We start from the raw sequence: 115,343 nt of genomic DNA on the forward strand, positions 1-115,343 counted from the left end.
ACCCAGGGTAAATAAACTGATAACCAATACGAGGATCGCTGCCTATGCCTTTGCGCACATTTTCGATATCGGCACCAAACAGCTCGGCTAAGTTAGCCATTTCATTCATAAAGCTGATTTTGGTGGCCAACATGCAGTTAGCCGCATATTTTGTAAGCTCGGCACTGCGCACATCCATCACGATTATTTTGTCGTGGTTGCGGTTAAACGGGCTGTAGAGTTCTCTTAGCTTCTTCTCAGCATGATCGCTTTGCGTACCTAAAATAATGCGGTCAGGTCGCATACAGTCGTTAACGGCTGCGCCTTCTTTTAGAAATTCAGGGTTGGATACAACATCAAAGGTTAGCTCTTTATTGAGTGACTTCAGTGTGCCTGAAACAGTTGCAATCACTTTATCTGCGGTACCTACCGGCACTGTTGATTTATTGATAATGATTTTATGATTTTGCATGTGAGTTGCGATTGTTTTAGCAACGGCCTGCACGTACTTTAGGTCGGCTGAACCGTCTTCATCTGGTGGCGTACCCACAGCAATAAATATGACTTCACCATGACTAACACCGCGCTCAGCATCTGTCGTAAATTTAACTCGACCTTGCTCAAAATTTGAATTGACTAAAGGAGTTAAACCGGGTTCGTAGATAGGAATAATGCCTTTTTCCAAGTTATCGACTTTATTTTGGTCTACATCGACACAAACGACGTCGTGGCCTACTTCGGCTAGAACTGCGGCTTGTACAAGGCCGACATAGCCGATGCCGAAGACTGTTACTTTCATTAAACTTCCTTTTTACATCGAGGTATATGTTATGTTTTGATCGGTACAGTATATTTACAGCAAATAATTATGCAACGTTAATATCACCTCAAAAGGTCAAACTAAGCATAAAACAAATTTGCTCACCAACCCTCAATTATCTGAACCATAAAATACAGAGCTACGCTCTTGGTAAATTGATTATTTCGGCTGTTGTGGATTTTAGGTTAATTTGAGATTGTCTCGCCGCCCAAACCAAGTCACAAATTCCGTCGGTGGGATTAAAGCCCGTCGGCGCATTTAACAGTATTTCTCTAATGCTTTCTTGGTCAAAGTTGTGGCACATTTTGTCTAATTTATTGAGCACCGGCTCTAGGGCTTCCCAACTCAACATAGCTTCATTGGCTGTCATAATGCGTTCATGGAAGGTATCTTGAACATTGTCACCTATTAATAACTCTTCAAATAATTTTTCACCCGGTCGGAGGCCTGTGCATTCTATGGCAATATCGCCATTTGGGTTATCTTCGTCTTTAATTTCCAGGCCTGAAAGTCGAACTAGCTTTTCAGCTAAATCTTTAATTTTAACCGAGTCTCCCATATCCAGCACAAATACGTCACCGCCCTTACCCATCGCCCCCGCTTGTATTACTAGTTGTGCGGCCTCAGGTATGGTCATAAAGTAACGGGTGATGTCTTCATGGGTTAAAGTTATTGGGCCGCCTTCTTGAATTTGACGTCTAAACAAAGGAACGACTGAGCCTGATGAGCCTAAAACGTTGCCAAACCGCACCATACAAAAACGGGTTTTTTTGTTAAAAGAAGCTTGAGATAAAGCCTGAAGCACTAATTCAGCCATGCGTTTAGAAGCGCCCATCACGTTGGTTGGCCGCACAGCTTTATCGGTGGAGATAAGTACAAAGGTTTCAACACCTGAATTTATGGCTGCTCTAGCCGCGTAATAAGTACCAAATACGTTGTTTCTTATTCCCTCAACAACGTTATGTTCAACCAATGGCACATGCTTATAGGCCGCTGCATGATAAATAGTATTAATATTAAACGCCATCATGATATTTTCTACGCGGTTAATTCGTTGCACCGATCCCATTAGGGGATAAAGTTTTATTTTTAAACCATTTTTATGTATATATTCGCTGAGCTCTTTTTCTATTTCATATAGCGCAAATTCTGACAACTCGAATAACACTAATGTAGTAGGTTTAAATTTAATAATTTGGCGGCACAGCTCGGAACCGATAGAGCCACCTGCCCCGCTGACCATGACGTTTTTACCTGTAATATTTTGAGCCATTAGTTGGGGTAATGGTGTTACTGGCTCTCGGCCCAATAGATCGTCAATTTCAACCTCTATTAATTCAGATGCATTAAAGTTACCTTCAATGACATCTTTAATCCCAGGGATGCTTTGTACTCTAACTTGGTACTTTTCTAATGAGTTAATGATACGATTTCGGTCTGAGCGACTCGCGCTAGGCAATGCGAGAAGTACTTTAATTGCTTTTCCAGCGTCGATTAAACCTTTTAGCTCGCCTAATGAAATAACTGGAATACCTTGAATAACAGATCCGTATTTACTTGTATCGTCGTCAATAAATGCCGACACGTAATATTCCTGCCCGATTGCTATTCCTGTTGCTAGTTGGCGCCCAGCTGACCCTGCACCATAAATAACCACAGGTTGTTTGTTAGAGCCGGTGAATTGGGTCACTAATGCACGCACGAGAAGACGGGCCCCGCCCACAGTAAGTAGTATCAGGGCACAGTAAATTAAGGGCATTGTTCTTGGAACAGTAATTGAAGAAAAGAATGCTATTAGGACCAAGGCTGCGGTTGAAAGCATTGTTCCTGCAACAACTGCCCACACAGCTTGTGAGCTCATATAACGGAGGACTGCCCTGTAGAGGCCTAACTTTACAAATATTAGAATAGTTAAAGGCAGGAGTCCGGACAATATCAACCAATAATTAGCTTTAGAAAACGCAGTAAGGTTATCTAAACGTATTACTAAAGCAGCCCAAAAAGATAGTGTAATAAAAGACGAATCCACGAACAGCGTTATTATTCGTTTAGTTTTTCTTGATGAATTTAGTATTTTTTTTATTGTTTTAAAAAACAAAGCATTTCCTTATATTGTCAAACAACAAGTCCGTAATACTACGACACAATCTATCAGCTACTATATGCCTAATTGATTAAGTTACAAGTGCAGCTATGTATTATGTATATACTCTCTATTTATTAGGTTTTACTGCATCGCCCGAGCCAGAACCGGTAACTGTTTTAAAAATAAAACAGAGGTAATGTTTCAACGTCAAATTAGAAATCATTTCGTGATCGACTTTAGCAAGCAACTTGGGTATCGACATGTCTATATTATTTATTTGTGCCAATCCTGTGATGCCTGGTAAAACGTCGTAAATGCCTAGCCTATCTCTTTCTAATATTAGATCATGCTGGTTATATAAGTTCGGTCTAGGACCAACAAAGCTCATTTCACCCTTCAGGACATTGATTAATTGAGGTAATTCATCGATTTTTGTCTTGCGTAAAAAACAACCAAACCTCGTAATGCTGCTGGAACTAGTCAGATGGCTAGCTACTGATTCGGTGTTTTTGCTCATAGTTCTAAACTTAATAAGTTTAAAAGGCTTTTGGAACCGACCAACCCGTTCTTGAATAAATATAGGTGAACCTGTATCCAATAGTCCAATAATACTGACTATTAATAAAATAGGAGTAGTTAAAATCAACCCAATAAGGGCAATAAGCATCTCTAATATTTTCCTCACGTTTGCCTAACCTCTATTAATAAATGAATTTGCAGTCTCGGTTATCCCAAATTCATAAGAGTATGGCGGAGTCCACGAAAAGTCTACCTTCGTCTGTTCAATATCGAGTTGCAGTGATCCAGTCAAACGTGAAATAACGTCTTCCTTCCGGATGATGCTACCGCAAACCTTTAAAAAAACAGCAGGTATTGGAATGTTTAAAGTGCGCCTGTTGAGGCCACTTGCTATACATGAGACCAACTCACTTGTTGATAGGTCATGACCATCCGAAACTAAGTAAACTTTATTCAAAATTTTGGGAACCTTTATAGCCTTGGCAATTAAATCTACTAAATTTCCTATATAAACCATACTCCTTTTATTGGAATCTAAAGCACCAAAAGGCAACGGAAAACCTTTAGAAACTAATTTAATCAGAGCGCCAAAATTAGCTTTAACACCAGGCCCGTATACCAAGGGGGGCCTAATTATTACAACCTCCATTCCGGATTTCTGACCTATGTCTAATAAAATGTCTTCAGCTTCAGATTTTGATTTCCCATAGTCATCTAGTGGATTACACAAATCACTCGAAGTAAACGGCGTACCAAAGGTCTCATCTCCATTGACTTTAATAGAACTGATAAAGATAAACCTAGCGACACCTGCTTTTGCAGCTTGCAAGGCCAAGTTCTCAGTAGGCAGTGTATTTATGGACCTAAAAGCCTCGAGTGGGTCGCTTGACCTATCCCGCATAACATGGACTCTTGCAGCGCAATGAATTACCACGTTTTTATTTAAGAGTGCTGCAGAGTAATCACTACTTGCATCAAGCTCGGCTACAAAGGTATTCGCGCCATGCGGTTTTTTCGAAGAACGAGACAATAGATCAACTTTATGATCATCTTCTATTCGCTTTAGCAAAGCTCCGCCTACAAAACCCGTAGCACCAGTTATTAAAACATTCATTGGTTAACCTTCATAGTGTGATCTTGCAACCTTGAGTATTAGGTTTGAATAATTTTGGTTTTATTGTTTTACGCAAAATTTTGTATATCCGCTTCAACTGTTGCATTAAAAATAATTGAGCAACCGCAAGAGTCAAAAAATTTTAGCTGCCTAAAATAAAGAATTTCGTATTGACTTGTAACCTTGCTCCAAGTGTAAGGTCTCTATGCGATTTAACTTGCATCTTTTGCGTTGCAGCTATCTGGGGGAATTTCAGAACAGCAGCAACTCCTGAACTGCTGTAATAAAGTTCTCAGCGTAGTGTGGTGTAAACCTATTATAAACACAATCAAATGCATAGATATTTTTACCAAAATGCATAATTTCTACCAAAGATGAATTTCTGTGGGAACCCCAGCATTATCTGCCCCTACAATTAGCAGATAAAGTAATATAGCTTAGCTTTGTTCCATTATAAAAAGATTTTTTCGGAGTAATTCTTAGTTGGTCAATAAACTTCATAATTCATTGCCTCAATATCGTTAATGACAATACTGACGTGGTCAACATTTTTGGGACACCCCAGTTAAGCAGCTTTTTCTAATGTAGCCATTTCCTGCTCATATTCGTTTGGACTTTTATACCCAAGATATGAATGCAGTCTGCGGCTGTTATAAAACATCGAGATATAGTTCAAGATGTTCTGTTGCGCTTCATTTCGTGTTTGGTAATTTTGCCATTGCACGCGCTCTTCTTTTAGACTTCCGAAGAAACTTTCTGCCACCGCGTTATCCCAGCAGTCGCCTTTTCTGCTCATGCTGCCTTTTATGCCATGCGCCAATAGTAAATTTCTATACTGATGACTCGCATATTGTGAGCCTCGGTCTGTATGCATAATCAAACCAGTTTTGGGTTTACGCTGCCAAATAGCCATGCGCAGTGCATCCACAACTAACTGAGCTTCCGTGCGTGAACTCATGCTCCAACCCACTATTTTTCGTGAATATAAATCAATCACAACAGCCAGGTACAACCAACCTTCACGCGTCCAGATATACGTAATGTCGGCGACGTAGACCTGGTTCGGCGCGTCAACATCAAACTGTCGCTTAACGAGGTTGTCAAACAACGGCTTGTTGTGGTTGCTATCGGTGGTGACTTTATACTTCTTGCGGTATTTCACCCACACACCGGCTTCATTCATCAGCCTACGCGCTTTTTGGCGGCTAATGGCAAGCCTAAGCAATTCATCGCACCTTTCATTCTGCGGCTGCCATAAAGGTTCTCAACACCCATTGCTATTTTCTTAACCCAATCAAGCATCTCGCTATGAAGTGGGTAAATATCATCGTCTTTCTTCTTCCTTGCCCAGTGGTAATAACTGCTGCGCTTTACCGCTAACAATTGACACATTCGGTCAATTGGATAGGTCTTCTTCTTTCGGGCAATAAAATCGTATTTTATTTGATTTCTTTGGCAAAGAAGACCGTTGCTTCCTTTAAAATGTTCTTATCCATTTCAAGCTGGCGAACCTTTGCCTTTAACTGTCGGATCTCTTCTTGCTCGGGCGTTAACTTGCCATTTCCGCGAAACACCTGACCATTATTATCTTGTTCGTTTTCCTTTAGCCAGCGAGTTATCAGATTTGGATTTATCTCCAGACTTCGCGCTGCTTCAGCTCTCGTATATTGTTGCTCAACCACCAAGCTAATGGCGTCTAACTTAAATTCTTTTGAATATTTCTTTCTAATAGTCACTGAGCCACCATAACGACTAATATTATCACGATGTGGCAGTACTTGCTGCTTAGGACGACGTTGAGGTTCTAGAATTACTCGGTTTCTCATATTTCATGTCGAAATAAGGAATAGCAGATGCATTGCTTGAGCAGAGTTCGTACTTTAAATAACTATATAGGAGATCGAAAAAATGATGATTTTCACTAAAATAGAAATTCTACACCCAAGTTAGCAAAGCTCCTTAAACGAAGCGCGAATAACAAGATTCCAATAAGATATTTTTATCTATCGGCCACCCTACAACATGGCGAGTACACAAATCGATGACTATCGCTAAATACAAAAAACCTTCATAGGTACGAACGAAGGTAGTATATTCACTATTAATCCAAAAGTTTTTTATAAATAGAAATATTTTGTTCAAACACACTAGCATTAGAAAATTTAGATTCGACCAAATGTCTTCCATTAAGGCCATAAGATGTTATCAATTCAACTTTGGAATATAGTATTTTCAATACATCAACTATTTCAGTTACATTATTTGGCTTTACTAAAAAACCATTTGAATTCTCAATGCATATGTCTTTACAACCACCTAAAGGGGTGGTCAAAATAGGGCGACCAATAGCACATGCTTCAATCAAAATTCTAGGCACTCCTTCACCATATGACGTAGGCAAAGCAACCAAATCTGACTGTGCTATCAACAAAGCTATATCGTCTCGTTGGCCCAACCACGTAATATCATTTGCCAGGCTCATTTTTTCAATCTCTTCCACTGAAAAAGAAAGAGGTGAATCTGGGTCAAAAATTCCAGCAACATTCAATTTGATATTGAAGTTTAGACTTTTTAAATGCTTAACTGCATCAACTAAAACCAAAAGTCCCTTATCTTTCAATAATCGACTAGCAAAAAGTATTTCCAGACCCTCGATTTTATTGAGTGGAGGGCTATATGAGTAAGTTTCCAGATTAACTCCAGCTCCAAAAACTCTCACAAGCCTGCTAGGGTCTATTAAGTTATTCACATTAAAAAACAGCAGATCTTCTTCATTCTCAAATAAAGCATAAGACTGTAGATTCTTAGAGAATAGCTTTATCAACCCAAATATTAACTTCCTTGCTATTCTATACTTCAAAATATTAGAGACTTTAAGAGTCCCCAAACCAGCATAAGTGGTAACTAATCGAAGCTTATACAAGCGACATATAAACGAACAGTACAAATTAGGCTTTATCGTTACAGAATGAACAACTTGAGGAGATACTAATTTTATCACCTTTAATAATGATAACATTGTGCGTACCTCGCTAAATACTCCCAGCGAAGTTCTATGCATTGAAAAAATATGAATTACAATTCTTAATTCGGATAATTCTTTTCTTATTTTAGGCTCACAAGACGGAATTGCAACGTGCACGTCAAATCCATTTCGCATAGCATCAACAGCTCTTTCTTTCCAATGTAAATTAAAATACCAATCGGCATTAAGTACAAATAATACTTTTTTAATCATAACTTCCCAAATAACTAAAAACACTAGTGAATTAGCAGACATATAAATAAAACACTAAGTTTTGATTAAAAATAATGAAGATATTAAATTAAACTACTTTCTCTATATCAGTGTTTGAGGTTTTTAAATATAAACATCAAGCGCTGTATTTGAGACTCTGCTGTATAATTTAATCTAATTGTTTTACTAGCATTAATAGAACACTCTTGCCTGACTGAATCATCAGACAACAAAATTGCAAGTGATTCATACCACTCAGCCTCGTTACTGGCGACATAACCACTGCCCAGCAAGCTTATAATATCTCTATTGACACCAACGTCAGATCCAACAACCGGCTTTCCTAACGCCATACACTGGATCAACTTATATCCACACTTTCCCATCTCCCAAGACTCATTGGGCAATGGCATAATTCCTATGTCAATTTTATTAAGCGAGTTCACTTCTTGGTCTTTAGTCCATTTATTGACTTGTACATTTGTGGATTTAAAAAATTCCTTTGCATTATCATTTGCACCGATCAATAGTAAGGTGAAACTAAAATTTTCCGAAAGTCTATCTATAATTTCGGAAACTCCAGTAAGATACTTCTGAGTATAAGGAGTACCTATCCAGCCAATAACAGGTCGTTGACTATCATCCCCGGTGGGGACCTCTTCTTTTAAAAATGAATATGACGCCTCAACAATCGTCGTTGGTATCAAAGTGATATTTCTATTACTTCGTTGTAACCTTTTTTCTAAATACTTATTACCGACAACTACATGTGTCGAATATTTTGCTACATTATCAATTTTTTTACTCAAAAAAAATCTGAAAAGTTTTGAACTACTCATGTCATAAGAGTGAAAGGTAGCATCATCATAATCTACGACAACACTTACACCTGAATAACACAGTATTCTTTCGAAGATCGCAGGTAACCCAGGAAAAATCTCTTTCTCTAACCATACAAAATCAAAACTTTTGATGTCAAATAATACTAAACACCGCTTAATGTAAGCTTTTATTAAATAAAGCTTTGAAATCTTTTCTCCGCTATATATCGATTTTAAATACGAATTACACAATAAAGGTCTGATGACCATCTCAATACCATTATTTTTAAGCAACGACTCATATTGTAAAAAACGCACTCTGGAACTAGCGCCTAAATCATCGTACTTCGTCAAAACCAAAACTCGTTTCACTTTTCAAACCTCTGTATATTTAAATACAAACAATTGTAAAAATCCTGTCCAAAGATTCAAGCACCACAAAAACATCATTAACAATTTTTTATCGACTACGAACTACTCAAAATTTCTGTATTGTCCGTAATTATACCCAAACTTCTTATTCTTTAAATTCATCGAGATATTTTTTATTTGTAAAAATGGTACCTCACTTCGCTTTCTAAGTTAAAAAATATTAACATATTTAGGGGAAGAGCAATCGTTAAACCTAGTCAAAACATTAATTTTTTTCAAATCTTAAACCACTCTCTTTTTATAAAAATAATACAGACAACACATAACAAATAAAGGTGAAATACCACGAACGAAAAAATATGAATTCTTAACATTTAAAACAAGAATCAAAGTGAAAAGTATTAAAAGAGTACCATTGTTTTTACCAGCACGAATTAATATCATCGAGTACAAAATAATACTGTAAATAATTCCGACCAAGCCAAACCTAAACATATCTTTTATAAAACCGGAGTCGGAAGCGTAAGTTTCTGTACCAATACCAAACAAAAATGATAACTGACCTTCTGGTAAAAAAAACATACTTAATAGGTTATCCCCGCTGTTTTTTGCATATGTATATTCAATCAGTGATGATATGTAAGGATTACTGAGGTAGCCAATTGAAACTAAGAAAACATATACAAATAAAATGAGGACGCTTCCAACTAATGGCGCGCTAGTAAAGAAAACCATGGCCTTAAGAGCTAAACTAGATTTATTATCAAATAATATTTTTAAAGTCCAGTAGCCAGAAATCAATAAAGATAATAGTCCAGATGTTCGGCTTGAAAAAAAACAAGACAACATAATTAATAGATAAAAAAACAGCCATGACTTGCCTTTAAAAACAGGTCTGTTTTTAATAATTAATACCATACAAAAAACAGAGAAAAGCCCTGCTATATCATAGCCTGCTAGTAGACCTGAACTACGGTAAGATACAATCTTAGAATTGTCAGAAAGCCCCATAAGAAATTGATTAATCGAGGGGAATACAACAGCTAATAATATAAGAAAAGCGTTAATTGCACCGGTAAGAATTATATATTTAAGTAGTTTTTCTTTGTTTTTGGCATTTGAGAAAAGCAATGCAACTAAAATACAAGCTATGCCCGTACGAATCAATCTCAGTACATTAGGCACATCAATGTTATATAAAAAAATTTGCAAACTAATTTGATATATACAAAGACAAAAGATTCCAAAGACAAAATTTATTGTTAGGCGATCTATATGAAAATGTTTAACACTTACAACAAGTAAAATCGCAGGAATTATAACGGAAAGGTCAATAAGTAGTATTTTCCATCCTAAAATTAGAAAAAATACACATATGAAATTAAAAAATGATAAAGCTTTAGGGCTTTTCATGAAAAATTTCCTTTAACTGATGCTCCCAAGTAAATTTTTCAAGTGCTAAAGAACTTATCTTACTTTTACAAAAGTTATTTTCTTGATACCAAGTCAAAATTGCTGCTAAGTCTAGCAAGCTATCATTAGAATCAACAGTATATACATGTTTCAATGAATCAATGCTTCTATCAATATGAGACTTAACTACTGGTAATCCATAGGCTAAGTATTCTTTAGACTTAAGTGAATTATTCTCATATACCCCAACTCTATGCCTAGCTAAAGAATCTATACCTATTTGCATCCGATTCAAAATGCTACCAAGCTCTATGCCCGCCAAAGCACCATGAAAAGTAATGTCCTTGGACGCTGACTCTTGTAGTTTGTCTAATTCAGGACCGTAGCCAATTACATGGATATTAATACCTTGCTTAATTTCCAAAGGAGTATTATCGTAACTCTGAAACAACCGATCTAAACCATGCCATTTAGCGAAATAAGCGACCATTACCAAGTTTATAACATGACTATCAGAATACTCTTGTTTAAAGAAAACGTTTGACTTACTTACTGCATTAGATATTTTTAATGTCTTAACCCCCCAAATATATTCATCATTTGAAAACGTTATAATTTTATCAATGTATTTACCCAACCTTCTCCTAAAAATCTTATCTATGTAGATTTGGGTTTTTTTATAAGCTGATGAATATTTAAACTCTTTATCATAAGGGTAAGTGGGGATTTCCAGATAGACCTTGACCTTCAATCGCTTTATTTTTTTCAAAAAACTAACGAACATTGGAGATGCAAAATGTGTGTATCTAATATAAATACAATCAATTTTTTTTGTTCTAATGTAATTATAAAGGTAAGAAAAAGAATAGTTATAAACTATTTTCCCAATAACATTATCATAAAATTTTTCTATTACTTCGCTACCAACAATACGTTCAAAAGATCGACCAGACTTCTTAATACAACATAATTCAACATTATGGCCATAACTCTTTATCGCATCCACTTGTGCGTAAATTTTTTTAGAAACACCATTAGAGACAAGCAATTCATGATTAATAAAATACAACATATTCATTAGATTACAACTTATTACAAAATTCGATGGAAACAATCCAGTTTAATCTTTTTAGACTGCACTGGTAATAATAAAAAATAAGAGATGACAAACGCCACAAACAACATAAAAATAAAAATCACTAAATATAGAAAAGAGTTTTATAAGTTTCAAAAAGACTATTATTGTCTAAACTTAACGAGTATCTGTTGGGAAAATAATTAATGAAAGCTACCTTGCTTTTTAAGAGTAAAATAATGATCAAAGTCTCGTTGGCTAAAAACCATCGCAGGATGGCCGCCAGCAATTGATAATGCTGGTATATCAGAGACTACAACACTGCCAGCCTGAATAACAGCACCCTCTCCGATTTTCACCCCACCTAATATAATTACTCTACTACCCAACCAAACATTATCTTCAATCACAATATCCTTGTAGATATAGGTCTTATCATATGGCAGAGCATGTCCATGTATATTATGGTTTTGAGTAATCATCATACACGAAGGTCCGGAGTGAAAATTATCACCAATAGTTACCTTACCTCCTCCACCAATATCAATACCATTAAAATGGCAGTTTTGACCTAAATATGTATTATTATTAAAATTAGATTCTCCGTTAATAGTAGGTAATCCTTTATATTCAACAATCTGTCTTATAGCCTTTTGGGTGTAATAAAATCTGCAAAGACGACGCTTTATGTAATAAAAGGTTTTAAATATAGAGACCATCGTTATTTCCTTAACCCCCAGGGCATATTATATAATTTTGCACTTACAATCCAAGTGCATATAAACTGGCAAAAGTTAGCTACCAAAAAAGCCAATGCAGCTCCCAAAATCCCATAAGACGGGATAAGCAGAAAAAGCAGAGCAACATTAATAACACCAGAAGAAACTGTTACATAAGATAAATATTTAGTTTTCTTAACGTAAAATATATAATTGGTAACCATAAAATACATCCCCAAAAAAACCTGACCTACTATAATAAAAGGTAAGATATTTGCTGCTTGATGGAATTGTTCTCCTACAATTAATTTAAACAGAGGAGGAGCAATATAAAAAGATAATAATGATAATAAGATTAAAAATAAAAAATATGCATACGTCTTTTGGATAATCTTTATCTTCATATCTTCATCACCTTCTTTCAACTGTCCAAATAGCCAAGGAGAGAAAGCTCGATTGATACTGCTGAAAATGATATTTAATGCAGAACCTAAGCTAAAAGCAACCATATAAATACCAGTCATTTCCAAGCCAAGCTCTTTATTTATTATTAACCTGTCAACTGATAATAACAAAAAACCCCCCAATACATGGGGGACTAATGGCACACCAAATGATAAAGCATCATTGATATCTTTACGGTTGTATTCAAATAAAACACGATTATCATTCCTCAAAGAATAATAAGAGCAAAAACCAATGATTACACTTGTTATAACAATACCGTAAATACGACCTTCAGGACCTAAATTGAAATAGATGACAAATAACAAACTCGATGACAAAACTATAAGTGCATTAACAACTTGGAAAAATCCATATACTTTAGCCTGACCTCTAACTTGCCACTGCCCCAACCTAATATTCAATATAAAAAAACAAAAAACACTTAAAACTCCTAAGTAAATCCAAGCAGGTGGAATCCCTAGATAATCAGCTAAATATGTGTCAATAAAAGTTAAAAATATCAACATAAATGATGAACTGCCCAACAAAATAAAAAAACAATTACCATTGAACCTTGCTAAATCAAAACTAGTGATATTATCAACAAAAAATTGACGATTTGCTGCGCCGTGCACACTTAGACCTATTATTCCAGCTAAAGCAACTACAAATATATGAAACATTGCTATTTGACCATATTGCTCAGGAGAAAGATAACGTGTTAATACAGGGAGCAATAAGAACGGAATACCGGCGCTTAATATCGAACTCAAAGTATAAATCATCGAATTTTTAAACAATATGGTTACTTCCTTTTAAACTTAATTGGCCGCACAGATAAACATCGTATTGAGTTATATAATTAACAACTGAATTCCCAATTGTCTATAATACTCATATATTTCTGCAGCGTTTATTTTTGCATTTTCTTGTAACAAAAGTTTTTCTACACATATTGACTTCAAATTAACATTGCTAAATCTTAGGTGGCATGAGTACAAAACCGTTGAATAATAGGACAAAACAATTTCAGGCATTACATTAGTTTCATCAAAATAAATTTCAGCAGGTTTACCCAGGTCTTTAATCTGATAACCTAATGTTGATATTCTGTCTAATTTAGACTGACTTTCATCCCGATGAGGCACATAAAAAATTGTGTAATCTGTATATAGTTCAATCACTCCTGATAACACTTTTAACTCATCCGCTAAGTGCATACTCTTACTTTCATAAAATTTAGAACCAAAAAAGTAAATAGTTCCTTTAGTAATGTTTATATTTTTCCTAGATGGAAGATCAAAATAATTAACTTGTTCTTTTAACAAAGTTGATTCGAATTTAAAGAAAGAGTACAGGTTAGGCGGAGATAATTTTTTTATAAAAGTCTTAAAAATAATGTACTTTACAGAATGAGGATAAGGTGAAGTTCGATTCTTAATATAATAATTTTGAGCCGTTATTGTAAACGAACCATCGTCAAGTAATATACTTTCGTTAGGATAAAGCGCACTTCTAAGGAGTGCCATGTCAACATTCCTGTATTCACCGAAAAAATATTTATTAATATAACCTCTGTATTTCAAGAAAAAGTAAATTGTTCTTTTTACTGTCTCAGCTATGTCAGTGATTTTACCTTTTCTTTGCTTTTGAATATAAACCTCATCCCATTCATTACCTATAAGTTGAAGAAGTTGCTTATCATTATTCACTCTGTCGCCATGACTTATATTAACTATTAATATGGCTTTATGTTCATTAAATTTTTTATAAGCTGAATTAGCTGATAACATTTGAAGAGGGGACTCAACATAAAATACATTGTACATATATGCTCTTTAAATAATTTCCATTAACGCTTTCATCACGTCAATCACCTTTTTGTGTTTTAAAAAGCCATATAAGTTGCTAATAAAATTTAAACTCACCGATAATTATAAAACTGAATTTCAACGGGAATTACTGATGAGTTTTTCTAACATTTATTTATACTTTCAACTTCCTCACGGCTACCTGCATCTTATTTACTTTATCTTCTCTAAATACTCTAAAGCAGCCCAAAATCCTTCACCACCATTTTTATGCCCCTGCCATACTTCTGGAATGAATTGCACATTAATATTCTCTTTATCTAGCAATCTCATCAAAGAAGGAAAATCAACATCTCCCTTACCTATTTCAATACCTTCACCATCTACACCTTTAGCATCGACGATATGTAGATGAACATTATATGGTGCTACTTTTTGAACAAACTCAAGTAAATCCCAGCCATAATAATTACATGACATCATTGAGTGAGAGATATCTAAACAAATTTTAATTTTTGGATTGTTTTTACAGAAAGTAACAATCTCGTCCGCACATACAAAAAGATTGTGGTAACTTTGCCCACCAAAGTGCCACGGGAACGGAGGCATAGTTTGAATTGCAATCGTTACATCTTCTAAATCAAGATCGCTTAACGCGTTTGAAATTGCTTGATATTTGCCATCTTTAAATTTTTCATCAATGAAGCCATTATTGTTCCAACCACCAGCATTAACAACGATGACAGGGTCTTTCGTTTTAGGGAAGTATTGATTCAATTCTCGTGTGATATTCACAACCTCTTGCAACATCACTTTGGATTGCGCGAGGTATTGCGGCTCATCAGCACATAAGTCTAAGATGTGATCATTGGCAAAAAGTTCAGGACTATGGACAGCAAAGCCAATATTTTCGTCTCCGGAAAAATAATCCTTCAAGTCAATTTTCATATCATTATATGAAAGGTGGAACTCAACAAAATCTAGATTTGTCCCATCAAGTATTTGTCTATAATCATGGTATCTAACTGGTACACCAAATGGGCGGTTGAAATGATAATTTCTTTTCTTAATTTGCCCTAAGATATCACTCATATAGTAAAACCCACCACTGACAATCTCTCTATCAACTTTTTTGCCAATTAAATCGTTTAAACGATTAGGTTGCAATCCTTGACCAGGGCTTTTGATTTCAACCATATCCCGAGTGATAATTTCACCTGGCATAACATCTCTTACTGCAACTAAACTCTTGGCTAAATTCTCACGATTCATTAGTTCACCCTGAGTAATTTCTCGCGGCTTTTCACTACTACCTAATCCTTCTTCCACTTGTCGGATTTGCTTAACCATTTCATTTAATTCATTTGGAAGCAAGCTCACTTTGTGGTCAGTACCTTCTAATTTTGTATCCGTAGTTAAATGTTTTTCAATGACTGTTGCACCTAGTGCTATAGCAGCAATAGGGACGCAAATACCTCGCTCATGGCCAGAGTAGCCCACAAGGGCCCCCGTTATTTCCTTTAAGCGTGTTATATATTTTAAATTTACATCTTTGAATGGTGTCGGATACGTTGAATTACAATGAAGCAGTACATAATTTGCACCTGATCCACCTAGAAATTCTACCGTCTCTTTGATTTCACTTTCACTTGACATCCCCGTTGAACAGAAAAATGGTTTACCCGTGTTGACAATCGCCTCTAAAAGTTCAAAGTTTGTAAAATCAGCTGACGCCACTTTATAAGCTTCCATACCATAGTTTTCTAGCGTTTTTAACGACTCAATATCCCAAGGGGTACATAGAGGTAAAACACCCTTAGATTTTGCATAGTTAAAAACTTCAATTAACTCATCATTTGAAAGCTGGAATTTAGATAATAAATCTAATGTATACTGCGCACCTAAATCAGCAGCAACATCGTTTTTACCTGAATCTTTATAGAGGTTCTTCATGTTGCGCATTTGAAATTTAACACAGTCAACATCCGCAGCCACAGCATGGTCAACCAACTTTTTGGCTAAATTAATATCACCTTGGTGATTATTGCCTATTTCAGCAATAATGAAACTCGGTGAGCTTTCAGATATTTCTCTATTTTTAACAAAGAAACCACTTTTTTTCTGGAACGCTAACTGAATCAGATGATCACTCTCATCAACCAATGGAATACAGTCTATTCCTTCAAGGAAAACTTTGTCTACAACAGCTTGATTAGCCCCTACAGAAAGTTTTTTAACATTTGGGTTCATTATTGTTTTAGCTAATACATTTAAATCTAGCTCTTTAGTCGCTGTCAACCAGCGGCGGACATCGCCATCTGAAATACTACCCTGTAACTTACCATGCTCTGAAACAACAAAAATCACACGCGCTTTATTTTCATTAATTTTCTTCAAAACATCTATGAGATTTGATTCAGAAAAGCAGATGTATTGTTGGATATTTTTAGTTACTAACATATTTTTTACTCTATATTATTTTTATTTTTTAAAATTGCTTCACATACCTTAAAGTCTACTAAACTGTCTATTTCATAGCTTTCGTCTTCAGGTGTTTCGAACATTCCAACCTTACCAACAAGCCTATTGTTAGCTTCAATTAGTAACTCAGTTTTGGTGATATAAAAAGAGCCAGTTTCTAAATATTCTTGATCTTCTTGCTTGATATCTTGGCGGCGAGGTCGATGCATATAATTATAAGATGCAGATGGGTTTCCCGGGTTCTTCCATGTAAAACGATGAGAGGGCACAACCGTCAACAAACTATCATAGTTATTTTTTTTGAAATATAAAATAGCATTATCAAATTGATTTTCAGAGCGAATAGGTGAAGTTACTTGCACAAGGATAAACAGCTCTGGCAATTCATTTCTTTCTTCTAAATAACCACAACAATGCAACATTGCAGATTCCGTTGTCGCTTTATCACCTGAAATTGATTCTGGTCTCAAAAATGGAACCTCAGCACCATATTCTTTAGATATACGAGCAATTAAAGGGCAATCCGTAGAAACAATCACTCGGTCAATTAAATCTGAAGCTAAAGCTTGCTCAATACTCCAAGCTATTAATGGTTTACCCGCTAAAATTTTAACATTTTTTCTCGGCACACCTTTGGATCCACCTCTTGCGGGAAGGAATGCGATTACTGACATTGGTAATTCCTTAATTTAATTATACTAAAAATATAGGTGGCGTCACTGCTAAAAAACAATCTAGCTTAATCTTTTCATTAGTTAATAATACCAAATGAACCTGCATATTTACAAAAAACGATGACTAAATAGAACAAAAATAGCCGCGAAATTTATCTTAAACATAATGAACCACTGATAAGTAATTCAATCCATTTGCCAAAGAAATAGAATATTCCGAGCCTAATGTTCTAAGCCTATCGACATTCATTAACTTCCTTGGAACACCATCAGGTTTAGTTGCGTCAAATTTAATTTCACTTGCAAATTCAACTATCTTTGCAACCGTTTGAACCAATTCACGTCTAGTACAATCTTCACCTGTACCAAAATTAAGATGACTCAAAATAGATTTAGTATTTTCATCATAAATATATCTATTTATATTCGCTACTAATCTTTCCTCAAACTTGAAAAGTCTCTAACCAATACAATAATTGCACCAAGCAGCCCACCTAAAAATAAACCTAGCACACAAATTAACGCTCTTTTAGGCTTTGCTTTCAACTCGGGAACAACTGCAGGGTCGAGTGTCTTAAATAAATATTCTGGGCTTGCGTTAGCCAACATAATAGTTTCTGTTTGTGATTGTATAAGCTCAAAAAATCCCATTTGTAACTCTGCCAACTTTGTTTGTTTTATCTGATTAAGCAAATAGTCAATTGAACGCTGTGCTTGTTGTACTTCTTGATTACGGATCGTGTTATTGATGTCTTGAACTAACCAGTCCACCCATTGCTTAGCAACGTAAGGCGAATAATGTTCAATTGCAATAGTTATAAAGCTTGACTCTTTATCTTGTGAAACAGATAACAGCTTGCTAAATTCTTTGTGCGCCTCTTGAACTGATGGTTCTGACTTTCTTGGTGCTTTAGCTTCTCTGATCCAAACTTGACCATCTACATCGTAAATTTCGGTGTCTATCAAAACTTCATTATTGTTTGAATCCCAACCATTACTGGCCATCAAATCAACCATAATGGGATATTTACCAACAAAATCGGCAAAAAAAGTACGTGACTTTAATACCTCAATGCCCATAGTGGTTTTATCAAAACCCCCACCACCCAGTGATACACCCGCCAATGAAGCAAGCCCACCAAATTTATTTGCTAAGCCATTCATACCACCACCGTCACTACTTACCGGTGATAGTAAGGCTTCCGCTCTGTATATATTTGGCATAGAAAGAGCAATTGCAACCGCAATAACACTGGCCACAAAAGTGGTTAATATTATCGTGATTTTTCCAGCCCACAACGCAGAGAATAATTCTTTCAGGTCAATTTCATCATCGTTCACAGACTTATCTCTTAATTCAGAAGTCTGATTGTAAATATTATCTGACATATAATTCTCTACGAAATAAATCAATTGAAAACAAGACTTGTGTCAAAAAGTTCACCAATGTACCCCTAATTATTAGTTAAAATGTGGATCAAAGCGAACCAATCGCAGCCAACGCCACAGCAGTCTGATAAACAATCTGCGTAACCCCCTGCCATAAACCAATATTATCGTAATTAGTCACATCCCTCGGCACAACAATAGTATCGCCTGGTGCTAAACTCACTTTGTTTGCAGTACTAAACCAAAAATTCGATTCAGGGATGAAAACAGAACCATTCGCCCTCACTACATATACTTTTGAAGCATCACCGTATTCTCTTACACCACCCGCTTTAGATATATAATCTGCAATGGTCAGAGTAGGATCATACCAATGCGTTGCCTTAACAAAAACCTCTCCAATAACCGATATTGCAGGGCTGATGTTTGGAATAACTAAGTTGTCACCATCTTTCAACTCAATATCATGCAATCCTTTGCCATTTAACAATTCATCTAAATCAATAACCAGTCTGCCTATGGGTTGAGTATCTTCCAGATCATTTAACACCTTAGTCGCATTGTCATAATCAATCGTCTTTGTAAACTGGCTACTCGATAAGTTATTGTTTGCTAACTGCACCCGCAAATTATCGATGGCTTGCGTTATACTTTCTTGTTCCCTTTCCTGAAGTTCTACTCGGGTAAAAACGGCTGCATTAATGGTTGCTTTTCTGGTTAAGCCACCAGCGCGTTTTAACAGGTTTGTTAGCGTTTCGCCACTGGATATTTGGTAAGAACCAGGAAATACTACTTCTCCAGAAAGTGTAACCACATTGTCTTCATACCAATCAGGAATTCGAACAATGTTTAACACGTCTTTAGACTTAAACTTTATTTGTTCACTCTCATCCAAAGCTAGTTGAGCAATCAGGTTAAATTGTTTGTGTGCCGTTACGGCAGCGCTATCTTCATAGCTTGTTGATGTAATTTCAGCTCGCTCAAGGTGCGCAGACTCGGTAAGCCCGCCAGCGGCGCGCAGTATGTTTGCCAATGAGCTATTGGCTGCAATTGGGTAAACACCGGGAAACTTAACTTGCCCTACAACTTCAATCAGTTGGACTGAGCGCTCTTCAGAAGCTTCACTTTTTAACCTAGCAATTATGGGCGCTAATAATTGCTTGCGAGAATCGTTAACTGTATCCGCATCCGCAAATTGCTTTGTAGTAAATGACTCAAGTTCATTTTTTTGTACAAATTTAGCTTCGTCAGATTTTGCGTCATCTGACGCGGCTTTTAAGTCACCCGCAGTGATTTTTTTCTCTAGTTCGTTTGCTGAATCTAATGACACTCTGTTGAACAACAGAATGTGGTCAAGGGCCTTCAAATCGGCATCAAAGTTACCATTGATGACAGCAGAGGGCGAAAATTGGATAATGGACGTGTGTTCATCAAACTTTGCACGACGAACAATCAATCCATAATTTAAATCTGTATTATTTAAGATAGCAGCTCTATCAACAACTGCGCTTAACTTCTGCTTTTGAGTTAAAGAAACAAGTTGAGGACTATTTATTGCACCTAATACTCGTATAGCATTGGTAAATTCCAAATTAGCCGTTGGAACCGACACAAAATCACCATTGGTTAATGCAGCGCTGCGCTGATTCTTATCATTCGAATTTAGGCTCAGTATTGTTAAGCCCTTCACAATGTCATTTCGAACTAATTGGATTGACTTTTTATTCGCGTTTGGCATTAACCCACCGGCCAAGGTTAAAAGGTCATCAAACGACTCATTGCTGGTTAATTCATATATAGCAGGCCTTCTAACCTCACCTTCGATAGAAACAATTTTAGCGACGGTAGGAACAAAAATCACATCACCTTGCTGCAATCTAATATCGTTTTCAGTATTGCCATAAACAATGAGGTCATATAAATCAAATGTAGTGACGGTTTTACCGTTCCTTTTAATTTCAATGTTGCGAAGTGAGCCAATATTGCTAACACCACCACTGTTAAATAAGGCGGTTGTCACTGTGGATAACGAATTTAACGTTAGCGTTCCTGGGCGATAAACCTCACCCACCAAAAATACCTGGATGGTTTTTAGCTGGCCCATGGTGATAAAAGCTTCAACACCAATTTTTTGCTGCTCATATTTTTGTAGAATTAATCGCTTGGCTTCACTATAAGAAGCGCCAGCAATAGACAGCGGTCCTAATTCTGGAATAGCAACATTTCCCTCGTTGTTAACAATGAGTTCGTAATTACCTGTTTCTTTGCCATAAAGCTGCAGTTTGAGAGAGTCACCAGGGCCAATGATGTAATCATTGGGCACAGGCACATTAGTTTGCGGTTCAGCTGAAACTCGCTCCGAATTAAATAACTCATAGCCAAAAGGTTTTAGCTCACTACTTTTAGATTCAACAACGCTCTGTTTCGACAGCTCTTCAGCCACTTCGGTCTCATCGACTTGTCTTTCAACAGTGTCGACCGGTGCTGAATTAACCGCTGTTTCTGTTGTATTTGCGCCCTTTAAAATCGATAGGTCAAAGCCCATCTGTCGTGCAAGTTGTTCTTGTTGGGCTCGCGGTAGTTTTTTAAACTGCTCAATTTGTTGTTGAGACGGTGCAGATGATTGCGAAAATGAGGCTACTGAAAAACACATTATTGATAATATAAAAGTCGCTTTTAAAGCGTTAAAAATCTGGTTTGGATTAAATCGCTGGCACAATTTCACTAAAACATTCTTCATTAAACTTTTTCTTCCCAATGCCTGCGACTTTGCAGTGTTTCCCGTAAGGATGAGATCCTACTGAAATATGCGCTAAATGTCACATCTAATCGTCAACTATCGTCGTAGTTTTAGATAATTACGCTGTCAGCCTCAATTTTTGACAAACTTGCAACTCCAATCATTAATACTGCATACTGCGCTCGGACTTACAGAAAAATAAAAACAAACTGTTTTCAAGGAACACTAATGTCGATAGAAAAAAATAATGACCGAAGTTTTGTTGGTCATCCAATAGGCCTGCTGACACTAGCAGGCACAGAAATGTGGGAACGCATGAGCTATTATGGCATGCGTGCGCTTCTCGTTCTTTTCATGGTACTTGCTATTGAAGAGGGTGGGCTGGGCTTGTCCGTCGCTACAGCGTCAGCAATATATGGTTTATACACGGGGGCCGTTTACTTCTTTGGTTTGCCTGGTGGCTGGATTGCGGATCGCTTAATTGGTGGTCAAAAAGCCGTGTTTTATGGTGGTTTTGTGATCATGATTGGTCACATTATATTAGCCATTCCCTCCGATACGACCTTTTTCCTCGGCTTAATATTTGTGGTGCTGGGCACGGGTCTATTAAAACCTAATATTGGCGCGATGGTAGGCCAACTATATGGTTCAAAAGACCCCCGTCGTGACAGTGCATACACCATTTATTATATGGGTATTAATATTGGTTCATTAATCGGCTATGGCGTTTGCGGTTACTTGCAAGTAAACATGGGTTATCACTGGGCTTTTGGTGCCGCTGCTGTGGGTATGGGCATTGGACTAATTCAATATAAACTGACTCTGCATAACATCAAAGGTGTATCCGACAAGCCGGTTGTGCCATTAACGCCTGCAGGTCAACAAAGAGCATATATCATTATCATCGGTGTTTTAATTGCGTTAGCAACACTCACTGTTTTAGTTTATACAGGCATGGTTGGTTTCGACCCGATTATCGTTGCTAAGCAAGTTGCGATTGCAATCACCTCTATCTTTTTACTCTACTTCGGCTATATCTTCTTTGGTGGCAACTTAAATGGTGACGAACAGCGCCGCATGGGCGCATTGTTCTTAATTTGTATAGCATCAACCTGTTTCTGGGCTGGTTTTGAACAAGCGGGTTCTTCACTTAACTTGTTCGGCCAAGACTATACTCAGCGGATGATTGGCACGTTTGAAATTCCGCCAGCGTGGTTTCAATCTGCTAACTCTATTTTCATCATCATTTTATCGCCTTTCTTTGCGTATATGTGGATGGCATTAGGTAAACGCATGATCGAGCCAAGCTATAGTGTTAAGTGTGCTATTGGCCTGATTATTATGGCATCTGGCTTTATTGTTATGTTCTTCGCAGCGCAGCTAGCGGCAAGTGGTTTAAAAGTAGCACCATATTGGTTGGTTGCTACCTACTTCTTGCACACTGTGGGTGAGCTGTTTTTAAGTCCAGTTGCATTGAGTGCGGTAAGTAAGCTGTCACCAAAACGCTTCTCAGGTCAGATGATGGGCGTGTTTGTATTAACCTATTCCATGGGCAGTATTATTGCTGGTATTTTTGCCGGTAAATTCGACCCCGAGCAAATTGATCAAATGCCTGGGCTTTACCTGCAAATAACCTACTTCAGTGTCGCAATTGGTATTGTATTACTGTTGTTATCAATGAAAACGGGTAAATGGGAAAAGTTGGCTGAGAAAGACCCTGCCTAATTAAATGCTGATACAAAAAAGGCGATTATTAAGGACTAATAATCGCCTTTTTTATAAATATCATATTATTTTAAAAGTGGCTTCCACCACGTTTCGTTATTTAAATACCAATGAATGGTTTTCTCAATGCCTGACTCAAAGGTTTCAGTAGGTTCATAGCCTAATTCATCATTTGATTTCGACGGGTCTATCGCATAACGTCTGTCGTGCCCAGCCCTGTCAGTCACAAACTCAATTAAGTTTGCTGCCGTGCCGTTAATGGCATTTTTTGCAAATGGGAAACGAGAATGCAACGTTGCGTCTTCACTAAATACTTTGTTTAGTAAGTTGCATAGCAGGTTAACGATATTAATATTTGCCCACTCATTATTACCACCAATATTATAATTCTCACCTAACCTTCCAGACTGAAGCACTAAATCAATTCCTTTAGCATGGTCGGCTACATACAACCAATCTCTTATTTGCATGCCGTCGCCATAAACTGGCAAAGGCTTGTCCTGCAGAATATTCGTTAAAAGTAACGGAATCAACTTTTCAGGAAAGTGGAACGTACCGTAATTATTTGAACAATTACTGGTTGTCACGTTTAGACCGTAAGTATAGTGATAAGCTCTAACCAAATGATCACTTGCCGCCTTGCTTGCAGAGTAAGGGGAGTTAGGCGCATAAGGTGTGTCTTCATTAAACGCAGGATCATCTGCTTCTAACGACCCATACACCTCATCGGTACTGACATGATGGAAGCGATGGTCGGCTTTGATACCGTTATCCAACCATACCTTTTTAGCGGCCTTAAGCAGTGAGTATGTGCCAATGATATTAGTTTCTATGAACTCATCGGGCCCGGTAATGGACCGATCTACATGCGACTCAGCCGCAAAATGCACAATAGTGCAAATGTCGTGCTTTTGTAATAGTTTTTCAACAAGATCTTGGTCGCAAATATTGCCGTGAACAAACTCATAGTTTTCGGAATCTTTAACTAAGTTTAAACTCTCAATATTGCCCGCATAAGTTAATGCATCTAATACAACAACAAGATCACTAGGGTACTTTTCTTTCCAATAATGCACAAAGTTGGACCCAATAAAACCGGCACCACCGGTGACAAGAAGCTTTTTCAATTTAGTTAATCCTGTATTTTCATTTCTTTAATTTTTATTAATACCGACTCTAATGCGTCTTCCCAATAGGGTAGATCAACTAACGGCAATGCCGCCTTAAAAGAATCTTTAGATAAAACACTGTAATGCGGCCTTTTCGCTGGCGTTGGGTAATCGGCAGTATTAATAGGTTTAATAGGGATGACTTTTGACAATAAGCCATGCTGCAAACCTAATCGCTGAATACTTTTGGCAAAGTCAAACCAACTAGCAACTCCTTCATCAGTAACATGATGAATGCCTTCAAGCTTATTATGGGCCGAGGCTATGCAAGCACGCGCCAAGGTATCAACCGACGTTGGACAACCAATTTGGTCACTGATAATGGTTAATTGTTCTTTTTCATCCATAAATCGCAGCATTGAAGCAACAAAGTTGCCGCCAAACTCAGAGTAAACCCAACTTGTTCTTAAAACACAGCTACCACTCGCGTTAGAGTCTTGAATAGCCTGTTCACCTAACATCTTGGTCTTGCCATACACATTTATGGGATCATAGTTATCGCCAGGAAGGTAAGGTGAACCTTTGTCTCCTTTAAACACATAATCAGTGGAAACATGAACAAAATGGATGCCGTTTTGTTTGCAGTAGTCACTGAGTCTTTCTACCGCGTTGTAATTTACTGCTGTTGCTTTATTTTCTTCACTTTCTGCTAAATCAACAGCGGTATAAGCTGACGCATTGATAATTGCGCTCGGCTTAATGTTGTCTAATGTTTGTATCAAGCTATCTGCTGTAATATTAATATCATCGCGGCCTAGGCAAACAGCGCTTTGTGCACCCACTAACTCAAGACATTTCTTCGCTAATTGGCCGTTCTTACCAATAATGACTAGCATTATTTAAGATCCAACATAGGAGCATCAGCAAAAGATAAGCCGTTCAGATCCTTTGGTGATAACAATGTTTCAACGCCCTCAACATAAGGCCATTGAATATTCAGTTGACTGTCATTATGTTTAATTGAAACCTCTGATTCTGGGTAATAATACTCAGTACACTTATACGTAAAATCAGCAAATTCGGAAATCACATAAAAACCATGTGCAAAGCCCGCTGGAACCCAAAGCTGTTTTTTATTTTCGCCAGTTAGTTCAACGCCAACACAGTGACCATAAGTTTTTGAGTCTTTTCGAACATCAACTGCAACATCAAAAACTGAGCCTTCAGTTACTCTTACCAGTTTTCCTTGAGTTTGCTCAAGTTGGTAGTGTAACCCTCTTAAAATGCCTTGCTTAGATCGACTCTGATTGTCTTGAACGAACGTGACGTCGGCACAATTTTCTCTAAACCAATCATCGCGGAATGTTTCCATAAAAAAACCGCGAGAATCACCAAATACCGTAGGCTCTATAATTTTTACATCTGGAATGGTCGTATTTACAATTTTCATTCTTTAAATAATCTTCTCATCTGCTATTTTGACTAAGTATTTACCGTAACCACTTTTTATCAGCGGTTGCGCAAGAGCAATTAACTGTTGTTTAGTTATAAAACCTTTACGGAACGCTATTTCTTCTGGGCAGCAAATTTTCAAACCTTGCCTTTTTTCGATAGCGGCTATGAAATTTGCCGCATCTAACAGGCTATCAATAGTGCCAGTATCTAGCCACGCCGACCCTCTTCCCATTAACTGCACGCTTAATTCACCCGATTCTAAATATAGATTATTTAAGTCAGTAATCTCTAATTCACCACGATGGCTTGGCTTTATCTTTTTAGCCAGTTCAACCACTTTATTGTCATAAAAGTAGAGACCCGTAACGGCATAGTTTGATTTTGCTTTTTTTGGCTTCTCTTCAATCGAAAGTGCCTTCCAATTATCATCAAAATCTACCACGCCATACCTTTCAGGATCGTTTACATGGTAGCCAAAAACAGTCGCTCCAACTTCCTGCTTTGAAGACTCAACTAGAGATTTCTGCAGGTCATGGCCATAAAATATATTGTCACCCAAAACTAAGGTCACACTATCCCTACCGATAAATTCCTCACCTAGAATAAAAGCTTGGGCTAAACCATCAGGAGAAGGCTGAACCACATATTCTAAGGTAATTCCCCACTTTGAACCGTCGCCTAATAAATCTTTGAATCGTTGGGATTCTTCTAGCGTGGTAATAATAAGAATTTCCGATATTCCAGCAATCAACAAAGTCGACAGCGGATAGTAGATCATTGGCTTGTCGTAGATTGGCATCAATTGCTTACTTACAACTTGAGTTAACGGATGCAGTCTAGAACCTGAGCCGCCCGCAAGAATAATTCCTTTTCTAGCCATTTGTATTCTCGTTTTACTTAGTAAATTCAGGTATATTGTATCTTAATAAATACGTGGATAAAACTCAGGTTTCGCTGCACTATTCAATTTATTAAGAGAAAGAGACAAAAGTGAAAATCTACACCTCGACTAAGAAAATCCCAGCATTGGCCGACAAACCATTAACAGAACGCATGGCGCTATTGGAAGATGCGGCAAAAAAAATGACGGTTCCAGAGAAAACACTGCTAAACGTGCTAAAGTTAATGGTGATAGTGCCGGTATTTGCTTTGATCTTGCAGGTAACTAACAATTGGTTCTCACTTGCCTGGGCTGCCCTTATTTTATTATTGTATCCAATTTTTGTTAAGCCTATCCAATATTCACTGTCTGCCAAATATTTAAAAGACAAGAATAAGTAAAGCGGTAAATAAAGTAATAAATAAACGCATAGCTAGACATGTACATAAACTGATCACTGCTTGCAGTACTGATGCAAAAAGAATAGCGATAATTTACACTATGTAGTCAGTGCCATTACAAAACAAACCAGAACAATTTCATACTACTCATTATATTTGTCACATTTATAAGATAAAATGGAATTTATTATCAACGGAGCCTTCACTATGAAATCAATACTTGTCACCGGCGGCACTGGCTATATAGGCAGTCACACGGTTCTGCAGCTACTTGAAGCGGATTACAAGGTCGTTATTTTGGACAACTTTTCAAACTCCTCAAATGAGAGTTTAAAAAGAGTGCAAGAAATCACAGGTAAAAAGGCTGATTTATATGAAGGTGATATTCGAGATACCGCGCTATTAAATAAAATATTCAGTGAGCATAAAATTGATGGGGTTATTCACTTTGCCGGCTTAAAGGCCGTGGGTGAATCAGTTGAAAAGCCACTTATGTACTACGAAAACAACCTGTATGGCACGCTTAACTTGTGCAAAGCGATGCAGGCTAACGATGTGACCAATATCGTGTTTAGTTCATCAGCGACTGTATATGGCGACCCAACTGAATTACCACTGCATGAGAACTTACCAACCGGCTCACCGACTAATCCTTATGGCCAGTCAAAGCTGATGGTTGAGCTGATGCTAGCCGACCTTTACAAAGCCAACAACAAGTGGAACATCGTGTTGCTGCGCTACTTTAATCCAGCAGGAGCGCATCCAAGTGGCTTAATTGGCGAGGATCCCAACGGAATACCGAATAACCTAATGCCCTTTATTACCCAAGTCGCCACCGGTAAGCGCGAGTATTTAAGCGTATTTGGTGATGACTACGACACAGTCGATGGCACCGGTGTTCGTGACTATATCCATGTTGACGATTTAGCCAATGGGCATTTAAAAGCGTTAGCCAAGTTAGAAGATAAAGCCGGCTTGGTCACCTATAACTTAGGCACTGGCCAAGGTTATAGCGTACTCGAAATGGTCACCATGTTTGAACAAGTCTCGGGTAAAAAAGTCCCTTACAAAATTACGCCTCGCAGAGGCGGTGACGTTGCTGCTTGTTATGCCGACCCCAAATTGGCAGCCGACGCACTGGGCTGGACAGCTGAAAAAGGCTTAAAGGAAATGTGTGAGGACTCGTGGCGCTGGCAGTCTAATAATCCGAATGGGTATAAAGCCTGACAAACAAAAAAGGGGCGGTGTTAATGTTCCTGAACACCGCCCCTTTGTTTAGTTTTCAATGACGCGACTTTTGCAATTATATTGCTGCTATTACATGTCCTTCAACAAATCTTCAAAGTTAGAAAAATCATCGTCTTCTTCTTCCAGCTCTTCTGTGGTCTTAACTTTTGCCTTACCATCACTCACTTTAAATGCTAAACGCTGAAAATAAGCATCGCGAACAAACAAGTACTGATCCAGAGACCGGTTTAATATCTCCTCTTGATCTAACAAAGATGCTCTTACTTCTATAATTTTTATCACGTTGGACGCAATGACGTAGGGGTCATCAAGGATCGTGGTCGGCCAATACACATTATCGACAACACGACCGGTAAAACTTCTAAAGTCACTTGGGCCTAGTGCTGGCAACATCAGATATGGGCCAGTGCCGACGCCCCAAACACCCAATACTTCACCGAAGTCTTCCTCTTTCTCTTCTAAACCCATTGTGGACGCAACATCAAACAAGCCGACAATACCCACCGTACTATTGAGCAAAAAGCGCCCTACACTGGTGAGTGAGTCAACCGGCTTACCCTGCAGTAAGTTGTTGACTGCACTGGCAGGCTCACTCAAATTTTCAGACGCATTTAGTAAGCCACTTCTAATAAACTGAGGAGTCACCGTAATGTAAGCCTTGGTGGCAGGCTTGACTAAAAAGCGGTCGAGAATTTCATAGTTGAAATCCCAAAATACGCGGTTGATGGGCTCGAACGGATCAACATTACGCTCAGACTTTGTCTCTGAACTTGCTGCGTCTCCTGCTGGGTTTACTTCGCCCACGGCAGTTTCTTGATCTTTTGATAATTCGGCTTGCTCATTAACTGACTGACTTGCGCACCCGCCTAATCCCAAGGCAAAAACTAACGCAATTATTTTACACTTATTGCTCACTATATTTCCTTATTTATAATTAAAGTGACAGCTTGCATACTGTCATTAACCGTAACACTAGCGAGGCTTCCCTCTAACTCGCCGGGTTTGGTCATTACATCTTCATCGACAGAGATACGCGCAGTGATGGTGACCTGTTCTGCATTTTCCAATGATAAACTTGCGATCATTGCATCATCGGCACTTAAGCTGAGCAAAATAGGAAACTGCGGTAACGCCAATTTCTTAACCGCCAAGGGCACTCGGCTACCTGATATCGCATCTTGTGCAAATAGAATTAAAAAACCCGTCGACGGTAACTTACTTTCCAGTTCATTGGCAATTGAAACCGTAACGTCAAACCCTCTTGTGCCGTTTGCAACGACCGAATTATCAAGCGGCGCATTATCGAGAGACGAATTATCGGGAGACGAATTATCGAGAGACGAATTATCGAGAGACGAATTATCGAGCAGACCATTGCGCGCTCCATTATTCAATGACAATAGCCCTTCAGACGCTCCCATAGAACGCAGTTGATTAACTAACGATTGGTACACTGTGCTATCCGCAGAAAGCGCGTCTTTAATTAGCGCAAAGTTAGCGAAGGCAACGTCACTGTCGTTTAACTGTGCCGCCACAACGGTCAATAATAAACGGTAATTTCGGTTTTCTGGTGCTATCTGAACTAAATAACTGACTTGTCGTTTAGCGTTCTGCAGATTTTCGTCATCACCAACCATCATCATTGCTTGTGCGTACTTCATGCGAATATCTTGTGCATCAGGACTTATCTTTAATGCTTTGTCAAAAGCAGCGACGGCTTCCTCGGTTTGCCCTAAGGACATACGCAGCCTGCCAAGCCATTGCCAACCGGTGGCATCACTTGGGTCCTTGCGAAGTTGCTGACGTATCACTAGTGCGTACTTCTGAAATTCCTCGGGTCGCACATCATCAGCAGGGGTTACCAAAATACGCTGACTGAGTTCATCTATGTTGTTGGTGGCATCAACTAGATCTTGCAATCCAGACAGCTGATTTGCATCTACGTACACCCAAACCGCCGCGAAGAGCGCGGGAATAGCGCCAATAAGAAGCGGAAGCTTAGCTGATCTTGCTGACAAACTGGTGGTTTCCGCTTTTTTTTCTTGAGCGTCATGAAATGCGGTTTCATCAGCTAGTGCTATCTTCATTTCATCTATCGCGGTTTGCATCTCTTCAGGGTCAATTAATCCTTCAAACGCTTCTCGCTTTATTTCCTCAATACGCTGTTTAATAACGTTGGTGTTGGAAACTTCAAAACGTTTTTTAGCATTTCTATCTTTGAGCCATGGATAAAGGATAAAACCGACAGCAATAGCCGCGAATAACAAACAATACACATAAAAACTGGTCACTAGTCGTCCTTTAACAATTTGTTAGCCGCAGCTAATTTGGCTTCAATATTTTCTTCTGGCTCTGCTTGACGGCGCATTAAAAACACACCCATCATAACGAAAAAAAACAAAATCGGTAATGCCCATAGCCATATGGTCACCGGCGTTACTGGCGGCTGATAATAAACAAAATCGCCGTAACGCTGTTTCATAAATTCAATGATTTCATTTTCTGAACTGCCCTGCAACATCAATTGATACACCTTGCGGCGCATGTCATGCGCGATCATTGCGTCAGAGTCAGCTATGTTTTGGTTTTGGCACATTGGGCAGCGAAGTTCCGCCGTTAGCTTTAAAAAAGTTTTTCTGTCGTCTGGATTTTCAAACGCATAATTCTCACCCATTTTCTCAGCTTCAGAGACTTTAGCTAAGGCATCGCTTGTGTTTAGATCTTGCGCAAACACAAAAGATGGGGACGTCGTTAGCAACAATAAAAAGCAGCATTTAATCAATATTAAGGAAATCGGTTTCATTCTCCCCCTCCTACTTCAGCGCTTGAGGCTCCGACGCTTGATGAACCAACATCGGGTGACACCTCAACATCTGATGAGTCAGTCATAGGCTTAATGTCAGCCAGTATTGGGGCAAATTTATTACGCCAAACTCGCTCATTTAAATCACCTAGATGATGCACTAAGATAACCCCTTGCTGATCCACTAAGAAGGTTTCTGGGGCCCCGGTTACGCCTAAATCGAGTGATGTATTACGGTATACATCAAAAATATTAAAGGCGTAAGGATCACCAAATTTACTGAGCGTGGCGATCACTTCTGTGCGCACTCTGTCAATTGTTTTGGTGCCAAAGTCAGGATCGAGATCTTGGTCGTAATACAAACCAACAACTCGGTAACCCTGATTTTTTAAGCTCTCCAAATACGGCAATTCAATTGCACAGGTGGTGCACCAAACTCCCCAGACATTGATCAAGGTAATTTGGCCATCAAAAACCGAGTTGTCATACATGATAGACTCGTCCATTAAGTCAGGCAGGTTGAAATCTGGAAAAGCTTTAGCAACGGCGGTTGATTCACGCGCCTTAGGGTCAGAGTAGAGTCCTTGAAATAGGAACACGGCTAAACCCAAAAACAATATTAAAGGCAACATGAACCACGTGATCCGTTTCATTAAGTATGCTCCTCAATTAACTTACCGCCATTGTTTGCTGACGGTTTCTGACTAGCGACCCCAGGTTGCTCATCACTGTTATTTACGCCGCCAAGATCCCTCCACTTCGCCATTTTTTTGATGCGATAGCGTTTATCGCTGATGGAAAAGATACCACCGATACACATGATCACAGCACCACCCCAAATCCACACCACAAACGGCTTATAATACAAACGAATGGCCCATGCGCCATTCGATAGCGGTTCGCCCAGGGCAATAAACAAGTCCCGAGTTAAGGTGGTGTGTATACCCGCTTCCGTCATTGACGTGCGCTGTACTGGGTAAAAGCGTTTTTCAGGTTCAAGGTGATTCACAAACACGCCGTTTTTATACACATCAAAAATACCGCGATCGGCGCTATAATTGGCTCCTTCTATTTGCTCAACGCCAGTGAAGGATACCGTATAATCAGCTATTTCGACGGTATCGCCTGCCGCCATTCGTACATCGCGCTCTAACTCGTAATTACTCACTAAGGTAATACCAATTAGCGTTACCGCAAAACCGACATGCCCTAATACCATGCCCCAATGACTTGGTGTTAGTTTGCGTAATGACGCTAGGAGCGGCTCAGACCTGGTTGTTGACACAACGCGTTGACGCACTTCCAACGTAATCGCGATTAAAATCCAAAAGCTCATTACCATACCCAACACACCCATGTAGGTAGGTTCGTCATAATTGTAGTTGATCAATATGCCAGCAGACACAGCCAATACCAAGGCAATCAACAACTGATTTCTCAACGCCGAGGGTGCTTGTTTTTTCCAGCGAGATAAGGGTCCAACTGCCATAAACACAACAAATGGCACGGTCAGTAATGTGAACATCTGATTAAAGAACGGCGCACCGATTGATATCGTACCCAAGCCTAATTCTTTGTGCACCAACGGTAGCAATGTGCCAAGGAGGACCACAATAGTTGCGGCAACTAGCAACACGTTATTACCCATTAACATCATTTCACGAGAGAACATTTCATAACGTCCAACGCTCTTAAGTTGCGACGCACGCATCGCATAAAGTAGCAATGAGCCACCAATAACAACCACCAGTAAGCCTAAAATAAACAAACCACGGGAAGGATCGCTAGCAAATGAATGCACCGACACGAGAACCCCAGAGCGCACTAAGAAAGTACCTAGTAGGCTTAATGAAAATGCCGCAATAGCCAGCAGCACAGTCCACGATTTTAGGACTTTACGTTTTTCGGTCACCGCTAAGCTATGCATTAACGCGGTACCGACTAACCAAGGCATAAACGATGCGTTTTCAACTGGATCCCAGAACCACCAACCGCCCCAACCAAGTTCGTAGTAAGCCCACCAACTACCTAGGGCGATCCCTATGGTTAGGAAACTCCAGGCAGCAATGGTCCATGGACGTGACCATCTCGCCCACGTTGAGTCAAGTTGACCACCAATTAACGCTGCAATCGCGAAAGCAAAGGCGACTGAGAATCCGACGTAGCCCATGTATAGCATTGGCGGATGAATAATCATGCCAAAGTCTTGTAGCAAGGGGTTTAGGTCGCGGCCGTCGACCGGGAAAAACGGCAATAAGCTGTCGAACGGATTTGAGGTTAACAACATAAACAAATAGAAACCAATGCTTACCATGCCCAATACAGAGAGCACGCGCGCGATCATAGCCTGTGGAATACCCTTTGAAAATAAGGCAACAGCACATGTCCATACCGAAAAAATTAAGCACCACAGAAGGAAGCTACCTTCGTGGCCTCCCCATACTGCCGTTATCTTGTAGTAGATAGGCAATGCACTATTTGAGTTTTGTGCCACGTACTGCACACTAAAGTCGTCAACGGCAAAAGAATAGCTTAAACATCCATAAGCAAATGCGGTGAATAAGAACAATCCAAAACTCAATGGACGGCCCATTCTCATCATGGTCTGATTGTGTATTTGTGCTCCCCATAAAGGGTATATAGCGAGCAAAATAGACAATGCCAATGCAATGATGAGTGTGATATTTCCTAACTCTGGGATCATTAGTATCCTGCCTGCTCTGGTTTAACGTGCCTTATGCCCTTGAGTTGCTCTGCCAACTCTGGCGGCATATATTCTTCATCATGCTTGGCCAACACTTCATGAGCGACAATTAAATTGCCTTTCTTTAACGTGCCGGTAGCCACGATACCTTGCCCTTCGCGGAACAAATCAGGCAAACTGCCATTAAACTGCACCGTGACTGTTGGGCCAATATCCATCAAGTCAAAGGTTACCGCGAGTGTTTCTTCATTGCGCGATACTGAGCCGGGTACGACTAAACCGCCAATACGCAGTCGTTGACCCACTATTGGCTTTATCCCCGTTTTGGTTTTGCCATCGATAATTTCAGTTGGCGTATAAAATACATCAATTGAATCTTGCAGGGCATACAGCATGAAGCCTATTGCCGCTACCAGCAATACACCAATGCTTGAGACTGCAACGAGTCGCTGCTTACGTCTTGGGTTCATCGAATACCTCAGAATTGTCTATATTGTTGAGCACTTGTGTATTGCTTTTAGCTTGTTGCTTTAGTTTGCGCTGTGCACGAGCAGCCATAATACGCTCTGCTCTCGCCTTCTCTTTTTGTACACCTTGTTTGATTTTTTTGCCCATAACAAGGCTCTGAATTAATACGCCAGCCATGCACAAAAATGTACAGATGAATGAGGCCCAAACAAAGAACGCATAGCCGCCCATGTTGAAAAAATCGTTTAGACTCTCAAACTGAAACGTGATCATGGCTGCCCGTCCACATTTGCGACAGCCTCAGCAACGCCGGTTTCAGCCCCGCCAAACCGCTGTGCAACCCAAGGGCGATGAAGGTCACGCATTATAATTTCGTTTTTCATGCGAATAATAGTGACCCAGCCGATAAACGCAGCAAAGCCCAAAATACAAATGAGCAAGGGCCATAGCATTTCAGGGGCAATAGAAGGCTTGCCAATTTTGGTGATGGTTGCGCCTTGATGCAGCGTATTCCACCACTCCACTGAAAAATGAATAATAGGAATATTGATAACACCCACCATGGCCATTACGCCAGCGGCTTTGCCTGCCTGTTGTTTGTCTTCAAATGCGGTGTAGAGTGAAATAACACCCAAATACAAAAACAATAAAATGAGTTGTGAAGTGAGTCGTGCATCCCAGATCCACCACGTTCCCCACATGGGCTTACCCCAGAAAGAACCGGTAAATAATGAAATAAACGTCATTACCGCGCCAACAGGGGCAATGGCTATCATGAACATAAACGCGGTGCGCCACTGCCATACAACACCAACCAGCGCAGCAATGGCCATCGCAACATAGGCACCCATTGCGAGGATCGCGCTTGGCACGTGAATATAAATAATACGAAACGAATCACCCTGTTGATAATCCTGAGGCGCGTAACCCAGTCCCCAAACAATACCGATAATAAGGCCCGTGATAGCGACGCCCGCAAACCAGTTTTGCAAGACATCACATAACCAATAGGCTCTTTCGGGTTTGGCGAACGAATTAATCCACTTCCACATTAGTTTTGACTCACTTTTAATGAATACGCAATTGCCATCGGAGACAACGCAACTGAAAACAGGAGCAACGCGGCTATAATAGCAAGTTGCGCATGATAAGGTAATAGCATTGATGCTGATTCAATGGCCGATGTGGCAAAAATCAGCAACGGAATGAATATCGGAATTAATAATAACGCTAAAAGTACACCGCCTCGGTGTAAACCCACGGTAAGAGCCACGCCAATGCCGCCAATAAAACTGATCAGGGGCGTGCCCAACAATAACGTAAGCATAAGCGCCACATACATATCAAACGTGAGGTTTAAGAACAGCGCAAGTAAGGGTGAAATCAAAAACAACGGCACGATGTGCATGAGCCAATGGGTCAGCACTTTAACCACAACAATTAAATACAGCGGCGTGGGTGACAACATATATTGCTCTAAGCTACCGTCGGCAAAATCGTCGCGAAACATTCTTTCCATACCAAGTAATAATGACAAGATAGCGGCAACCCAAATAACCCCCCCTCCAATACGCTGGAGTGTTTCCGGGCTTGGACCAATAGCAAGCGGAAATAAGGTGATCACCAACACGAAAAACATGAGCGGTTGCATCAACTCCGCTCGCTGACGATAGGCTAGCGCCACGTCTTTTAGAAATACTGACTGCAACGCTACCATGAATAATCCAAGTGTAGATTGGATAAGGGGTAGTCGATGTGCAGCTTCTGATGAGATGTAATAATAATCGCGCCACCTGTTTTTAAAAATGAGGTCATTTTCGCTTCGAGTTCAGCTATTAGTTGAACGTCCAAAGCGGTAAAAGGTTCATCTAATACCCACAATGTAGCGGCGGTTTTAAGCCAAAGTTTAGCTAATGTAACGCGACGTTGTTGACCCGCGGATAAATTTTTAACCGCAATGTCTTCCAAGCCGGTTAGGCCTAATTCAGCCAAAATAACATGGATAGCCTCATCATTTTTATCAACGCCATGTTGCTGACACCAAAATTTGAGGTTTTCAGTGGGCGTTAATAACTGACTAATACCCTGCTTATGACCAAAATAAAGTAAGTGTTCACTAGCGTCATGCACATTTTTATGGATGTCATGGCCATTGATTTCTACGACGCCAGCGGAGGGCACACTTAAGCCAACCAAGATCCGCAGTAAACTGGTTTTTCCAGCACCATTTTCGCCCGTCACATAGAGTAACTGGCTGGAATAAAGCTCAATATTAATATTCGAAAACAACTGGCGGTCACTTTTTTCACAGGCCACTTGTTGTGCTGACAAAACACGCAAATAGGGATACTCGAATTAAGTTGATGAAGTAAATATTTTATCACATTATTCCGATGTTTTGTGTGCTTAATCAGCAACTACTGTATGGAATATCCGATGTATAAGATAAACATCAATCGATGTATTGTGATCACGATTTGGCCTTTCTTGTTTTTTTATCAAAAATGTTGCACAAAATGCGATCCAAGCATTGCGTTTTGAGGGTCGCGGCCGATAATTAATATATGCCTGAAATAACAACTGTCACCCTAAATCAATTAAATGCGCTGACTCGTGGATCGGAAGCGTCTGTTGCGCGAAATAATATCGACACCAACAACGCACAAACCCTTAATAGTGTTGCCGCAAAAGTCGTGGTTAGCCAAGTGTCATCTAACACAATTACACTAACCAACCCGCAAACTAAACAGTCCGTACAAATACCTGCCAGCGTGCTTGCTAACGTGGGCAATCTCAAAGCAGGTCAATCTTTTGAACTCATCAGTATTGCCAATAAACCAAACGCCTATGCACTTATTCCGGCGGTTGTTGCGAATAGACAAAATACTAATCTGGGTCAACAATCAGCAGTACTCGCCAGCAGCAACATTAGCGTTAACGACAATCAATTAAATACCCTCATTAGCAAAGCATCAGTTAGCGCAAATGTGAGTTTTAGTGGCAAGCCCATTATTAATATATCAGGGCGGATAACGGCAATTTCAGCCAACCAAGTTAGCCTAAATATGTCGGTCCCCGGTTCAACTTTCGCGGCACAACAGGCCCAGCTAACGTTAAATAAGGCGCAGGTAAATAATCTACAGATTGGCGGTAGCATAAATATTGCGGTCGATATAAGCGCTAAGCAGGCAAGGATAATTTCTCTGAGCAGCACCGGCGAGCAAAATGTACTGAATGCAAATAACCCGAGCACTGCCATTAGGCTAAGTTCGCAACTAACACAATTAAACTCGGCCGTGTTGTCCAATAAATTAATTAGCACATCAATTTTGCAACAACTGTCGACGAGCTTAGCACCATCAAATGCGCCAGTGACTAATCGACAAAGCAATGTCGTGTCAGGATTAACCCAAGCCATTATTCCTCTGACTGATACAAAACTGGCTGACTTACCCAAACCACTGCTAACATCACTGCAAAATGCCATTGCCAAGGCAAATACAAGCGGGGCCAGTCAGGTATCACTGGTGGTTGAAGGCACTGGCAATGCAAATACGCTAAAACTATCTGTTTTGGGAAACCTTAATAACTCAGCCGTTGAGCTTAATGCCAATCAAGCCAGGTTATTATTAGCCACGTTGGATGCTAAACCCAGGGGCAATGCTGGCTTGGGTGCCGACATTACGCTTGCAAAGGGTTCGCCAGCTAACTTGGCAACAGGATCATTGGCAAGCGCATTATCGAATACGATTGCCAGACAAGGATTTATTGGTAGTCGCGCCGAATTAGGCGTTAATCAAGCCGGTAATCCTGCGGTAACAAACCCGCAACCCGGATTAACTGACCCAGCGACAACAAAAACAACAACAATAAAGCGCGCTGCCACTAGCGCCCCCAGTTTCAAAACGGATCTGCTGTTGGAACAATTAACTAAGTTCATCGATTCAAGACCCCAAGTTTCGCAACCTAATAACAAGCAAAATTCAAGTCTGTTGACGCAAATATTGGGTCAGCTACCAAATACAAAAATAGGCTCCGTAATTGAACAATTAAGCAATGTTGGAGCAACACAAAAAAGCAAGCCAACAAGCACTATTGATGCCTTAAAAACGCAGGTACAAACATTAGCTAAAACAACCTTGGCTCAGTCGGCCAGTCAAACACAAACCCTGACTAATATTATTAGCGCATTGAATGCTGAAGCAGACATAGCTGCGCTTAGCCCTGAAACCCAAGCGCTTTTACGAAATATCAAGGACACCTTACCGAACAAATCAACAACACAACCGGCCATCGATGCGCGAGCTATACAGCAGCTCATTAGCGCGCCTTTAAATAACCCACCACTAAATGCATTGTCACCCATAGCAGCAAGTAGTTTCTTGTCTGGATTGGTGACGTTGCTGCAGGTGAGCTTAGCCTCAAAGTTACAGCGGCAGTCGAATAAACAAGCAAGTAAGCTACAGGATCAAATTCCTGAGATTATCCAGAGCGTCGTACCAAACGTTAAGAACATCCAAAGCGCTAAGTTACTGCAAGACTTTCGCCAATTCGATGCTAAACACACCTTGAGTGCTGAAGTGGCTAAAATGTTATTTAGCCACCAACATCACAAGCTAAAAAGTATCGAGTCTTCGCTGCACGGACAAGATCAGCTTTACTATGCCCTACCCAATATCTTTAATAAAAATGCAGACGATATTGAGTTGCTAATTAAGCGAGAAACGCGTGAAGACAAGAATAAAGACAGCACTGAAAGTATCTCTTCGTGGTATTTAACCCTGAAATTAGACGTTGGTCCGCTGGGTCAACTGCTAGCAAAAACACAACTAAGCGATGATGAAATAAAATTGCAGCTTTATACGTCAACCACCGAGCTTAAAAATAAAGCATTGGATATGTTGCCCTATTTACAACGACGACTGTCGGCATTTGGCATTGAGCTGACCGAACAATCGTGTCAATTAGGAAAAATTCCTACGCAGTTAAAGAGCGAGCATTATCAAATTTTTGAGACCCAAGTATAGTGATAATCTGATATGAAAGACGATACTAAAAAGGCAATTGGCCTAAAATACAAAACCGCCGAAAACAATTCTCCAACGGTCATAGCCAAGGGCTTTGGAAGCTTAGCTGATGAGATCCTCGAGCTGGCAAAGCAAAATGGCGTCATGATCCATGAAGACCCCTATTTAAGCGATCTGTTAGCTAGAATGGATTTAGGTCAAGAAATACCCGAAAACCTGTACCATGTTATTGCTGAACTCATTGCCTTTTCTTATGTTTTACAAGGTAAGTTTCCCGAGTCTTGGTCGAATGTCCATCATAAAATTGATTTTAAAGAATAGTCATTTTTTACTTTAATACTGGCTCTTGCAGACATCTGTATCCTTCGTGTCCATCGACATAATTGGACCTGTGGATACGCCGCCAGGATGAAGACCAGGCGATACTGCTAATATAATTCATTCAACGGTAAATATTATTAGAAAGAATATTCTAGTGAGATAGAAACTAAGATGTGCAGAATAAAAAAATGACTGAACTAGCCAGTCATTAAAACTACCGTTAAAAGGCAGCGCTAAAACAATTATCACTCCCCCGCCCTTTCCTAAGAGCAGAGGCGTGGCACATTAGCTCGGGAGAGTGTCGACCTAAAAGTTACCAATAAATCTTAGTCTTCAGTTTCAGAATCAGAATCAGAAGCTTCGTCGTCATCTTCTGTTACTGCTACTGCGTCCGCTTTTTTGGTTTTAGGCATAAGCAATTCAGCACGAATTAGCGCTTCAATTTCATCAGCCATTGCTACGTGTTCTTTTAGATAAGTAACCACATTAGCCTTACCTTGACCAATACGCTCGCCCTTGTAGCTATACCAAGCACCGGCTTTTTCAACTAGCTTCTGTTTAACGCCTAAATCAATTAATTCAGCTTGTTTACAAATACCGGCACCATACATGATCTGAAATTCAGCTTGTTTAAACGGCGGTGCGACTTTGTTTTTTACCACCTTAACCCGGGTTTCGTTGCCGACGACTTCATCACCGTCTTTAATTGCCCCTATACGACGAATATCTAAACGAACTGAGGCGTAAAACTTAAGTGCGTTACCACCGGTCGTTGTTTCTGGGTTACCAAACATGACACCAATTTTCATACGAATTTGGTTAATGAAAATAACCAGTGTGTTTGAACGCTTAATATTTGCGGTTAATTTACGTAGCGCTTGAGACATTAAACGTGCTTGCAAACCAACGTGTGAATCACCCATGTCGCCTTCAATTTCAGCTCTGGGCGTTAACGCGGCTACCGAGTCAATTACGACGACGTCAACGGCATTTGACCGTACCAACATGTCACAAATTTCAAGTGCTTGCTCACCTGTGTCAGGCTGAGAAACCAGTAAGTCGTTAATGTTTACACCCAGCTTTTCAGCATAAATAGGGTCAAGGGCATGCTCAGCATCAACGAATGCACAGACTTTACCTTTCTTTTGTGCTTCAGCGATAACTTGCAGTGTTAGGGTTGTTTTACCCGAAGACTCAGGACCATATACTTCAACAACACGACCACACGGCAAGCCGCCTATGCCCAAAGCGATATCGATGGTCAGTGAACCTGTAGATATTGCTTCAATATCTAAGGCTTGGTTATCACCTAAACGCATGATTGCGCCTTTGCCGAATTGCTTTTCAATTTGACCTAGGGCAGCTTCCAATGCGCGGCTTTTGTTTTCGCTCATGCCTTTGTCTTCGTTACCCGTTCTTCTTGCTGGTGCTGCTTTTTTTGTTTTTTCAGCTTTTTTTAACAAGGCCATTAAATTACTCCTAGGTGCATTGTATTGTGTTTTAGTAAGCGCCGTGTCTACTTATGTTAATGTTCACATCGCTCGTTATTTGTTTAGCAAATAAGCCACTTACCAAACCGTGTATTATTAGTCTTATTTTTGTTAGATGTTTAATTAAATGCCTTGTCAATACTCCACTTTTATACGGAGTTAAACCAATACACCTAATCATTTATATCGCAAGTATACTGTATAACTATACAGTTTCAATGCCGAATTTTAAAAAAAATTTATGTTTATGAATTTACTCGTGTTTTTGTTTATTGAGTCACCGTTGTAGAGAATAAACGCAATAACCAAGGGCATAAAAATCCGTTTTAGTTGACTTTTATACAGTGTATATACAGATGTTAACTAGAAATGGCTTACATGTTAACTAGGCTGATGATCAGTTCTTTTAAGGCGAGTTTAATTGCTTGCTCTCTAACTTGCTGTCTGTCACCGCTAAAACATCTGGAAAAAGAACGAGTATGAATTTGATTACTCGGTTTGTTAGCGGACGTTTTTGCATGCAGGGTATCGAATGTTTTAACAAGTTCAGGATCCACACCACTGCTCTTTACTGCAATAGCGAACCAGACCAAACCAACCGGTTTAGATGCAGTACCACCACCAGGACCGGCAATTCCGCTAATAGAAACGCATAAATCTGCACCGCTTTTGTGCAATCCGCCTTCTGCCATTTCGCGCACAACTTCTGAGGACACGGCCCCAAAGGTAGCCAAAGTAGCTACACTCACTCCCGCTTCCTCGTTTTTCGCTTGATTAGAATAAGTTACCCATGATTTCTCAAACCATTGCGACGAACCAGCAACCTCAGTAATAGCGAAAGCGACGCCGCCACCGGTGCATGACTCAACCGATGCTACTTTTTTGTCTTTAGCGAGCAGCTCATCACCGAGGGTGCGAGCAAGCACGCCAACACTTTTTGCATTTAAGTTTTGCAATGTCTATTTATATCCCTGTGGTTTTCATTACAATGGCGATACATAATAAAGACAAGCTGAAGTTGTCACAATAGAAACCTGTTTAAAAAGCATGCCAAACAATAAAAACGAAAAAGTTAACGAGATAGTTCAAACAAGCTCCCCGGCAAACACGCCGATGATGACGCAATATCTGCGAATAAAGGCAGAACATCCTGATATTCTGCTATTTTATCGCATGGGCGACTTCTACGAGCTGTTTTTTGATGATGCAAAAAAAGCATCCAACCTTCTCAATATATCGCTCACTGCGCGAGGTAAGTCGGGCGGCGAGCCTATCCCAATGGCTGGTGTACCTTACCATGCTGCAGAAAACTATTTGGCAAAACTAGTTAAAATGGGCGAGTCAGTCGCCATATGCGAACAAATTGGTGACCCGGCAACGAGTAAAGGACCCGTAGAGCGAGCGGTTCAGCGTATTGTTACGCCAGGCACCGTTACTGACGAAGCGTTATTAGACGAATCCAAAGACTCGGTTTTATTGGCTATTACCAAAGTCAAAGAGGTTTATGGTCTCGCTTCAATCGATATTACCAGCGGCCAATTCATGATTTTCGATGCGCAAAGTGACGAGGCATTTCAAGCCGAACTTCAGCGTATTCAGCCTGCCGAAATTTTGTATCCCGAACAATGCTCGTTTTTCCATTTAATACAAAAATGCACAGGCTTGAGGCGTCGCCCGCAATGGGAGTTTGATAACGACACCGCTGTTTTGAAACTCAACACTCAGTTTGGCACCAAAGAACTTGATGGTTTTGGCATTAACGTCAATGCAGTTGCTATAGGCGCAGCAGGATGTGTTTTGCAATACGTGCAGGAAACTCAACGTACCGCCCTGCCGCATTTACGCAAAATAAGTCAGTACCGCGCTGATGAATCGGTATTGATGGATGCAGCCACACAACAAAATTTAGAGCTGACGAGAACCTTGTCAGGGAACACAGAAAACACGTTATTTTCAGTCTTAAATAACACCTCAACGGCCATGGGCAGTCGCTTGTTGCAACGCTGGTTGCATCGCCCTATCACTAACAAAACCAAGCTATTATTTAGGCAAAACAGCATTGCTGATGTGCAACGCCAAGACTATGCCATATTACAAGATTTCCTTAAGCAAATTGGTGATGTTGAACGAATATTAGCGCGCATGGCGTTACGCTCGGCTCGTCCCCGAGATTTTTCAAGACTCAAAGAAGCCTTAAATATACTGCCCGACCTGCAGCAATGGTTGCGTGATTGTATGCCCTCATCACAACATGACTCATTCAGTATTTTTAGCCGTGATATTGGCGAATACCCACATGTTGCTGCGCTATTAAACCGGGCAATTATCGACAATCCGCCGGTTGTTTTGCGCGACGGCGGCGTAATAGCAGAAGGCTACTCAGAGGAACTTGATGAATTGCGTGCGCTGTCAAAAGGCGCAACCGATTTTCTTGACCGACTAGAACAAAAAGAGCGCGAACGTACCGGCATTCCTACGCTAAAAGTGAATTATAACCGAGTGCATGGATTTTTCATTGAAGTGAGCCATGCCAATACGGATAAAATTCCGCCCGACTATGTGCGCCGGCAAACGCTTAAAAACAATGAACGTTATATTATCCCTGAACTTAAAGCCCACGAAGACAAAGTGCTAACAAGCCAAAGTAAAGCATTGGCATTAGAAAAGAAGCTCTACGAAGCCTTGTTTGACGACATCGCACCTGAGTTGGCCAGCTTAATGCAAAGCGCGGTCGCGTTAGCTACTTTGGACGTACTCACGAATTTTGCTGAACGCGCTGATACCTTGAATTTGCATCGGCCCGAATTAGTCGAACAAAACATCATTAATTACAGCGACGGTCGTCACTTGGTCGTTGAAGAAGTGATGCACTCGCCCTTTATCGCAAATCCATTATTTATGGACGATAAAACGCGCATGCTCATGATCACGGGGCCAAACATGGGCGGTAAATCGACGTATATGCGTCAAACGGCACTCATCGTGTTGCTCGCTTACGTTGGCTGTTATGTGCCTGCAAAAGAAGCACAAATTGGGCCTATTGACCGCATATTCACGCGTATTGGCGCGGCTGATGATTTAGCTTCGGGGCGCTCAACTTTTATGGTTGAAATGACTGAAACCGCGAACATTTTAAATAATGCAACCGCAAACAGTTTGGTATTGATGGACGAAATTGGTCGCGGCACCAGTACTTATGATGGCTTAAGCCTAGCGTGGTCATGTGCACAATGGTTGTCTGAAAAACTCCATGCATTCACCTTATTTGCCACACATTATTTTGAACTCACCAGTTTATCAGACAGCATTCCAACGATTACTAACATACATTTAAGCGCCGTTGAACACGATGACGAAATTCGCTTTATGCATCAGGTGCAGCAGGGTGCAGCGAGTAAAAGTTATGGATTGCAAGTGGCTAAGCTAGCGGGTGTTCCGAAGGCCGTTATTGATTCAGCAAAACGCAAATTGGCTGAATTAGAACGACTCGATGTGGTTAATGCAAGCAATGCAGTTAACAAGGTCACGCGTTCAATTAGCGAGCACTCTATTAACCAGCACTCTACAAACGAGCACTCAAGTGGCAAACAACCAGCACCGGAAATAAAAAGAGAAACCCAATTGAGCATGTCTTTTGAAACCCCAGAGCATTGGTTAGAGCAAAAGATCAAACAAATTGATATTGATGACCTCACACCAAGACAAGCATTAGCCTTACTTTATCAATGGCGAAAGGAACTTAAGTAGCTCTTTATTGCTTCTTTATTGCCTCTTTATTGCCTCTTTATTGCTTCTTTATTGCTTCTTTATCACTTCTTTATCACTTCTTTATCGACATTGTCACACATTTTTCATTTACTCTGTGGGTAGTTTTTTAGTATACTACTCTCCCATCAAAGCATGCCTTCAATGTGCTTAAGGATCCATGATTTGGCGCTCGATATAAGCTAATATTTAATTAAAGATGAATATTAGTAAACCTATCCGCCGCTTCGTTTTTGGTCCGAAAAACAACTTATACAAAATGGATTTTTAATAAATTCCATTCAACCCAAGTACCCTAGGTTTTGCATGATAAATTATATTTTCGTCACCGGTGGCGTTGTTTCATCACTAGGTAAAGGTATTGCAGCAGCATCCTTAGCCGCCATTCTTGAGGCTCGCGGCCTTAAGGTCACCATGCTCAAACTCGACCCTTACATAAATGTTGACCCCGGCACGATGAGCCCAATTCAACACGGTGAGGTATTTGTTACCGATGACGGTGCAGAAACCGATTTAGATTTAGGTCATTACGAACGCTTTATCCGCACCCGTATGACCAGCCGTAACAACTTTACAACCGGTCGCGTTTACGAGGAAGTGATTAAGCGTGAACGACGTGGCGACTACTTAGGCGCAACCATTCAGGTTATCCCTCATATTACCAATGAAATTAAACGTCGTATTATTGCCGGCGCTGAAGGTAATGACATCGCTATTGTTGAAATTGGCGGCACGGTAGGTGATATTGAATCACAGCCTTTTATCGAAGCTATTCGCCAATTAGGCACTGAGGTTGGTCGTGATCACTCAATGTTTATGCACCTTACTTTAGTGCCTTATCTAGCGGCTTCAGGTGAAACCAAAACCAAACCAACTCAACATTCTGTAAAAGAATTACGCTCTGTGGGTATTATGCCAGACATATTAGTGTGTCGTTCAGAGGTCCCATTACCGAGTAACGAACGTGCAAAAATTGCCTTATTCACTAACGTAAACGAAAAAGCGGTTATTTCACTTCGCGACGCCAGCAGCATTTATAAAATACCTGCCGCACTTAAAGCACAAGGCATGGACGAAATCGTTGTAAAGCGCTTTGGGTATGATTGTCCGGAAGCTGATTTAGCTGAATGGGAACAGGTACTGTATGCAGAATCAAACCCCGTTGGCGAAGTTAATATTGGTATGGTCGGCAAATATGTTGAATTACCCGATGCTTATAAATCAGTCAATGAAGCATTAAAGCATGCGGGTTTAAAGAATAGATTAACCGTTAATATTAAGTACATTGACTCGCAAGATGTTGAAAGTAAAGGTATTCACCTCCTGCATGAGCTTGACGCAATTCTGGTTCCTGGTGGCTTTGGTGTACGCGGTATTGAAGGTAAAATAGCCGCTGCAAAATACGCTCGTGAAAACGACGTTCCGTATTTAGGCATTTGTTTAGGCATGCAGGTTGCGTACATCGAGTTTGCTAGAAACGTTGCCGGTATGGAGCACGCCAACAGCACAGAATTCAATCCGGACACGCCGTTCCCAGTTGTTGGCCTCATTACTGAATGGCTAGACGATGATGGTGGTAAAGAAGTCCGAGATGTTACCACTGATTTAGGTGGTACTATGCGTCTGGGCAGTCAACTTTGCCACTTGGAAAAAGGCACTAAAGTTGAACAGATGTATGGCAGCACTGAAATTTATGAACGCCATCGTCACCGTTACGAGGTAAATAACAACTTACGCGCCGAAATTGAAAAAGCGGGCTTAAAAGTAAGTGGGTTATCGAATGACAAAGCATTGGTTGAAGTTATCGAAATTGAAGATCACCCTTGGTTCGTAGCAGGCCAATTTCACCCTGAGTTCAACTCAACGCCGCGCGATGGACACCCATTATTTACTGGGTTTGTAGCAGCGGCAGGTGTATACGCGAAGAACAAATAAAGAATAAATAACAAATAAAAGGAACAAAAATGGCGAATATTTCTCGTATTGTAGGTCGCGAAATTTTGGATTCACGTGGTAATCCGACAGTTGAAGCAGATGTTTATTTGGACTGCGGTGCTATGGGGCGTGCTTGTGCACCTTCCGGCGCATCAACAGGTTCAAGAGAAGCTTTAGAATTGCGTGACGGCGACAAGGCTCGTTATTTAGGTAAAGGTGTACTGAAAGCCGTCGCCGCAATTAATGATAATATAGCGCCCGCATTATTAGGCAAAGATGCGGCAGCTCAAGCTAGCATCGATCAGCTAATGATTGATTTGGACGGCACTGAAAATAAAGAAGTACTGGGTGCGAATGCAATTTTAGCGGTATCACTTGCGGTTGCTAAAGCGGAAGCGATTAGTCAAAAGCTACCTTTGTATGCGCATATCGCCAACTTGAACGGCACACCCGGTGTTTACTCAATGCCTGTGCCAATGATGAATATCATTAATGGTGGAGAGCATGCTGACAACAACGTCGATATTCAAGAATTTATGGTTCAGCCAATTGGCGCACCTTCATTTGCCGAAGCATTGCGTACCGGCGCAGAAATTTTCCATAGCTTGAAAAAAGTATTATCAGCTAAAGGCTTGAGTACTGCAGTGGGAGACGAAGGAGGCTTCGCGCCAAACTTAACATCGAACGCAGAAGCACTGTCTGTTATCGTAGAAGCGGTTGAAAACGCAGGCTACAAAATGGGCGTTGACGTTACCTTAGCGCTGGATTGTGCAGCCTCAGAATTCTACAAAGATGGCCAGTATGTGTTGAGTGGCGAAGGTAAATCGTTTGATTCCAATGGTTTTAGTGATTACCTTGCCAACCTGGCTGCAGAGTACCCTATCCTGTCTATTGAAGATGGCTTAGACGAGAGCGATTGGGATGGTTGGGCATATCAAACTAAAATTCTTGGTCACAAAATACAACTCGTCGGCGACGACTTGTTTGTTACTAATACCAAGATATTATCGCGCGGAATTGAAAACGGTGTGGCTAACTCAATTTTGATTAAGTTTAATCAAATCGGTTCATTAACTGAAACATTGAACGCCATTAGAATGGCTAAAGACGCCGGTTTTACTGCGGTTATTTCTCACCGTTCAGGCGAAACAGAAGACGCGACCATTGCCGACCTAGCCGTCGGGACAGCTGCAGGCCAAATAAAGACCGGCTCACTTTGTCGCTCTGACCGCGTTGCTAAGTATAACCAATTACTTCGCATTGAAGCGGAATTGGCAGAGCAAGGCACACCAGCACCTTACAATGGACGCGCTGAAATTAAAGGCCAATAATCGGGTTTTACATTAAATGCAGGCCGACAAGGTCAGTTTTACGGGCTATTTGCCAATAAAATCAGAGTAATTAATGAAAGCGGTATCTTTATGGTTTAAGATGCCGTTTCGTTTTTTTAGCATTGAAATTAAATAAAATAAGTGATGAGCGACCAACAACCCGATCAAACCAACATATTTAACTTAGCCGAACAGTTCCCCAACGTCGCTGAGTTATGCAACGCGTTGTATGAACGAGAGTTACTTAGTCTTGCTACTAGCAATATCAAAGATCCCATCCTGCTGAAAAGAAAACTCAGTGGTTTGTCTTATCATATTAAAAATGCCGCCGAATTTCTAATTAACGAACCCACACCAATCGATGTCGATGTTCACAATGGCACTTGGAAGTCGAAACAAGCGAACAAATGCCCCGCAGCTAAACTTGTCGCCAATGCAAAAGAAATAGCCAAAGCAGAAACTTGGTTCAAACAACATCATTATCATGGCGGTGTGGTTTGTGTTTACGTGAATAATTATGGCAATGAGCATATTGAGCTCGATTCAATTGATATGTTTACCAGTCCAGTAGACAAATTACACACCAATAAATTTGCTTGGTTTGCCCTGAACGGCGAATCACTCGAAGATGCAAAAAATCATGTAAGCCATCGTTTAGTGAAGCCTAGTAAAGCCGTTTTCAGCGCCGCTTGCAGCGGGCATACATGGAATACCAAAGGCAAAGCGATACCAAGAGCGTTAAGTTTACGAGAATTATTATTGTCGACGAATATTAATTGGAAGACGTTTAGGTAATTAAACATGCTTGAGCTACTATACTGACTAATGATGCTCAGTCTGCTGCCCACATAAGGAAGTAAATAATTGCGACTCATGGTTTCTGTGTTACTTAGCGCATTGCTCCTTGCCGCTTGCCTGCCTGTTCAGACACCCGATACTACCGCGACTTTACATAAGGACAATATTGAGCCTTGGTATAAAAGTGCGGAATCTTTTTTTTTAAACCCTAAGAATAATCAAAGTACGGTTGAGTTTGCAGAGCAATTGCAAGCATTGGTGGCTGAGCCTGATGCCGCTTTAAGTAACGACTTAGCAAAACAGGCACCGCAAAATCTGCCTTACACCTTTACCAATGATTCGATAGCATTGTTGGACAGCGCAAAGGCACTGAACCTACTTCCTGCAAAAATCGATTTATTAGAAAAGAAAATACACCTTTTTTGGGCACATCAATTTGGTTTTTATGGCGATGTGTTTTTGAGTGACCGTGACCAACAACATATCGACAAAAATTCAGAATATAAGGATTATCTGCAGTCGCTGTCGAAACTAGCGCAAATGTACCCGGCTTTTCACAAAGGTAGGACAGAGATTTATGCAGCGGATAACGAAACGAAACTGTTGGCTTTTAGCCGCATATACAAAAATACTAGGGTGTTTATAGCCGTAAATTTGTCTTTTGAAACCCATGAAATACCCCTGCCATTTGGCTTTATGTCCTCTACCAAAGTCCTTATGTGGGAATCTGATAATATACAGCTACGAGAATTCGTGACTCAATCGGCTATTTCGATCGCACCATATACAAGCGCAATAATGATTGTTGGCGGTTAGCCTGCTACGCTGCTTTTTAACAAATAAATAATGTGTAAAACATTGTTCATTACAATCCATTTCTACTGTCGGATTTCTTTACACACAGTAACTGAGCGTTCAGTCTAAATTAAATTATTCTATGATTTTCAATCGCATACCACATTGGCACAGGATGTGCTTATGAGTAATTAGTGTTCAAATAAACACACAAGCACTCAATAAAAAAACAAATAGCCGATTAAAGATACAAGTTTAATCGTCTTTTTTACACTAAGGAAAATTCAAAATGAACAAAAAATCTTTTAGTGCACTAGTTACTGCGACTATTCTAGGTATGCTGCTAACAACATCCGCTAACGCTAATTTAATTCAAAATGGTGGCTTCGAAGCAACACCAACTGACTCTGCAATTGGTGGCAGTGGCTTCTGGCGGTACTACTCTGCAAACGATATTACGGGCTGGAGCGGAAGTAATTTAGAGCTTTGGACTAATAACGGTCAATATGAAGGTGAGGTTCACGCTGAGCTAAATGCTCACCGATCTACCAACACTGCATGGAGCATCTTTCAGACGTTTAGTACCATTAGCGGCCAAAGTTATGACTTATTTTTTGCCTACAAAGCACGCAGAGGCAACAGTGAAGGCAGCAGTGAGGTGTTTAGTGTAGGTGTTGCTGATGAGTTATGGACGGTCAATGATCACGTTACAAATACATGGAAAACGTTCTCAAAAAGTTTTGTTGCCACCAGCGCTATGACAACTCTTACTTTTACAGCAATTACTCCAGCAACAGGTACGTTGGGTAATTTCCTTGACGACATACGCGTAACAGTTCCTGAGCCAGGCGCTCTAGCATTGTTAGGTTTAGGTCTGTTAGGACTTGGTATAGCAAGAAAGAGAAACAAACGCGCTTAATCCGCTTTTGAAGTGCGCCCCGAAAGTGAGAGATAACTTTCGGGGCTTTTTTTTGTGGCTAGGCAACTCTGTCTGAGCCAGTGACCAACTGACCAACTGACCTACTGACCTATAAACGAATAATCCGTTAAACTCTCTAAAAAGTTCAACAAATCCTGTTTTTCTTCATCTGTAATATCAAAGCCTTGTACAAAGGGGCTCTTAAGTGGGTTGTTAACGCCATCGCCCCTTCCACCAGCAGCATAAATATCGATTACCTCTGACATTGTTGCCACCGAACCGTCGTGCATAAAGGGAGCTGTCAGCATGATATTGCGTAATGTTGGCGCTCTGAACTTACCTCGATGTTTTGGATTGAAGGTGATATCTGCCAATCCTTGATCGCCATTGGCATAACTGCCCTCTCCATCGATGTCATACAGACCAGTATTGTGAAAGGAAACTAGATCTAACTTTTGAAAAGCATGCTTACTCGACTGCGTAAAATTAAAGCCGCCATGACAGTGAAAGCACTCTAGCTTTTCTGAAAAAAACAAATCCATACCGCGAATAGCGGATGCTGACAACGCTTCATCCTCATTAAAATAGGCATAACGGTCAAAATTTGAATTAAATGACGTTAAGCTTCTTACGTAACTCGCTAGTGCTTTTACAATGTGGTCGAAATTAACCTGCGTGCTGTCAAAAGCCACTTTGATGTCATCAGAATAGTCGCCCAGCCTCGCTAGGATCTCCTCCTCGTTACCGGTCACGCCCATCTCTACCGGTGTTTCATTAAATAGCGGTATCATGATCTGATTTTCAACTTTGCCCAAAGCATCGTGGGCCCAAGTAAAACTGCCGTTGTAAGCAACATTAACTAAGGCCATCGAATTGCGTTTTAAACTCTCACCGGTAGTGCCAACAGATGATTTTTTAGGCTCTGCAAAGGCAAAGGCTTTTATATGACAAGAAGCGCATGATTGTTGTTGATTAACCGATAAACGCATGTCATTGAATAAACGCTCACCCAATGCGACTTTCTCCATTGTCATCGGGTTGTCGACAGGAACGCTAGGCGCGGGAAAGCCAGCCGGTATATTCCATACATACGGCGTTGCTTTGTTTTGCGGCGAACAGCCACTAGTCGCCAACACTACAGTAGCGCAAATTAACGTTAAATTAAAAGGCCTATACAAGGGCTTATGCAAGGGCTTATGCAAGCGCTCATGTAAGCGCTTATTTAAGAGCTTGTGTAAAAACAGCATTGCGCTTCAAATTTTCGACTAGTTCATTACAGGTAGTATTATCAATTCCTGAAAACATACAACTGGTTTTTCTGGTTAACGCCATGTTTTTGATTATTTCATCAAGGTGAATGCTGATATTAATGTGGACCTTCTTTATAGCTGCGTTGTATTTCGCCGAGTCATTGCTTTGTGGTATATCCAAAACCTGAATCGAATTTGATGGCAACACAATATCCACCGCGGTCACATTAGCTTGAGCACACGGTGCTTTTGGCCCGCGTACCATGGCGGCAGATACACACCCAACGCTGCCTAAATGAAATGACCATGAATCACCCGTGTCATTTTGCATATCCCAGCGAATAAATTTATAACCATTGCGCCACGCCCAAAACATCGAAGAATCATTCAACGGCGAAGCTTGAATTAAAGGGTTTTGGTGATTAATAGCGAACGGGACGCCCACATTAAAAGTCAGAGACAAAGGCGTTTGGTCCTTTATACCATCTGCACCCTCTATACCTTCAATAACATCTATACCACCTATACCGTCAATAACATCTATATCATCTATACCACCTATACCACCTATACCACCTATACCACCTATACCCTCAATACCCTCAATACCCTCAATATCTTCAATCACGCCTGTTAATGACATATTCACCGTCGTTTTTTTGCAATCTACATTATACCTAATCATAGCAACCTGCTGGCTTTGCCAATCGTTATCGTCTAGGATTATGGGATGGGTATTGTTAATTGAAAGCTGACTAAAAAACATCGCTAATTCTGATACATACCACTGAGCATTGTTTATCTTGAGGGGCTGCTCACATTGAATAGGTAAGCCTTTAAAATGCGGTGTAAAGGCAATGGTGACCGCAGTAGACATTGTTGCAGCCATACTTATCTTTGCGTCAAGGTTATCTTGCGATTGAGTTGGCGATTCAGGCGCAGGCGAGCAGCCGCCGATAATGATGGCACTCGCTAGTAATAACATTTTTACATTTACCAACACGTTTACATTTGCAAAAACGCTTAAATTTTCGAATGAAGATGGTATTGAATACAAAATAAACGGAACCACTATGAAAAGAACGTTGTTTAGTTTACGCATCTTACTTGTAATTGCCACAGGGATTTGTGCATCAGCAAACGCGCATACCGATCATGACAAAGCGCGCTTTGTTGCCCAAAAAGGTGTTGATGCGGGCAATTGTAAAAACCGTTTTAGACCTTGTGCATCAATTGGATATGCAGCACAACAAGCCAACAAAGGTGATGTGGTTTTAGTTGCACAGGGCAATTACGAATTAAGTAAATTTGAGGATATTTTTTATCTTATTAGCGATATTGTTCCTGCACTCGGGGGGTTTCAAACCCTAGATAACTATCAAGTACAAAACCCGCAAGCTTTTGTAACTACCTTGCAAGGTGTGCCGCTGCAATACGCTGATCAATTATATCAAAAAGGCTTTAATGTTATTGTCGATACCAAAGGCCAGAATTCGGCAACCGCACTGGCATTAGATAAAAGTCTTGATGCGGTCAACGCAATGTATCAGTCGCAAGCCGAAACCGCGTGTGTAGACGGCTTCGCAGGACAATTCCCGTGCAATAATATGTCTCTTTTAGCGCATATTCCGGTCAGTGATTTTCCTACCAATAGCACCAATGCTAATGATATTTGGGGCCATGTCGACCTCAACACGATGAAAGAATATGCATTGCTAGGCTTACGTCGAGGTATCGCATTGGTGGATGTTTCAGACCCCATAAACCCGATCATTATCAATGCAATTCAAGGTCAAAACACCACTTGGCGTGATATTAAAGTACTTCAGTATTTCAATCCCGACGCCAACAAATGGGAGGCCTACGCTTATGCAACAGCCGACAATACCTCTGAGGGCTTAAGCATTATAAATTTAAGCAACCCAGAAACTGGCTTAATCTTGGTCGGTCGCGATGTAAATGATGCCTCAGCCCACAATATTTATATTTCCAATGTCGATTATGGACTCAACATTAACAATTCAACGGCCTTACCCCAAGTCCATATATTGGGTTCTAATCAATTTGGCGGTGCAATGCGCAGCTATAGCCTGACCGATCCGGAACAACTCCAACCCACTTATATTCTTTCCGGAGCCACTCGCAGCGATTATTCACACGACGCATCATCATTTTTAGTCAATGACGAACGCGCTGAGCGTGATTGTGTTAACACCACATCGGCCGGCTGCACTGTTCTGCTCGACTTCAATGAACAAACATTGCGACTATGGGACCATTCCAACCTTGGAAGTGCTGTTGAGTTATCCGCGATTAGTTATCCAGATGCAGAATACACGCATTCAGGTTGGTGGAGTGAAGACCGTCAATATGTGATTTTACATGACGAACTCGACGAACAAAGAAGAGGGTTAAATACAACGGTTCATATTTTTGATATTTCTGATTTAAACCAGCCAACACTAGTATCTACATGGAGTGGCCCAACGCGCGCTATTGATCACAATGGCTTTGTTCGTGGCAACAAATATTACATGTCCAATTATGAGCGCGGCGTAACAATACTCGACTTATCAAACCCATTAGCACCCGCTGAACTGGGTTATTTTGATACTTTCCCATCGTCGACTAATGCTTCATTTAACGGTGTTTGGGGTGTGTATCCTTATCTGCCCTCAGGCATTATATTGGCCAGTGATATACAAGGCGGTTTGTATATTTTAAAAGATGAAACCAACAACACCGCAAGAGACGATATTAACTTCTCATCTGCGTTATATGAGGTAACAGAAGGCGGCATGGTCGATATATCCGTCATACGCTCAGGCACACGAGCGGTTTCGGTTGATTATAAAATCCTGCGGGGCGCAGCAAGTGGCAATGACTTTTTAGCCCAAGAGAGCGGCACACTCACTTGGAATGCCGGCGACTCCGTTGCACAAACCATTAGCATTGAAGCGCTTGATGACGGCAATGGTGAAGGACTTGAGTCACTATTTATTCGCTTAGAAAATGCATCACCGAGTGCTGAACTAGCGACGCCAAATATTGCCAAAATAGATATTAAAAGTTTAACCGGTCTCGCATCTTCAATCATGCTGGATCAAGACACCTTGACTGTAAAAGAAACTGACACCAGCATTACGCTAACAGTGACTCGGTCTGGCGATCCTGCTCTCAGTGCAGCCGTCGGTTTACGTATTGAAAATGGCTCCGCCCAAGCGGAGGCTGATGTCACGTTAGCGATCAACACGCTGGAGTGGGCTGCAGGCGAATTAGGCGACCGAAGTTTTGCTATTACGATCGTCAATGATGACGTAAACGAGGAAAATGAAAGCTTCGCCCTTGTCTTAGACAATCCTCAAAACGTCACGATTGCAGGTTCAGATCGCGTTACCGTCACTATTCGTGATGATGACTCAAATCAAGCGCCGCAAGTAAACACTGAAAGTAGTTTGAATGTGAACACCCGTCAATCAATTACATTAACAGCCTCGGCGACTGATCCTGAGGGGCAGAGCATGACATTTACTTGGGCACAAACATCAGGAACAAACGTGACGTTGGCAAACGCCGACAGTTTGTCAGTGAGCTTTACCGCGCCTGATACAGCTACCAGCTTAGGCTTCACTTTCACTGCAACTGACGACTTCGGCGTTGCCACTTCAATGAGTGTTAACGTGACTGTTGAAGCGCCAACACCGGCCCCTTTGCCGGTGCCAACACCCGTAAATGCGACTAGTTCAGGTGGCGGAGCAATTTGGTTAATCAATATTTTACTTTTATTAACCTTGGTGAGAAGAGTGAAAATAATAAATTTGACCCAATATAGCGATAAAGAGTATTAATAAACACGGTATAGTACACCTAAATCAACCCCAAAAGGCACCTCATTGAACAGCAGTACTTCAATACTTTCATGGCTATTTTCACATTTACGTCCATACACGAGCAAAGTTGTTTTTGCATTAATAGCACTGGTTGTCGGCGCCATGTCTTGGTTAGTTTTAGGTCAAGGCATCAAGTTAGTAGTTGATCAAGGCTTCGTTGCGGGTGATGAGTCGATGCTGCTCAATTCGCTTTTACTGGTGTTAGTAATCGCCTTCATCGGCAGTATTGCCACCTACTGCCGATTTTATCTGATGGTTTGGCTAGGTGAAAGAGTCTGCGCGGATATTCGCAAAGCTTTGTTTTCACATTTAGTCACCTTGTCGCCAAGCTTTTTTGCCGAATCTCGCACAGGTGAAGTTATATCTCGCTTTACCAGTGATACAACACTACTGCAATCGGTGGTTGGCACGGGTGTTTCAATGGCGCTGCGCTCATTTGTTATGTTTGTGGGTGCACTCGTTTTAATGGCGATCACCAGCACCACATTGACCCTTTACGTATTTATTGCCGTGCCCATCATTTTATTACCGATAAAATTACTTGGCAAAAAAGTCAGGTATTTTGCCAAAGTAAGCCAAGACGATGTCGCCAGTATGGGTACATTAATTGACGAAAGCCTACACGAAATCCATACATTACAGTCATACAACCACGAAGACCAAAGCGTTGAAAGCTTTGATGCCAGCGCAGAACAAATAATGCAAAGTGCTTCAAGGCGCATCCATTATCGCGCCCTCCTAATTGCGATGATCATGTTTATCAGCTTAAGTTCTATATTTATTGTTGCTTGGGTTGGTGCCTTAGATGTTATATCTGGTGCTATTACGCCAGGTGAACTCACAGCCTTTGTTTTCTATGCCGTGCTCGCAGGCGCCTCTATTGCTACCATAAGTGAAGTGATTGGCGATCTGCAAAAAGCGGCTGGTGCCAGTGAGCGTATCGTTGAGTTGATGAATACGTCATCTGATATTCCGATGGGGTCAACTTTTTCGGACCCTACTTTAGCGCCATTTGAGCCCATTGAGAAGCAACCGCTAAATGTTAATATCAAAGGTTTCAGAGTTAACGAACAGGCATTAATTGATGCTAACAAACCTATATTAACCCTGCATAACATCGGATTTAGCTATCCTAGCGTGCCTGAAAAACAAATTATTCATGAAGTCTCATTTAGTGTCATGCCCGGACAAAAAGTAGCGATTGTAGGCCACAGTGGTGCCGGTAAATCGACGTTATTTGATTTACTTATGCGCTTCTATGATATCGATTATGGTGAGATTTTAATTGGTGACGCAGAGCAAAAAAGTATTAGCACCTATGATATCCGCCGCCAATTTGCGCTGGTACCGCAAGATGCGGTTATTTTTGCCACCACGGTACTCGACAACATTCGTTTGTCTAACACCACAGCCACTAAAGAAGAGGTAATTGAAGCGGCAAAACTTGCCTTCGCACATGAGTTTATTTTGGATTTTGTAGACGGTTATGAAACTCAATTAGGCGAGCGTGGCGTTAAACTCTCAGGTGGTCAAAAACAGCGTATCGCTATCGCCAGAGCGATCTTGGCCAAGCGCCCTATTCTATTATTAGATGAAGCAACCAGCGCATTAGATGCAAGCAGTGAAAAATACGTCAAACAAGCGTTAGATTCACTGATGACCAAAACCACAACATTGATCATTGCACACCGGTTGTCTACCGTGATCAACGCCGATAATATTATTGTACTAGAAAAAGGAAAAGTAATAGGACAAGGCAAGCATGCCGAGTTGATGGCGGCGAGTCCTGTTTATAAAGAGTTTGTTGAATTGCAGTTAAGTTAAACTACTTTTTTGAAAAAATGAAAAGTTTTGTAACAATTAAGCTACATTTTAAGCGTAAAGGGAAATAAAAGATCCAGCCCAAAGTAGTAAGATAACGAACTTGCTTCAAAGAAGCATTCGCGCCTTCGACAGAAAGGCACAGACTAACTAGCTTGGGATGGCATCATGTTTGTAAACTTGACACGAAAATCACTACTCGTCCTCTTTTTATCTTCTATGGTATTTGTTGCCGTTGCCGAAGATGTAAAAGAAGAAAAGAAAGAAGATGAAAAAGAGAAAGAAACACTTACCGAAGTATTAGACAAAAAAGACGCTTTTAAAGGCTTCGTCGATATTTACCGTGACAAAGAAGACGGTAGCGGTTTAGTTGTCTTTGATGCATCACAATTGAACAAACCGTTTTTGTACTTTGTATCCACTGTTGATGGCGCAGTCGCCGCAGGGACTTTTAGAGGCCAGTTTAGAGGCTCTCGTTTAATTGAATTTCGTCGCAACTATGACCGCATAGAAGTAGTATCAAAAACCCCACGCTTCTACTTCGACCCAGAAAAAGCCATCAGCCGGGCTGCTGAAGCGAATATTAGTGAAGCTATTTTACTGTCAACTAAAATAGAGCACGAAGAAGACGGTAAAATCGCTATTTCATTAGGCGAATTATTCGCAAATGAAGACTTGCACAAAGTTTCCCAATCGCCTGCAGACGACCCCAAAGTAGAAAAACGTCGATTTAAGCCAGGTAAACTCTCAGAAGACAAAACCTCTATTAGCGAGATCAAAAACTTCCCTGAAAATACCCACGTGGTTGTCCGCTACGTTTATGAGAATAGCGAACCTAAAGTTGACGGTGGTAATGAAGTTTCTGACTCACGTTATACCACCTTGCAAATTCAACATGCCTTTATTAAAGTGCCTGAGAATGACTTCAAGCCACGTCGTGACGACCCAAGAATAGGTTACTTTTCGCAACAGTTTGATGATCTAACCTCTGACCAAACAGCAAACTATCGTGATGTGATTAACCGTTGGGACTTGCAAAAGAAAAATCCGGGTGCTGCGTTATCAGACCCCGTTCAACCCATTGTTTGGTGGATTGAAAACACCACCCCAGTTGAATGGCGTGACACCATTAAAAACGCAACACTGGCGTGGAACACCTCGTTCGAAAAGGCCGGTATAAGCAATGCTATTGAAGTCAAAATTCAAGCTGACGATGCCGACTGGAGCTCGGATGACGTGCGTTATAACGTGCTGCGTTGGACTTCTTCACCGCGTCCCCCATTTGGTGGCTACGGTCCGAGCATTGCGCATCCATTGACGGGTCAAATCATTGGTTCTGACATTATGCTGGAATACAGCTTTATGAAAGGCCGTTGGATTGCGGGTGAAATGTTCACAGATGGTTACGCTTCATTGAATGACAGTTTACAAGGCGATGAACGCATGAACTGTTCACTAGGCCATGCACTAAACCTCGGCATGATGTTTGGTCAATATGCTGGCATGGCAGATGGTATGGGCAAAATTGAAGAAGAAAAATTACTTCGCCAATCCATGGCATATCTTATCCTGCATGAAGTCGGTCATACGTTAGGCTTGAACCACAACATGATGGCGTCGCAACTACATGGTCATGATGAAGCGCATGATGCTTCGGTTACTCAGGGCATACTTGCTGGTTCAGTTATGGATTATCCATCAGTTAACTATGCGCCAGTAGGCAGAGAACAAGGCGACTTCTACACTGAAAAGCCAGGTCCGTATGATGATTGGGCTATTTTATATGGTTACTCAGAAGCCCTCGCGGATCCAACTGCAGAAGAAAAGCGTCTTAGCACTATTTTAAGTCGCTCTGCAGAGCCACAATTAGCCTTTGGTAATGATGCTGACGATATGCGTGCAGTTGGCCGTCATGTCGACCCTCGTATCAATATTTTTGATATGTCAGGTGAGGCTGTTGATTACGCGCAAGACCGCTTTGAATTAATTAAACATATGGCAGGCAAACTAAAAGAAAAGACATTGGTTGATGGTCGTTCACATAACGACTTAACGGTTGGCGTAAATGTATTGTTTGGTGAATTTGCGCGCCAAGCTTCAGTGGTATCACGCTATATTGGTGGTGTTTATGTCAACCGCGCTTTTGTCGGTCAAGCGGGTTATACGCAACCGTTAACGCCAGTGCCTGAAGTTGAGCAACAAAATGCAATGGATACGCTAAGCGCGTTTGTTTTTGCACCTGATGCGATTGAAGAAATGGCCCCCTTGTTTGCTTATATTCAACGCCAACGTCGTGGTTTCAGTGGCTGGGGAAGAGACGAGTCACCTCGCCTACATGACATGTTACTAGGCGCTCAAAAGAACGTACTTGATCATGTGATGCACCCAAATGTATTGATCCGCCTGACTGACACAACCTTATATGGCAATACGTTTACCGCTGAGAAGATGCTGGCCAATTTAACTGATTCAATGTTCAAGGCTGACATTAAAGGTGATGTAAACTCATACCGTCGTAACTTGCAGGTTGAATACGTAGAGCGTTTAATTGCAATGTCGGGTTTAGAGGACAAAAGCAAGTATGACAACTTTGCTCAAGCATCTTCTATGTATCAGCTCGGCAGAGTAGCCGATATGGTTAATAAGTCACGGGGTGATCAGGCCACTAAGATCCATAAGGCGTTTTTAAAGGACCGTATTGAGCGGGCTTTTTATAAGGGTTAACCCCCCTTTTAGATTTGCCGATTGCGGTCTTTTGCCTTTATATTGGTATTCAAATCGAAAATTGGGATCAAGAACTTGAAAATGTGCAGATTGGTAATGTGCGTCAGGTATTATTGTTGTCAAAGACGCTGAAATAGCATTTGAGCGATATTTACTGGGCAACACTCCTGCAACAAAATGTGTGTCTATGTCGGTAGTTAAATCTAAGATGGCAACATTAGTTGGCGTGGCTATAAAGACGGCTCTATTGATAATATAGATGACCCTGTTACTCGTTTTGTGATATCGACAAAACGATCGTTAGTGTCTGATTGTTCGGAAAAAATCCAGCTTTTTTTGTGGGATTGAAATCAGTGGTTCATGTCATTTTTAGGCGTATTGATGGGATGGACTATCCGCTTGATTCTCAGGCTTTGCCAGTTCAAATGCGGTCAATTCATTGCAGCGCTGGTAAATCTGCATGATTTTTGGATATGCTGTCATATCCACATTAAAGCGTAAGGCATTGTATATCTGAGGAACCAGATATACCTCAGCTACAGTGAGTTGTTCGCCAACACAAAATTTGTCGTCCGTTACGGTTTCTTCCAGTGCAGTAAACCCCTCCCGTATCCAATGTTGATACCAAGTCGATACTCGTCACTTAAGTGCTCTTGTGGCAATAGCTTCATGTTAACCCTTAGCAGGCATTACAGTTGATACAACTTCGCCAAAACCGATTGGGGCGGCGCCTTCTTTACGGCAAGCTGCACGCATGATGATGCTGTCCCCATCGTGTAGAAACTTGCGGGTTTCTCCGTTGGCTAACGAAAATGATTTCTTTCCACCTTCGCTCAGCTCTAACATCGAGCCTGCTTCTTCCTGACTTGGCCCAGATTGCGTGCCAGATCCTAGTAAGTCACCAGCGCGCATTTTACAGCCATTGCTTGAGTGGTGTGTTACCAACTGCGCTGGCGTCCAGTAAGAATAATTAAAGTTGGATCGCGATAGTCTTTGTGCTGCTTCGCTTTTTTCGCGCATAGCTTGCGTTTCTATCAGCACATCCAATTCAATATCAAGACTGCCGTATTGTGAATTATCTGCCGACGTAAGATATTCTAAAGGAGCCGGATCATCGCTACTGCGACTGAACTTAGAGCGATAAGGAGCCAATGCTTCTGTGGTGACAATCCAAGGCGATATAGTGGATGCAAAGTTCTTGGCTAAAAATGGTCCTAAAGGCTGATACTCCCAGGCTTGAATATCTCTGGCAGACCAATCATTGAGAATACACACACCAAAAATGTGTTGCTCAGCATTTGAGATCGATATGCGGTCTCCCATCTGTGTGCCTTCACCGATAAAAATACCCATTTCCATCTCATAATCTAATCGCTGGCATGGGCCAACTGTTGGGACACTTTCATCTGGCTTTTTGGTTTGTCCAACGGGACGATGGAAAACTTGTCCAGAAACCCCTATTGAAGATGAGCGTCCATGATAGCCGATAGGCACCCATTTATAATTTGGTAGCAATGGGCCATCAGGCCTGAAAAGTTTGCCCACGGCAGTGGCATGAAATATTGAAGTATAGAAATCGGTAAAATCACCAATTTGACAGGGAAGATGAAATTCAATATCTGCAGCAGGAATTAAGATTGATGCTAACTCTTGCTCTTGTACGGACCCTTCTCGCAAGGCTTTTGATAAGGCCAACCTCAGTGCTGCATTAATTTTGGCACCTAATCCCATTAGGGTATTCAACGAAGTTTCTGCAGCCGCGCTTACTGCTGTTTGTGCATCGCCTGAAAATAAGTTTTTACTTGCTAGAGCGGCCATATCGATAACTTTATTACCAATAGCGACACCGCCACGCCAATCTTCATCGCTGCCTTTGCGACGAATGATAGCAAAAGGCAGATTTTGAATTGGAAATTGGACACAGCCATTTGCGCTGTTTTCCCAACTTTTTAAATTAATGTCATGTGTTTCGTTTAAAGTATGCATAAGTTAATGCCTTTTAATAAATCGTTCAAAAATAAGATTTTGTCAAATGATGGAATTCAGCGTTTGCCCGTAAAGTGTTTATTTAGCGTGCCCCAGCAGGCTAGATAATCTGTTTGTTTTTGTGCACAATTAAGGGCGAAGTCTGTTGGCGCAATGACATATCTGGATTCAAACATAAAAGCCAGGGTATTTTGATACTTTTCTGGCTCTAGCGTCCCTTGTGATGCTTTTTCAAAAACAGAAGCTTCTGGTCCATGGGGGGTCATGCAATTGTGTAAACTCATACCTCCTGGCTCAAAGCCTTTTTCTTTGGCATCGTACTTGCCTTCTATTAACCCCATAAATTCACTCATAATATTGCGATGATACCAAGGTGGGCGGAAGGTGTTTTCAGCTACCATCCAGCGCGGTGGAAAAATAACAAAATCAATATTGGCTACACCAGAAGTGTCGGATGGAGACGTCAGCACAGTAAAAATTGATGGGTCTGGATGGTCAAAACTGACCGTGTTGATCACATTAAAACGCGATAAATCATATTTATAAGGTGCACTGTTACCCACCCAAGCAACAACATCCATTGGCGAATGATTTAACTGAGCTTTAAACAATTCACCACAAAATTTAGTGAGTAATTCACAAGGCGTGTCGTTATCTTCAAAGCACGCCACTGGATATTGAAAATCACGTTGATTAGCATAACCGTTGGCACCCACCGGACCTCTTTCTGCTAGGTGATATGGCTGACCATAGTTTTCACACACATACCCCCTAATTGGGCCGTCTATTGGCGCAATGCTGAATTTAACGCCGCGCGGTATTACGCATATTTCACCCGATTTAACGTCTAATATGCCAAACTCTGTCGTGGCGCGCAGCCCACCTTGTTGTGGAACCAATAACAACTCACCATCAGCGTTGTAAAAGTAACGGTTTTCCATTGCTTTGTTTGCGCCATATAAATGTATACCGATCCCCGTTTGGGTTTTAGCATCTCCGTTTGCTGCGACAGTGATCAAACCATCAATGAAGTCGGTTGGGGCATCCGGTAATGGCATTGGGTCCCATCGCATCACATTAGGCGGGCACGGTGTCTGTTCTAGTGGCGCTGTGCGGATCAGACCTTTATCTATTGGCGTATAGTCACCCATATTAATCGATGGGCGAATTCGATAAAGCCAGCTACGACGATTTTCACTGCGAGGTGCCGTAAAGGCTGTGGTGCTCAATTGTTCGGCGTATAATCCGTAAGGACAAGTTTGTGGATTGAACTGCCCAATAGGTAGTGCTCCTAGTAAGGCTTCGGTTTCATGTTCGTTGCCAAAACCAGTCAAGTAGCGCAATGTTGCGCTTACGTCGCTCACTCTATATCCTCCGCTATGCGCAGCGCTTGATTTAGTACATCCATTTGACCGATGTGATTCGCCAACAATAAGATGAGTCGCGCATTCACACATTCGCTCTGTTCCCTATCAAGTTGACGATGAACATCCGTCAGCGCTGCATAAAAAGTGTCAGGTTCAGACAAGTTGGCTTGGGTATTAAGGTTCATATTATTACCTCCTCATGGATTGAACTGGCATTAGAAACTGGACCGGTTAATTCAAACCCTAAAGCGCGATTTACGGCACCAATAACTTGCTCCGCAGAGCATTGTCGCCATCGTGCAGTAATAATTTGATCAGGACGGAACAGATAAGTAGTGCCATTTTGTAAGTCGTACCTTTGGGCTAATATGCCCTTCACATCTTGAATGACAGTGACATTTTCAGGAAGCTTTGTGTTGACAGACCCCGGGCACAATACCAGTAATTTGAGTAAGGGATGCTTACCAAGTGTCTCTAAATACTGCTGTTGCATGGCCGTTATTTGCTTATAGCTAATTAGTGCAACAAATTGATTACCCAAGTGATTAATGAGCCAATCTTGTTGTCGAGCGATAAAGATTGGCGCATCTTTGGGCACGCAGCCGGGCGCAAGTAGGCTACAAAAGTTGTCATCATCAGGCGTATTAAGCGGTGAATTAACATATTGGCAAGGCGTTGAAAGACGGCCACTGTTGACCATGGTACGTGCGAAATCGTGTGTTTTGGCCAGCAGCAAGGTTTGGTCGCGGAAGATCCGACTTATGTGGTTTTTGGGCGTAATAAAGTCCGTCGAGCGCGTCGAATTTAATATATTTTCTTTGGCTGCGTGTTGACGTTCTATGTCATATGTCTCTATCAGTTCCAAAGGCGCTTGTTTTTTGAGTACCTTAGCCAGTTTCCAAACTAGGTTTTCAGCTGATTGAATACAACCATTTGCACCGCGCGCACCAAAAGGTGAAACCTGATGCGCTGCGTCTCCTACAAAAATCACGCGATTGTGAATGAATCGCTCCATTTTGCGGCATTGGAAGGTATACACACTGGCCCATTCCAGTTCAAATTCAGCGTCTTCACCCAGCATAGCTTGAATGCGAGGGCGAATAACATGCTCTTGCTTTTCATGCGCGGGATCGGCGTCCCAACCTAACTGAAGATCAATACGCCAGACATTATCGGGTTGTTTGTGCAACAGTGCCGATTGGTTTGGGTGAAAAGGAGGATCAAACCAAAACCAACGTTCCGTGGGAAATGCAGCCTTCATAACCACATCAGCAATCAAAAATCTATCTTGGAAAACCTGCCCTTTACTTTCTAATCCCAACATTTTACGTACTGGGCTGTTAGCACCGTCTGCACAGAGCAGAAAATCGCAAGTCATTGTGTATTCACCGTCGGGTGTAGATACAATAACCTGTGTCATTTTTTCATGAGATACAAGGCTAATAACCTTGCTTTTCCAGCGTAAATCGATGAGATCAAATTCGGCGGCTCTATCTACTAAATATTCTTCAAAATAATATTGTTGAAGATTGATGAAAGCGGGGACTTGATGATCGGATTCCTCTAAAAGATTAAAATCATAAACTTCTTCATTTTTGAAAAACACTTTACCGTGTCTCCAGGTCACCCCTTTTTTTAGCATTCTTTCAGCACACCCGAGGCGCTGCATGATTTCTAGTGTACGCTTTGCAAAGCAGATTGCGCGGGAGCCTACACTTACTGTGTTGTTATTATCAATAACCACACTTTTTATGCCTTGCAAAGCCAAATCGACTGCGAGTGCTAAGCCTCCGGGGCCTGCACCTACGATAATAACCGGATGATGCAACTGTTCCTCTGCGTTTAACTCGCGGCAGGGAGTGTACGGGTAGATAGGATTCTTATATGTTTGCTGCATTATTTTCACCATACATTCTTAAGTGAAACTAATATAAGTGATAATAACGGTATATATCAAGGTATAATTCAAAAATAACCGATAAAACCAGTAAATATAGTTTTAAGTGAGATTAAAAAGTGTTACTTTAATTACTCATTAAATGACACTATACGAGGTTATCCTTATGTCTAAAAAACCATTTGCGTCGTCTGCAGATCTTGGTAACAAAACAGAAACTCTTGAAGTTCTGGCCGATGGAGTGTATGCCCTAACTGCGGAAGGGGACCCTAATGTCGGTGCTATAGAAGCAGAAGACTTTATTATTGCCTTCGAAGCTAGAGCAACGCCGAAAGCCGCGAATGACTGGTTAGCTGTGCTGCGAGAACATACCGATAAACCGATTAAATACCTTGTACTGTCTCACTATCACGCCGTTAGGGTTTTAGGTGCATCTGCCTACCAAGCAGAATCAGTAATTTCACATGAAAAAACCAAATATTTAATTGAAGAAAGAGGCATGCAAGACTGGGCCAGTGAATTTGGCAGAATGCCACGTTTATTTAGAGAGCCCGACGGTATTCCTGGACTCACTAAGCCTGACATTGTGTTCAATGACAGATTAGAAATCCCATTGGGCGGAGACCGAGGTAGTTTGATATTAGAGCATTGTGGCAGAGGTCACACGGCTGGAGATATCGTGGCATGGTTACCTAAGCATAAAATTTTGTTTGCTGGCGACTTAGTTGAAGCTGCTGCAGCACTATACACTGGCGATGCTTTTCACTTTGACTGGGCTTCAAAAACCCTAGATAAGGTCAAAGCTTATGAAGCTGAAGTTTTGATCGGTGGCAGAGGCGCAGTGGTCAGTGGTAAACAAAATGTCGATAATGCCATTGAACAAACACGTGGTTTCTTAAATGGCATGATTGAGAAAGTGGGTGAGGTACATCGCAACGGCGGCACACTTAAACAGGCATTTACCGAAACCCACACATTATTGGAACCCAAGTTTGGCATGTGGCCGATCTTTGAACATTGTTTACCCTTCGACGTCAAACGTTTATGGGATGAGTTTGAAGGGATAGACTGGCCGAAAATATGGACGGCTGAATATGATCAAGAAGTCTGGGATCAGTTGCAAAACTAAGAATGTACCCTTCATTCTTAAAATTGCATGTTAGGTGTTTGTGCGCATTTGCCGACATGCAATTTCAATGGCTCAAATAAATAGTTTGTCTGCGCTATCTGCTGTGGTAAAAAGGTGGTTGATATCTGTTTGTTTGGAGCATTGTAAGACGATGAGTAAAAAGGCGATAAGAACCGTTATGTTGAATCTTTTTGTGCCTTATCGGATGGTCAATTTGGCCACCAATATTAGTAACGCCTGTTCTAAAATTTATCGCACTGAGTTTGATCTTTCCGTACCTGAGTGGCGAGTTCTTGCTCGTCTGGCAGAGCATGATAGGTTAAATGCGAAAGATATTGGCGAAGTCACCTTTATGGATAAATCTAAAGTGTCCAGAGCAGTCAAAATACTTGAAGACAAACAGCTAATTGTTAGAGAGAAGGATCAAAAAGACAATCGCGCTGCTTATCTGTCACTTTCTGAAAATGGCCATACGATGTATGCCCAAATAGCGCCCAAAGCACTAGATTGGGAAGAAGAGTTGATCAGCGCCCTTGACGTAAGTGAATATCGTGACTTAATGCGTATTCTGGAAAAGCTGGACAGAAAAGTCGCACAAATGGACTGAGGTTTTGTGTGCTCAAGCTGTTTTTTAAACACAATATATAAACTTGGTAGCTTTAAATTATGACTCAGTCATTTTTTGCAATTTGGTGATTTTACGCTTAACACCCACTTTTGCATCCAGCGCTAAAGCCGTCTCGTAATAGTCTAAAGCTAACACCACATTGTCATCGGCCTCATACAGCTCCCCGAGCAATCGGTAGGTTTTAGCACGAAGCTGATCATCAGCGTCAACATGATTGGTTAGCGCAATAATATCATCGACAATCGTGGGTAATTTAGGCCCGGGTGACACGCAATAGGCTCGCGCTTCTATTTCATATAAATTATAGAGTGCATAAACGTCATGAGTATCGGGTTTAACTTCGACTTCAGAATCAACGATTTCTGGTCGCAACTCTTCAACAACATCAACATCTTTTGCTTCTTCAGATGCTGATCCTGGTGTTGGAACGAACGGAGATACCTGGTCGATCGTGACACCTTTGCTCGAATGAGTCACATTGGCGCTTTTTGCAAAATAACGCAGATAAACCCAAACCAAGGCACCGACGGCAGCCAGACTAGCGAAAATCACGAGGCCGGTCATTAATAAGTAAAAACCCACAACGATTACTGCTAACAGAACTAAAAAACGAATTATTTTCTTCATGATATCCTTAAAAACGATAACGTTAGGTAGAAATTAAGTGCAAGCCAACCATAAATCGACGTTAAATATTTATTTTTCTATGATTGCACAAAATTTAACACATTTCCGTTCCTCGTTATAGTCGGAGCAATTAGTTGCAATTTGCGCCCGCTCCTCCTATCAGCAGATAGTAGAATACTTGAGCAAGTAAGTCTCTTTTTTAGCGGCTCTTTTTTAGCGGTACTTTTTAGCGTCACTTTACTGAAAATATCGTTTGCGTTTTTTTGGCTTCAACATCGTTATATCGACTATCACTAAACCATCAACACACTGTTGAAAATCAGGGTCTATATTAAAGGCAACGAATCTAACACCACCGTCTTTGCATAGATCTGCATATTGCTTATACAACGTTGGTAAACTGACGTTCATGTGTTTTAAAGCATCTTTTAGCCACAGCCGCGCCTCGTTGTATTCCACGTTTTTAAAGTTTTCTTGCGCAGTAGCACAGATAGGATAAGGCATTTTAGCGGTCGCAATGTGCTCTTTATCAGGGAAATAGTGAGCATAAAAGGCCGTTATTAATTTAACTGCGGCAGCAGGCATTTGGGCACTTAAGGTAACTGGACCAAATAAATAGCGATATTGAGGGTGCTTATATAAAAATGCACCAATACCAATCCATAAGTAATCCAAGCTTCGTTTTCCCCAATACTTTTGTTGTACAAAACTGCGGCCCAATTCAAGACCTTCGTCAAAGTAAGGTTGCATAGCCGTGTTATAGTCAAACAACGTACTCGAATAAACTGACTCGCCTTGTTCTAAGAGCTTTTTTACATCACCAAAGCGGTATGCACCGGCTATTTCCAGATCATTGTTATCCCACAAAATTAAGTGATAGTACGACTTATCATACTTGTCTATATCTCGGCGTTGATTGGTGCCTTCGCCAGCGGCTCTAAAGGTAATTTCTCGCAACCGTCCTAACTCTCGCATGATCGGCGAGCTCACCCTATATCGATACAAATAAATCGTTTTACCGTCAACACTATTACCAATAATCTCGCATTCAGTTTTCAATGCTGTGAGCAATTCTCTGCGCTCTTCGGGCATGGCAATAGGAGTTTGAGTAGAAAACACACCGGGTTTGTTTTTAGCAATATTGTAAACGTGCTTTTTAAACAGTTTCACTTGCTCTAATAAGCTAATTGAAAGCTGGGTAAAGGCATCTGGTGGGATAAGCTCCCCAATAGTGATGTCCATATTTTTATTCTTTTTCTTGAACATCTCTTTAACCAGTAATGCGCTTGCTGCTGGCTTGTATAGCATAGAGACACCGTAAAAAAAGGCTGAGTTTTGAGCGTCCAAATACACGGGAAGAATGGGACAATGATTAACCTTGGCCATTTTTAAAAAGCCGCTTTGCCACTTTGTGTCGCGAATGCCATGCGGGCGCAATCTAGATACTTCTCCCGCCGGAAAAACAATCAGTGCGCCTTCATTACGCAGATGAAGGTTAATGTTTTGAATATTCTGTTTTTGTGTTCCCCCTTGCATATTATTTACCGGCAGTAATATTTCGTGCAATGGTTGGATTGCCATCAACATATTATTTGCAATGACTTTGACATCACTCCTGCTGGCTTTAACACATTTAATGAGCGCTAAACCATCCAGTGTGCCAATGGGATGATTGGCAATAATAATTAACTTTCCAGCTTGTGGTATTCGCTCCCGCTGCTGGTCATTAACTCGGTAAGTAAAGGAAAAATACGAGAGCACTTGTTCTACAAAATCAAAGCCAGTTAAGTGCGGATACTGCTGGCTAAACGCATTCAGTTGTTCTTCACATAATAAATATTTGAGAATTTTGCTGATCGGTTTATGCAACAGATGACTGTTGGCGACTTTAGGATAATGAGTAGCAATGACTTGTTGAGTATCGAACATCAATGACCCCTTTTTGCATAAAAACACTGCAAACGCAGCTATCGTATTTAGCCAAACAGTAGGCTTAGTTCTTTACAAAAAAGTGAACAGTTAGTGACATTTGTATGACACTGCATTTGCGTTGGCTTCTTTGCAAACGTTGCGTTAAACCCGCTATTTATGTTCGGTATTAACTTCGGCGTAAGCGGCCTAGCATTAGCCAGCGTCACAAAGCAAACGGCACAGAATATATCCAGCCGTGGCCGTTCTAAACCGGCAATGGATACGAAGACGGGCTCAAATGTGAGGTTTGGCTTTTTCATCGATTCACACTTCACTTTCGAGAAGTTGATGCATTATTGATTAATATTACTCATCAACTCTTTGCGTTTATTGATGATGTTTTTTTCAAAACCTAATATTTTTTCGTAGCTGGACGGAAACCATCTTGCAACAAGATCAAGTAATTTTGCATCTCCTCCCACTAAAATGCGCCGCTGTTTTTTCGCAATACCGGTTAAAATGATATCGGCGGCTTGTTCGGCCGTCGTTTTTGCTACCTTATTAAAGTTAGCAATAAGCTCGCTCTTAGGAACTGCATTAGTTGTTACTTTGGCATTGTTGGTGATGTTAGTTTTAATCCCACCAGGGTGCACACAATGAACCGCTAGATTAGTGCCCGCCATTTCCATTTTAAGCGCCTCAGTGAAACCCCTTACTGCGAACTTAGAGGAGTTATAGGCGCTCTGTAATGGCAAAGAAAGCAAACCGAACAAACTAGATATATTAACAATATGTGCGCTGGGAGACGCTTTCAAATAAGGTAAAAACGCGTTGGTGCCGTGCACCACACCCCAAAAATTGATGTTCATTAACCAATGAAAATCGTCAAGGGTTTGGTTTTCGACTGAGTCAATTAAGCTAACACCAGCGTTGTTAAATAGCATGTCGATGCGATTAAATTTGTCATTCGTTTGTTGTGCAAATGCAATAAAAGCAGCGTTGTCGGATACATCAAGACTGGCAATAAAACATTCAACACCTTTAGCCTCTATTTGCTGTTGTAGTGTTTCTAAACCATCGAAGTCTTTATCCGCTAATGCCAAATGACAGCCTTGATCAGCTAATTTGAGCGCTAAGGCCTCTCCAATTCCGGATGCAGCCCCAGTAATAACCGCTACCTGCTCATTGTATTGCTTCATGCTCTATCACCTAAATTCGTATTTATATGGAAAACAATGTCGTCGACTATGTTCTCGATTAATTCAACCGGCAAATCATGCCCCATTCCCGGGTAGATTTTAAGCGTTGCATTTGGTATTGCTTCTGCTGTCGCCTTGCCACCGGCAACATTAACCAGTCCATCACGATCACCGTGGATCACTAGACTTGGAATGCTTAATTTTGCTAGCGCATCTTGCCTATTTGCTGCCACCATGATTGCCAAGAATTGACGCAACGTCCCTTTTGTTGAGACGCCGCGCTGCAAAATACTATCGACATATTCATTGATGTAAGTGTCTGAAGAAGGATAATTTGGACTGCCAATCACTTGCCATTTTTTAATATGGTAATCCATCCGGTCTTTATAATCTGATGAAGCTGGTTTTTGCATTAAAACCCGACTGATGTTCTTGTCAATCGGAGGCAGCTTTTTATATCCTGTTGTGGACATTATCGAGGTTAATGACTTCACTCTTAGTGGATAATGGATTGCCATCAATTGAGCGATCATACCGCCCATTGATGCACCAACCACATGCACTTCGGGCAAGTTAAGAGCATCTAATAGCGCAACGACATCTTGCATCATATCGTCAAGCTGATACGGCGCTTTTACTGACATCCCTAGCTTTAGTTTAAGTATTACCCAAAGCATATTTGGCGACGGCAAGTGGTCTAGTCGCTGCGAGCGCCCTACATCACGGTTATCTAAGAGTAGAACTTGATAACCGGCTGCAACAAAACGCTTAATCATTGCGCTGGGCCACCCCGTTAAAGGTGTGCTTAAACCGTGTATAAGCAATAAGGTTGGGTGCGAGGGATCTCCATGCAGTTGATACGCAATATCTACACCGTTTACATTAATTCTGTCTTCTCGCTTGGAGTCGTTATTCATTTAAGCGTGCCTATGTAACTGATAATTTAGTTGCTGATTAATTTGCCGTTTGAAAAAACATCTTCATTGCTTTTTACTTATAAATAAACAGATCATCGTTTAAATTAACCTTGGGTAGTGTCTCCTTCTCTGACCAATAATCTTGAGTATGTTGCCAATCCACTTTGCTGCCGCGTTTGGGCATTAAATGCAGTGAACGCAACATATAGCTAGGGTTAAATTCATCGGTATCAATCCAGGGTAACAACTCCATATCAGCATCTTCATCTCGCAGCGTCATGGTGACTTGCTTAACCTTTTTTTCATCCATATGTGCCAACAATCGGCAGATGAAATCACCGATTAGGTCAACACGTAATGTCCAACTCGCACGAAAGTACCCCATTACCCAAATCATGTTAGGTACATCAGTGAACATCATGCCTCTGTATCCCACTTTTTCAGAGAAATCGACAATGTTGCCGTCAACTGAAAATTCAATTCCGCCCAATACCGACAGGTTAAACCCTGTCGCTGAAATAATAATATCAGCATCTAATTGCTCGCCAGACTGAAGCGCAATGCCAGTTTCATTGAAACACTCAATTTGATCGGTTTTAACACTAACCTTGCCTGAGCGAATACCAGCAAAAATATCGCCTTCAGGCACAACCGCTATGCGTTGTCTCCAAGGTGCATACGTAGGAGTAAAATGTTTTTCCACATCAAAATCATCATCGAGAAGTGCTGCAACGCCATCAATCAGGCCTTTTTTAACCTCATTTGGATATTGCGTAGATAATTGAATAAAACCGGCTTGCTCCTGAAGCAGTTGCTGACGAGTTATTTCGTGGATCCATGAATCATCAATGCCTAATTCACGCAATTGATCAGTTAACGGATTGTGGTTATCTCTGGGAATAAAGTAAGTCGGCGAACGCTGCAATAATGTCACATGCGCACAATCTTCGGCTATATTAGGCGCTAACGTAGCAGCAGTTGCACCAGAACCAATGATCACCACCTTTTTATCTTTGTAATCTAGATCTTTTGGCCAATCCTGTGGATGAATAAGTAAGCCTTTGTAGTCATCCCTGCCCTTCCAATCAGGCGTATAACCTTTCTCATGATTATAATAGCCTTGGCACATCCATAAAAAATTAGCGGTAATAACAACGGTTTCTTTACTATCTTTTTTAAATGCAGTAATACTCCAAAGCTGGTTCACACTGTCCCAACTCGCCCCAAGCACATGATGGCTGTAGCGAATATGCTGGGCTAAATGATTGTCATCAATTACTTCTCGCATGTAGTTTAAAATCTCAGCGCCCCTCGCAATTGGCGCTCCTGTCCAGGGCTTGAATCGATAACCAAAAGTAAATAGGTCACTGTCAGATCGAACACCAGGATAATTGTGCGTCAGCCAGGTACCGCCAAAACTTTCCATGCCATCAAGTACGCAGAAGCTTTTGTCTGGTAATTGTGTTTTTAAATGATAAGCAGAACCTATTCCAGATAAACCCGCCCCCACTACCAATACATCAACATGTTCATTCTTGTTATTAACTGAATTCATAATATCACCTAAGTCTCTACTATATTCTTGCAAACGTTGATCTGCGCATCACTATAGAATTTTGATAAATTACAGCTCAGATCTACTGTTAGCTGTCTTCTATGTGACACTCTTGATGCTTGCTCTGTAAAAAAATTATTCGTTTTTGAGTACTGTTTTTGCTTTTAATGCCAGCATGTTTTTGACTAAATACTTTTGCCCAGTGAAAACCAAAATACCTTCGTCTTCAAATTCTTTTACTATTTTATTCACTCTCTGACGCGAGCCTCTTGTTAGCTCGGCTAATTCTTGTTGAGTCATTTTTTTATCGATTAAGATCCCTGCCTTAGTCCGTACCCCATAATTTTGAGCAAACCACTGCAATCTGCCAGCTAACCTAGCACTCAGTGGATAGAAGAGCATGCCAGCCAATAATTCGCACATTTGCAGCGTTCTTTTGGTTTGTGCCAAAAATAAATTTTGATAAATAATGCTGTGCTCTTCAGCCAGCGCTTTTACTATTCGTTTGGGAATTTGAATAATACTCGATTCATCAAGTACTTGGGCTTCAAACATACGAGCAGGCTCATTAGTTAAAGCAAATTCTCCTAGCCACGAGTTTGACGAAAACTCAGTGATTGCAAACTCTTGCCCAACACTACTGCTAATTTTTATACGCACAAATCCGGTTAGCACACCGTAAACAAACTCGCCTTCTTCGCCCAATCGATAAAGGTAATTCTTTTGTTCAAAATGTTTTAACCTCGCCACGTTGATTAATGTTTCAAAAGCCGAATCAGGCGCACCATTGAACCAAGGACATTGCTTGATGACACTTTCAAAATTCATAGTTAAGCCAAGGTATGGTTTGTATTAACAAATAGATAATAAGATAGCCCCGCAACAGGGCTATCGTTGAGACTTAGATATTAATCAAAATTATAACGAAGTTGTAAACCATAAGAGATAGGGTCAGACAGTTCCGCATTCTGCAAACGTGTTACTGTAGATGGTGTCGAATAACGCAAAACATCACGTTCATCAGCAGCATTTCTAACAAAAGCTGCGACCTCAAATGCTTCACTTGCAGAGGTCCAACTCAAGCGCGCATCAATACGGTCATAACTATCGACTTGATCCCAATCACTGCGATTAAAAGCCCGAGAGTATTGTTCACCAACATAAGAATAACCCGCCGTTAGCAAAACCGTACCCATATCATCCAGAGCAAAGAACTGGCTGACCGAAAGTGAAAGCTTGGTTTCTGGTGCCATATTCAATTGATTGCCTGATAAGTCCTGAATATCACATTCACCGAGAATGGCGCAGGCGGTAGAGTCAACGGCTGTATAGTTATCGTATTCTGAATTGGTATAAGAATAAGTAGCCATAACGCGTAAATCGGCAGTCAACCATGCCTGTAACTCTGCTTCTAAACCAATTACTGTGGCTTCAGCTGCATTGTCAAAAGCGGCGGTAGTTACGCCCCCTTCCGTGACTGTCGAAAGCACCTGCAAATCAGCATAATCGTAATAATAAGCGGCTAAAGACAAGTTCACATTATTATTATACAGCGACTTTTTATAGCCTACTTCAAAGGCAGTTAACTCTTCTGGGTCAACAACATCAACTGGCGCTGCCGTGGCAGCCCCAAGGTTGAAACCACCAGAACGATATCCGGTTGAGACATAGCCATAAACGAAAGTGTCTTTATTGACATTCCAATCTGCCTGTAAACGCCAAGTTACTTTGCTCCAGCTGTCATCAAGTTGATGCTGATTTTTAGGCACCGAAAGATAAGCAAATACATCGTCGCCTCCACTTTTTTCATCGTTGGAATAACGCAGGCCAGCGGTTAAAGCCAACTCATCGTTGACTTGGTATTCTAACTGACCATATAGAGCAGTAGCGGTTGTCTCTAGATCATTTTGACCGTAATACAGAAAACCACCATCGCCATTAGCCGTAGCTTCAAATGGCGCACCAATCAATGAAGAATAAAACTGGTACAAACCAGGCTGAAAACCGGGAACACCTAGGAAAGTCCCGCTATCTGCAGGTAAGCCAAACTCGGGGGGGAAACCACCGTAATTAGCGGCAATCGGATCACCCTGCATTAAACCAAAACCGCGCTCTACAAAGTCGCTATATTGACTCTCTTTACTATTAAAATAGTACACTCCAGCAATGAAGTTTAAGGCACTATCGTAGTTAGATACCACTTGTAATTCGTGCGATGTAAACTCACCCGATTGAATAACACTGGCCGTCATATCTGAGGCAACAGTAATCGGCGCGCCGGTTACCGGGTTAGGTAAATAAACACCACCAGGGATACCAACAAGTGTTGTTATTTGTCTAAACATCTCGGAAAAGTTCATGCCACCAAAGGCTGCATTAGAGACATCACCGTCAGCAATGGAGTCGTAAGTAAACTCATTGTCACCGAATGTGTATTTAAATTCCAAATCGTCTACTGTCAACGTACTGATGAAAGTTAGGCGTGTTGTTTCCACATCTTGTTGGCCCAAAGTATCCACGTTTGTTTGATTAATATCATTAACTGCCGGATTAGGTATGGTGTAACCCGACACGTGATTAAGCGCATTTGAACCGGGGTAAATACCGGGTAAATTGGCGGCTCCAAGATTTACAAACTCAGTTGGATAAGCATCGCCCAAATAACCTGGCGACGGGTTTTCGCTGCGCTCATAATTCATGTAGCGTAATGAACTGGAGAAGTTGTCGGTCCAATCCGCTTTTAAGGTCATTGAATAATAAGTTCTATCTTTATTGTCTAAATTACCAACATCAGATGCTAGATTTTCTTGTAGAGCGTCACGCTTAATTTTAGATATGGTAGCGATACCAGAAAAGGTGTCACCTAAAGGTCCTGTTATCTGGCCTTGAGTGACTAAATAACCGTCATTGCCAACTTCTAAATTAAGGTAACCACCAAAGTCTCTTTGCGGTTCTTTACTAATAACATTAATGGCTCCGCCTACAGCATTTCGGCCATATAAAGTACCTTGAGGTCCACGGAGCACCTCAATACGATCGATATCACAAAAATTACAATACTCAAAAATGCCGTTTTCGGTGTTGTATACACCATCAGTATAAATCCCCACCCCCGGATCTGAACCCAGTGCAGTGGTAGGTCGTCCGACTCCACGAATAGATATTCTGCTAGAAGTAATAATTAAAGACGGGGAATATTGCACTAAATCTTGGCTACCATCGATGTTCATCTCGGCCATGCTTGCTTCACTAAAGGCGCTGACCGCTTGGCCAGTTTCCATCAATGGAGTAACACGTTTTGTAGAGGTGATTGAAATCACTTCTATGCCCGCAGTCTCTGCTGTCTCATCAGCGTCTTGGTCTTGGGCAAAGGTTGTTGAACTTGCGCTAATACAAATTAATGCCCAAGCTAAAGGAGTGAGTTTAAAACCGTTATGTTTAGTAGTATTAAGGACCATCATATTTCCCCGTATTTTAAATTATTTATAGTTTTAGTGTTGTTGAGCCTGCAGCTTGATAATTATTTCTGCATGTCTGCTTTTGTTTAAATCGTATTTTGACGCCATGTAGGCGGCTATTAGATATATAACTAAGGGTACTGGACCAGCAATAACACCCAGGTTAAAAATGGCCTCATCGCTTACCATGGAAACATCTACTTGTTTAGGAAAAGCGATAACGTCTAAGCCTATGCCTGCTAGTAAGGTACCAATACCGAAGGTGGCTTTTTGGGCAAAAGAGTTGGCTGCGAAAAATAATCCCTCTTGACGTTTACCTGTATTAGACGCATGTAAATCGGCAATATCTGCCAACATAGAACCGATAATTATCCCAGCTGCAATAAAAAAACTGTAGCCACCGACATAAGTTGCAAACAAAACAGGCAGTAATAAATCAGAGCCATTCTCGGGTAAGATACTAAACAGCCTCAATATAATCGGACTAAAACTAAAGACCGTTGCTATCAGCAAGCAGGCGACTAAGCTTGGCATTTTATCGATACGTTTAGATAACATAGGTGCGATGATTGAAGCTGGAATAAGACCGACAACGATTGTTAAGGTCAATAGTGAAATTTGCGCAGTGGACAATTCAAAGAAGTAGCTACCGAGGTACAGCATAAAAGTGGCACCTGCACCGCCGGCAACCATCGTGAGTACTTGAACCAAGAAGATAAGTTTAAAAGGCTTGAGTTTAAGCGCTTCAAAAAACGCTTTAAAACTCCTACTAAAATCTATTTTTTTCTGATTATCCGGCGCTTTTGGCAAAAACGGAATAGTATGTTTTGTGCCTAGAATACATATAATCATCGCAACAAACGCAATTATCCCAGCCATTGCCCCTAGGCTGCTATATCCGGCAACATTTAACATGCCGTTTGGAAAAGCCTCTGTTGATTTGAAAAATAAATTAAGCGCCACCACTGATAGTGTTATGCCGCCGATGTAGCCCAAAAAGGTACGGTAACTTACAATTTTTGTCCGTTCTTCATAATCCTTACTCAACTCAGCGCCCAACGCATTGTGCGGCACATTGAACATAGTAAGCATAACTCTGACGACAATAGACCAGCCTAGTAGCCAAAAGAATAACGACTGCTGATCAAGACCCGCTGGCGGCGAAAACAACATATATAATGAAATTGGAAAAGGGATAACAGCCGCAATCATAAAAGGATGACGTCTACCCCACTTTGACTGCCAATTATCTGAGATGTCTCCCATTAATGGGTCAGTAATGGCATCAAATAGCAAAGCAATAAGCGCCGCAAGGCCAGCAATGATAGCTGGCATGCCAAGTACCTGACTAAAATAGAACACAACAAACGACTGAAAAGCGGTGTCTTTAACGCCTTGTGACATTTGGCCAACGCCGTATGCTATTTTGGTGAAGAACGTGAGTTTTAACATTTCTGTTTACCTTTATTGAACACTTACAACTATAGGTAGTCTTTTTAGTGTCAATATCATAATTTGAACTTACAGTATGTATTTACTACTTTCAAGAATTATTTAACAAAATTTACATTTTATTATCATTTTAGCTAAAAGTTTTACAAAGATATCGATTGCGTTTTATGATGGATTTGAACTTTTGGTATGTTTTAAGTTTAGGACGCTTCCGTGGCATGACCGATGAAAGTTATTATTCAGCCATTTTTAGAAATTGATTATTCAATCATCAATATCCACACGGCCGCACAAAACTACTGATTACTGCTAGTGTCGTTGGGGTATCTATTAATTATCAATTGGCATGCTTTTGATTTCTAAAGGCCTGCATTCATGTTGCGGATATCGGGTCTGTCTTTGACACCCTAGATGCACATTTCCACCTGCCTTATGACATGATTGTGTTCAGCAGCATTTTTAAATTCTGAGGCTAACGTCAATGGGGGACGCTGACTAAACAAGTCAGGCAATACGTGTAGCCACTGCTAGTTTTTGGCTGAATGATTATACTCAAGCAATGGGTTCATGTATTTTGTTGAATACAAAATCAGTATTGAGTAAAGCGCCCTAAAAATTCAGAGCGCTTCACCTACCCTTTAGCCTTTACCCTTTACCCTTTACCGTTTACCATTTACCCTTTAGCCTTTGGCTAAATTAATACCTAAAGACGCAGCAGCTTTGGCTACATATTTATTAGTTTGCATCCAACCAGCGACTAGTTCTTCTGACTTACTTTGGTCTTCAAGCGCATCCCAGCTTGCTAATAGATTCTCAGGTGTTTGTTGATCGGGGGGAAGATAAATACCATCAGTTTCCTTGATTACGGCTCTGGCATAACCACCTGCCCCGCAACCCAAAATAGCACGGTTTGGACCATTCTCAGCCACTAAAGCAAGTAAGGCTGTGGTTACTGATTCAACGGTCATTAGTTCCAAAACACGTTTATCCTCAATTAACTCTTCCGTCATGGCGGTGCGCGCGGTCGGCGATAAACAATTGACCTTAATATTGTTTTTCTGGCCTTCAATACACAGCGTATTCATAAAGCCCACTAACGCCATTTTTGCAGCACCATAGTTTGCCTGCCCAAAGTTACCGTACAAACCAGAAGAGGACGTAGTCATAACAATGCGACCGCAGTTTTGTTGCTTCATGATGTCCCACACTGCTTTTGTACAATTAACCGAGCCCATAACATGCACATCAAGCACTAACTGAAAGTCCTCGATGGACATTTTACCAAAGGATTTATCACGCAGGATCCCAGCATTGTTAACTAAAATATCAACGCGCGACCATAAGGTCATTGCCTCTTCTACCATAGTCTGAACTTGCTTTATGTTCGCAACATTGGCTCCATTGGCGATAGCTTCACCACCCGCTTTTTGAATTTCAGCGACCACGTCTAATGCACCTTGTGACAAGCTGCCATCTGCATTACCCAGGTCGTTAACCACTACTTTTGCTCCACGCGCAGCGAGTGCCATTGCGTGAGACCGGCCTAAACCCGCTCCCGCACCTGTAACGATTGCCACTTGGTTATCATATCTTATGTTCATACTGTCCTCTTTAATTGCATTGTTTACGCTGAGACTATTGTCATAGTTAACCACTGGGCGGTTAATGCAGGCTTCTCTATTGATTCAATTTCTATCGTTACATTCCAAGTTAGTAAGAATTCGTTCGGACGTTTTTCTAAGACATCGACCAGCACCATGCTTCCTCTCACTTTACTATTCACTTTAACTGGCTGCAAAAAGCGAATTTTATCAAAACCATAATTAAGCCCCATAATGGTATTTTCAAGATTAATTGATGCGTCGTAAGCAATCGCTGAAAGCAATGATAAAGACAAAAAGCCATGTGCAATAGTGCTACCAAAAGGTGTTTCTTTTGCTTTTTCAACATCGACATGAATAAACTGATGGTCGTGGGTTGCGTCAGCAAACATATCTATTTGCTCTTGGCTAATAGTAAACCAACGAGAGACACCGCTTTGCTTACCAATATAATCGATTAACGCTATAGAGTTTATGGTTACTGCCATAAATTAAAATCCTTTATTTTTAGATACGTTGAAGTGCTTAAGTCAATGACAGGTAATGTGCTTTTAACGTTCGCTTGTCTATCTTACCCGATCCCAACCGGGGTAACCTTTGTGAAACTAACCAAATTTTATGCGGCACTTTGAATTGGGCAATCAACTCAGCTAGAAATAGCTGTAGACTATGCTCATCGAGCGGCTCACTATTATTTACACAAACAACAGCGCCAACTACCTCCCCTAAACGTTGATCAGGTAGTCCAAACACAGATGCTTCGAGGGTACTGGGATGTTTATAAATTGCATTCTCTACTTCAAGACTAGATATATTTTCACCACCCCGAATAATGATATCTTTAATCCTATCAACAATGTAGATAAAACCGTCTTCATCTAAATAGCCTAAGTCGCCGGTTTTAAAATAACCATTAGAAAAGGCCGCCAACGTGGCTTTTTCATCTTGCCAATAACCAATAATATTGGATATTGATTTAATCGCAATTTCGCCAATCTCGCCTTGCGGTAAAGGCTGATTTTCATCGTTGAAAATTTTGACATCAACAATCGGTGGTGTAGGCAAGCCTGCGCTGGTTGGTTTAGCCAAGTATTCTACTGGGCCGTTTACCGCGCCCAGCGCATTGGTTTCTGTTAATCCATATCCACAACTCGGATTGCCTGATTTGAACAATTGGCTAATTTTTCTAACATGTTCAGGAGCCCTTGCAGCGCCTCCCGCACAGATATCAAGTAATGAGTCCAAATCATAATTATCTTTGTCAGGATGATTCATTAATTCCATCGACATAGTAGGCACGCCGTTGAAATAGGTAACTCGTTCTTGCTCAATTAGCTTAAGCGCAATAGCTGCGTCCCAATAAGGCATCATCACGGTTTTTCTGCCTATCAACATAGATAACAAAAATAAGGTATGACATCCCGTCACATGGAATAAGGGGAGAGTTATCAGGGCTGTTGGCGCGAATGTGGGTTCCTCGTCGCCAGCGCCATTTGCGATGCCAGCCGCTGAGCCCAACATCAACCAAGTATATAATGCGGTTAACACGCTTTCATGATTAGACACGGCCCCCTTGGGCGTTCCAGTAGACCCTGACGTATAGAAGATAGTCGCAATATCATTGCTATCAACCTTGAACTCCTGCTGCTGGACTGATCGCTCAGGGCTGTCATTTCGCTCAGGGCTGTCATTTCGCTCAGGGCTGTCATTTCGCTCAAGGCTTTTGCCTGTTTCAAGGTGCTTTTCTAGATCAAAACTATTACCAACGAATTGTTTAATTTTAGTCATCAAACATAATGATTGGTTTTGTTCTTGGTTTGGCCTTGCAATCAAGCAAGCAACCTTGAGATGTTGCAAAGTACTGTTCAGTACATCGAAGCGTTTATCGTCTGCAATGACCAAACTTGCTTGGCTGTGTATAATTACATGCGCAAACTCGTGCTCATTCCACCACGCATTTACTGGCACTGCGACTGCGCCCATCATGGTAATTCCCATAAAACTCACTATCCATTCCGGATAATTACGCATAGCAATGATCACTTTATCACCCTTGCCTACCCCGCACTCTTGACTAAGCACGTGACTGAAGGTGGTCGCCAACTTATGTAGTCTGGCAAAACTGTAGCGTTCATTTAAATACACTAAAAAGTCGGCGCTTGCGTGTGCATCGGCCGCCGCCTTATACATTTCACCTAATGATGTCGGCAAAGATGCAAAAGCTGGATAAGTTATACCATCACGCTCTTTAGCCACAACCTCAAAATCTGAGCCAGCCGCGGTGAGTTTTTCTACTTCACTAATAACCGCTTTGGCATTCGCTTGATCGACAACAATATCTTGGTTTTGCAATTGCATTTTATTTTCCTAAGGCAACGTTTAAAACTGGTTATATTTACTTGATGCCATTCAATTTTTAATAAACGAATCACTTGTAATTTGAACTTACAGTATGTTTTAAAGTCTTTCAAGTATCTTTTAACATTTAGTTGACGAAAAATTAACAGTCTGGCTTGAACCTATTATTGTGCGTTGTACATTGACGAATTATCACATACACTTAAAATTGAACTTTGAGTATAATTTTTGACTAGGTGAAAATAACAATCATGCCTCTTTTGGATGACAATAAAATAAGCTCCCCATTTAGTAAGACCAATCAACATGGCCAAAAATATAAAACCATTCTGTCAGCAGCCTCAGAACTTTTTAATGTGCATGGCACACGCGGCACGACACTTATCCAAATAGCGAGCAAACTTAATCTCACTAAAACCAGCCTGTATTATTATGCAAAAAACAAAGAAGAACTGGTTTATCAGTGCTATTTGAATACCTGCATAGAACTGCAAACAATGATTTCACAAGCGAAATCAACTCAAGGATTAGCAATAAACAAAATAGAAGTGTTGCTGAGATTAAACTTTGACTGCTGGCACGGGATAATAAACGGCACCAGGGGACATCTAGCCGGATTGACTGAAATTTCGTCTTTATCTGCTAAACATCAGCGCGAAATATCTGAACTATATACAACGTTTGTCCGCCAAGTGATGGAAATTATTGATGAGGGGCAGACTGACGGTAGCATTCAAGCAGTAGACCCGGTTAAATCTGCAAGTGCTATGTGGGGCGCGATTTTTTGGATACCGGTTTGGTTGTATTCGGTTGAACAAGAACATCAAGAAAGTGCCTATTTGCAGTGGGAATCTATTATTAAATATGGTTTACACGCAGGGCCTGACAAGTTTCAGTTTTCAAGTATCGAACTTCCCAAGCAACATCCGACTCTTGATGGGTTTGATAGAAGTGAACAAAACCGTATCAAGCAAGAAGCATTTTTTCGTATGGGCTCGATTTTCTTCAATCAAAAAGGATTTAAAGGCACCTCTCTCGACGAACTAGCGCAATCACTAGGCGTGACAAAAGGTGCTTTTTACTACCATATAAAGAATAAAGACGACCTCTTAATCAAATGCTTTGAGCGCACAATAGATATTGAACGCTTTGTACTGCAAAACGCACTGGCTAAAGAAAATTGCACTGGTATACAAAAGCTCGCTTATGCAGCGCAACAATTGTATAACATTCAATCTGGAGAACAGGGTCCTTTAATTCGATATACCCGCATGTGGTCGTTGGATAGTGAGAAACGCCACAAAATGGAAATTGAAACCACTAAAATCCGCCATATGTTTGGTGACATTATTCAATTGGGTATTAACGACAACAGCCTTAAAAACGCCGACTTACTTGTTGCCGGGGCGATTATCGCCGGCGCTATTGAATCGATTCCAGACTTGGGTGATGCCATTAATCCGCTTAGTATCATGCAAGACTCAGCCGACTTCTTTCATATATTCTTTAATGGCATCGCCACTTGACCTAAGCTAAAACCAAGCTTGAACTACAACCAATCTGGGTGAGTGTCAAAACTAGCGCTGTCGATGTTTTTCACTAAATTACCCCAGTGATACGTTAACGGAAGCTCGCTTGCATAGAAGTACTTCATTGCTTGGATCTTCCCCTTATAAAACTTTTCATTTTCGACATGTAAGTCAGCTTTAAGGGCCTTTGTTGCGATGTCGGCCTGCTTGAGCCAAAGCCAAGCGATAGTCACATGACCAAGCATATTCAAGTAACTCACTGAATTTGAGAATACTAAATCAATATGCTTAGTTTGAGCGGCGTTCATTACTGCTGTTGTTACTTGCTTGATATTATTCAAGGCATCGTTTAATTCATTAGCAAATTTCTGCAAGCTTGGCGTCGACTTCGCATTCTCGACTGTTGAGTACATTTCATTTAAAAATGTGTGGTAACCAGCAAAATCGTTCATCGGTACTTTACGACGCAACAGATCCAATGATTGAATACCTGTCGTACCTTCATGAATTGGATTGAGTCGATTATCACGATAAAACATTTCAACCGGATGCTCGTTCACGTAACCATGACCACCTAAGACTTGAATGGCTAAATCATTCGATTTTGGTCCCCATTCGGAGGGCCAACTCTTAATAACAGGGGTTAAAAAGTTAAGTATAGTTGAGGCTTTGCCACGCGCTTCTTCAGTTGTTGCGGTTTGTTCATCCTCAGCTAATGAGTGTCCATACAAGCATAAGGCGTACGCCCCCTCTGAGTAGGCCTTTTGAATAAGTAGCATGCGCCGTACATCGGGGTGCTCAATAATGTTTACCGGCGGTGACAAAGGGTCTTTGGCAGACAACAATCTGCCCTGCGGTCTTTGTTTTGCATAATCAAGCGAATATTGAAAACCCGTTAAGGCGGTGAGTGCTGCACCCGTTCCAACCAAAATACGCGCTTCATTCATCATATGAAACATGTACATCAAGCCTTTATTTTCCTCCCCAACGAGATAACTAATCGCGCCGTCTTTTTCACCAAAACTCAACGCTGCTGAGGTGTGTCCGCGTCCGCCCATTTTATGGAATAAACCCGCTAAAGCGACTTCATTTTGCTCACCAACACTGCCATCTTCGTTGACCAAAAATTTAGGTACAATAAATAATGAAATTCCTTTTACGCCTTTTGGCGCGCCTTTTATTCGCGCTAGAACCAAATGGACAATGTTCTCGGAAAGGTCGTGGTCACCGCCTGATATCCAAATTTTATTACCGCGCACTCGATAGGTACCGTCCTCTTCTTTAGTAGCAGACGTTGTAAGGTCAGCCAAGCCCGAACCTGCGCCTGGTTCAGTCATTGCCATGGTGCCAAAAAAGCGCCCTTCTCGCTGTGGTGCAACCCACTTTTTAATTTGCTCAGGAGTACCATGTGCTTCAATTAGATTACAGTTTGCGTGGGTTAATGAAATATAACCGAGGCTAGTACTTCCCGCTGCCGACAAGTAAGCAAAAGCGCCACTCGCTGCAATTAAAGGCAGTTGCATACCGCCTGACTCATAGTCACTTGTCGGGGCAGTTAAACCCGCTTCAATAACCGCATCAAGACCGGCTTTTATCTCAGGTATCAAATGTACGTTGGTCCCATCAAACGTAGGCTCGTTACTGTCCACTTTATGTTGAATGGGCAGATAATACTTTTCCGCGATAGCTTGAGCAATATTGATCGCCGCATCAAAGGATTCACGATCATGATCTTTGTAACGCTCACGGTCTGTTAAAGATTCAATATCAAACATTTCATACAAAAAGAATTCGATGTCTCTGCGACTAACAATAGGTGCTGGCATAGGATTAATTCCAATAGGTTTTGTTGTATATCGTGTACTTTATAATTATTTTACAAAATTGTTGTCACGCAGGTGACAGTAGGACTGAAGATTTAAGGATTAAAGGAGTCAGTAAATTGAATTTATCAGTGTTAATTTGCATTTAACACTGTCCCACAAATGGCATTGAGCTTTTAATCCACCTCACAAGTTTGATTTCCGTCAACTTCCCCGTTGTGTTTTGGTAACATTAATGTAGGTTATCAAGAGTGATCTTCCCCCGATTTAGTAGAATTTTTGTGCAGGTGTGTACCATTTTCAACATTTAACTTTTTTCAATTCGCCGCTTGGTAAATGTATATTTTTTGGTGTTAGGTGACAGAGCTGATTATTACGCTCACTCATGAAACCCGTTTGACACCATTGAGGAATAAAATGATTATCTTTTGTTGCCATCCCTCCTCCATTCCTTAGAGTAATTAGTTAGGGTTATTGTCGAGTTTTCAATGCCGGCCAGTTTTTCTTGTGTATACAAATGCTACCAAACTTAATCTCGGTTTGGCGAGAGAAATAAGAACTGTTACAAATGTGAAAATATACTTGTGCTGCATAGTTCACCTATGTTGCATGTACCTTCATTCGAAAAGGTACACTGTCCTAAAAATCGATAAAAGGGCGGCATTGAGAATGCTGCAGACCTCAGGCTGCTCGGTATTGAAGAACTGCTTTTTACCAAAGAGAATATCCGTAAGTAAACAAAAATATAATGGTTTATATAGATTTTTTCATCAATTAATTTATCTCAAACATCACTCAATTAATTGCCACCTCAACAACATCATCAGCATGCACTTGATTGAACTCTTCACCTTGAAAGGCACTGCCTATTTTTATCAGTTGTTCACGCGTCGGATAGCGCACAGTTCGTAAATCAGTTGCGTTAACTTGAGTGTGGCCGTTCACTTTCCGAAAGCATTTATCCAACAGAGAGCTATTGAGAAAGACCCATAAACCTCTTGCTAGCCTTTCATGTTAATTTGCATCAGTAATTGACCCACTGAGGATGCAAATTAACACTGCCTGTTGGAATGTGTCTCAGGGCGCTAACTTTTGCCATAAAATCGATCGTTTTATGAATGAAAAAATGACAAAAAATGTATTGTTTGGCGCGAAAATAATCATTTTACTTTTAAGTGGATTTAGGCAAATGCTGAGTGATTCACTTGGTAATTAATCTAAGCTAAGGTCAGTTTAAAACTCCTGACAATGTGTTTAACTTCTTTCCATAGAAATTAAACATGCACATTCATGCAAAAAAAGCTTGTTTAATCGTTCACACTATTAAGGGTCGTTGAGAGACTTTTGTTGCAATGAAGTGTGCTATTTATCTAAAATAGAAATAGAAATAGAAATAGAAAGTAAAAAAGGAATCCTTCCTATATTTTTCTCTATCTCGATATTGCAAAACAATCAATTAGAAGGACTCTAATTTTGCTTCAATATAAACCAAATGATTTCTTAAAAAAAAGCTTAACTCAATCTTTGTTAATACTCTCGCTGGCAGCTTTGCTGCCAGCATGTGGTGGCGGAGAATCAAATAGCGTACCCGATATCCCAACAAATATAGCACCTATTGCTAACGCTGGAAGCGATATTAAATCTCAAGAGCAAGAAGAAGTAACTATACAAGGTAGTGGTACTGATTCAGATGGGAGTATATCAAGGTATACTTTGACTCAATCTGATGGTACAGCACTAACTATAACTAGTGCTAATAGCGCAGTAGCATCAGTAGATATACCCGTTACTGTTTCCGATGAAGTTACTGTATTTACGCTAACGTTGCCTGATAATGAAGGCGCTACATCAACGGACTCTATCACGTTAACTTATGTTGCTGGAGGCTCTAACCTTATTCCTACAGCTAATGCGGGGGCTAATCAGACTAGCGTTAATACAAGTGATACCGTAAAGTTAAATGGACTCGGATCTACAGATGATACAGGTATTGCAAGCTATAGCTGGCGGCAAATTAGCGGTTTATACGCTATATTAGATAATGCGCACATAGCAACACCTACGTTTGTTGCACCACAGATTACAAACCGTTCAACTTTTGCTCAAGATTTAGCAAAAACAGAAACTTTTTCAACGGTTACTCAACAAGTAATACCTAGGTCACTCAGTAAACTTTTTGATATTACTTACTTAGGTGCAATGCGGGTTGAGTCACAAAATCCTAATGAGCCAGATGGTAACAGTAACTTTTCATCTGGCGCATTAGGATACAACGCAGTAAATGATAGCTTGTATATGTCAGGTAGAAACGGGGGAATTGCGGAATTTAAAGTACCAATCAATCTTTCTCTAAGTAATGACGTACAGACCATTCCTGCTGCTACTGTATTGCAGCCTTACTATAATGTATTAGCTGCTAACACGCTTAATCCAACCGCAGTTAATACTATAGACGGTATTCTTGAATTTAATGGTAACTTGTTAGTATCAAGTGAGGCTTTTTATAATGCGTCAGCAACTAACCCTAGTAATCTGCAAATTTTTGATAATGCCAATAGTATAGCAACCGCAAACAATAAAGGTTTGTTGGAACTGGCTGGTGCTGCAAAAGCGGCTGGTTATATGGGTGAAATACCTGTCAGTTTACAAGGTTTGCTTGGCGGCACTCACTATGCAGGTTGGGCGTCTAACTACTCAATCACAGGTCGTTATTCACAAGGGCCGTCACTGTATGTTTTTGACCCTCAAGACGCAGTTGACGCTGACTTAACAGTAGACCCTAAAATACCTAGTACACCTATAATTAGTTACCCTGCAGGGCCAACAACAGAGCTTGCGCCTAATGGATCTGACTATATAATAGATCCTGATCCGCTATGGAGTAGTGGCGCAAAAGCAAAAGGTGCAGTATTCATACCTGATACCAGTTTCTTTTTAGCAATTGGTCAACAAGCAGGTTTAGATACTGGTTCTGGCTATAAGATAACACAACTAGATACAGGCAAATTGTGTGGCGGTGGTTGTTCTTTTGTATCAACTGATATATACAGCTACTTTTGGTTGTTTGATGTTGCCGATGCAGTTAATGCGACAAACCCACACGGTCCTCGTCCGTTTGCGTTTGGTAAGTGGTCACATCCGTTTGATGATGGATCTGATCATCAACCACTTGGTTCTACTTTCGATCCAATAAATAACCGATTATTTATCGCACTCAACGGTGCGGGGCAACGTGGAAACTACGATAGCCCCCCTCTAGTTATCGCTTATCAGATTACCCCTAAAGCGGTCGAAGATACAACTATTACCGCTGAAGCAACGGACATGGTGTTTGAACTTGAAGTTACAGACACCGAAGGACTAAGTTCGCGTGATACGGTTACTATCTCATTAAACAATACTGGCTCTTTAACACCAGGCACGACGACACCAGACTTATATATTAGCGCAGCCCAAACTACATACAACTTAAATGTTGGTGATCCTCTTTCTGCGCCTACTGGAACGTGAATAGATAGTCGTCATGATATTAAAACGATCACGCCAACAGTTTCAGTAGATACAGGAAAACGGGAACGTACAAGTGATATGGATTTAGCAGGGAATGTCGCTAAACCGATATCGTGACACTAAATGTAACGCCATCAGTTAACACTGCGCCGCCCTAGCTCTATATATTAACTTTTTGTAGCTGATTTTTTGTAATCCAATTTAACTTAGTCGTGCGACTGATCCGTCTTCTATAGGTGTCAGTTACTTTTACACTCCTTGAGTCTAAACCAGTAATGCAGTATTGAGGATGGCGCAAGCTTTTGTTATTTATATATTATTTTTATCGGCTCGATAATTGCTTATATCAAACAAAGCTAAATCATAATTAAAAATAGCAGTTAACTGGTGTTAAACATTTATTGAACCGCAAATTTTTGTGGCTCTGTCATTACTAAAAGGAATTTACTTACATGAAATTGATTTCAATCATTCTCGCTTTTTCTATTTTATTTTTAGCATCACACGCAAACGCTGTAATAATTAAATCTAAGGACTGGTCGTTCAAAGCTACCAATGAATCTTGGAACAGTATATCCACTAGGTACGATAAAAATGGGCGTCTAGAGTGTACATCGAAGCCATGTGCACGAGAATATTGGGCGTCTTCTGATGAACTTACGAAGATGTTTGATTTTGCTAGTATTAATGAACTAATCTCTGGTGTGATTGTTGAAAACTCAGGAGATTCGTTTGTTAATTCAATTTTCCTAGGGTCAGGGCCGTCGCTTAGCGTTGGTCTTATTAGTAACATTTGGCATGGCTGGCTGCGAGAAGAAGACCCATTGAATATAGACGAAGCCCTCAGCGCTCAGGTTGACGGCGGATGTTATCAAATTTCAAGTGATGGAGTCGATTGTAGTTTGTCCAGCTCGCCTACCTTCAGTACTCACCCTAAAACATCTGCTGACGAGGGAGCGAGTGGGAACGTTGCAATAACTGGTCATTGGGTTTACACAAAAGTAAATGAGCCAAGTGCAATTGCTTTGTTTATTCTGAGCTTGTTCGTCATTGGGTTTGGTCGAATAAAGTTAAATGCTAGGTTTCTGAGGTTTTTTTCAAAGCCAAAAATACACCTGTAATCTATTTTTTTTAGTTATCCACTTTTAGTATTTTTGATAATCACTAAAGTGGCTAACTTTTATCTTTCTTTATATTGACTTATCAAAAACAAGTAATTGTGTCTGGGATTACTTGTTTCCCTGAAAAGTTAAATAAACGCATTGATTTGAAAGGCTGATTAAGACGGCATAGAGAGAGTAGTATTTGGGAAATGTAAGATTTTTATTGCTTAGCTTGTTACTAAGCTCAGCTTCAATAGCTAATTCAGCTTTGCTCGATAGTAGTGACGGTATGATTTATGATAATGTGCTAGGTATTATATGGCTTGCTGATGCTAACTACGCTAAAACCTCTGGTTATGATGATGACGGCAGAATGAGCTTTGATGAAGCTAACATATGGGCTGAACAACTCAGCTATGGCGGATTTGATGATTGGAGGTTGCACAAAGTAGCCCAGCCCAACGATACTTGTGAAAATGGGGTTGGGTACGATTATGACTGCATTCAAAATGAACTAGCTTACATGTTTATGATTAACTTAGGCTTTAAAGATATACCTCAACCAGTTACCAGTTATACCCTGAACGAGAATTATTACCTTTTCCAAAACATAAAGCTTACAGTCCAATACTGGTCAGGGACATTAATGATTCCTTCCACAGCGGAGTTTGGATATTACACTACAGGCTTAGGCTAAGCTCGTGTAGAGCAAAATGCAGTTGATACAATAATTAGCTCGGGTTTGGGCTGTTCGTGATGGTGGTATTGCTTCTGCATCTGTACCAGAACCTTCAACACTGGTTATCTGTGTTTTAGGTATTGTAGGTCTTACACTCCCTAGAGTTAAAAAATAAATACTCTTAATAAACTTGATAGGTTTCTGCCTTAAACTCGTGCTCGCGGCTTAAATTTCACGTAGAAATTTGGATGGGCAATGACCGCTGTTGTTTAGATTATCGGTTAGCAGTCAAGCACACTAAACCCCATTTACTCTCGGTATTTCATGACTGCTGGCGGATAATCCCCAGTGAACGAAACCGCGGTGAGTTACCTTCGAACCTGTGCTATGGGGATTTCGATGTGGCGTGGGCGGGTGTTGATGTGAGGTTTGTGGCTTTTGTTTTTTCGGGCGAGTGATCTAGTCGTTTTACAAATCACCTTGCTGCATTTTATTGTGTTAATAACATTACCGCTCCGTTTTTTGCCCTTATTTGTGTGTTGTCTTGATTTCCAAGTATAGCGAGCCTGACATCGTCTTTTAACGAGGGTATAGATGGTGCTGTTATGGCTGTTTAGTATCATCTTACTTCAGCTTTTGGCGGGGCGCGAGGCAAGTATACAGGCTCTTTTATTGCCATTATCTCCAAGGGCTGTTGGCACTTTCGGCAGTTGAATACAGCAGTCTCCTCGTCAGCTTTGGCTGATGTTTCATCTACTTCGGGCGCAGGCGCATCCAGTAATTTGCGAGCCAGTGCCATCTTGGGGCGGCTCGCCAGCAAACCGAAGTGGCGTATACGATGAAACCCTGATGGCAATACATGCAGCATGAACCGGCGAATGAATTCAACGGTGTCGAGCTGCATAGTTTTATGCTGATTATTCCCTTTTCGCCGGTAGTCCTTGTAAGTAAAGCTCACCTGTTTGTCGTTTATCTCGCGCAGTCGACTGTTAGAGATGGCGACTCGATGCGTATATCGGGCTAAGTAGGCTAACACTGCCCTTGGCCCTGCAAAGGGCTTTTTGGCATAGACAACCCATTCTCGGTTTTGCTGTTGTGTGCACCACTTAGCAAACTTTTCAGCATCCTCAAGCTCACTGACCTCACTAAAGAATAATAAGCGTTTATGCTCAAATAGCGCACGCAGTCCTTCAACAAACAAGCGGCGAAACAAGCGCGATAATACCCGCACAGGTAAAAAGAAGCCCTTCTTACAGGCTTGCCATTGTTGCTCACCGGTTTTAATGCCGCCACCGGGCACAATGCAGTGCACATGCGGATGATGTACCATCGCCGAGCCCCACGTGTGCAGTACCATGGTGGTGCCAATGTGCGCCCCTAGATGTTTAGGGTCGCCGGCTATGGTGGCGAGCGTTCGCGCTGCCGCCTTCATCAATAAGCCGTACATATCGGCTTTGTTGTAAAAGGCCAACTGACTGATGGCAGCGGGCAAGGTGAACACCACATGGTAGTAATCGACCGGCAACAACTGCGTTTGCCGTGCTTCTAGCCAGCGCTTAGCACTCGATGCCTGACACTTCGGGCAATCGTTTCACGACAAGGCCCATTACGACATGAGTTATACGCGATTACGTCAGTCTCACATTGCGAGCAATGTAATTGATGACCACCTAGTTTGGCACTTCGGCAAGCCTCAATCGCCGACATCACTTTGAGTTGACTCAGGTGAAGGTGCTTGCCTTGTTTCGCTTTATATTGTGCACCATGGAAGCGAAACACATCAGCCACCTCCAACGAGGGTCGAGCCACCGCTTATTCGTCAACCTCCTCCGGTTTCATCGATAATGCATCCAGTGGACCCACCACCTTATCAATCAACTTCGTGGCGACCTGCGTATAAAGCGCAGTGGTATCGAGTTTGCTGTGTCCCAGCAGAGTTTGGATAACTCTGATATCTACACCTGCTTCCAGCAAATGGGTGGCAAATGAGTGACGCAGACAGTGCATAGATACGCGCTTTTCAATGCCCGCATCCTTTGCCGCCGCCAAACAGCCTCGACTGAGTTGTCGGGTAGACATTGGGTTATACGGTTGTTGACCGGGGAACAACCAACCGCCTTTTAACATCAAGTTTTGTGCCTGAGCGTACTTATACCAATCGCGTAAACACACCAACAGTGCGGGAGAGAGTTTCGCTAACCTGTCTTTTTTGCCCTTTCCTTGCTCGATAATGAGCACCATACGTTTGCTGTCTATATCCGACACTTTTAATGCAACCACCTCACTAATTCTCAAGCCAGCGCCATATGCCACCGACAGGGCTGTTGTGTACTTCGGTGAATGACAAGCATCAATGAGGCGTTTTACTTCCTCGACACTCAGCACCGTGGGTAATTTACGAGGAACAGGTACGCGACATAATCGCTTAACAACATCTGGACGATCTAAAGTCTTGGCGAACAAAAATTGCAAGCCCGTTATCGTCCCATTCATAGTGAAGTTTGATGCACCTTGTTCGGCTAACGCTATCTGAAACTCTCGCAACTGTGCTGATGTTGCCTGCTCTGGCGAGTGTTTCAGATACTTGGCAAGCTTATCGACGGCCCTAAGATAACCGATTTGGGTTCTAGGGTTGAGCTTACGCATGTTCATTTCGTCTATCATGAGTTGGCGAAGGGGACTAATTTGCTTTTTGACTTGAGTCATATCATCACTCCTTAAGTGAATTCAGGGCGGGATGCCCTTTATTCAGCTTAAATGAGGAAACGATGTGGTGGTTACTTTTTGAGCTATAAAAAACAACCCTACCGCGGGTAGCAGTTTAGTTCTTTGCCGTAGAGCCGACCGTCAGAGATACATGCTCGACGATCCGCAATAAGATTAGAGCGGGAATGATCAAAAAGAATCTAACCGTCTTCTTAAGCAGCACTTTCTGTCAATTGTTTAATCGTGCTTTATAGTTGTTAAGAATGATTTAGCTAACCAAACAAATCATAAAGCCAAAACCACTTGAAAGCGGTTTCATAATGTTAGTGTGAGTTTGAAACTTTAATTAACTTGCATAGTTACTAAAGCACTGACAATCGCGTTGCTAAGTCTTCGGATAGAAAAAATCGCTTTGTAATTTCACTATTTTTGATAATGACAACAAGGCAGCCCAAGTGTCCCAAATGGTCTCAATCTGGTCACAATGAAATAATTTAAAAAGATATGGTCACAGCCGACAACACTAAATAAAAACTAGCAAATGCTCCTTACGGTTTGATATTTTTGCAACGAATAGTCTGTTTCACTGGCGTTGACACGATAAAAATATCTATTTGCAGCTTCACGTATATTCGATGATATCGCCAGTATGTATGTTACCGTTGCTTATTCGCTCAAATCTACTCTGTTGCATAGATCAGTGATGTACTTTATTTTTTCTATTTACCTTAGCCAGCCGGATACAAGTCAATGTCTATTTTAATTCTCACTGATATCCCAGAATGGATTCGCCCCCTCGTTGGCCTTTTAGAATCGAGGGGCATCAAAGTGCAAGTTACTGATGATCCGGAGCAGATCACAGCGAATGGGTTGATCGTCAACCGCGTGTCCGCCCTTCTTGCTGAGCGTGACAAGGCTCGGGCGGATCGGATCACCAATTCTCTGCGAACATGGGAGACCGAGGGTAGGTCTGTGATCAACGGATCATTCTGCTTCCAGACCGGCTACAGTAAGTTGGCTCAAGCCAAGCTTTTTAACGACTGCGGAGTGCTTACGCCGCAAACGTACCCCGCAGTTCCGGGCGGACGCGCCATACACGGAAAAACGGTCCTTCTCAAACCACCTGCAGGTGGTTTTGGCAGAGGGATCCGGATACTTGAAGACGGCGAACCCTCGCCAGATGGACTTTTTAGTCGAGGAGAAGGCTGGATTGAGCAAGAGATGCTAACCGCCGCAGACGGCCGCGTCCACCGGATCGAAGTCCTCGGTTCCGACATCCTTTACGAAGCCAGCTCACCGATTCAAGCTGACAAGTTCGACTACTGCCTAGCTCACCCGGAATCGGATGTTACCCTCAGGCCTGCTCGCGAAATTGCCCCGAAAGTAACCGAGTCGGTGAAAAAAATTATGCAGTCCGCAAGGATGGAGCTCGGCGCAGTCGAGTACCTTCTGGATGAAAAGGGCAATCCGGTTTTCATCGACCTGAACCCAGTTTCCAGCTTTCATCCGGGCGCGACAGCCGTCCTTGGTTGCGATCCCATCGACGCCACCGCCGCCTATTTGATTCAAAGATCCGCGGGGCTTTAAAAAGGGTCAAAGGTAGGCCTAGAATGACTTTTTATGCAACAGTCAAGCTTACTTGGTTTCCAAACAGTGCATTAGCCCTTAAGAACTCAAACGTATGCCGAGTTGAAATGTTAATTTATAATTTATAATTTATAAAAAAGATGGCGCTACTTTTTTGAACTAATTTAAATGAATTTGAGCGAATTTGATATCACGCCTGTGGCAAACAATGTTAACAAAGCGCCAAATAGGATTTTGTTACATCTTTTGCATTTATCTTACCAAGTATTGTTGCATCAGTTAAATTAACATTAGCTTTCAAAGCGTTATTAATAGCAATAGCTAATTGATGCGGATCCTGTGGTGGAACTAAGTATTGAGATAAGTCATCCAGCAATATTTCATTTGGCCCGTGCGGACAATTTGTTGATACAACCTTTGTTCCACATACAATAGCCTCAATTAACACTGTAGGTAAACCTTCGAAATCAGAACTAAGTGCGAGTAGTTCGGCATTTTTTATCCAAGGATAAGGGTTAGTTGTGAATCCAGGTAAAATCAATCGATCCGAAACGCCCATTTTTTCACTTAATTTTCGCAATTTTTTAGTGTTACCAGCTAAGCATACTAGCTTTATCGGTGACTCAATAAGTTTAAGTGCAGCAAATAAAATATCGTGTCTTTTGGCTTTAGCAGCGCGGCCTACATGTAGAATGTATTTTTCAAGCGGCAATCGCTCTGTTGTTTTATTTGATAACGATTTAATGCGCGCAATATCAAAAGGATTATAGATTGTAGTCACGGAACTAGGATTGTAAAGCGATGCTGTTTTCAACTCTTGCGCTACCCCATCAGATACGGCGACCAACTGCTTATCTGACATGCGTTTTATTATTTTTCGCATATACCAATATTTGATTGGACCCATCAATTTTTCACGTTGAAGCTCTATATTAAAGGAGTTATGAATAACATAAAAACACTTTTTCAAATTAATAAGGTGAGCTAAACGATAGCTTTCAAGCAAATTTACCAAGACCAAATCGAACGGTTGTTGTTGTTTCTCTGCGGCTTTAATTGCCGCGGACAAAACTGCAGCATGCCGATGACCACTGAACCAACTGCGCAAAGACGGTTTATTTCCCTTAAAAGGAAAAACCACATCGATTGAATCTGGCACGATATGCTCAACATTTTCCTTCAATGAAAAGAACGTCACGGTATTCCCTTGCGCAATCATTTCTTGGGCAAGCGTAAGCATAACCCGCTCAGCACCGCCGCCGGCGAGCGAGTCAATAATAACCGCAACATTCTTCATATTTTTAGCCTTGTATTTGTCTATTAATTAGCGAATTCTCAACCAAAAAAGGCAAACTCACAGGTAAGTACAAGCATATCTAGGTTTACATTAGCAATAGGCACTCAACTTTGTGCAAATAGTTTTCTGCAGTAGTTAAGCGGGTCTTTATAAGGCATCGCTTTTTCACTACTAGGGGTTGGCACCGTGATATAAATAGCCGCGCCATGTTCAACTGCCTAGCGTGATTTTTGCGCACCTGAAGAAACATGCTGTGATATTTTTACTGACCGAAGTATCCTGTCCTCTTCATTCACTCCCAACTGAAGAGTAATTGCGTTAGCTCATTTCTACTAATTCCTGACAGTATACTTTAAATCTTCTAGAACAAATGAGGTCGGATCCCATGAGGGGTTGTTAAAAGCATTATTGATCAACATGTTCACCTGCTCATCGCTAAAATTTATTTGTGCTTCAGAAATTTAAATGAGTCACTTTTTTACCCGATTTTTCACTCGTTTTTTTACCCATCATTTTACAAATCAATTTTATAAAAATCTTTATACCATTCAACAAAAGCAGCAATACCGTCGTCTAGGTTGGTACTTGGGCGATAACCCACTTCCTTAACCAATGCTTCAACATCAGCATAGGTTTCGACTACGTCACCTGGTTGCATTGGCAATAAATTTTTTTCAGCGGTTTTACCGAGTGCTTTTTCTATTGTTTCGATAAACGTAAGCAGGTGTACTGGTGTTTGTGCACCAATGTTATAAATACGCCATGGGTCTTTGCTGGAACTAGGAGAAGGTGACTTAGCGTCCCATTCTGGGTCCGGCGTAGCGACATGCATCATGGTTTTAATAACGCCTGATACAATGTCATCAATGTAGGTAAAATCACGGCGATGATTGCCAAAATTATAAACATCGATAGGTTCACCCGCGCTGATCGCCTTGGTAAATTTAAACGGTGCCATATCAGGGCGCCCCCAAGGACCATATACTGTGAAGAAGCGTAAGCCCGTTGTTGGTAAATTATATAAATGGCTATAGGTGTGAGCCATCAATTCATTGGCTTTCTTGCTAGCTGCGTAAAGTGAAACCGGATGATCAACATTATCGTCAACACTGAATGGCATCGTTTCATTAGCACCATAAACCGAGCTTGATGAGGCATACACTAAGTGCGCCACCTCATGATGGCGACAACCCTCTAGTATATTCATAAAACCAACAATATTAGCGTCGATATATGCATGTGGATTTTCAATCGAAAACCTAACGCCCGCTTGCGCTGCAAGATGAATAACACGATCGAATTTATGCGCTTCAAACAAGGCTTCCATTGGATCACGATGTGCAATATCCATCTTTATGAATTCGAAACGAGCGGCGTTTTTATGCTCTGCTATCCAATCTAACCGCGCTTGTTTAAGCGATATATCGTAGTAATCATTGATATTGTCTATACCGATGATATCCATGTCCATATCAAGTAATTGACGACATGTGTGGGCGCCGATAAAACCTGCTGCGCCGGTGACTAAAATTTTCAATTTATTTCCTTGGTGACAAATTATCGTTCGATTGAACATCTTTCGGGGTAAAGATATGCTCGCCGAATATTTTTTCAATAATACCCCGACCCGACTTCATGAGTAAATGGTAAGTGAGTAAATGTAGCGGCATTTTAATAAAATGTCCTCGCACCGTTGCCAGAAAATACCGAATGGGAGTCGCATCGCAGTGTAATAATCGATGTTGAGGTAGTAACACCTTTGCGAAAATAAATTGATCAAAAGCGACGCGTAACGTCGACTTATTTAGCAATAAATCAATCGTTGGTGTCGGTAATGATAAATCAAATATGTTTTGCAACGCACGCAGAGCCAAGCCTACTTCGTACTTGAAGCCGAGTTCTTCAGCAACATCGAGAACATCACTCAAGTTATCGGCGCCTATCTCTATCAGCATAAAGTATAAGTCGAGTACATCACGAAAAGCCGTTTTGTACTCTTCATTTCTAAATAAATGGACTGCACTGTGCACAAACTGAGCCGGTAAACTGAGGGTTTGAATGCCATCTTTATTGCTTACTATGTGATTTTTTAAGACTGAAGCACTCGGTGCATCATTGGACACAATCGGAATAATATTATGATGAACATCAATTATAGTGCCCCGATGTATATGCGCTAAAGGTGGAATTTCATGCGCCCACTTACGATAATAACGTTGATCGTAGTCACTGATTTTTTCCCCAAACCACCCATGCAGAGCCAATGTTTGCTCACAATCGATAAGTTGTGCTTTGTTTACCAAAATATCGATATCACTGTATATTCTGCCCTGCCCCGCCAGCGAATGATTGAGGCTATATGCTGCCCCTTTTAAAAACACCACAAATTCTGATACTGGTTTGAGAATATGGCTTATCTCATTGGCTTCTAAAAATACCTGTTCTTTTTGTTTCTCAGCTATCTTTAAGGCGTTTTTTAAATGCCGTATGGTCTTTTCATCTAATTGCAGTGGCTTTTCATTTACCGACAGCGGCTTTTTATCCGATTGCAGCGCATGTTCATCTGAGACCAACTGCTTTTCATGTAATTGCTCATCAAGCGAATTATCAAAAATCAGAAACGCTAATTTAGCCAACACTTTTTGCTTTCTAAGCACTACCATCGCCTTTGAGCGCTCAGGTTCGGTTAATGCGAATAGCATCTGGGGCTTCAAAAACAGCTGAATAATAAAGTGTTGATTAAGTAACATTGATAATATCTTCAGTTAAAAACAAATCCACTTCGTTTAGATCGTTATAAAAGATTTCGAAGTGCTTTGTTTTCTCTATTAATGACGTAATAGTGTCGAAGCTGGATTTTCCAATGGCAGTAAAATTGAACGAATTATCAACTAACTGCATAAAACTCTCGGTCATATTTAATTGATAGATGTCTAATTTTCTATCTACTTTATAGTTAGGATAAACAATCCCGACAATTGTAGCCGCGGTTCGATTTTGCTCAAACGCTGCTTTGGGCGGTGCCATATGGATCACGTCGCCTTTGTGGGTGTCGCCAGCTACGGTAGAAAAAACAGACTCGGGAAACCATTGTTTGGCTAAGGCTATCGAACTATTCTTTAAACAAATAGGCCTCACAAATGGAATAACTTGATTTGTATCCGGGATAATTAAGGCCATTTCATCCGATAACAACCGCCATCCGTTTTGCGATAGATGCGCCGTTAAGGTACTTTTACCTGAGCCTGGCGGTGCCGGAAACAAAATTGCTTTGTCGTCTTTAGCAAGCACAGCAGAATGGACTATTGCATACTGTAATTCATGCGCAGCAACGGTCCAATTCATTCCCCATTCTAGCATTGCATATGCCTGATTTGCCTTTAGCGGCTTAAAGGGTTCACGCTCATCACATAAAAAACGCGCTTGGGGTTTATAAAAGCGCCTGATCCCGCCTGAGTAGGTCGCACTTAAATAATAATCAACATAAACCAATGGGTCTATTTCATCACTAAAAGCATCGCCATATAAAATCTTGGCATTGCGGGCGACCAATGGAATATTGGTTTCGACTTGAAACGTGAATGGGGGTAAGTTTAATTGAAAGGTTTGCATTTACGCTGACACCTGCGACTCAACTAGAAAGCCTTGATCAATGAGTGTTCGTAACTTGCTTAAGTCTTCTTTGCACAGCTTTTGTGGACAATCAAGCCACTCTTTAAAAACCGCTTCATTAACGCTAATGGAAGTGACAACGGTACTTTGGGTATTAAAAAAAACCAGCCCTGACTTATCTAAAAAAGGATGCATTAGCATCCCTTTTTTACATTCTAACTTGGTTTTCTCACCAATGTTTTTACTCATCCAGCTATATGTTGCAAACTTTCAGGATGATGATGCAGCGCTTTAAGCGTTCTCAATGTACCCACAGGGTCAGCTACAGCTGCTATATGTAATTTACTTATAAATAGCTCGGCATTTTGATACGGTGCATGATTTCCATTTACTGCATTCACTATTGGGTAATGAATACCATGACGACCGCTGTACCTAGCATTCAAGTAGGTGCTTATTATGTAGCTATTAAGCTCTGAAGGAGAGCCATCTTCGCCGCCCAAATGCCTAATCAACTTTTCCCAAGTGTACCTGCGCTCTTTGTTTTTGCTTAAGCCACGTTCTGTGAGTTCAATGTCGTAGTAGCGACCGTCGTGCTCTTGGCTACCTACTTTACCTTTCACTTTTTGCTCAATAAAATGTGTCAACTCAATTTTGTCACCTAACAAGTGACACAAACGCAGCTTAGATTCCTTACCATTGAAGCATCGTCTCAGCTTCCAATTAATAACGGGTGAGGCCGTGTATGTAAGATTTGCATAGACTCGACCCAGGGCAGAAACACCAGAGCGAAGCCATTGATCAGGCAACTTCAACATCAGGGGCGTTCCACCAGCAAAATCAGAACCGTGACCGGACGCCACAATGCTGTTGGTTAATCCAGTTGCCCACACCGACTTAGCGGGAATTGTCGCCAATGCCGCACCAACAGAAGCTCGTGTTAAAAATTGACGGCGGCTACTTGGTCCATCCAAATTTTGGTCGGTCAAATTTGAATTTTTGTCTATCATTTCATATCACCTGATCATTTAGTGCACTAACTAATATAGTGCAAGAATTGAGCCAAAAAATAACTCTTTGTTTTTATAGATGTTTTACAGAGCCCATTCAGAAACTGATAAAAAAGCTGACACTAATTTAAACACCGTCGGTCATTATAACGCTATGTCATTGCCTTTGGCTAGCTTTCTCAGATCCCTAATTGGGATTGCATAGCTAATGCCACTCGGGTTTGTTAAGGCCGCTTCCTTGCCTTGTGATACAAATACTTTGTTTATAATCGCAATTACGTCGTTGCTGTTGCTAGCGAAAACCGGACTGCCACTGTTGCCAGGATAGGCTGTGGCATCTAATTGATAAACCAAAAAGGGTGTTTTAAGCCGGTCTAACATTTGCAGGGTTAACTGATTTGCATTGCTAGCCGGGTTCACGTCTGGCGTAATGGCGGCGATAATTCCCTGATGCGTTGCAGGGTATAAACCCAAAACAGCACCAATAGGAAAACCTGTAAAGAAAACGGACGTTCCTTGGTCTATCAAGTCATCATTAGCCAGTTTTAACGCAGGCAATGCTGTATCGATGGATAAAATAGCAATATCATGCACTGGGTCTATTGCGATAATATCCATTTTATGAATTGCGGGATTTTGGCCTGTACCACTCAAGGCAACAAAATTTTGAACAATTGTCGGATCTAATTCTTTGGAAACCACGTGGTAATTGGTCACAATATATTTGCCATTACCCACGACAAAACCAGTACCTAATATTTGCGGTGCATTTGACTCGAGTGGCGTAAAAATAGCAATACCGACTATGGAGGGCTTTATCTGTTTTATTGATTCAGGTAGCGATTGCGTTTGCTGAGCCGATGTCATAGATGTGAAACACAAACAAAGTAAAGCGAAAATAGTGCTCCCCCAATATCCATCAGTAACTGCACTTCCTTTTTTGATTTGCATTATCATTCTCTTCTGTTGATTTGTGCGTTAGCATAACTAAAATTAGAACACTAACCAATCAAAAAATATGCTGACTCAGATTTTTAAAAGCTACGAACTAGATCATGTAAACGCATTGCTAGCACAAGTAGCGAATTCAAATGACAGTGTATTTTTAAGTCAACTTTGGCTAATACCTTGGCTAAAAACACTACCTAAAAAACCACTTTTAATGGTCTGCAAACGTGACACACACATACTAGGCTTAGCTTTCTGGGGCTGTCAGCAGCATTGGCTTGGTGACAGATATTATTTAAATCAAACAGGGGTGCATAGCGAGGATCAAGTTTGGATAGAGCAGAATGATATTATTTGTCGTCCTGATGATCGTCCTGCCGTGCTTGAAGCGATGTTGCAAAAGCTCAGTGAGTTGAAAAATTTTGCAAAAGTGACCGCTCAAACGTGCCTCAGTGATCAATGGCAGCATGCACGCTATTTAGAACCAGAAATCACCTCAGAAACTAATTTTTATGCTGGGTTAAAAATGCCAAGCAATTATCTTGACAGCCTTTCAAAAAATACACGAGCGTCGATTAGACGTTCAAATAAGCTAATTGAAGATAAATTTGGCCCTATTTCTGTCACTATTGCCCAGCAAAGTGAACACCACGACTTATTCAATAAAATCGCTCAATTGCATATCCTTAAATGGGGAACCAGTGAATATGGCAGTGGCTTTACCAATCCAACGTTTGTGCAATTCCATGAACAGTTACTGGGCACAAGTGATCACGAATACTCAGACAAGGCTAAACTACTCACGCTCACAGCAGGCGATTTCATCCTTGGGTATTTATACGTTTTAATTAGTGATAATCAGATACTGTTTTATTTGTCGGCAATTAACTATGTCGACTTAGGCAATAAATATAAGCCGGGCTTAACCATGCACTTTCATGCAATAGAGCATTTTAAACACCTTGGGTATGACAATTACGACTTTTTAGCCGGCCCAGCAAGATACAAAGAGCAAATGTCGAATAACAGCTATCAGGTCTACCACGTCTCGATGTACAAAAACACCCGTCGCAATAGACTCTTAACAAAGCTAAAGTCGCTGTTACGACGCTGACACCTGGTCTGAAATATGTTTTAAGCTGAGAGTCTAGTTTATCAACTCACGTTATCAAAAAAAATACGTGTAGTTTTCCAATAAAAATTTATACTCATTGGCGAGAAAATGAGCAAACTCCAAGAGCAGGTGCAGCGTTACAATGATTCATGCGTTTAATTTTGATGGAACAAATGGAGTCCCCACCCCATTTTCAGTTGGGCTGCCGTTACCTAAGGCGACTTTTTGGCCTGAACAAAAATTACAGATAGTCACCGAGGCAGGTTTACCTGTCATTTCGAGTGTGACTGCAAGCGCTTTGTGGGATGACAAATCCATTCGATGGTGCCAAATTGAAGGCTATTCAGACCAACGCAAAAGCCAAAAGTACTTTGTAACCGAGAGCCCAGCAAGCATCTTCAAAAAACAAGACTGTGTATTTGAAAAAGACGGCGCCTTCTTGCTAAAATCCAAAGATTTAACACTGCAGGTATCCGCCGATTCTTTTTTATCAGTAAAACAAGTAACCAGCAACGACCTTGTAGCACTTGAATTATCCCCAATTTTTTCGTTAAAACAAACAGACACCAAGTTCAAGTTAATTAATTCAAGGTTGTTGACCAAAACCAGTTCATGTAACCACCCCCTTTATGCCACATTAAAACAACAATATAAAACGCAGTTGGATACGCATAAAAAATACTTATACGTAACGGTTGAGTACAAGCTTGATTACCCTACCAACAAGCTTAAAATAGCATTATCGGTGCATAACCCAATGCCGCTTATTCCGCAAAATGGTCAATGGGATCTGGGCAATGAAAATAGCATCGAACTAACTCAATTTGGATTAAAAATAGCATTGCCGAAGGGCGGTTTCTCAGTTGCTAATACCGGTACTAATGCGGATGCGATTGCGCGCGCCAGTGCGGCTAAAAATGCTGGCGTAAATGATGGCACAAACCATAGCACAAGCCATAAAAACCGGGTATTTAAGCACTTTGAACAATGGTCGTTATTGATAAATAATAGTGGTGGTGAAAACTGGTTATCTAAAAATCATGTCGATAAAAATGGCCTTATTCACCAAAAAGAACGCGGCGCCGTGGTTTTTGAAGTCGATAAAAAGCAAACACATACCTATAGAGAATTAAGACCATCACTGGCATTTATGATGTCTGATGAAGCGCAACGCTTTGCTATTCATGTTGACAATATGTGGCAAAAGTTTCCGCTGGAAGTAGCAGCCCTGAATGACGAACTGGATATCAATTTTTGTGAAAAAAACACCGATGCTGGTATTGAGTTACAGCCCGGTGAAATAAAGTTTCATTCATTGAATATCGCGTTATTACAAACACCGGTGCTAACCAATGCCAACAGTCAGCCCCCTACGATGAGCCTTAACCCGGATATATTTTGCAGCGCCAATACTATTCCGTGGTTAACCCAATCAATTACCCACAGCCCGCTAACTAGCATCGTTAGTTTAGGTTTGACGGGAGAGAGAAACTTTTTTGCTAAGCGAGAAGCTGTCGATGAATTTGGCTGGCGAAATTTTGGTGATATTTATGCTGACCATGAAGCAATAGGATACAAGGGCGATGATATTTTTGTCTCGCACTACAATAATCAGTATGACCCTTTACAAGGTTTTCTTAAGCAATGGGTAATTACTGGCGATCCCAAATGGAAAGAATTAGCAGATGACCTCTTTGAACATATTGTTAATATCGATATTTACCATTCAGAGTTAGATAAACAGGAATATAATGGCGGCCTTTTTTGGCACACGGACCATTACGTAGAGGCTGAAACGGCGACTCACCGCACTTACTCAAAACGCCAACAAAAAGGTGTTTACGAGGATCATGCCGGCGGCGGCGGGCCAGGAAGTCACCATTGCTATACCAGTGGCTTAGCCCTGTATTATCAGCTAACTGGAAATGAGAGCGCGAAAAACGCGGTCATCCAACTAGGCAACTGGATTACTTATTTTTTCGAAGGCGACGGCACATTGCTAGGCAGCTTGCTCCAATATCGAAACAGAGCGATTGTAAGAAACCCATTAACTGGTCGTTATCCTCTGGATAGAGGCGTTGCAAACTACGTCAATGTACTGCTTGATAGCTATGAACTAACGGCTAACCGCCTCTATGTAGAAAGAGCATCAAGCATCATTACCCAAACGTTTCATTTTACCGATATTATTGCTGAGCGAAATTTTGAGGATATTGAAAATACGTGGTATTACATTGTTTTCATGCAGTCGGTTGCCAAGTATTTATGGATGTGCGAAACCGTATATGGCATTGATCATGATTATGCCAGTATCAAAAAGTCGTTTTTACACTACATTGAATGGATTGCAACACAAGAGCAACCGTATTTAGATAATCATCAGAAACTTGAATATCCAAATGACACTTGGACGGCGCAAGACCTGAGAAAAATAATGGTACTAAAAATTGCCTTGAATTATGCCGACCTGCCGCACTTAAAAGAACTGATGCAACAAAAAGTTGATAGCTTAACGCGTTATGTTGAAAACAAATTATGCAACAGCAACGAAAAAGATTTCACTCGGGTGATAGCATTAGTGATGCAAAATAATATTGGTGATATCAGTCAAATTGGCTTGACCAATGATGTTGATCCAGAAGTGACGATTGAACATCGCACCGCAGCATTTAGTTTTGTCCGCTTCGCTGGGCGCTTCATAAAGGGTTACTCATTAACTCGAGAATTCAAGCATCTACTTATTCGCTTCCCTCAGTTGAGACTCAAATAATGGAGCAGACAGCAGAGCGTTGCAGTTTCATTATCCCTCATTTAGGCCGAGAGAATATGTTAGTTGATACCCTCACCTCAATTAGCCTGCTACAAGGCGCTGCAATTGATATTGAAGTGATCGTGGTCACAAAAAACCAGACGCTGCATTTTGATGTCGAATTACTGACTGAGAACATGGACCTACACATTATTTATGCGCCGCAGCAGGTGACGATATCAGCGCAACGAAACTTAGGCTTTGCAAAGGCCAGCGGAAATTTAATCGCATTTTTAGATGCCGATATTAGCCTTGCCAGTAATTGGCTAAGTGCGCTACGCCCATTGTTAACAGCACATACAAAGTTGGTTAGTGCAGTGCAAGTGGCCTGTGAACATGCCAGCCCGCTTGAAATATTAAGAACCGAATTAAGTAACGCCAGCGTCGATTGTCACGTCGAGTTTTTACCTGGCAGAAACTTACTCATGACACGCGACACATTTATCACTTCCGGCGGCTTTCCTGAGCACCTAGTGACTTGTGAAGACTATGTTTTCACCCAAAAAGTGGGTGAACAAGGCAAGTTGTTGTATTCCACGGCGAGTGACTATGTTCACCTTGGTGAAGACAAAGAATTTATTGAAATGGCAAAAAAAGAAGTGTGGCGCGGGCAATCAAATTTAGCCTCGTTAAAAGGAAGAGATATCGGGTTGGCCGAGTATCCAAGCTTTATTGCACCACCGGTGTTTTCCTTTGGGCTACTATTTGCACTGCTGTTTTTTGTCATAGGACACAGTGTATTAGCCCTATTATGCATGGTCGCCAGCATTGGTGTGCTATCACTGTATGTACTAAGATTAGTCAAGCTAGCATCACCTGCGCTTTCAATAGTGACCATTATTAAATTTTACGGTCTGTATTTTCCCGCGCGAACTTGGGGTACAATTTTAGGCTTAATCAAACCCATAAGAACGAGTAGCCATAGTTGATTAATACGTCACGCAAGATGCATATATTACAGTTTATTTGTTCAACCGGATTTTACGGAGCAGAGCGCTGGATACTGGCCCTGTGTAACAATACACAAGACCCTAATGTGACCTATAGCTTAGCTGTTACCGCTGAGGCGGCATCAAAAAACCTTGAAATAGCAGCACATTTTAAACGCGATTGCGGTGACGTATTTGAGCTACCCATGGCGCATAAATTCGATTACAAAGCGGTGTCTGCGTTAGCTAATTATATTACAACGAATAACATTGATGCGGTTCACACACATGGTTATAAATCAGATGTGCTTGGCGTATTGGCAGCAAAAAAGGCCGGTGTGCCGGTTATTGTGACTCCACATGGTTTTGAAAATGCGAAAGACATCAAGCTTCGACTGTTTATCTGGTTAGGCTGCCAAGCCATGAAGTTTGCTGATCATGTGGTTCCTTTATCACCGCAATTAGTGGAAGATTGTAAACAATACTCGATTAAAGAACCGCAATTAGTCTATATTCAAAATGGCGTGGATTTATCCGAAGTTGAAAAATTCAAAAACAAACCGGCGGCATCAAAAGAAACCAAAAGGCGCATTGGTTTTATAGGTCAAATGATCAGTCGTAAAAACATCCTTGATTTACTTGATGTGTTTGATGAACTGCACAAGAAAATGGATAATGTTGAACTGGTATTATTAGGTGATGGCGATTCGCGCGCCTCACTTGAGCAGCATACGCAAACACTAGCGTCAAAAGGTGACATTCATTTTTTAGGTTATCGCGATGACCGACTAGACTACTTAAAGAGCTTTGATTTATTCGTGATGACATCGACCTTAGAAGGTATACCGCGTTGTTTAATGGAAGCCTGCGCAATGGAAACCCCCGTTGCCGCTTATGACATTGCCGGTATCGATCAGTTGATCACTCACGAACACACAGGTCTGTTAGCCCCCTTAGGTGATAAAGCCGCCTTATTATTAGCTTGGGAAAAGATCTTACAAGATGAAGATTACGCGAGCCAGCTAGGTAAAAATGCCTGCGACTATGTTAATGAACATTATTCAGCTAAAAGAATGGCCGATGAATATGTCGCTTTATTTAATGAAGTTTTGGATAACAAGGAAGTTAGCCTGTGAAGAACAAACCTGAATTAGTCTTTATACTCACCGTCGATACCGAAGAAGAATGGGATTGGGACGGCCCGTTCCCAGAAAAAGACTTTTCAGTGAAAAATTTAGTTCAAATACCGGCATTTCAGTCGTTTTGTGACGAGCGCGGCATTCGTCCCTGCTATTTTGTCGACTACGCTGCAGCCAAAGGCGCTATCGAAAATAAAGTATTTGAAAATGCGATAAAGCAAAATACCTGCGAACTAGGTGCCCATTTACACCCATGGGCAAATCCGCCGTATTTTGATAAGCCCAATGAAGCCAATTCACACGTGGTTAATCTGCCGATTGAACAAGTAGAAGCCAAGCTGGATGAGTTAGTCTCGGTTTTTGTGACCGAATTTGATTATCAACCAACCTCATTCAGAACGGGGCGTTGGGGTATTTCTGAGGCCATTATGCAGCTGTTGTGGTCGCGCGGCTTTACGGTTGACTCCAGCGTATACCCCTATTATTCAAATGAGTTTTTCAGCTGCCAAGGCTCGCCTATTGGCGCTTACTGGCCGGATGCGAACAACGTTCTCAAAGCTGGCGAGCAGCGTAATATAATGGAAATACAGGCTAGTGTCGGTTTTAACAGAAAGCACTTTTCAGTAGCCAATGCAGTGCATCAGGCAGCAGAATCAGCACCCCTGAAGTACGTAAAAACCGTTAGCATGCTTTGGCATTCGAATATGCTCAGAAAAATTTACATGAGCCCAGAAGTAATGGAAGCTCAAGATATGGTGGCACTTGCCCGCAAGATGCATGAAAACGGCTCGCCTTACATTAATATGTTTTTTCATAGCTCAAACCTGATCGCTAATGGGACCGGCTTTTTTAATGTTGAAGACCCCTTTACCGTTATTTGTTCTCGGATAAGTGAGGTGATCAACCTACTTTCTGAGGACTACACTTTGAACTTCATGACATTAAAAGAAGCCCAAGTCTACTTTTCACAAAATCCAACGATATTAAGTACACATGACTATTGTTACAAAACTTAACCGTAATGACCGCCACATTTGGGATCAATACGTAAACGCCTGCGCAAAAACAACACCGTACCATCGGTTTGCTTGGGGCCAAGCGATAGAAAAAAGCTATGGTTTTAAAGCGATATATGTTGGCGCCTTTGACTACGGTAAACTCGTTGGGGTGATGCCATTAATTAGGATGGGCATGCCGTGCAGACAAAAAAACCTAGTATCGCTTCCCTACTGCGATGGTGCAGGCGCCGTTGCCGACACGCAAGAGGCGCTAGACGCATTGATAACTTTTGCTAACAATGACATCGCCAAGGACACTATAGAGCCTGTTGAGTTGCGAAATGCCGACACCACCACCGTCGACCCTGATAGTTTAGCGGATGGACAAAAAGTCAGGATGCTGCTGGATCTAGCGGCTACCCCCGACGAACAGATGGCCAACTTCAAATCAAAATTACGCAGCCAAATTCGCAAAGCAGAAAAAAACTGCCTGACATCAAAGGTCATTGAGTATAACGACACGGATGATTTTGCAAAGCATGTGGATGAATTCTATGCGGTTTTCGCTGGCAATATGCACTTATTGGGCTCACCCGTTCATTCCAAAGCCTGGTTTATGTCTGTGCTGCGTGAATATACGAACAATGCCTACATGGTGCTGGTATATAAAAATGAGACAGTGATTGGTGGCGGTATTGTCTTACTTAACAACAACACCGCATCAATACCATGGGCATCAACTAACGCAGAGTACAATCGACTCGCACCCAACATGCTGTTGTATTGGGCGGTGCTAAGTGAAGCGATTACTAAAGGTGCCCAAGTATTCGACTTTGGGCGCTCAACGGTTAATGAAGGTACGTATAACTTTAAGAAACAATGGGGTAGTTGGCCTGCGCCATTAAATTGGGCTAGGTATGAAAACGGACATCTTATAGAAGAGCTAGATCTCGGAAAATCGAAAATAAGAGAGTCAGTTGAATCAATTTGGCGCAAACTGCCCCTTGTTATAGTGAATTATGTGGGGCCAAAGATCAGGAAATATGTAAGTTTATGATTGGATCTTAGAAGATCCTTAATAAAAGATAAGTATGAATTAATATAAAAACAAAGAAAAGCTGAAGGCATGTAGTTAAAAATAACTATTAAAGCTAAAATAAATCGAACTAATTGCAGCATCAATTTCATACGTTTTTCTCGTCGTATTAGGTATTTTTCACACCTCCTTATTTCTATTGCGCTTCAAAGCGTGTTTTTCATAAATTCCCCTTAACCAAAGCTCATATAAAGTGCCGGCTTGAATTTAAAGAAGTAATTCAGAACTTGTTATTGTAAAAATGTTTCAAAATTTAGTGAGATTAGTCATAGCAGTTGGGTTTAGTTTATCCCTGTTTGCATTTGGTGCTAGTGCTGAAGAACGCTGAACTGCTGATGCGCCGACTTTAGCTCCGCCATCTTCTGCTGAGCTTTCGCCAACTCGAACTAGGCTTATACCATCTTGAGCTAAGCCCGTGCGACGACCAACTAACCCTGTGCGGAGACCAGTTGAGCCTGCCCTCACTCCAGAAGAGCCTGTGAGAACACCAATTGAACCTGCACCGACTCCGGTTGAACCTGCGCCGCCCCCTATTGAGCCTGCGCCAACTCCAGTTGAACCTACTCCGAATCCAGTTGAGCCGCCACGCAGTATATCTATGTATTGCGTTTCACGATTACTTAGGGTCTGTATGTTATCCATAATATTAGCTCTCCTTGCGCGCCTAATTTAATAGGTAATTATACGCAGTCCTTAGTTAATTATTGAACATGCACTAAATTGTGCCGTAAATCTACTTTATTGTTCGCCTAAACCGTTCAAAAGGAATGATAACTCAGTATTTTTTGAATAACGATATTGCGAATATGTTCAGGTCCCATACGACGGCATCAGCTAATTATACTGGCCCTCTGTTGCCGCCAACGCTGCGCGGCTAAACCGCACCCTAAGGGCGATCAAGTCTACCTTGGACGAATTATTAAGCTTTCTGAAAACACAAATATCTTGTCAATCGACCTTAAAATTGATCGCGCTGCAAATTACGCTAGTGATTTTTAAGGTTTGATTTAATTACCAATTGTAACAGGGGTAAGGTTTATGTTCAGAGCAATTTTATACCGCCGAAGCAAAGCTCATTGAATGTGTTTTTGCCACTCACAAAACAAGCAAGTTCATGCTTTGTTGGCTCTCGCGTTGTCAGGAGTGCGGCAGATGCACATGATTTAAGTGCCTATTCAAATCCGATTTTTGTGGCGTTTAAGATAGCTACTGCATATTACAATTCTGATTAATTGGCGTTCGTCATAGTTGCATAGAGAATGTATAGCGTTTATTCTCTCACTGCTTAAAATCGATTATTTCCCAGCTTTATTATGGTATTTCACGTTAAGTGATTTTCTGAAAGAAACAGTGACTAAATTGAGTATCCTACATTGAGTGAAAATGAGTAATTTAAAAAAAGGAGTTTTTGGCAGTTTATTGTTGGTTAGTCAATCGGTATTAGACAAACTAATTGGCTTAGTGAGCACACTGGTTTTGGCTAGAGTGCTGTTGCCTGAGGACTTTGGTATTGTTGCTATAGCAACCTTGATCGTTGGTTTTTTTGAGGTGCTTTCTAATACAGGTTCAGTTCAATACTTGTTGCGAGCCGACCAAATTAACGATTCAGAAGTAAACACATCATGGACTATCAATATATTGTTGAAGCTAATACTCAGCATAGCGCTTTATGGTAGTTCATTTTTTGTTTCAAGTTATTATGAAGACCCTCGACTGCAAAATTTAATGCTTGCGTTGGCGTTGGTATATTTTTTTGAGGCTTGGCATAATCCCGGCATTATTTATCTGAAAAGAGAGCAAGAGTACGCGGCTATCTTTAAAGTAACTGTATTGGGCAAAGTTCTCGCTGTTTGCTCTGCAATATCAATTGCCTTAGTTTACGAGAGTTATTGGGCCTTAGTTGTATCGCAAGCGGTTAGTAAAATTTCGATGATAATCGGGTATTATATTATTTACCCCTTCAAGCCTAAATTCGAATTGAGCAATGCCAAAAAGCAATGGGCTTTTTCGGGGTGGATAGTTCCGCAGTCGATATTAGGATATTTCCGAACGCAACTCGACACCTTTTTAGCATCGTCACTCTTCGGGAAAGCAGAGCTAGGCTCATACTATACAATGAAGTATATAGCGCTTATTCCCACCTCTCATTTCATCTTACCCATGACTGGGACGTTTTTGGTCGAAATGCGAAAGGCGTCCGTTGACGTTCATAATTATAAAAAAATATACAATTCAGCCCTCCTCATCGCTCTCTTAATAGCGGCGCCTATTTCAGCGTTTCTTTTTTATTTTCATGAGCTTACTACACTAGTTTTGTTAGGCGATCAATGGACCAAATACTCCCAGTTGCTCGCTGGATTCAGTTTATTAATTATTTCTGCAACCCTCCACCAACATTGTTGTAAAACCTTGATTATTTTTAATAAACCGAAACACATATTGCTGTATGAATTAACTACATTCACAATTATTTACTCGATACTGTTTACTATTGGATTTAATGATCTAATGATTTTTACATATACTCGGGTGGGAATAGAACAGTTACTCTCGCTTTGTTTTCTACTTTATGCTTCGCTGAGGTATACCGACGTTATAACGACAGTCAAATTGTTTTTTGGAATCTTCTTGATCATTAGCTCATGTATCGTATCAGTTTTTGTTGCCTCATTTTTACCTAGCTTGTCCACTTTTGCGCTGATTGATTTAGGCTTTAAGTCAGCTTGCTTTTTTACCTTATTTTACGCTAGTTTTGGATTGTGTTATTTTCTCTTTCTTCGACGCTTCTCTGAATGGGAATATATATCTTCATTAATAGTCAGAATTTCAGCACCGGTCATACAAAAATTAGTTCGCAATTAAAAGTAACAACAATGATTGTGTGACGAGCGTTGCCAGTAATGTTTATAAAAAATTTTGATATTTACTACTTTTTAGTTGGATGGAAAGTTAGGTTGCTTTACCAAATAGAGCGACCTAAACTCATGTTTGGCAGGTATTAACACTATGTGATTCTCATGAAAACACCTTTTTCAGTGACTATATTAAATCAGAAACCAACTAGGTATAAGTTCATATGTGCGGCATTGCAGGTTTTTTAACCACGGAATTTGAGCAGTTAACAGCAGAAAATTTGCTTAGCATGGGTAATGCTATCGTTCATAGAGGACCTGATGCTCATGGCGAATATTTAGATGATTCGGTGGGCCTTTGTCACCGCCGATTAAGTATTCTCGACTTGTCTGAAGCGGGCAATCAGCCTATGTTTTCTAACGATGACAACATTGTCATTGTTTTCAACGGTGAGATTTATAACTTTTTAGAATTAAGAAAAGAGTTGGAAAACGAAGGTGAAATCTTTGCATCTGGCACTGACACCGAAGTTATTATTAAATTATATGAGAAACACGGTGTAGATTGTTTGGCAATGCTAAACGGTATGTTTGCTTTTGCATTATGGGATAAAAACCATAAAAGACTTTTTATTGCCAGAGATCGACTTGGTAAAAAGCCCCTTTACTATTATACCGACAATGGCAAGTTTGCTTTTGGCTCTGAAATTAAAGCCATCTTGGCATTGCCAGACATAAAAAAAGAAATTCGGTTGGATGCTATCCATGACTTTTTTGCGTACCAATACATACCCGACCCTAAAAGCATCTTCAAACACGTTCATAAACTCCCTCCCGCTCATTATATGCTATTAGAAAGCGGAAACATGACGATCAAACAATATTGGCACTTGAGTTTTGCCAAACCAGTCGCGGTAAATGAAAAAGAAAGTGTGGCTAAGCTGCAAGAAATCATCAAAAAAAGTACCCAAAGGCGCATGATAAGTGATGTGCCGCTGGGTGCCTTTTTAAGTGGTGGTGTCGACTCTAGTGGTATTGTTGCCACTATGTCGGGTCTATCCGATAAGCCTGTTAAAACATGCACGATTGCTTTTGACAATGAAAAGTTTAATGAAGCCGAGTTTGCAGCCGCCGTTGCTAAGCAATATAAAACCGAGCATCACGAATTTTTAGTACACCAAAATGTTGCCAATACGCTGGAAGATATTGTTAGTTATTTCGATGAACCTTTTGCAGATCCATCCCTTGTTCCTACTTTTTTCGTGTCTGAATTAGCGCGCAAAGAGGTCACGGTTGCTATTGCCGGTGATGGCGGTGATGAAGTGTTCGCTGGCTATGAAAAATATTCGACGGATTTTGTCGAAAACCAACTCAGAGACAAATTCCCCAAATGGATGCGCACGTCTTTATTTCCTGTATTTGGAAGAGCATGTGGCTCAATAAATCTGCCTCTGTTCCAACGCGCAAAAAATTTGCTAACAAGTTTGAGTGTTAGCCCTGAAATGGGTTTCTACATTACCAATAGCTTTATTACCGATGATGATTGGCAAAAGCTAGCAAAAGACGAAGTTAAAATTGAACTGAATGATTACCATCCCTCTTCTCTCACCCTTGAAAAGTACCGTGAAGCAGATGGGCCCGACCATTTGAGTAAAATACTTTACACAGACATGAAGACATATCTGACGGGTGGGATACTGGTTAAAGTAGATAGAATGAGCATGGCCAATTCACTTGAAGTAAGAGCGCCTATTTTAGACAAAGAAGTGATTGAATTTGCTGCAACATTGCCCTCAGCACTTAAATTTAGAAATAAAGAGAAAAAATACATTTTAAAAGAGGCATTTAAGCCTTTGTTGACCGACGATATTTTATATAGAAAGAAAATGGGCTTTTCAGTTCCTCTAGCCCAGTGGTTTCGAGTTGAAATAAAAGATATTGCTCAGCGTTATCTAATTGA

The 115,343-nt window shown here is 41.1% G+C and carries 89 protein-coding genes and 2 pseudogenes (1 of these 91 running past the window's edge); 29 read left to right on the top strand and 62 right to left on the bottom strand.

The window, feature by feature from the left end; all coding sequences use genetic code 11:
* From CXF81_RS06355 to CXF81_RS06440, 16 genes and pseudogenes are all read right to left on the bottom strand, one after another.
* Positions 1–778 (bottom strand): UDP-glucose/GDP-mannose dehydrogenase family protein (locus CXF81_RS06355; RefSeq protein WP_157825511.1); only part of this gene is annotated, 778 nt, incomplete at its 3' end.
* Between the two features lie 160 nt (positions 779–938).
* Positions 939–2,660, bottom strand: a complete 1,722-nt coding sequence (locus CXF81_RS06360; RefSeq protein WP_232771805.1) for a nucleoside-diphosphate sugar epimerase/dehydratase — start codon at positions 2,658–2,660, stop codon at positions 939–941.
* Positions 2,661–3,012: 352 nt separating this feature from the next.
* A complete protein-coding gene (locus tag CXF81_RS06365; protein ID WP_369828657.1) occupies positions 3,013–3,552 on the bottom strand; it encodes a sugar transferase in 540 nt (179 codons plus the stop codon).
* A 24-nt stretch (positions 3,553–3,576) separates the two neighbouring features.
* The gene (locus tag CXF81_RS06370; RefSeq protein ID WP_101180530.1) at positions 3,577–4,518 is read right to left on the bottom strand and encodes an SDR family oxidoreductase; all 942 of its coding nucleotides are present in this window, start codon (positions 4,516–4,518) and stop codon (positions 3,577–3,579) included.
* 565 nt (positions 4,519–5,083) lie between these two features.
* Positions 5,084–6,254 (bottom strand): annotated as a pseudogene (locus CXF81_RS06375) (IS3 family transposase).
* A gap of 365 nt (positions 6,255–6,619) precedes the next feature.
* Positions 6,620–7,798 (bottom strand): glycosyltransferase family 4 protein, encoded by a 1,179-nt coding sequence (locus CXF81_RS06385; protein ID WP_101180532.1) that lies wholly within the window; start codon positions 7,796–7,798, stop codon positions 6,620–6,622.
* 65 nt (positions 7,799–7,863) lie between these two features.
* Positions 7,864–8,949 carry a glycosyltransferase family 4 protein gene (locus tag CXF81_RS06390; RefSeq protein ID WP_101180533.1) on the bottom strand — a complete coding sequence of 362 codons (1,086 nt, stop codon included), beginning with the start codon at positions 8,947–8,949 and terminating at the stop codon, positions 7,864–7,866.
* A 282-nt stretch (positions 8,950–9,231) separates the two neighbouring features.
* Complete coding sequence (locus CXF81_RS06395) at positions 9,232–10,362, bottom strand: hypothetical protein (RefSeq protein ID WP_101180534.1); 1,131 nt, start codon at positions 10,360–10,362, stop codon at positions 9,232–9,234.
* Complete coding sequence (locus CXF81_RS06400) at positions 10,349–11,440, bottom strand: hypothetical protein (protein ID WP_101180535.1); 1,092 nt, start codon at positions 11,438–11,440, stop codon at positions 10,349–10,351. Before CXF81_RS06400 ends, CXF81_RS06395 begins: the two co-directional genes overlap by 14 nt.
* Positions 11,441–11,640: 200 nt before the next feature.
* Positions 11,641–12,156, bottom strand: coding sequence for an acyltransferase (locus tag CXF81_RS06405; RefSeq protein ID WP_101180536.1), 516 nt, complete (start codon positions 12,154–12,156; stop codon positions 11,641–11,643).
* Between the two features lie 2 nt (positions 12,157–12,158).
* The gene (locus CXF81_RS06410; RefSeq protein WP_157825512.1) at positions 12,159–13,403 is read right to left on the bottom strand and encodes a lipopolysaccharide biosynthesis protein; all 1,245 of its coding nucleotides are present in this window, start codon (positions 13,401–13,403) and stop codon (positions 12,159–12,161) included.
* A gap of 54 nt (positions 13,404–13,457) precedes the next feature.
* Positions 13,458–14,432, bottom strand: coding sequence for a polysialyltransferase family glycosyltransferase (locus CXF81_RS06415; protein WP_101180538.1), 975 nt, complete (start codon positions 14,430–14,432; stop codon positions 13,458–13,460).
* A 195-nt stretch (positions 14,433–14,627) separates the two neighbouring features.
* A complete protein-coding gene (locus tag CXF81_RS06420) occupies positions 14,628–16,874 on the bottom strand; it encodes an N-acetylneuraminate synthase family protein (RefSeq protein ID WP_101180539.1) in 2,247 nt (748 codons plus the stop codon).
* Between the two features lie 5 nt (positions 16,875–16,879).
* Positions 16,880–17,569 carry a cytidylyltransferase domain-containing protein gene (locus CXF81_RS06425; RefSeq protein WP_101180540.1) on the bottom strand — a complete coding sequence of 230 codons (690 nt, stop codon included), beginning with the start codon at positions 17,567–17,569 and terminating at the stop codon, positions 16,880–16,882.
* Positions 17,570–18,001: 432 nt separating this feature from the next.
* On the bottom strand, positions 18,002–18,958 hold the full coding sequence (locus tag CXF81_RS06435; protein WP_101180542.1) for a Wzz/FepE/Etk N-terminal domain-containing protein: 957 nt from the start codon (positions 18,956–18,958) through the stop codon (positions 18,002–18,004).
* 88 nt (positions 18,959–19,046) lie between these two features.
* Entirely contained in the window at positions 19,047–21,698 is a 2,652-nt protein-coding gene (locus tag CXF81_RS06440) for an SLBB domain-containing protein (protein WP_101180543.1), read from the bottom strand.
* A gap of 228 nt (positions 21,699–21,926) precedes the next feature.
* Here CXF81_RS06440 and CXF81_RS06445 point away from each other — a divergent pair, with 228 nt between their 5' ends.
* The gene (locus CXF81_RS06445) at positions 21,927–23,423 is read left to right on the top strand and encodes a peptide MFS transporter (RefSeq protein ID WP_101180544.1); all 1,497 of its coding nucleotides are present in this window, start codon (positions 21,927–21,929) and stop codon (positions 23,421–23,423) included.
* A 65-nt stretch (positions 23,424–23,488) separates the two neighbouring features.
* Here the strand turns inward: CXF81_RS06445 and rfbB are convergent, their stop codons facing one another.
* The 4 genes from rfbB to rfbA are packed head-to-tail and all read right to left on the bottom strand — an operon-like array spanning position 23,489 to position 26,867.
* Positions 23,489–24,550 carry a dTDP-glucose 4,6-dehydratase gene (gene rfbB, locus CXF81_RS06450; RefSeq protein WP_101180545.1) on the bottom strand — a complete coding sequence of 354 codons (1,062 nt, stop codon included), beginning with the start codon at positions 24,548–24,550 and terminating at the stop codon, positions 23,489–23,491.
* A gap of 5 nt (positions 24,551–24,555) precedes the next feature.
* Positions 24,556–25,428, bottom strand: a complete 873-nt coding sequence (gene rfbD, locus CXF81_RS06455; protein WP_101180546.1) for a dTDP-4-dehydrorhamnose reductase — start codon at positions 25,426–25,428, stop codon at positions 24,556–24,558.
* Positions 25,428–25,982 (bottom strand): dTDP-4-dehydrorhamnose 3,5-epimerase, encoded by a 555-nt coding sequence (gene rfbC / locus CXF81_RS06460; RefSeq protein WP_101180547.1) that lies wholly within the window; start codon positions 25,980–25,982, stop codon positions 25,428–25,430. Before rfbC ends, rfbD begins: the two co-directional genes overlap by 1 nt.
* 3 nt (positions 25,983–25,985) lie before the next feature.
* On the bottom strand, positions 25,986–26,867 hold the full coding sequence (rfbA, locus tag CXF81_RS06465; RefSeq protein WP_101180548.1) for a glucose-1-phosphate thymidylyltransferase RfbA: 882 nt from the start codon (positions 26,865–26,867) through the stop codon (positions 25,986–25,988).
* A 110-nt stretch (positions 26,868–26,977) separates the two neighbouring features.
* Between rfbA and CXF81_RS06470 the strand changes: the two genes are divergently transcribed.
* Both CXF81_RS06470 and galE read left to right on the top strand, forming a co-directional pair.
* On the top strand, positions 26,978–27,268 hold the full coding sequence (locus CXF81_RS06470) for a DUF6170 family protein (RefSeq protein WP_101180549.1): 291 nt from the start codon (positions 26,978–26,980) through the stop codon (positions 27,266–27,268).
* 207 nt (positions 27,269–27,475) lie between these two features.
* Positions 27,476–28,495 carry a UDP-glucose 4-epimerase GalE gene (galE, locus tag CXF81_RS06475; protein ID WP_101180550.1) on the top strand — a complete coding sequence of 340 codons (1,020 nt, stop codon included), beginning with the start codon at positions 27,476–27,478 and terminating at the stop codon, positions 28,493–28,495.
* A 90-nt stretch (positions 28,496–28,585) separates the two neighbouring features.
* On the opposite strand, the gene CXF81_RS06480 is transcribed toward galE, so the two are convergent.
* The 10 genes from CXF81_RS06480 to ccmA are packed head-to-tail and all read right to left on the bottom strand — an operon-like array spanning position 28,586 to position 36,831.
* Positions 28,586–29,431 carry a VacJ family lipoprotein gene (locus CXF81_RS06480; protein WP_101180551.1) on the bottom strand — a complete coding sequence of 282 codons (846 nt, stop codon included), beginning with the start codon at positions 29,429–29,431 and terminating at the stop codon, positions 28,586–28,588.
* Positions 29,431–30,807 (bottom strand): c-type cytochrome biogenesis protein CcmI, encoded by a 1,377-nt coding sequence (gene ccmI / locus CXF81_RS06485; protein ID WP_101180552.1) that lies wholly within the window; start codon positions 30,805–30,807, stop codon positions 29,431–29,433. Before ccmI ends, CXF81_RS06480 begins: the two co-directional genes overlap by 1 nt.
* The gene (locus CXF81_RS06490; RefSeq protein WP_101180553.1) at positions 30,807–31,319 is read right to left on the bottom strand and encodes a cytochrome c-type biogenesis protein; all 513 of its coding nucleotides are present in this window, start codon (positions 31,317–31,319) and stop codon (positions 30,807–30,809) included. The genes ccmI and CXF81_RS06490 overlap by 1 nt, the downstream gene beginning before the upstream one ends.
* Entirely contained in the window at positions 31,316–31,972 is a 657-nt protein-coding gene (locus CXF81_RS06495) for a redoxin family protein (RefSeq protein ID WP_101180554.1), read from the bottom strand. The genes CXF81_RS06490 and CXF81_RS06495 overlap by 4 nt, the downstream gene beginning before the upstream one ends.
* A complete protein-coding gene (locus CXF81_RS06500) occupies positions 31,972–34,023 on the bottom strand; it encodes a heme lyase CcmF/NrfE family subunit (protein WP_101180555.1) in 2,052 nt (683 codons plus the stop codon). The genes CXF81_RS06495 and CXF81_RS06500 overlap by 1 nt, the downstream gene beginning before the upstream one ends.
* Positions 34,023–34,493 carry a cytochrome c maturation protein CcmE gene (ccmE, locus tag CXF81_RS06505; RefSeq protein WP_101180556.1) on the bottom strand — a complete coding sequence of 157 codons (471 nt, stop codon included), beginning with the start codon at positions 34,491–34,493 and terminating at the stop codon, positions 34,023–34,025. Before ccmE ends, CXF81_RS06500 begins: the two co-directional genes overlap by 1 nt.
* Positions 34,477–34,764, bottom strand: coding sequence for a heme exporter protein CcmD (gene ccmD / locus CXF81_RS06510; RefSeq protein WP_232771806.1), 288 nt, complete (start codon positions 34,762–34,764; stop codon positions 34,477–34,479). Before ccmD ends, ccmE begins: the two co-directional genes overlap by 17 nt.
* Positions 34,761–35,543, bottom strand: coding sequence for a heme ABC transporter permease (locus tag CXF81_RS06515; RefSeq protein WP_101180557.1), 783 nt, complete (start codon positions 35,541–35,543; stop codon positions 34,761–34,763). Before CXF81_RS06515 ends, ccmD begins: the two co-directional genes overlap by 4 nt.
* Positions 35,543–36,208 carry a heme exporter protein CcmB gene (gene ccmB / locus CXF81_RS06520; RefSeq protein WP_101180558.1) on the bottom strand — a complete coding sequence of 222 codons (666 nt, stop codon included), beginning with the start codon at positions 36,206–36,208 and terminating at the stop codon, positions 35,543–35,545. Before ccmB ends, CXF81_RS06515 begins: the two co-directional genes overlap by 1 nt.
* Positions 36,202–36,831 (bottom strand): cytochrome c biogenesis heme-transporting ATPase CcmA, encoded by a 630-nt coding sequence (gene ccmA / locus CXF81_RS06525; RefSeq protein ID WP_101180559.1) that lies wholly within the window; start codon positions 36,829–36,831, stop codon positions 36,202–36,204. The genes ccmB and ccmA overlap by 7 nt, the downstream gene beginning before the upstream one ends.
* Before the next feature lie 224 nt (positions 36,832–37,055).
* On the opposite strand from ccmA, the gene CXF81_RS06530 reads away from it, so the two are divergent.
* Both CXF81_RS06530 and CXF81_RS06535 read left to right on the top strand, forming a co-directional pair.
* The gene (locus CXF81_RS06530; protein WP_101180560.1) at positions 37,056–39,518 is read left to right on the top strand and encodes a flagellar hook-length control protein FliK; all 2,463 of its coding nucleotides are present in this window, start codon (positions 37,056–37,058) and stop codon (positions 39,516–39,518) included.
* Positions 39,519–39,530: 12 nt separating this feature from the next.
* A complete protein-coding gene (locus tag CXF81_RS06535; protein ID WP_101180561.1) occupies positions 39,531–39,839 on the top strand; it encodes an EscU/YscU/HrcU family type III secretion system export apparatus switch protein in 309 nt (102 codons plus the stop codon).
* A gap of 326 nt (positions 39,840–40,165) precedes the next feature.
* Here the strand turns inward: CXF81_RS06535 and recA are convergent, their stop codons facing one another.
* Both recA and CXF81_RS06545 read right to left on the bottom strand, forming a co-directional pair.
* Positions 40,166–41,233, bottom strand: coding sequence for a recombinase RecA (recA, locus tag CXF81_RS06540; protein ID WP_101180685.1), 1,068 nt, complete (start codon positions 41,231–41,233; stop codon positions 40,166–40,168).
* Positions 41,234–41,703: 470 nt separating this feature from the next.
* Positions 41,704–42,285: a CinA family protein gene (locus tag CXF81_RS06545; protein WP_101180562.1), complete on the bottom strand. Its 582-nt coding sequence runs from the start codon at positions 42,283–42,285 to the stop codon at positions 41,704–41,706.
* A 91-nt stretch (positions 42,286–42,376) separates the two neighbouring features.
* Here CXF81_RS06545 and mutS point away from each other — a divergent pair, with 91 nt between their 5' ends.
* The 6 genes from mutS (at position 42,377) to CXF81_RS06575 (ending at position 50,872) form a co-directional block, all read left to right on the top strand.
* On the top strand, positions 42,377–45,076 hold the full coding sequence (gene mutS / locus CXF81_RS06550; RefSeq protein WP_101180563.1) for a DNA mismatch repair protein MutS: 2,700 nt from the start codon (positions 42,377–42,379) through the stop codon (positions 45,074–45,076).
* A 324-nt stretch (positions 45,077–45,400) separates the two neighbouring features.
* Complete coding sequence (locus tag CXF81_RS06555; protein ID WP_101180564.1) at positions 45,401–47,029, top strand: CTP synthase; 1,629 nt, start codon at positions 45,401–45,403, stop codon at positions 47,027–47,029.
* Positions 47,030–47,058: 29 nt separating this feature from the next.
* On the top strand, positions 47,059–48,360 hold the full coding sequence (gene eno / locus CXF81_RS06560) for a phosphopyruvate hydratase (RefSeq protein WP_101180565.1): 1,302 nt from the start codon (positions 47,059–47,061) through the stop codon (positions 48,358–48,360).
* Positions 48,361–48,504: 144 nt separating this feature from the next.
* Positions 48,505–49,155 carry a hypothetical protein gene (locus tag CXF81_RS06565; protein ID WP_101180566.1) on the top strand — a complete coding sequence of 217 codons (651 nt, stop codon included), beginning with the start codon at positions 48,505–48,507 and terminating at the stop codon, positions 49,153–49,155.
* Positions 49,156–49,224: 69 nt separating this feature from the next.
* On the top strand, positions 49,225–49,974 hold the full coding sequence (locus tag CXF81_RS06570; RefSeq protein WP_157825513.1) for a hypothetical protein: 750 nt from the start codon (positions 49,225–49,227) through the stop codon (positions 49,972–49,974).
* 268 nt (positions 49,975–50,242) lie between these two features.
* Positions 50,243–50,872, top strand: coding sequence for a DUF642 domain-containing protein (locus CXF81_RS06575; protein ID WP_101180568.1), 630 nt, complete (start codon positions 50,243–50,245; stop codon positions 50,870–50,872).
* Positions 50,873–50,973: 101 nt separating this feature from the next.
* Here the strand turns inward: CXF81_RS06575 and CXF81_RS06580 are convergent, their stop codons facing one another.
* Together CXF81_RS06580 and CXF81_RS06585 are read right to left on the bottom strand one after the other, a co-directional pair.
* Positions 50,974–52,005, bottom strand: a complete 1,032-nt coding sequence (locus CXF81_RS06580; protein WP_369828658.1) for an MbnH family di-heme enzyme — start codon at positions 52,003–52,005, stop codon at positions 50,974–50,976.
* Between the two features lie 85 nt (positions 52,006–52,090).
* Positions 52,091–53,107 carry an MbnP family copper-binding protein gene (locus CXF81_RS06585; protein WP_232771807.1) on the bottom strand — a complete coding sequence of 339 codons (1,017 nt, stop codon included), beginning with the start codon at positions 53,105–53,107 and terminating at the stop codon, positions 52,091–52,093.
* On the opposite strand from CXF81_RS06585, the gene CXF81_RS06590 reads away from it, so the two are divergent.
* The 3 genes from CXF81_RS06590 to CXF81_RS06600 all read left to right on the top strand — a co-directional run bounded on the left by CXF81_RS06590 (position 53,082) and on the right by CXF81_RS06600 (position 60,557).
* Entirely contained in the window at positions 53,082–55,970 is a 2,889-nt protein-coding gene (locus tag CXF81_RS06590) for a choice-of-anchor B family protein (protein WP_232771808.1), read from the top strand. The two genes, CXF81_RS06585 and CXF81_RS06590, sit on opposite strands and share 26 nt — an antisense overlap.
* 45 nt (positions 55,971–56,015) lie before the next feature.
* Positions 56,016–57,836, top strand: a complete 1,821-nt coding sequence (locus CXF81_RS06595) for an ABC transporter transmembrane domain-containing protein (protein WP_101180572.1) — start codon at positions 56,016–56,018, stop codon at positions 57,834–57,836.
* A gap of 165 nt (positions 57,837–58,001) precedes the next feature.
* Entirely contained in the window at positions 58,002–60,557 is a 2,556-nt protein-coding gene (locus tag CXF81_RS06600; protein WP_101180573.1) for a zinc-dependent metalloprotease, read from the top strand.
* 369 nt (positions 60,558–60,926) lie between these two features.
* Here CXF81_RS06600 and CXF81_RS06605 read toward each other — a convergent pair whose 3' ends face one another.
* From CXF81_RS06605 to CXF81_RS06625, 5 genes are read right to left on the bottom strand one after another with little or no spacing between them, the layout of a single operon-like run.
* Entirely contained in the window at positions 60,927–61,169 is a 243-nt protein-coding gene (locus CXF81_RS06605) for a glutathione binding-like protein (RefSeq protein ID WP_101180574.1), read from the bottom strand.
* Positions 61,170–61,229: 60 nt separating this feature from the next.
* Positions 61,230–62,543: a fumarylacetoacetase gene (gene fahA, locus CXF81_RS06610; RefSeq protein WP_101180575.1), complete on the bottom strand. Its 1,314-nt coding sequence runs from the start codon at positions 62,541–62,543 to the stop codon at positions 61,230–61,232.
* 56 nt (positions 62,544–62,599) lie between these two features.
* A complete protein-coding gene (gene hmgA, locus CXF81_RS06615; protein WP_198556342.1) occupies positions 62,600–63,907 on the bottom strand; it encodes a homogentisate 1,2-dioxygenase in 1,308 nt (435 codons plus the stop codon).
* Positions 63,904–64,095: a DUF2783 domain-containing protein gene (locus tag CXF81_RS06620; protein WP_101180577.1), complete on the bottom strand. Its 192-nt coding sequence runs from the start codon at positions 64,093–64,095 to the stop codon at positions 63,904–63,906. The genes hmgA and CXF81_RS06620 overlap by 4 nt, the downstream gene beginning before the upstream one ends.
* Positions 64,092–65,807 (bottom strand): FAD-dependent oxidoreductase, encoded by a 1,716-nt coding sequence (locus tag CXF81_RS06625; protein ID WP_101180578.1) that lies wholly within the window; start codon positions 65,805–65,807, stop codon positions 64,092–64,094. The genes CXF81_RS06620 and CXF81_RS06625 overlap by 4 nt, the downstream gene beginning before the upstream one ends.
* Positions 65,808–65,973: 166 nt before the next feature.
* Here CXF81_RS06625 and CXF81_RS06630 point away from each other — a divergent pair, with 166 nt between their 5' ends.
* On the top strand, positions 65,974–66,936 hold the full coding sequence (locus CXF81_RS06630; RefSeq protein ID WP_101180579.1) for an MBL fold metallo-hydrolase: 963 nt from the start codon (positions 65,974–65,976) through the stop codon (positions 66,934–66,936).
* Between the two features lie 67 nt (positions 66,937–67,003).
* Positions 67,004–67,543: a MarR family winged helix-turn-helix transcriptional regulator gene (locus tag CXF81_RS06635; protein ID WP_232771809.1), complete on the top strand. Its 540-nt coding sequence runs from the start codon at positions 67,004–67,006 to the stop codon at positions 67,541–67,543.
* A gap of 57 nt (positions 67,544–67,600) precedes the next feature.
* Here the strand turns inward: CXF81_RS06635 and CXF81_RS06640 are convergent, their stop codons facing one another.
* From CXF81_RS06640 to CXF81_RS06695, 11 genes are all read right to left on the bottom strand, one after another.
* Complete coding sequence (locus CXF81_RS06640) at positions 67,601–68,191, bottom strand: Got1/Sft2-like family vesicle transport protein (protein WP_101180581.1); 591 nt, start codon at positions 68,189–68,191, stop codon at positions 67,601–67,603.
* A gap of 237 nt (positions 68,192–68,428) precedes the next feature.
* Complete coding sequence (locus tag CXF81_RS06645; protein WP_101180582.1) at positions 68,429–70,120, bottom strand: GNAT family N-acyltransferase; 1,692 nt, start codon at positions 70,118–70,120, stop codon at positions 68,429–68,431.
* Positions 70,121–70,455: 335 nt separating this feature from the next.
* The gene (locus CXF81_RS06655; protein WP_101180584.1) at positions 70,456–71,301 is read right to left on the bottom strand and encodes an SDR family oxidoreductase; all 846 of its coding nucleotides are present in this window, start codon (positions 71,299–71,301) and stop codon (positions 70,456–70,458) included.
* Positions 71,298–72,218, bottom strand: a complete 921-nt coding sequence (locus CXF81_RS06660; protein WP_101180585.1) for an alpha/beta fold hydrolase — start codon at positions 72,216–72,218, stop codon at positions 71,298–71,300. The genes CXF81_RS06655 and CXF81_RS06660 overlap by 4 nt, the downstream gene beginning before the upstream one ends.
* A gap of 73 nt (positions 72,219–72,291) precedes the next feature.
* Positions 72,292–73,773: an NAD(P)/FAD-dependent oxidoreductase gene (locus CXF81_RS06665; protein WP_101180586.1), complete on the bottom strand. Its 1,482-nt coding sequence runs from the start codon at positions 73,771–73,773 to the stop codon at positions 72,292–72,294.
* A 135-nt stretch (positions 73,774–73,908) separates the two neighbouring features.
* Positions 73,909–74,601, bottom strand: coding sequence for a Crp/Fnr family transcriptional regulator (locus tag CXF81_RS06670; protein WP_101180587.1), 693 nt, complete (start codon positions 74,599–74,601; stop codon positions 73,909–73,911).
* An 80-nt stretch (positions 74,602–74,681) separates the two neighbouring features.
* Positions 74,682–77,234, bottom strand: coding sequence for a TonB-dependent receptor (locus CXF81_RS06675; protein ID WP_101180588.1), 2,553 nt, complete (start codon positions 77,232–77,234; stop codon positions 74,682–74,684).
* A gap of 30 nt (positions 77,235–77,264) precedes the next feature.
* Positions 77,265–78,683, bottom strand: a complete 1,419-nt coding sequence (locus tag CXF81_RS06680; protein ID WP_101180589.1) for an MFS transporter — start codon at positions 78,681–78,683, stop codon at positions 77,265–77,267.
* A gap of 680 nt (positions 78,684–79,363) precedes the next feature.
* Entirely contained in the window at positions 79,364–80,284 is a 921-nt protein-coding gene (locus tag CXF81_RS06685; RefSeq protein WP_101180590.1) for an SDR family NAD(P)-dependent oxidoreductase, read from the bottom strand.
* Between the two features lie 23 nt (positions 80,285–80,307).
* Complete coding sequence (locus tag CXF81_RS06690; protein WP_101180591.1) at positions 80,308–80,772, bottom strand: MaoC family dehydratase; 465 nt, start codon at positions 80,770–80,772, stop codon at positions 80,308–80,310.
* A 37-nt stretch (positions 80,773–80,809) separates the two neighbouring features.
* Positions 80,810–82,642 carry a class I adenylate-forming enzyme family protein gene (locus CXF81_RS06695; protein WP_101180592.1) on the bottom strand — a complete coding sequence of 611 codons (1,833 nt, stop codon included), beginning with the start codon at positions 82,640–82,642 and terminating at the stop codon, positions 80,810–80,812.
* Positions 82,643–82,893: 251 nt separating this feature from the next.
* Here CXF81_RS06695 and CXF81_RS06700 point away from each other — a divergent pair, with 251 nt between their 5' ends.
* Positions 82,894–84,168 (top strand): TetR/AcrR family transcriptional regulator, encoded by a 1,275-nt coding sequence (locus CXF81_RS06700; protein ID WP_101180593.1) that lies wholly within the window; start codon positions 82,894–82,896, stop codon positions 84,166–84,168.
* A gap of 23 nt (positions 84,169–84,191) precedes the next feature.
* Here the strand turns inward: CXF81_RS06700 and CXF81_RS06705 are convergent, their stop codons facing one another.
* Positions 84,192–85,997, bottom strand: coding sequence for an acyl-CoA dehydrogenase (locus CXF81_RS06705; protein ID WP_101180594.1), 1,806 nt, complete (start codon positions 85,995–85,997; stop codon positions 84,192–84,194).
* Positions 85,998–86,789: 792 nt separating this feature from the next.
* A complete protein-coding gene (locus CXF81_RS19825; RefSeq protein ID WP_157825514.1) occupies positions 86,790–86,939 on the bottom strand; it encodes a hypothetical protein in 150 nt (49 codons plus the stop codon).
* Positions 86,940–87,467: 528 nt separating this feature from the next.
* Here CXF81_RS19825 and CXF81_RS06710 point away from each other — a divergent pair.
* The 3 genes from CXF81_RS06710 to CXF81_RS06720 all read left to right on the top strand — a co-directional run bounded on the left by CXF81_RS06710 (position 87,468) and on the right by CXF81_RS06720 (position 91,304).
* Positions 87,468–89,504 (top strand): hypothetical protein, encoded by a 2,037-nt coding sequence (locus CXF81_RS06710; RefSeq protein WP_101180595.1) that lies wholly within the window; start codon positions 87,468–87,470, stop codon positions 89,502–89,504.
* Positions 89,505–89,956: 452 nt separating this feature from the next.
* Positions 89,957–90,625, top strand: a complete 669-nt coding sequence (locus CXF81_RS06715) for a hypothetical protein (RefSeq protein WP_101180596.1) — start codon at positions 89,957–89,959, stop codon at positions 90,623–90,625.
* 184 nt (positions 90,626–90,809) lie between these two features.
* Positions 90,810–91,304 (top strand): hypothetical protein, encoded by a 495-nt coding sequence (locus tag CXF81_RS06720; RefSeq protein WP_101180597.1) that lies wholly within the window; start codon positions 90,810–90,812, stop codon positions 91,302–91,304.
* Positions 91,305–91,905: 601 nt separating this feature from the next.
* On the opposite strand, the pseudogene CXF81_RS06725 reads toward CXF81_RS06720, so the two are convergent.
* Positions 91,906–93,095 (bottom strand): annotated as a pseudogene (locus tag CXF81_RS06725) (IS91 family transposase).
* 3 nt (positions 93,096–93,098) lie between these two features.
* Positions 93,099–93,992: a tyrosine-type recombinase/integrase gene (locus CXF81_RS06730; protein ID WP_101180598.1), complete on the bottom strand. Its 894-nt coding sequence runs from the start codon at positions 93,990–93,992 to the stop codon at positions 93,099–93,101.
* A gap of 750 nt (positions 93,993–94,742) precedes the next feature.
* Here CXF81_RS06730 and CXF81_RS06735 point away from each other — a divergent pair.
* Positions 94,743–95,579: a RimK family alpha-L-glutamate ligase gene (locus tag CXF81_RS06735; RefSeq protein WP_101180599.1), complete on the top strand. Its 837-nt coding sequence runs from the start codon at positions 94,743–94,745 to the stop codon at positions 95,577–95,579.
* 211 nt (positions 95,580–95,790) lie between these two features.
* Here CXF81_RS06735 and CXF81_RS06740 read toward each other — a convergent pair whose 3' ends face one another.
* The 7 genes from CXF81_RS06740 to CXF81_RS06770 form a co-directional block, all read right to left on the bottom strand.
* On the bottom strand, positions 95,791–96,876 hold the full coding sequence (locus CXF81_RS06740; RefSeq protein WP_101180600.1) for a glycosyltransferase: 1,086 nt from the start codon (positions 96,874–96,876) through the stop codon (positions 95,791–95,793).
* Between the two features lie 514 nt (positions 96,877–97,390).
* The gene (locus CXF81_RS06745; protein ID WP_101180601.1) at positions 97,391–98,413 is read right to left on the bottom strand and encodes an NAD-dependent epimerase; all 1,023 of its coding nucleotides are present in this window, start codon (positions 98,411–98,413) and stop codon (positions 97,391–97,393) included.
* Position 98,414: 1 nt separating this feature from the next.
* Complete coding sequence (locus CXF81_RS06750) at positions 98,415–99,626, bottom strand: nucleotidyltransferase family protein (RefSeq protein ID WP_101180602.1); 1,212 nt, start codon at positions 99,624–99,626, stop codon at positions 98,415–98,417.
* Positions 99,616–100,488, bottom strand: a complete 873-nt coding sequence (locus tag CXF81_RS06755) for an HprK-related kinase A (RefSeq protein WP_101180603.1) — start codon at positions 100,486–100,488, stop codon at positions 99,616–99,618. Before CXF81_RS06755 ends, CXF81_RS06750 begins: the two co-directional genes overlap by 11 nt.
* Positions 100,489–100,683, bottom strand: a complete 195-nt coding sequence (locus CXF81_RS06760; protein WP_232771810.1) for a hypothetical protein — start codon at positions 100,681–100,683, stop codon at positions 100,489–100,491.
* Positions 100,684–100,733: 50 nt separating this feature from the next.
* The gene (locus CXF81_RS06765; RefSeq protein WP_101180605.1) at positions 100,734–101,498 is read right to left on the bottom strand and encodes a twin-arginine translocation signal domain-containing protein; all 765 of its coding nucleotides are present in this window, start codon (positions 101,496–101,498) and stop codon (positions 100,734–100,736) included.
* Between the two features lie 144 nt (positions 101,499–101,642).
* Entirely contained in the window at positions 101,643–102,449 is an 807-nt protein-coding gene (locus tag CXF81_RS06770) for a serine protease (RefSeq protein WP_101180606.1), read from the bottom strand.
* A gap of 67 nt (positions 102,450–102,516) precedes the next feature.
* Here CXF81_RS06770 and CXF81_RS06775 point away from each other — a divergent pair, with 67 nt between their 5' ends.
* The 6 genes from CXF81_RS06775 (at position 102,517) to CXF81_RS06800 (ending at position 110,492) form a co-directional block, all read left to right on the top strand.
* Positions 102,517–103,560 (top strand): GNAT family N-acetyltransferase, encoded by a 1,044-nt coding sequence (locus tag CXF81_RS06775; protein ID WP_101180607.1) that lies wholly within the window; start codon positions 102,517–102,519, stop codon positions 103,558–103,560.
* A gap of 142 nt (positions 103,561–103,702) precedes the next feature.
* A complete protein-coding gene (locus CXF81_RS06780) occupies positions 103,703–106,330 on the top strand; it encodes a hypothetical protein (protein WP_101180608.1) in 2,628 nt (875 codons plus the stop codon).
* A complete protein-coding gene (locus tag CXF81_RS06785; RefSeq protein ID WP_101180609.1) occupies positions 106,330–107,298 on the top strand; it encodes a glycosyltransferase family 2 protein in 969 nt (322 codons plus the stop codon). Before CXF81_RS06780 ends, CXF81_RS06785 begins: the two co-directional genes overlap by 1 nt.
* Positions 107,299–107,315: 17 nt before the next feature.
* A complete protein-coding gene (locus CXF81_RS06790) occupies positions 107,316–108,434 on the top strand; it encodes a glycosyltransferase (protein WP_101180686.1) in 1,119 nt (372 codons plus the stop codon).
* Positions 108,431–109,453: a WalW protein gene (locus tag CXF81_RS06795; protein ID WP_101180610.1), complete on the top strand. Its 1,023-nt coding sequence runs from the start codon at positions 108,431–108,433 to the stop codon at positions 109,451–109,453. The genes CXF81_RS06790 and CXF81_RS06795 overlap by 4 nt, the downstream gene beginning before the upstream one ends.
* On the top strand, positions 109,431–110,492 hold the full coding sequence (locus tag CXF81_RS06800; protein WP_101180611.1) for a FemAB family XrtA/PEP-CTERM system-associated protein: 1,062 nt from the start codon (positions 109,431–109,433) through the stop codon (positions 110,490–110,492). The genes CXF81_RS06795 and CXF81_RS06800 overlap by 23 nt, the downstream gene beginning before the upstream one ends.
* Before the next feature lie 285 nt (positions 110,493–110,777).
* Here CXF81_RS06800 and CXF81_RS06805 read toward each other — a convergent pair whose 3' ends face one another.
* Positions 110,778–111,173 carry a hypothetical protein gene (locus tag CXF81_RS06805; protein WP_101180612.1) on the bottom strand — a complete coding sequence of 132 codons (396 nt, stop codon included), beginning with the start codon at positions 111,171–111,173 and terminating at the stop codon, positions 110,778–110,780.
* Between the two features lie 741 nt (positions 111,174–111,914).
* Here CXF81_RS06805 and CXF81_RS06810 point away from each other — a divergent pair.
* Both CXF81_RS06810 and asnB read left to right on the top strand, forming a co-directional pair.
* Complete coding sequence (locus tag CXF81_RS06810) at positions 111,915–113,393, top strand: oligosaccharide flippase family protein (RefSeq protein ID WP_101180613.1); 1,479 nt, start codon at positions 111,915–111,917, stop codon at positions 113,391–113,393.
* Between the two features lie 214 nt (positions 113,394–113,607).
* A protein-coding gene (gene asnB / locus CXF81_RS06815; protein WP_101180614.1) for an asparagine synthase (glutamine-hydrolyzing) crosses the window boundary here: on the top strand, positions 113,608–115,343 show its 5' portion. The gene runs 145 nt beyond the window's last position; only the first 1,736 of its 1,881 coding nucleotides appear in the window; its start codon is at positions 113,608–113,610; its stop codon lies beyond the right edge, outside the window.

This window comes from Glaciecola sp. 33A (assembly GCF_002836745.1).
In the GTDB taxonomy this organism is placed as follows: Bacteria; Pseudomonadota; Gammaproteobacteria; order Enterobacterales; family Alteromonadaceae; genus Glaciecola.

Excerpts from the sequence above, each read along its gene's own strand:
- CXF81_RS06385 (WP_101180532.1), bottom strand. The coding sequence starts at position 7,798 with ATGTCTGCTAATTCACTAGTGTTTTTAGTTATTTGGGAAGTTATGATT.
- eno (WP_101180565.1), top strand. The coding sequence starts at position 47,059 with ATGGCGAATATTTCTCGTATTGTAGGTCGCGAAATTTTGGATTCACGT.
- CXF81_RS06655 (WP_101180584.1), bottom strand. The coding sequence starts at position 71,301 with ATGAAGCAATACAATGAGCAGGTAGCGGTTATTACTGGGGCTGCATCC.
- CXF81_RS06440 (WP_101180543.1), bottom strand. The coding sequence starts at position 21,698 with ATGAAGAATGTTTTAGTGAAATTGTGCCAGCGATTTAATCCAAACCAG.
- rfbD (WP_101180546.1), bottom strand. The coding sequence starts at position 25,428 with ATGCTAGTCATTATTGGTAAGAACGGCCAATTAGCGAAGAAATGTCTT.
- CXF81_RS06490 (WP_101180553.1), bottom strand. The coding sequence starts at position 31,319 with ATGAAACCGATTTCCTTAATATTGATTAAATGCTGCTTTTTATTGTTG.
- CXF81_RS06590 (WP_232771808.1), top strand. The coding sequence starts at position 53,082 with ATGATGGCACTCGCTAGTAATAACATTTTTACATTTACCAACACGTTT.
- CXF81_RS06740 (WP_101180600.1), bottom strand. The coding sequence starts at position 96,876 with ATGAAGAATGTTGCGGTTATTATTGACTCGCTCGCCGGCGGCGGTGCT.
- CXF81_RS06645 (WP_101180582.1), bottom strand. The coding sequence starts at position 70,120 with ATGTTCGATACTCAACAAGTCATTGCTACTCATTATCCTAAAGTCGCC.
- CXF81_RS06735 (WP_101180599.1), top strand. The coding sequence starts at position 94,743 with ATGTCTATTTTAATTCTCACTGATATCCCAGAATGGATTCGCCCCCTC.
- fahA (WP_101180575.1), bottom strand. The coding sequence starts at position 62,543 with ATGCATACTTTAAACGAAACACATGACATTAATTTAAAAAGTTGGGAA.
- CXF81_RS06565 (WP_101180566.1), top strand. The coding sequence starts at position 48,505 with ATGAGCGACCAACAACCCGATCAAACCAACATATTTAACTTAGCCGAA.
- CXF81_RS06420 (WP_101180539.1), bottom strand. The coding sequence starts at position 16,874 with ATGTTAGTAACTAAAAATATCCAACAATACATCTGCTTTTCTGAATCA.
- CXF81_RS06805 (WP_101180612.1), bottom strand. The coding sequence starts at position 111,173 with ATGGATAACATACAGACCCTAAGTAATCGTGAAACGCAATACATAGAT.
- CXF81_RS06800 (WP_101180611.1), top strand. The coding sequence starts at position 109,431 with ATGACTATTGTTACAAAACTTAACCGTAATGACCGCCACATTTGGGAT.
- CXF81_RS06635 (WP_232771809.1), top strand. The coding sequence starts at position 67,004 with ATGGCTCAAATAAATAGTTTGTCTGCGCTATCTGCTGTGGTAAAAAGG.
- CXF81_RS06515 (WP_101180557.1), bottom strand. The coding sequence starts at position 35,543 with ATGTGGAAGTGGATTAATTCGTTCGCCAAACCCGAAAGAGCCTATTGG.
- CXF81_RS06810 (WP_101180613.1), top strand. The coding sequence starts at position 111,915 with ATGAGTAATTTAAAAAAAGGAGTTTTTGGCAGTTTATTGTTGGTTAGT.
- CXF81_RS06500 (WP_101180555.1), bottom strand. The coding sequence starts at position 34,023 with ATGATCCCAGAGTTAGGAAATATCACACTCATCATTGCATTGGCATTG.
- CXF81_RS06415 (WP_101180538.1), bottom strand. The coding sequence starts at position 14,432 with ATGTACAATGTATTTTATGTTGAGTCCCCTCTTCAAATGTTATCAGCT.
- mutS (WP_101180563.1), top strand. The coding sequence starts at position 42,377 with ATGCCAAACAATAAAAACGAAAAAGTTAACGAGATAGTTCAAACAAGC.
- CXF81_RS06780 (WP_101180608.1), top strand. The coding sequence starts at position 103,703 with ATGATTCATGCGTTTAATTTTGATGGAACAAATGGAGTCCCCACCCCA.
- CXF81_RS06670 (WP_101180587.1), bottom strand. The coding sequence starts at position 74,601 with ATGAATTTTGAAAGTGTCATCAAGCAATGTCCTTGGTTCAATGGTGCG.
- ccmB (WP_101180558.1), bottom strand. The coding sequence starts at position 36,208 with ATGGTAGCGTTGCAGTCAGTATTTCTAAAAGACGTGGCGCTAGCCTAT.
- CXF81_RS06775 (WP_101180607.1), top strand. The coding sequence starts at position 102,517 with ATGCTGACTCAGATTTTTAAAAGCTACGAACTAGATCATGTAAACGCA.
- CXF81_RS06630 (WP_101180579.1), top strand. The coding sequence starts at position 65,974 with ATGTCTAAAAAACCATTTGCGTCGTCTGCAGATCTTGGTAACAAAACA.
- CXF81_RS06705 (WP_101180594.1), bottom strand. The coding sequence starts at position 85,997 with ATGCCAGCACCTATTGTTAGTCGCAGAGACATCGAATTCTTTTTGTAT.
- CXF81_RS06675 (WP_101180588.1), bottom strand. The coding sequence starts at position 77,234 with ATGATGGTCCTTAATACTACTAAACATAACGGTTTTAAACTCACTCCT.
- CXF81_RS06620 (WP_101180577.1), bottom strand. The coding sequence starts at position 64,095 with ATGAACCTTAATACCCAAGCCAACTTGTCTGAACCTGACACTTTTTAT.
- CXF81_RS06690 (WP_101180591.1), bottom strand. The coding sequence starts at position 80,772 with ATGGCAGTAACCATAAACTCTATAGCGTTAATCGATTATATTGGTAAG.
- galE (WP_101180550.1), top strand. The coding sequence starts at position 27,476 with ATGAAATCAATACTTGTCACCGGCGGCACTGGCTATATAGGCAGTCAC.
- CXF81_RS06770 (WP_101180606.1), bottom strand. The coding sequence starts at position 102,449 with ATGCAAATCAAAAAAGGAAGTGCAGTTACTGATGGATATTGGGGGAGC.
- CXF81_RS06790 (WP_101180686.1), top strand. The coding sequence starts at position 107,316 with ATGCATATATTACAGTTTATTTGTTCAACCGGATTTTACGGAGCAGAG.
- CXF81_RS06680 (WP_101180589.1), bottom strand. The coding sequence starts at position 78,683 with ATGTTAAAACTCACGTTCTTCACCAAAATAGCATACGGCGTTGGCCAA.
- CXF81_RS06555 (WP_101180564.1), top strand. The coding sequence starts at position 45,401 with ATGATAAATTATATTTTCGTCACCGGTGGCGTTGTTTCATCACTAGGT.
- CXF81_RS06600 (WP_101180573.1), top strand. The coding sequence starts at position 58,002 with ATGTTTGTAAACTTGACACGAAAATCACTACTCGTCCTCTTTTTATCT.
- CXF81_RS06400 (WP_101180535.1), bottom strand. The coding sequence starts at position 11,440 with ATGAATATGTTGTATTTTATTAATCATGAATTGCTTGTCTCTAATGGT.
- CXF81_RS06695 (WP_101180592.1), bottom strand. The coding sequence starts at position 82,642 with ATGCAATTGCAAAACCAAGATATTGTTGTCGATCAAGCGAATGCCAAA.
- CXF81_RS06435 (WP_101180542.1), bottom strand. The coding sequence starts at position 18,958 with ATGTCAGATAATATTTACAATCAGACTTCTGAATTAAGAGATAAGTCT.
- CXF81_RS06360 (WP_232771805.1), bottom strand. The coding sequence starts at position 2,660 with ATGAGCTCACAAGCTGTGTGGGCAGTTGTTGCAGGAACAATGCTTTCA.
- CXF81_RS06585 (WP_232771807.1), bottom strand. The coding sequence starts at position 53,107 with ATGTTATTACTAGCGAGTGCCATCATTATCGGCGGCTGCTCGCCTGCG.
- CXF81_RS06530 (WP_101180560.1), top strand. The coding sequence starts at position 37,056 with ATGCCTGAAATAACAACTGTCACCCTAAATCAATTAAATGCGCTGACT.
- CXF81_RS06765 (WP_101180605.1), bottom strand. The coding sequence starts at position 101,498 with ATGATAGACAAAAATTCAAATTTGACCGACCAAAATTTGGATGGACCA.
- CXF81_RS06495 (WP_101180554.1), bottom strand. The coding sequence starts at position 31,972 with ATGAAACGGATCACGTGGTTCATGTTGCCTTTAATATTGTTTTTGGGT.
- CXF81_RS06535 (WP_101180561.1), top strand. The coding sequence starts at position 39,531 with ATGAAAGACGATACTAAAAAGGCAATTGGCCTAAAATACAAAACCGCC.
- rfbA (WP_101180548.1), bottom strand. The coding sequence starts at position 26,867 with ATGGCTAGAAAAGGAATTATTCTTGCGGGCGGCTCAGGTTCTAGACTG.
- CXF81_RS06685 (WP_101180590.1), bottom strand. The coding sequence starts at position 80,284 with ATGAACATAAGATATGATAACCAAGTGGCAATCGTTACAGGTGCGGGA.
- CXF81_RS06625 (WP_101180578.1), bottom strand. The coding sequence starts at position 65,807 with ATGCAGCAAACATATAAGAATCCTATCTACCCGTACACTCCCTGCCGC.
- CXF81_RS06395 (WP_101180534.1), bottom strand. The coding sequence starts at position 10,362 with ATGAAAAGCCCTAAAGCTTTATCATTTTTTAATTTCATATGTGTATTT.
- ccmD (WP_232771806.1), bottom strand. The coding sequence starts at position 34,764 with ATGATCACGTTTCAGTTTGAGAGTCTAAACGATTTTTTCAACATGGGC.
- CXF81_RS06575 (WP_101180568.1), top strand. The coding sequence starts at position 50,243 with ATGAACAAAAAATCTTTTAGTGCACTAGTTACTGCGACTATTCTAGGT.
- CXF81_RS06425 (WP_101180540.1), bottom strand. The coding sequence starts at position 17,569 with ATGTCAGTAATCGCATTCCTTCCCGCAAGAGGTGGATCCAAAGGTGTG.
- CXF81_RS06640 (WP_101180581.1), bottom strand. The coding sequence starts at position 68,191 with ATGAAGAAAATAATTCGTTTTTTAGTTCTGTTAGCAGTAATCGTTGTG.
- CXF81_RS06755 (WP_101180603.1), bottom strand. The coding sequence starts at position 100,488 with ATGCAAACCTTTCAATTAAACTTACCCCCATTCACGTTTCAAGTCGAA.
- CXF81_RS06660 (WP_101180585.1), bottom strand. The coding sequence starts at position 72,218 with ATGAATAACGACTCCAAGCGAGAAGACAGAATTAATGTAAACGGTGTA.
- recA (WP_101180685.1), bottom strand. The coding sequence starts at position 41,233 with ATGAGCGAAAACAAAAGCCGCGCATTGGAAGCTGCCCTAGGTCAAATT.
- CXF81_RS06700 (WP_101180593.1), top strand. The coding sequence starts at position 82,894 with ATGCCTCTTTTGGATGACAATAAAATAAGCTCCCCATTTAGTAAGACC.
- CXF81_RS06785 (WP_101180609.1), top strand. The coding sequence starts at position 106,330 with ATGGAGCAGACAGCAGAGCGTTGCAGTTTCATTATCCCTCATTTAGGC.
- CXF81_RS06370 (WP_101180530.1), bottom strand. The coding sequence starts at position 4,518 with ATGAATGTTTTAATAACTGGTGCTACGGGTTTTGTAGGCGGAGCTTTG.
- ccmE (WP_101180556.1), bottom strand. The coding sequence starts at position 34,493 with ATGAACCCAAGACGTAAGCAGCGACTCGTTGCAGTCTCAAGCATTGGT.
- CXF81_RS06665 (WP_101180586.1), bottom strand. The coding sequence starts at position 73,773 with ATGAATTCAGTTAATAACAAGAATGAACATGTTGATGTATTGGTAGTG.
- CXF81_RS06405 (WP_101180536.1), bottom strand. The coding sequence starts at position 12,156 with ATGGTCTCTATATTTAAAACCTTTTATTACATAAAGCGTCGTCTTTGC.
- CXF81_RS06750 (WP_101180602.1), bottom strand. The coding sequence starts at position 99,626 with ATGTTACTTAATCAACACTTTATTATTCAGCTGTTTTTGAAGCCCCAG.
- CXF81_RS06730 (WP_101180598.1), bottom strand. The coding sequence starts at position 93,992 with ATGACTCAAGTCAAAAAGCAAATTAGTCCCCTTCGCCAACTCATGATA.
- CXF81_RS06365 (WP_369828657.1), bottom strand. The coding sequence starts at position 3,552 with ATGCTTATTGCCCTTATTGGGTTGATTTTAACTACTCCTATTTTATTA.
- rfbC (WP_101180547.1), bottom strand. The coding sequence starts at position 25,982 with ATGAAAATTGTAAATACGACCATTCCAGATGTAAAAATTATAGAGCCT.
- CXF81_RS06760 (WP_232771810.1), bottom strand. The coding sequence starts at position 100,683 with ATGCATCCTTTTTTAGATAAGTCAGGGCTGGTTTTTTTTAATACCCAA.
- CXF81_RS06715 (WP_101180596.1), top strand. The coding sequence starts at position 89,957 with ATGAAATTGATTTCAATCATTCTCGCTTTTTCTATTTTATTTTTAGCA.
- CXF81_RS06445 (WP_101180544.1), top strand. The coding sequence starts at position 21,927 with ATGTCGATAGAAAAAAATAATGACCGAAGTTTTGTTGGTCATCCAATA.